The sequence below is a fragment of the Paenibacillus wulumuqiensis genome (assembly GCF_000971965.1).
In the GTDB taxonomy this organism is placed as follows: Bacteria; Bacillota; Bacilli; order Paenibacillales; family Paenibacillaceae; genus Saccharibacillus; species Saccharibacillus wulumuqiensis.
This window is the reverse complement of record NZ_KQ040794.1, coordinates 69,150-184,492: the sequence shown is the minus strand read 5'-3', so window position 1 is coordinate 184,492 and position 115,343 is coordinate 69,150. Positions and strand designations below refer to the sequence as shown.

The 115,343-nt window shown below is 51.2% G+C and carries 75 protein-coding genes, 8 tRNA genes and 1 riboswitch (1 of these 84 only partly in view); of the genes, 11 read left to right on the top strand and 72 right to left on the bottom strand.

All coding sequences use genetic code 11. The features are described from left to right. The 7 genes from ptsP to WH45_RS05725 form a co-directional block, all read right to left on the bottom strand. A protein-coding gene (ptsP, locus tag WH45_RS05755) for a phosphoenolpyruvate--protein phosphotransferase (protein ID WP_046213439.1) crosses the window boundary here: on the bottom strand, positions 1 to 506 show its 5' end (the start). It extends 1,207 nt beyond the left edge of the window; only the first 506 of its 1,713 coding nucleotides appear in the window; the start codon lies at positions 504 to 506; its stop codon lies beyond the left edge, outside the window. Continuing rightward, on the bottom strand, positions 499 to 774 hold the full coding sequence (locus WH45_RS05750; RefSeq protein ID WP_017813500.1) for an HPr family phosphocarrier protein: 276 nt from the start codon (positions 772 to 774) through the stop codon (positions 499 to 501). Before WH45_RS05750 ends, ptsP begins: the two co-directional genes overlap by 8 nt. 507 nt (positions 775 to 1,281) lie before the next feature. Continuing rightward, positions 1,282 to 3,336 carry a glucose-specific PTS transporter subunit IIBC gene (gene ptsG / locus WH45_RS05745; RefSeq protein ID WP_046213438.1) on the bottom strand — a complete coding sequence of 685 codons (2,055 nt, stop codon included), beginning with the start codon at positions 3,334 to 3,336 and terminating at the stop codon, positions 1,282 to 1,284. Positions 3,337 to 3,776: 440 nt separating this feature from the next. Next, complete coding sequence (gene glcT, locus WH45_RS05740; protein WP_046213437.1) at positions 3,777 to 4,634, bottom strand: glucose PTS transporter transcription antiterminator GlcT; 858 nt, start codon at positions 4,632 to 4,634, stop codon at positions 3,777 to 3,779. A 302-nt stretch (positions 4,635 to 4,936) separates the two neighbouring features. Then, complete coding sequence (locus tag WH45_RS05735; RefSeq protein WP_052723632.1) at positions 4,937 to 6,556, bottom strand: flotillin family protein; 1,620 nt, start codon at positions 6,554 to 6,556, stop codon at positions 4,937 to 4,939. Positions 6,557 to 6,713: 157 nt separating this feature from the next. Next, on the bottom strand, positions 6,714 to 7,271 hold the full coding sequence (locus WH45_RS05730; protein ID WP_046213436.1) for an NfeD family membrane protein: 558 nt from the start codon (positions 7,269 to 7,271) through the stop codon (positions 6,714 to 6,716). 456 nt (positions 7,272 to 7,727) lie between these two features. Next, entirely contained in the window at positions 7,728 to 8,894 is a 1,167-nt protein-coding gene (locus tag WH45_RS05725) for an iron-containing alcohol dehydrogenase (RefSeq protein ID WP_046213435.1), read from the bottom strand. 492 nt (positions 8,895 to 9,386) lie between these two features. On the opposite strand from WH45_RS05725, the gene WH45_RS05720 reads away from it, so the two are divergent. After that, positions 9,387 to 10,475 (top strand): alpha/beta fold hydrolase, encoded by a 1,089-nt coding sequence (locus tag WH45_RS05720; protein ID WP_046213434.1) that lies wholly within the window; start codon positions 9,387 to 9,389, stop codon positions 10,473 to 10,475. Positions 10,476 to 10,705: 230 nt separating this feature from the next. Here WH45_RS05720 and WH45_RS05715 read toward each other — a convergent pair whose 3' ends face one another. The 10 genes from WH45_RS05715 to WH45_RS05670 all read right to left on the bottom strand — a co-directional run bounded on the left by WH45_RS05715 (position 10,706) and on the right by WH45_RS05670 (position 45,219). After that, the gene (locus WH45_RS05715) at positions 10,706 to 33,259 is read right to left on the bottom strand and encodes a non-ribosomal peptide synthase/polyketide synthase (RefSeq protein WP_046213433.1); all 22,554 of its coding nucleotides are present in this window, start codon (positions 33,257 to 33,259) and stop codon (positions 10,706 to 10,708) included. 29 nt (positions 33,260 to 33,288) lie between these two features. Beyond that, positions 33,289 to 33,723 carry a 3-hydroxyacyl-ACP dehydratase FabZ family protein gene (locus WH45_RS05710; RefSeq protein WP_052723631.1) on the bottom strand — a complete coding sequence of 145 codons (435 nt, stop codon included), beginning with the start codon at positions 33,721 to 33,723 and terminating at the stop codon, positions 33,289 to 33,291. Next, complete coding sequence (gene fabF, locus WH45_RS05705; protein ID WP_082096569.1) at positions 33,708 to 34,952, bottom strand: beta-ketoacyl-ACP synthase II; 1,245 nt, start codon at positions 34,950 to 34,952, stop codon at positions 33,708 to 33,710. Before fabF ends, WH45_RS05710 begins: the two co-directional genes overlap by 16 nt. 29 nt (positions 34,953 to 34,981) lie before the next feature. Beyond that, the gene (locus WH45_RS05700; RefSeq protein WP_046213431.1) at positions 34,982 to 36,685 is read right to left on the bottom strand and encodes a thiamine pyrophosphate-binding protein; all 1,704 of its coding nucleotides are present in this window, start codon (positions 36,683 to 36,685) and stop codon (positions 34,982 to 34,984) included. Further along, positions 36,682 to 37,905 (bottom strand): aldehyde dehydrogenase family protein, encoded by a 1,224-nt coding sequence (locus WH45_RS05695; protein ID WP_046213430.1) that lies wholly within the window; start codon positions 37,903 to 37,905, stop codon positions 36,682 to 36,684. The genes WH45_RS05700 and WH45_RS05695 overlap by 4 nt, the downstream gene beginning before the upstream one ends. Before the next feature lie 119 nt (positions 37,906 to 38,024). Further along, positions 38,025 to 39,509 carry a class I adenylate-forming enzyme family protein gene (locus tag WH45_RS05690; RefSeq protein ID WP_407668015.1) on the bottom strand — a complete coding sequence of 495 codons (1,485 nt, stop codon included), beginning with the start codon at positions 39,507 to 39,509 and terminating at the stop codon, positions 38,025 to 38,027. 12 nt (positions 39,510 to 39,521) lie between these two features. Beyond that, a complete protein-coding gene (fabI, locus tag WH45_RS05685) occupies positions 39,522 to 40,295 on the bottom strand; it encodes an enoyl-ACP reductase FabI (protein WP_046213429.1) in 774 nt (257 codons plus the stop codon). 940 nt (positions 40,296 to 41,235) lie between these two features. After that, positions 41,236 to 42,846 (bottom strand): UDP-glucose--hexose-1-phosphate uridylyltransferase, encoded by a 1,611-nt coding sequence (locus tag WH45_RS05680; protein WP_082096557.1) that lies wholly within the window; start codon positions 42,844 to 42,846, stop codon positions 41,236 to 41,238. Next, a complete protein-coding gene (gene galE / locus WH45_RS05675; protein ID WP_046213427.1) occupies positions 42,839 to 43,831 on the bottom strand; it encodes a UDP-glucose 4-epimerase GalE in 993 nt (330 codons plus the stop codon). The genes WH45_RS05680 and galE overlap by 8 nt, the downstream gene beginning before the upstream one ends. A 206-nt stretch (positions 43,832 to 44,037) precedes the next feature. Beyond that, complete coding sequence (locus tag WH45_RS05670) at positions 44,038 to 45,219, bottom strand: galactokinase (protein ID WP_046213426.1); 1,182 nt, start codon at positions 45,217 to 45,219, stop codon at positions 44,038 to 44,040. 252 nt (positions 45,220 to 45,471) lie between these two features. Here WH45_RS05670 and WH45_RS05665 point away from each other — a divergent pair, with 252 nt between their 5' ends. Next, positions 45,472 to 46,353, top strand: coding sequence for an AraC family transcriptional regulator (locus tag WH45_RS05665; RefSeq protein WP_046213425.1), 882 nt, complete (start codon positions 45,472 to 45,474; stop codon positions 46,351 to 46,353). Between the two features lie 377 nt (positions 46,354 to 46,730). Here WH45_RS05665 and mgrA read toward each other — a convergent pair whose 3' ends face one another. From mgrA to WH45_RS05635, 6 genes are all read right to left on the bottom strand, one after another. Next, positions 46,731 to 47,741 (bottom strand): L-glyceraldehyde 3-phosphate reductase, encoded by a 1,011-nt coding sequence (gene mgrA, locus WH45_RS05660; protein ID WP_046213424.1) that lies wholly within the window; start codon positions 47,739 to 47,741, stop codon positions 46,731 to 46,733. 78 nt (positions 47,742 to 47,819) lie between these two features. Beyond that, complete coding sequence (locus tag WH45_RS05655; RefSeq protein ID WP_046213423.1) at positions 47,820 to 48,563, bottom strand: NAD-dependent protein deacylase; 744 nt, start codon at positions 48,561 to 48,563, stop codon at positions 47,820 to 47,822. 56 nt (positions 48,564 to 48,619) lie between these two features. Then, positions 48,620 to 49,420 carry an HAD family hydrolase gene (locus WH45_RS05650; RefSeq protein WP_046213422.1) on the bottom strand — a complete coding sequence of 267 codons (801 nt, stop codon included), beginning with the start codon at positions 49,418 to 49,420 and terminating at the stop codon, positions 48,620 to 48,622. A gap of 220 nt (positions 49,421 to 49,640) precedes the next feature. After that, complete coding sequence (locus tag WH45_RS05645; RefSeq protein WP_046213421.1) at positions 49,641 to 50,453, bottom strand: alpha/beta fold hydrolase; 813 nt, start codon at positions 50,451 to 50,453, stop codon at positions 49,641 to 49,643. A gap of 478 nt (positions 50,454 to 50,931) precedes the next feature. Further along, positions 50,932 to 51,594 carry a bifunctional 2-keto-4-hydroxyglutarate aldolase/2-keto-3-deoxy-6-phosphogluconate aldolase gene (locus WH45_RS05640; RefSeq protein WP_046213420.1) on the bottom strand — a complete coding sequence of 221 codons (663 nt, stop codon included), beginning with the start codon at positions 51,592 to 51,594 and terminating at the stop codon, positions 50,932 to 50,934. A gap of 96 nt (positions 51,595 to 51,690) precedes the next feature. Further along, positions 51,691 to 52,653 carry a sugar kinase gene (locus WH45_RS05635; RefSeq protein WP_046213419.1) on the bottom strand — a complete coding sequence of 321 codons (963 nt, stop codon included), beginning with the start codon at positions 52,651 to 52,653 and terminating at the stop codon, positions 51,691 to 51,693. 212 nt (positions 52,654 to 52,865) lie between these two features. On the opposite strand from WH45_RS05635, the gene WH45_RS05630 reads away from it, so the two are divergent. From WH45_RS05630 to WH45_RS05615, 4 genes are all read left to right on the top strand, one after another. Beyond that, positions 52,866 to 53,954 carry an acyltransferase family protein gene (locus WH45_RS05630; protein ID WP_235338298.1) on the top strand — a complete coding sequence of 363 codons (1,089 nt, stop codon included), beginning with the start codon at positions 52,866 to 52,868 and terminating at the stop codon, positions 53,952 to 53,954. A 121-nt stretch (positions 53,955 to 54,075) separates the two neighbouring features. Then, a complete protein-coding gene (locus WH45_RS05625) occupies positions 54,076 to 54,324 on the top strand; it encodes a KGG domain-containing protein (protein ID WP_046213418.1) in 249 nt (82 codons plus the stop codon). 310 nt (positions 54,325 to 54,634) lie between these two features. Further along, positions 54,635 to 56,308 (top strand): dihydroxy-acid dehydratase, encoded by a 1,674-nt coding sequence (gene ilvD / locus WH45_RS05620; RefSeq protein WP_046213637.1) that lies wholly within the window; start codon positions 54,635 to 54,637, stop codon positions 56,306 to 56,308. A 291-nt stretch (positions 56,309 to 56,599) separates the two neighbouring features. Then, positions 56,600 to 57,715: an AI-2E family transporter gene (locus WH45_RS05615; protein WP_046213417.1), complete on the top strand. Its 1,116-nt coding sequence runs from the start codon at positions 56,600 to 56,602 to the stop codon at positions 57,713 to 57,715. A 128-nt stretch (positions 57,716 to 57,843) separates the two neighbouring features. Here the strand turns inward: WH45_RS05615 and WH45_RS05610 are convergent, their stop codons facing one another. The 13 genes from WH45_RS05610 to cymR all read right to left on the bottom strand — a co-directional run bounded on the left by WH45_RS05610 (position 57,844) and on the right by cymR (position 72,180). Continuing rightward, positions 57,844 to 60,552 carry a methyl-accepting chemotaxis protein gene (locus WH45_RS05610; RefSeq protein ID WP_235338296.1) on the bottom strand — a complete coding sequence of 903 codons (2,709 nt, stop codon included), beginning with the start codon at positions 60,550 to 60,552 and terminating at the stop codon, positions 57,844 to 57,846. Positions 60,553 to 60,805: 253 nt separating this feature from the next. Beyond that, the gene (locus tag WH45_RS05605) at positions 60,806 to 62,164 is read right to left on the bottom strand and encodes a peptidase U32 family protein (RefSeq protein WP_046213416.1); all 1,359 of its coding nucleotides are present in this window, start codon (positions 62,162 to 62,164) and stop codon (positions 60,806 to 60,808) included. 29 nt (positions 62,165 to 62,193) lie between these two features. After that, entirely contained in the window at positions 62,194 to 63,123 is a 930-nt protein-coding gene (locus WH45_RS05600) for a peptidase U32 family protein (protein WP_046213415.1), read from the bottom strand. A gap of 217 nt (positions 63,124 to 63,340) precedes the next feature. Next, complete coding sequence (gene mltG / locus WH45_RS05595) at positions 63,341 to 64,414, bottom strand: endolytic transglycosylase MltG (RefSeq protein ID WP_046213414.1); 1,074 nt, start codon at positions 64,412 to 64,414, stop codon at positions 63,341 to 63,343. A 98-nt stretch (positions 64,415 to 64,512) separates the two neighbouring features. Continuing rightward, the gene (locus WH45_RS05590; RefSeq protein WP_046213413.1) at positions 64,513 to 64,821 is read right to left on the bottom strand and encodes a DUF1292 domain-containing protein; all 309 of its coding nucleotides are present in this window, start codon (positions 64,819 to 64,821) and stop codon (positions 64,513 to 64,515) included. A gap of 4 nt (positions 64,822 to 64,825) precedes the next feature. Further along, positions 64,826 to 65,122: a DUF1292 domain-containing protein gene (locus WH45_RS05585; protein ID WP_017813467.1), complete on the bottom strand. Its 297-nt coding sequence runs from the start codon at positions 65,120 to 65,122 to the stop codon at positions 64,826 to 64,828. An 11-nt stretch (positions 65,123 to 65,133) separates the two neighbouring features. Beyond that, the gene (ruvX, locus tag WH45_RS05580; RefSeq protein ID WP_046213412.1) at positions 65,134 to 65,550 is read right to left on the bottom strand and encodes a Holliday junction resolvase RuvX; all 417 of its coding nucleotides are present in this window, start codon (positions 65,548 to 65,550) and stop codon (positions 65,134 to 65,136) included. A gap of 16 nt (positions 65,551 to 65,566) precedes the next feature. After that, entirely contained in the window at positions 65,567 to 65,827 is a 261-nt protein-coding gene (locus WH45_RS05575) for an IreB family regulatory phosphoprotein (RefSeq protein WP_046213411.1), read from the bottom strand. A gap of 432 nt (positions 65,828 to 66,259) precedes the next feature. Next, positions 66,260 to 68,887, bottom strand: coding sequence for an alanine--tRNA ligase (alaS, locus tag WH45_RS05570; RefSeq protein ID WP_046213410.1), 2,628 nt, complete (start codon positions 68,885 to 68,887; stop codon positions 66,260 to 66,262). A gap of 494 nt (positions 68,888 to 69,381) precedes the next feature. Then, complete coding sequence (locus tag WH45_RS05565) at positions 69,382 to 69,588, bottom strand: hypothetical protein (protein WP_046213409.1); 207 nt, start codon at positions 69,586 to 69,588, stop codon at positions 69,382 to 69,384. A gap of 148 nt (positions 69,589 to 69,736) precedes the next feature. Then, complete coding sequence (locus WH45_RS05560) at positions 69,737 to 70,243, bottom strand: PRC-barrel domain-containing protein (protein ID WP_046213635.1); 507 nt, start codon at positions 70,241 to 70,243, stop codon at positions 69,737 to 69,739. A gap of 123 nt (positions 70,244 to 70,366) precedes the next feature. Next, the gene (locus WH45_RS05555; RefSeq protein WP_046213408.1) at positions 70,367 to 71,512 is read right to left on the bottom strand and encodes a cysteine desulfurase family protein; all 1,146 of its coding nucleotides are present in this window, start codon (positions 71,510 to 71,512) and stop codon (positions 70,367 to 70,369) included. A 248-nt stretch (positions 71,513 to 71,760) separates the two neighbouring features. Then, complete coding sequence (gene cymR / locus WH45_RS05550; RefSeq protein ID WP_046213407.1) at positions 71,761 to 72,180, bottom strand: cysteine metabolism transcriptional regulator CymR; 420 nt, start codon at positions 72,178 to 72,180, stop codon at positions 71,761 to 71,763. A 247-nt stretch (positions 72,181 to 72,427) separates the two neighbouring features. Between cymR and mnmA the strand changes: the two genes are divergently transcribed. Both mnmA and eno read left to right on the top strand, forming a co-directional pair. Next, on the top strand, positions 72,428 to 73,552 hold the full coding sequence (gene mnmA / locus WH45_RS05545) for a tRNA 2-thiouridine(34) synthase MnmA (RefSeq protein WP_046213406.1): 1,125 nt from the start codon (positions 72,428 to 72,430) through the stop codon (positions 73,550 to 73,552). A 463-nt stretch (positions 73,553 to 74,015) separates the two neighbouring features. Beyond that, on the top strand, positions 74,016 to 75,287 hold the full coding sequence (gene eno / locus WH45_RS05540; protein ID WP_046213405.1) for a phosphopyruvate hydratase: 1,272 nt from the start codon (positions 74,016 to 74,018) through the stop codon (positions 75,285 to 75,287). Positions 75,288 to 75,432: 145 nt separating this feature from the next. On the opposite strand, the gene crcB (WH45_RS05535) is transcribed toward eno, so the two are convergent. The 10 genes from crcB (WH45_RS05535) to WH45_RS05490 form a co-directional block, all read right to left on the bottom strand. Continuing rightward, positions 75,433 to 75,798, bottom strand: a complete 366-nt coding sequence (gene crcB / locus WH45_RS05535; protein ID WP_046213404.1) for a fluoride efflux transporter CrcB — start codon at positions 75,796 to 75,798, stop codon at positions 75,433 to 75,435. Further along, positions 75,788 to 76,180 carry a fluoride efflux transporter CrcB gene (gene crcB / locus WH45_RS05530; RefSeq protein WP_046213403.1) on the bottom strand — a complete coding sequence of 131 codons (393 nt, stop codon included), beginning with the start codon at positions 76,178 to 76,180 and terminating at the stop codon, positions 75,788 to 75,790. The genes crcB (WH45_RS05535) and crcB (WH45_RS05530) overlap by 11 nt, the downstream gene beginning before the upstream one ends. A 64-nt stretch (positions 76,181 to 76,244) precedes the next feature. Continuing rightward, a riboswitch (Fluoride riboswitch) is annotated at positions 76,245 to 76,313 on the bottom strand. 269 nt (positions 76,314 to 76,582) lie between these two features. Further along, positions 76,583 to 77,902 carry a replication-associated recombination protein A gene (locus tag WH45_RS05525; protein WP_046213402.1) on the bottom strand — a complete coding sequence of 440 codons (1,320 nt, stop codon included), beginning with the start codon at positions 77,900 to 77,902 and terminating at the stop codon, positions 76,583 to 76,585. A gap of 419 nt (positions 77,903 to 78,321) precedes the next feature. Then, positions 78,322 to 80,478: a HelD family protein gene (locus WH45_RS05520; protein WP_046213401.1), complete on the bottom strand. Its 2,157-nt coding sequence runs from the start codon at positions 80,476 to 80,478 to the stop codon at positions 78,322 to 78,324. Between the two features lie 255 nt (positions 80,479 to 80,733). Next, positions 80,734 to 82,029, bottom strand: a complete 1,296-nt coding sequence (locus tag WH45_RS05515; RefSeq protein ID WP_046213400.1) for an NCS2 family permease — start codon at positions 82,027 to 82,029, stop codon at positions 80,734 to 80,736. Positions 82,030 to 82,158: 129 nt separating this feature from the next. Beyond that, positions 82,159 to 82,914 (bottom strand): tRNA threonylcarbamoyladenosine dehydratase, encoded by a 756-nt coding sequence (locus WH45_RS05510; RefSeq protein ID WP_046213399.1) that lies wholly within the window; start codon positions 82,912 to 82,914, stop codon positions 82,159 to 82,161. 130 nt (positions 82,915 to 83,044) lie between these two features. Beyond that, positions 83,045 to 84,826, bottom strand: coding sequence for an aspartate--tRNA ligase (gene aspS / locus WH45_RS05505; protein ID WP_046213398.1), 1,782 nt, complete (start codon positions 84,824 to 84,826; stop codon positions 83,045 to 83,047). Positions 84,827 to 84,882: 56 nt separating this feature from the next. After that, entirely contained in the window at positions 84,883 to 86,127 is a 1,245-nt protein-coding gene (hisS, locus tag WH45_RS05500) for a histidine--tRNA ligase (protein WP_046213397.1), read from the bottom strand. An 892-nt stretch (positions 86,128 to 87,019) separates the two neighbouring features. Next, positions 87,020 to 87,478 (bottom strand): hypothetical protein, encoded by a 459-nt coding sequence (locus tag WH45_RS05495; RefSeq protein WP_046213396.1) that lies wholly within the window; start codon positions 87,476 to 87,478, stop codon positions 87,020 to 87,022. Between the two features lie 125 nt (positions 87,479 to 87,603). Next, positions 87,604 to 88,110, bottom strand: a complete 507-nt coding sequence (locus tag WH45_RS05490) for a type 1 glutamine amidotransferase domain-containing protein (protein WP_046213395.1) — start codon at positions 88,108 to 88,110, stop codon at positions 87,604 to 87,606. Positions 88,111 to 88,310: 200 nt separating this feature from the next. On the opposite strand from WH45_RS05490, the gene WH45_RS05485 reads away from it, so the two are divergent. Continuing rightward, complete coding sequence (locus WH45_RS05485; RefSeq protein WP_046213394.1) at positions 88,311 to 88,535, top strand: DUF378 domain-containing protein; 225 nt, start codon at positions 88,311 to 88,313, stop codon at positions 88,533 to 88,535. 267 nt (positions 88,536 to 88,802) lie between these two features. Here the strand turns inward: WH45_RS05485 and dtd are convergent, their stop codons facing one another. Both dtd and WH45_RS05475 read right to left on the bottom strand, forming a co-directional pair. Further along, complete coding sequence (dtd, locus tag WH45_RS05480; RefSeq protein ID WP_046213393.1) at positions 88,803 to 89,261, bottom strand: D-aminoacyl-tRNA deacylase; 459 nt, start codon at positions 89,259 to 89,261, stop codon at positions 88,803 to 88,805. Between the two features lie 110 nt (positions 89,262 to 89,371). Next, positions 89,372 to 91,552 carry a RelA/SpoT family protein gene (locus WH45_RS05475; RefSeq protein WP_046213392.1) on the bottom strand — a complete coding sequence of 727 codons (2,181 nt, stop codon included), beginning with the start codon at positions 91,550 to 91,552 and terminating at the stop codon, positions 89,372 to 89,374. A 436-nt stretch (positions 91,553 to 91,988) separates the two neighbouring features. Between WH45_RS05475 and uraA the strand changes: the two genes are divergently transcribed. Then, positions 91,989 to 93,308 (top strand): uracil permease, encoded by a 1,320-nt coding sequence (uraA, locus tag WH45_RS05470; protein ID WP_046213391.1) that lies wholly within the window; start codon positions 91,989 to 91,991, stop codon positions 93,306 to 93,308. A gap of 256 nt (positions 93,309 to 93,564) precedes the next feature. Next, the gene (locus WH45_RS05465) at positions 93,565 to 94,617 is read left to right on the top strand and encodes a bifunctional transcriptional activator/DNA repair enzyme AdaA (RefSeq protein WP_046213390.1); all 1,053 of its coding nucleotides are present in this window, start codon (positions 93,565 to 93,567) and stop codon (positions 94,615 to 94,617) included. A gap of 410 nt (positions 94,618 to 95,027) precedes the next feature. Here WH45_RS05465 and WH45_RS05460 read toward each other — a convergent pair whose 3' ends face one another. From WH45_RS05460 to WH45_RS05350, 24 genes are all read right to left on the bottom strand, one after another. Then, positions 95,028 to 96,221: a cation:proton antiporter gene (locus tag WH45_RS05460; protein WP_046213389.1), complete on the bottom strand. Its 1,194-nt coding sequence runs from the start codon at positions 96,219 to 96,221 to the stop codon at positions 95,028 to 95,030. Positions 96,222 to 96,223: 2 nt separating this feature from the next. Next, the gene (locus tag WH45_RS05455; RefSeq protein WP_046213388.1) at positions 96,224 to 96,718 is read right to left on the bottom strand and encodes a cation:proton antiporter regulatory subunit; all 495 of its coding nucleotides are present in this window, start codon (positions 96,716 to 96,718) and stop codon (positions 96,224 to 96,226) included. 512 nt (positions 96,719 to 97,230) lie between these two features. Beyond that, a complete protein-coding gene (locus WH45_RS05450) occupies positions 97,231 to 97,749 on the bottom strand; it encodes an adenine phosphoribosyltransferase (RefSeq protein ID WP_046213387.1) in 519 nt (172 codons plus the stop codon). 27 nt (positions 97,750 to 97,776) lie between these two features. Next, positions 97,777 to 100,191, bottom strand: coding sequence for a single-stranded-DNA-specific exonuclease RecJ (recJ, locus tag WH45_RS05445; protein WP_046213386.1), 2,415 nt, complete (start codon positions 100,189 to 100,191; stop codon positions 97,777 to 97,779). Positions 100,192 to 100,202: 11 nt separating this feature from the next. Then, a complete protein-coding gene (locus WH45_RS05440; protein ID WP_046213385.1) occupies positions 100,203 to 101,189 on the bottom strand; it encodes a cation diffusion facilitator family transporter in 987 nt (328 codons plus the stop codon). A gap of 76 nt (positions 101,190 to 101,265) precedes the next feature. Then, complete coding sequence (gene secF / locus WH45_RS22760) at positions 101,266 to 102,177, bottom strand: protein translocase subunit SecF (protein WP_052723629.1); 912 nt, start codon at positions 102,175 to 102,177, stop codon at positions 101,266 to 101,268. Then, positions 102,167 to 103,651, bottom strand: a complete 1,485-nt coding sequence (secD, locus tag WH45_RS22755; RefSeq protein WP_052723628.1) for a protein translocase subunit SecD — start codon at positions 103,649 to 103,651, stop codon at positions 102,167 to 102,169. Before secD ends, secF begins: the two co-directional genes overlap by 11 nt. A gap of 215 nt (positions 103,652 to 103,866) precedes the next feature. After that, complete coding sequence (locus WH45_RS05430) at positions 103,867 to 104,151, bottom strand: post-transcriptional regulator (protein ID WP_324292918.1); 285 nt, start codon at positions 104,149 to 104,151, stop codon at positions 103,867 to 103,869. A gap of 153 nt (positions 104,152 to 104,304) precedes the next feature. Further along, positions 104,305 to 105,624 carry an ArsB/NhaD family transporter gene (locus tag WH45_RS05425; RefSeq protein ID WP_162198437.1) on the bottom strand — a complete coding sequence of 440 codons (1,320 nt, stop codon included), beginning with the start codon at positions 105,622 to 105,624 and terminating at the stop codon, positions 104,305 to 104,307. A gap of 215 nt (positions 105,625 to 105,839) precedes the next feature. Continuing rightward, entirely contained in the window at positions 105,840 to 106,157 is a 318-nt protein-coding gene (yajC, locus tag WH45_RS05420; RefSeq protein WP_046213382.1) for a preprotein translocase subunit YajC, read from the bottom strand. Positions 106,158 to 106,290: 133 nt separating this feature from the next. Then, positions 106,291 to 107,430, bottom strand: coding sequence for a tRNA guanosine(34) transglycosylase Tgt (gene tgt, locus WH45_RS05415; RefSeq protein ID WP_046213381.1), 1,140 nt, complete (start codon positions 107,428 to 107,430; stop codon positions 106,291 to 106,293). Between the two features lie 159 nt (positions 107,431 to 107,589). Beyond that, complete coding sequence (gene queA / locus WH45_RS05410) at positions 107,590 to 108,618, bottom strand: tRNA preQ1(34) S-adenosylmethionine ribosyltransferase-isomerase QueA (RefSeq protein ID WP_046213380.1); 1,029 nt, start codon at positions 108,616 to 108,618, stop codon at positions 107,590 to 107,592. A 6-nt stretch (positions 108,619 to 108,624) separates the two neighbouring features. Then, on the bottom strand, positions 108,625 to 110,745 hold the full coding sequence (locus tag WH45_RS05405) for a SpoIID/LytB domain-containing protein (protein WP_235338295.1): 2,121 nt from the start codon (positions 110,743 to 110,745) through the stop codon (positions 108,625 to 108,627). Positions 110,746 to 111,705: 960 nt separating this feature from the next. Beyond that, positions 111,706 to 112,722, bottom strand: a complete 1,017-nt coding sequence (gene ruvB / locus WH45_RS05400) for a Holliday junction branch migration DNA helicase RuvB (protein ID WP_046213379.1) — start codon at positions 112,720 to 112,722, stop codon at positions 111,706 to 111,708. A gap of 89 nt (positions 112,723 to 112,811) precedes the next feature. After that, entirely contained in the window at positions 112,812 to 113,429 is a 618-nt protein-coding gene (gene ruvA, locus WH45_RS05395) for a Holliday junction branch migration protein RuvA (RefSeq protein ID WP_046213378.1), read from the bottom strand. Next, positions 113,426 to 113,929: a crossover junction endodeoxyribonuclease RuvC gene (gene ruvC / locus WH45_RS05390; RefSeq protein WP_046213377.1), complete on the bottom strand. Its 504-nt coding sequence runs from the start codon at positions 113,927 to 113,929 to the stop codon at positions 113,426 to 113,428. The genes ruvA and ruvC overlap by 4 nt, the downstream gene beginning before the upstream one ends. 491 nt (positions 113,930 to 114,420) lie before the next feature. Further along, a tRNA-Pro gene (locus WH45_RS05385) sits at positions 114,421 to 114,494 on the bottom strand. A 6-nt stretch (positions 114,495 to 114,500) separates the two neighbouring features. Beyond that, positions 114,501 to 114,580: transfer RNA gene (locus WH45_RS05380), tRNA-Leu, on the bottom strand. Positions 114,581 to 114,607: 27 nt separating this feature from the next. Then, a tRNA-Arg gene (locus WH45_RS05375) sits at positions 114,608 to 114,684 on the bottom strand. 5 nt (positions 114,685 to 114,689) lie between these two features. After that, positions 114,690 to 114,764 (bottom strand) — tRNA-Gly (locus WH45_RS05370). A 101-nt stretch (positions 114,765 to 114,865) separates the two neighbouring features. Continuing rightward, positions 114,866 to 114,941 (bottom strand) — tRNA-Asp (locus WH45_RS05365). Between the two features lie 7 nt (positions 114,942 to 114,948). Then, positions 114,949 to 115,022, bottom strand: a tRNA-Met gene (locus tag WH45_RS05360). 21 nt (positions 115,023 to 115,043) lie between these two features. Next, positions 115,044 to 115,119: transfer RNA gene (locus WH45_RS05355), tRNA-Val, on the bottom strand. An 8-nt stretch (positions 115,120 to 115,127) separates the two neighbouring features. Then, positions 115,128 to 115,199: transfer RNA gene (locus tag WH45_RS05350), tRNA-Glu, on the bottom strand. Positions 115,200 to 115,343: the final 144 nt, after the last annotated feature.

The following is a 115,343-nucleotide window of genomic DNA, read 5'->3' as shown; positions in this document are numbered from 1 at the left end:
GCTGTATCGGAAGGCGTCAGGTCTTCGGCAATGATGACCACTTCTTCACGGATTTCAGCAGGGCTCTGGAAATTCACGCCCATCAGATGGTTGATCACGCGCTTCGTTACGTCGCGCATATCCGCAGCACGTTCTTGCAGGTACGCGCTTTTCATGTTTTCAAACATGGTTACGAACTGGGAAGCCACTTCGTTCAGTGCATATTCAGCATTGATCATATCGGAAGAAATTTTGTCTTTTACCGGATCGATCAATTCAGGGTCATTCAGAATGAGCAGGTGAGATTCGAAAATCTCTGCCTTTTTTGCTCCCATTTCTTGCAGCGTGCGCTCTTTGATCGCCTCAAGTTCCACTTTGGATTGCTCCAGAGCAGACGTGAGTTTAGCCAGTTCCGCATCGGCATCACTTACTGAGCGTTTGGTGATTTCATACTCAGGATGTTCCAGACGGAATGCTTTGGCAATGGCGATGCCCGAAGACGCCGCAATTCCCAAAATATTAGCCATTGATTTCGCCTAGCCCTTCATTAACCATTACATCAGTCAGAGCTTGCAGAGCCGCTTCTTCTTCTGCACCAGTAGTGGACAGAACGATAGTGTCACCTTGCTCCAGACCCAGGGACAGAACGCCCAGGATAGATTTCAGGGTTACTTTTTTACCTTTAGCTTCAGCGAAAGATTCAGTAGAAGCAAATTTGTTAGCAGCTGTTACCAGTGCAGTTGCCGGGCGTGCGTGGATACCATCTTCATCAACGATTTTGAATGTTTTTTCCATTATAAAGTCACTCGCTTTCTGTTAGTAGTAATAGAGATGTAACTATTAAGCCATCCACTCTATTGTACAGCATAATAAACCTTGATGCACGTTCTGTAAGAAAAATTTTCGACTTTTTTCAGCAATACGCAGCAATTTGCGGCAAAATTTAGGCAAATTCATTTCTTTACCATACAATTGCTCTTTCTTGCCAAAACATGCTTTCATTTTATAATGATAGCAAACTATAGGCGAAGTTCCAGGGAACCGCCTATAGTTTGCTGTGAAACACATCCTGTATACATACACTTAATACTTAGACATAAATCCTGAGGATTAAGCAGCTTACCGAGCTGATTCGTCGAAATGAGTTGTGTTTTTCTGGATGCCGGACTATTCAGTTGGATGCTGATCGATCTGCCTGTTAAGCAGCTGATTGTAATACAGAGAATGTATTCCGGCAAGAACCCCTTTTACGGACGGCTCTTACCGGACCTTGCGGATACGTCATTCACAGTGAAACTGCGATTATTTGATGGAGATAATGTCGCCTTCTCCAGATTTGACTGTTCCGGATTTCTTCAGCGTTACCGCTGCACCTTCCGGCAGGTTGGAGAAGATTACAGGTGTAATGATCGATGGAGCATTAGCTTTTACATATTCCAGATCCACTTCGAGGATCGGTTGGCCTGCCATTACGTCGTCACCTTCAGCAACCAGTACAGTGAAGCCCTGGCCTTTCAGTTTAACGGTGTTCACGCCAACGTGTACCAGGATCTCTTTGCCGGTCTCGGACATGATGCCGATCGCATGCTTGCTTGGGAATACGTTAAATACTTTACCGTTTACCGGAGAAGCGATTGTTCCATTCGAAGGCAGGATCGCAAAACCGTCACCGGTCATTTTTTGCGAGAATACCGGATCCGGTACTTCGCTGATATTCAGCAGTTCACCGCTTGCCGGAGCTACGATAACTTCTTCAGTCATCACATCTACCTGGTTTTCGGCAGTGCCTTTGGCCGGTTCATTATCTACACTTGGAGGTGTAGGACGCGGTGTACGGCCAGCGATAATGTCCTGCATTTGCGATTTGATCGTATCGGAACGTGTACCGAAGATCGCTTGAATGTTGTTACCCACTTCCAGTACGCCAGAAGCGCCCAGCGATTTTAGACGGTCTTTGTTAACGTTTTTCGGTTCTTTAACCTGGATACGCAGACGAGTAATACAAGCATCCAGACTGGAAATGTTTTCCTGTCCGCCAAATGCGTCCAGAATCTTGCCAGGCAGTTCGTCCTGTGTTGTGCTGCCGCCAGTGTTGTCTTCATCCGAAGCAACCGTATCTTCACGACCCGGTGTTTTCAGGTTGAATTTGCGGATAGCGAAACGGAAACCAAAGTAGTACACAACTGCCAGGATCAGACCGACGATGATAACATCCCACCATGCGGTACGGTTCGGAATAACCCCGAACAGGATAAAGTCAATCAGACCACCAGAGAAAGTCATACCGATCTTAACGCCGAGAATCTGCATAGTCATGAAAGACAGACCTGCGAAGATGGCATGGATACCGAACAGGACTGGAGCTACGAACAGGAATGAGAATTCCAGCGGCTCTGTAATACCTGTCAGGAAGGAAGTCAGTGCTGCAGAAGCCATGATACCTGCAACATATTTTTTGTGCTGTGGCTTGGATTCATGATAGATTGCCAGTGCTGCCGCAGGCAGACCGAACATCATGAACGGGAACTTACCAACCATGAATGTACCCGCTGTGAACGGCACGCCGTCACGCAGCTGAGCCATAAAGATCTTCTGGTCACCACGTACCAGTTGACCTGCTTTATTGACATATTCACCAAATTCAAACCAGAACGGTGAGTAGAAGATATGATGCAATCCGAAAGGAATCAGTGAACGTTCGATAACCCCGAAGATAAATGCGGACAGTGTAGGGTTCGCATCGACCATGTTGTGGGAAACGTTGTTCAGCAGAGACTGAATCGGAGGCCATACCACGATCATAACCAGACCAAGGAGCAGGGATGTAACAGCCGTCATAATTGGAACGAAACGTTTACCTGCAAAGAAACCCAGGTAAGATGGCAGTTCGATTTTGAAGAACCGCTTGTACATCGCTGCTGCCAGAATACCGACGATGATACCGCCGAATACACCGGTTTGCAGAGTAGGAATACCAAGTACGGAAGCCAGTGCAAAGTTACCTTTACCCACATCTTCAGCTTTAATACCCATAGCTGTACCCATCGTTACGTTCATAATCAGATAACCGATAATTGCTGCCAGACCGGCAACGCCTTCTCCTCCTGCAAGACCGACGGCAACCCCGACGGCAAATAGCAAGGACAGGTTATCAAATACGATTTGCCCGGAGTTCATCATTACTTCAGCAGTAATTTGAACCCACTGGGCGTTCAATGCCGGAATATACTTTAAAAAGTCCGGATTGATCAGCAGGTTACCGATACCCAGCAGCAGACCTGCAGCTGGCAGGATCGCAACCGGAAGCATCAGTGCTCTACCAACTTTTTGCAAAACGCCAAACAGACGTCTAAACAATACAGCCACTTCCCCTCTTGAATATAATGGATGATTTTGAGTTGCAGTGCAGGCAGGATTCACTTCTTCAATGTGTATGACCCAAACCGATAATATATTAAACCAATTCAGCTAATATATTACAAAAATGGAACTTTCTTGATTCCTCAACCTCACTGCATTCAACAACCGACTAGTGTATAGCATGCAAAAAAGGCATGAGCAAACAACGTATCTGTACACAGAAGCTATGCCTGCAGATAAGGATATAATGATCCCTCTGCTATGCAGCTTCGCTACAAATACTTTGTTAACTCATGCCTGATCGAATCAGTAACACGTTATAAACGCTATTCGTTTGTTGATTACGTTCTGAATTATAGCACTCTCATTTTGAACATGCAAGCCTTTTCATTAAAAAAGTATTCAGCATACTTTTTTACACTGACCCGGATACCATTTCATGATCCATTCTCGGTTTCATTTTTCTCGACGAACCGCTGCAGATGCATGGTCAGATAGCTGACTTCGGCTCCATATACCGGCCGGCGCAGGCGTCTTTCCATCATTTTGGTCAGCTTCCAGGCCAGTGAATACACTTCCGGATATTCGACTTTGAGCATCTCTTCCAGCCGATGGGTCGCCGCTACTTTCTCGCCGCGCCGGATGCGCTCGATCGCAAACCGCAGATGGGTCAGCAGCCGGGAGTAATCCAGACTATCGCCGGTAATGGTAATATGCAGACTATCCTCCACCACTTTGACCATATCGGCGATCAGACGGGAATGCGCCTTGATCTGGGTAATATGCTGGTCGGTCAGCGCACTGTAAATATGCAGCGCGACAAAACCGATCTCGTCTTCTTCCAGGCTGACGCCCAGTTTATTTTTGATCATCTCCAGCGCGTGCTCGGCCAGCCGGTACTCGGTCGGATACATCTCCCGGGTCTCATACAGAAAAGGATTTTGCACGGTCATGCCCTGTTCGGCACGCTTGATCGCAAATGCGATATGATCGGTCAATGCAATATGAATATGCTCGTTGAGCGGGGTTTTGCTTTCTTTATTAATAAAGTGAATAATCTCGTTAATCACTTCAATGATACGTTCGTCAATCTGTGTGGCCAGCTGCTTGTACTGCTCCTGCTCCTGCTGATTGGTTAGAATGAACATTTTCTCGACGACATTGAGCGGAATCTGATCGCGCGTCTTGCGGTTGAATCCGATCCCCTTGCCGATCACGACTACCTCTTCATACTGAGGATGATCTGCAATAATTACGTTATTATTCAGTACTTTAGCCACCTGTAGGCTGCTCACAGTTGCACCCCTTTTACTATCGCCTTATCCCGAATAAGTTATCAAAAAATAACAGGCTAGTCAACATAATCTGCACATTGCTCCGTCACAGCGAAAAAGACGATAAAGCCTTGATTTATCCGGCTTCATCGTCTTTTTGCCTATTCCATGGATATCCTGATCCGGAATCCAGAGTTGTTATACACAGATACATCTATTATACACTTGCCGCGGGCAGGTTACAAATGATAAGCAGGTATGGGCATAGGCACTGATGGCAGCATACATTGATTTCATCGGTGGCCTTGCAAAATGGATCGGCTTTACTCTTTATCCATTGTGGCATCGGGGATGCGGTTGGTGGATTTGATTTCAAGAGTCGGTGTTGTCAGTTCCACTGGCCGGATACCGTCTGCTTCGCCATGTGCCGGGTACGAACGGTTAGTATCGGAAAGTACGGGCTGGCGTTCGGCAGAAGTATTGTTTTTGCCGGCGAATCCCTGAATCAGCTGTTCCAAATCGAGACCCGATACACTTTTGAGCATCTCGGGAGCGGTTGCCATCAGCTCGGTGACATAGCTGCTCACCCGTGCTGCTCCGCCGCCTTCCCCTTTGCCGGTATCGACGACGGTCAGCTTGTCGATATTGCTGAGCGGCTGGGCGATTTTGCCTGCCAGTTCCGGCAGCATTTTGGCGACGATATCGAGAATGGCCGCCTGACCGTAGTTTTCGAAAGCTTCCGCCAATTTTTGCTTGGCTTCCGCTTCGGCCAGGCCGCGCAGACGAATAACTTCGGCTTCGGCGGTACCTTTGGCACGTTCAGCATCGGCTGTCGCCAGACCAGCGAGCCGCTGCTGCTCGGCAGATGCTTTGGCTTCCGTTTCAATGGAGTACTGTTTGGCTTCGGCTTCACGCATTTTACGTGCTTTGTCCGCCTGGGCAGCCTGCTCGACCGCAAAGCGATCGGCTTCGGCCTTTTTCTTCACTTCGGCGTCATACTGTTTCTCGCGTACGGTAATTTCTTTTTCTTTCAGATCGATCTCGCGTTCTTTGCGGACGAGTTCGATTTTCATTTGTTCTTCGATCATGATCTGTTTGGCTTTGGCTTCCTGAATCTGATACGCCTGATCGGCTTCCGCACGTGCGGTATCCTGATCTTTTTTGAAGGCGGCGATTTTCAGTTCTTTTTCCTTTTCCGCTTCGGCGATATGGGTATCCCGCAGCAGTTCGGCTTTTTGTCCTTCTTCTTCGGCACGGGCTTTCTGAATGCGGGAGTCACGCAGTGCTTCGGCCTCGGCGATATCCGCATCACGCTTCACAGCGGCAATGCGCGGTTTACCAAGAGATTCCAGATAGCCATGCTTGTCACGAATATCCTTGATGGTAAAGGAAACGATCTGCAGACCCATCTTCTTGAGATCACGCGCTGCCACGCTCTGTACTTCCTGAGCGAAGCGGTCACGGTTGCGGTACACTTCCTCGACGGTCATGGAGCCCATAATTGAACGCAGATGTCCTTCCAGCACTTCCTGGGCTTCGCCCTGCAGCGCTTGAATCGGCTTGCCCATGAACTGCTCGGCGGCTGTAGCCACATCTTCAACAGAGCTGCCGATCTTGATAATGGCTACGCCATCTGCCAGTACCGGTACACCCTGCTCTGTATACACTTCCGGTGTCGTTACATCCAGCTTGTGGGACAGCAGGGACAGAAATTCGGATTTCTGAAAAATCGGCCAGATAAATGCACCGCCGCCGCGGACGATCTTGATCTTGCGGCCGGCGCCATCATCCGAGATGTTTTTGCTGCCGAGAAAGGAACCGGTCACAACCATCGCTTCATCGGTGCTTACCGTTTTGTAACGGGCCCAGAAGGTAATACCCAGTACGACGAGTACGATTACGACAACGGCAGGAATCAGAATCATTTCATTCATTATGGTCATTGTAGTCTCTCCTTTGAATCGGTGATAAGTGTTGTAACACGGTTGCTATAGATGATAAATGTTGCAACACGATTGCTATAATTGATCGCTGTAACTTCTACTTCTATTTTTACTTCTAACGGCACTGCACAAGCAGTCATACATTATTCTTGCAGCACTATAATGATTTTATTGGTTGTTCCAGCGGGTCCGCTGCCTGATTCTGCTCAAATTCCGCTACTGCCAGTACACCTGCCGACTCCTCTATGATGACGACACGGACACCTGCCGCGATAGGACAGTGCTCAAAACTGGACGCGATATGTACCGTATTGCCACCTGCGACTTTGATCATGACTTCGCCATATCCCTGACCGGGAACCGGTATGGTCACTTCCCCGATCCGCCCGATCATCTCCCGGATCGAATAGGACGTGGATACTTCGCTGTTCTCCATCGGTTTGACATAGGCAAAAAATACAAACAACGCGCCTGCAACCGCCGCCAGAATGGATAGTAACAGCTCTACGCCAAGCGACAGCTCCGTATACCTGGCCAGCAAAATACCTGCTCCACCAAATACGGTGACCATGCCTGCCAGTACGATCGGCTTGAACACGTCCGGTCCGGGCAGCTCCAATCCGCCAAGTACATCACCCAGCAGGTCACCGAAAAGCAGACTGAACAGCGCATATACCGCTCCGATAATCAGACAGGTCCAATATAGCGTTTCCATAAATGCTCGCTCCTTTCCCTTCTCTGACATGACCGCCGCAGCCTGTAAGAATGGTATACGATAACAGGCGAATAAGGCTGATAATTGGCGATATACCGATATTTACGTATTATCTGGCGTGAAGTTGCATTTTTTTACCTTTAAAGGAATAGTTATGTCAAAATAACCACTTCATTCGCTTCTTATCTCTTCACGTTATAGGTACAGTTACAACCAATAGGTGCAGTTACAAAAACAACAAATACCCCTCTTACTGACTGAACACAAAAAAGCACTGTTTCCAAACGATCCTGAGGATCGAGGAAACAGTGCTTTTGGCTATATATGTGCTGAATTGATATTAACAATCATCCTTTATTCCGATCCAGCCTTATACAGGCAGCAGGTTCGTATTATTGATCTGCTCCTGCATAAGGCTGTGATAAAGGTACGGATAGATCTCGAAATGTCTGCTGCTTACAGGGACATACGATAGATTTCGCGTACATCGTCTGCCTGCAGTTTGGCAAAGTTACCGAAGGAAGGACCGAATTTCAGTGTTTTCTCGACCATCAGGTCAATCTGGCTGTCATCGATATCGTAATCGGCCAGACGGCTAGGTGCACCGATGGATGTCCAGAAGTCACGTAGTGCCTGGATGCCTTCTGCGCCCACTTCTTCGTCGCTCTTGCCTGCAGGGTCAACGTGGAATACGTTAACAGCCAGCTTGGCAAAACGGGAAGGGTCCACTTTGAGGTTATACTGCATCCAGTTCGGGAACAGGATCGCCAGACCGCCGCCATGAGGGATATCGTACACTGCGGATACCGCATGCTCGATATTGTGGGTTGCCCAGTCACCGGTTACGCCCATGCTCAGCACACCATTCAACGCCATTGTACCGGAGTACATGATAGTGGAACGCAGCTCGTAGTTCTCCAGATCATTGATCAGGTGAGGAGCGGCATCGATCACAGCACGCAGTACGGATTCACAGGAGCCGTCCTGTACCGGTGTATTTTGCTCAGGATGGAAATATGTCTCCAGTACGTGGGACATCATATCCACCACACCGTATACTGTCTGATCCTTCGGCAGGGAATACGTGAATTCCGGATCGAGGATCGAGAATGCCGGGAAGGAATACTGGGAACCCCAGCCAAGCTTCTCCTGAGTCTCGCTGTTGGTAATGACGGAACCGGAATTCATTTCCGAACCGGTCGCTGCCATGGTCAGCACTACGCCAAGTGGCAGTGCGCCCTGTGGAGCGGCTTTGCGTTCGATAATATCCCACATGTCACCATCGTATTTGGCACCTACGACGATCGCTTTGGCACAGTCGATAACACTGCCTCCGCCGACAGCCAGTACCAGATCGATCTGGTTGGCTTTGCACAGCTCTACACCTTTATGAACAGTGGACAGACGCGGGTTTGGTTCTACGCCTGCCAGCTCGGTTACGTTGGCATCAATCTCTTTTAAGTATTGAACAACCTGGTCGTACAGTCCGGCACGCTTGATGCTGCCGCCGCCGTATACCAGCAGTATGTTTTTACCGTATTTCGGTACTTCACGCTTCAATGTCTCCAGCTGGCCTTTACCAAAGATAAGGCGGGTTGGATTATAAAATTCAAATGATTTCATCTGAGAATAGCCTCCCTTACAGGATATAAGATTTGGGGAACTCCGTGAGAAACACACTCATTCAGGTTTGGAGATCAGAATATTGATAGTAACTAATAAGTAAGTTACGGTTTCTCACTACTTTACAAGTATACACCTTTGCGCCGCAAAAACAAAATCCAGCTTGTTCCCTTTGCTGATTTAACCACAAAATTCTCACACCAAACGAAAAGAACTCCTCCTTTACGCTTCCTATTCCTTTTGTGACTCCACCCAGAGATTGATATTGGGCGATTATGCTGAATAAGTAGTTAAAAATTCCTCTTCCTGTCCAATATACGAGTAGAGGTTGTGGACATTTTAAAAAAGCACAAAGGTTGTATCCATGGAACCTCTACGGATCTGTAAGGCTTTTGTCGATATTCAAAGTTCACTATCGATCTGTAACGTCTTCGTGCTTTCTGCAACGCCTGTTTGCAATGCCTATTATTGAAGGAAAGGATTACCCTACTCATGAAAACATCCAACTCTGCAGAACCCCGCAAAAGCGGACGCTCCTGGAAAAAGATCCTCCTCCGCACTTTTATTTCGCTGGTTGGAGTGATCATTCTGCTGCTGGCAGCAGGATTCATTTATGAACATATCGCTTCCAGGCAATCCCAGGCGAGCTATCCGCCGCCCGGCAAAATGATCGACATTAACGGTTACCGGCTGCATGTGCACACTTATGGTAGCGGATCACCGACCATCCTGCTGGAAGCTGGCAGCGGAGAGTCCAGTCTGTCCTGGAGGCAGATTCCCGAGCAGCTGGCAGCCTCTACAGGCGCTACCGTCGTCACCTATGACCGTGCAGGCTATGCCTGGAGTGACAGCAGCCCGCTGCCGCGTACCGGACAGAATATCGTCAAGGAGCTGCACACCGCCCTGCAAAAAGCCGATATTCGCGGTCCCTATCTGCTCGCCGGTCACTCACTCGGCGGCATGTATACCCGGCTGTTCGCCCAGACGTATCCGGATGAAATAGCAGGCATGGTATTGATCGATGCCCGGCCGGAGAATGATGCAGAGCGTACAGAGCCGATCTATAAAGAGGAACATGCCGGCAGTTCCACACCGTCTCCGTATATTTCCATTTTCCTGACGGAGGTAGGGGCTTTCCGCCTGTTCCCCAACTTCATGCTGACCGGAAGGGTCGAGCCGGAAGACCGTAAGGATTTCGTCAATGTGGTGGCGTCGCCGAAATACTTTAAAGCCGTCTCCGAAGAAGGAAAGCTTGCCAGTACAACCGAAGATGCCATCCGCAATCAAAATCTTGGTGATCTGCCGGTCCGGGTGATTGCCCGTGGCCAGGAACAGGATTTGACTCGCTTTGGGATCAGCGAAGAAGCGAACGACAAGATTGAGAGGAGCTGGCAGATTGGGCAGCGCGAGATGCTTTCCATTTCTCATAACAGCAAACTGATTATAGCCAAGAAAAGTGAGCACATGATTATTCATGATCAGCCTAAGCTGGTTATCCGGGTGATTGAAGAGCTGCTGGCAGAGATCCGGGAGAAATCCCCTGCTGGCGGCAGCAAAGGAGCGGCTGCCGCCTCTTCCTGATCAGACAGCTGAATATCACCGAATTCCAAATTGGAAAATCTTTTGGAAGCGAACGTAAAAAAGGAATACGCTGGGTTTGACTGAAGCCCAGCGTGTTCCTTTTTGTGTTCACATACGGTCCTGTGATAATGTCAGCTTCACTGCATGGGATCGCTATACAGTCCCATACGGTTCGGCGCCGAAATACCTGTTCAAACATCGGTATCCATGAATTGGTTTACTATCAACGGTCAGGACAGGATTGGCTTCTCCTGCTCAGCCTGTACAGCCGTCTGCGCCAGAATTTGGCGGATAACGGATGTATTCACTCCCACATGTTCCGAATCCAGCAGTACATCATGGGTACCCTCTACCGGATATTCGACGTACTGACCGGAAGTGGACTGCTGCCACTTCAGATGATCTGTAGGCTGTGAACCGCTGCAATCCACTTCGGCGATCAGTGCATGGATATTGGCACGGATCTCACCGGCATTGATCAGTTCGTTACGGTAAGCGGAATAGACCAGCATCTTGCTTCGTACCCCCGCGCGATCATCCGGGTTCGCCAGGAATTCGCGGTATTGATCGGCTACGCTGTTCAGTACGGTATCGACGATATGCTCCATTTCTGCCGGAGTCATCTCATCCGGAGCTGTCTTGCGCATGGAATCGACCATGATGACATCGCTCACGGTGTATCCGCGTGCTTCCATCGCCCGGGCAACTTCAAAGGCCAGGTTGCCGCCAAGGGAATATCCCAGGAATACATACGGACCTTGCTGCTGAATATTGGTAATGGTATCCACATACTGCTCCAGCATCTCTTCACCTTGCAGACGGTCACCGATAAACTCCAGACCGATCACTTCCGCATCCTGCTGCAGCTCACGGGCCATCTCGTAATAACCGAGCGAGTAACCGACCCGAGGCGGAAAGCAGAATACTTTGCGATCACTGCGGCTGTGGAAGCGGATGATCTCCATCTCTTCTCCAGCATTGCTGTCACCGGATGCGCTCTGATCGAGCTGCAGCAGCAGGTCTTTCAGTACCGGATGAGCAAATACGGTCTGCAGACCGATCTCCATATTCAGTTCCTGCTGAATCCGCTGAATCAGCGTCAGTACTTTGAGTGAATGTCCTCCCCGTTCGAAGAAGTTATCGTTCATGCCGACATGTTCCACGCCGAGCACATCACTCCAGATATCAGCCAGCTGCTGTTCCAGCGCAGTGACCGGTGCGACGTAATCTGCCGACGATTGCAGCAGCTGCTCCGGTGCAGGCAGTGCTTTGCGATCCAGCTTGCCGTTCACATTCAGCGGCATCTGTTCCAGCTGGATAAAGGCACTTGGAATCATGTAGGCAGGCAGTTCCTCGGCCAGTGCCTTGCGCAATTCTCCCGCGCTCAGCGGCTGACTGGCGACAAAGTAGGCGCACAGTTGAGCGCTTCCGCCTGCATCCTGGAGTGCCAGTACGACGGTCTCCTGTACTGCCGGAATGCGCAGCAGCTGCGATTCCACTTCACCCAGTTCAATCCGGTAACCACGGATTTTGACCTGATGATCCATCCGTCCCAGGTATTCGATATTGCCGTCCGGCAGCCATCTGGCCATATCACCAGTCCGGTAAATGCGCTCGCCCGGCTTGTACGGATGGGCGGCAAACTGTACAGCGGTCAGCTCCGGCTTGTTGAGATAGCCTCTCGCCAGACCTTTACCGGCAATCACGAGTTCCCCTGGTACGCCGACCGGTACGAGCCTTGCATGTTCGTCCACGACCAGCACTTCCATATTGCCATACGGCTTGCCGACCGGTACGAGCGGCAGTGCCGCTGTGGTCGGTGTTGTTGTATAGCGCGTTGCATATACGGTCGCTTCGGTCGGGCCATAGATATTTTCCAGTCGTCCATGCGGAGAAACTTTGTAATATTCGCCGACCAGACGCGCCGGCAGAATCTCACCGCAGGCAAACAGGTATTTCAGGCTGCGCATACTGTCACGTCCGCTGACCTTGAGCTGCTGCACGAGAATCTGCAGCATCGACGGCACCAGATTGAGATGCGTAATCCGCTGCTTCTCGATCGCTTCCAGCAGAGCAGCCGGATTCTTGTCATCGCCTGGCGGCAGGATAACGAGTGTGCCCGGGCCGAAGAACCAGCTGAACAGCTCCGGAATGGAGAAGTCAAACGTGATCGTCGTTTTCTGCAGGAAACGGTCGCCCGGCTGCATCGGATAATCGGCCTGCAGCTGATCCAGCAGATTGACTGCGGAGCGGTGTTCAATCATGACCCCTTTGGGCTGGCCGGTGGAACCGGAAGTATAGATGATATAGGCAAGATGTTCCGGTCTCGACAGCGGCTCCAGATTGGACTCGTCTGCAGCATAGCTGGCAGCGTCATCGATATCGACCAATTGAATATGGGCCAGCGGAATCAGATTCTGCCATGCGGCACGAGTCAGCATCAGCTGGGCTCCCGAATCTTCCAGCATGTAGCGAATCCGCTCTTCCGGGAATTCCGGATCAACCGGTACATAGGCACCGCCGGCTTTGAGAATCGCCAGAATACCGACCATCATATCCAGAGAACGTTCCAGCATGATCGCCACCGGCTGATCCGGTGTGACTCCGCTTGCCCGCAGGGTACGTGCCAGTGCATTGGCTCTGCGGTTCAGCTCGTCATAGGTAAGCTCCTGACTGCCGCTGATCAGTGCCGGATGATCCGGCATACGTGCAGCCTGCTCTTCCAGTACGCTGTACAGCGTGCTGTCGGTGCGGATTGGCGCTGCCGTGTCGTTCCACTGATCCAGAATCATCGATTGTTCGGCAGTGGTCATCATATCCAGCCGGTTCACCGGCATGGCAGGATCGGCAGCCACTTCCTCGAGGATCTGTACCAGATGGGCCTGAATCTGTTCAATGCTTTCCTGCTCGTACACGATACCGTTGTAGCGGTACAATACCTGCAGATTCGATCCCGGCATGACGATCAGGTTAAAGTCATAGTTCGTCTGTTCAAACATCTGCACATCGGTAATCTCAAAGCCGGACTTGCCGCCGACCTGGCGCTCATCCAGTTCTTCCTGAACCGGATAATTCTCAAATACCATAATATGCGAGATAAGTTCCTGCTTCTGATCGCTCCGTGCCTGTACTTCATATAATGGATAGAAGTCATAATCATGACCCTGTACGTACAGCTGCTGCTGGCGTACCAGCATATCGGCAAAGCTGTCTTCCTCCAGCGCCTGCACACGAACCGGCACAGTATTAATAAACAGGCCAATCATGCTCTCAATGCCCTGAATCTCGGCTGGACGCCCGGAGACGACGCTGCCAAAGACCACATCACGGCTGGCATTATACCGCTGCAGCACCAGACCCCAGGCGGATTGCATCAGAATGTTCATCGTTACCCGGTGGCGCTTGGCCAGCTGCTCCAGACGTTCGGTCAGCGCTGTACCGAGGGCGAATTCCATTTTCTCGGACTGGTACTGCTTGGACTGACCCTGCAGGCGTGCCTGTGGAATCAGCGTCTGACGATCATAACCGGACAGGTATTCTTTCCAGTAGGCGGACGCTTCTGCTTCTCCGCGCTCATCCAGCCACTGGATATAACGGCTGTATGGTACGGTATCCGGCAGCTCCGGTTCGCGGCCTTCATGCAGTGCGGCATACGTATCGAATACTTCCTGGATCACGAGCGGCATGCACCATCCATCCATAATAATATGATGGAAACTCCACAGCAGCAGATGACAATCGTCTGCGGTCTGCATCACCGTTACACGCAGCAGCGGATCACGGGCCAAATCGAATCCTTTTTGCTTGTCCTTGGTCATCAGTGCGTCGATCTGCAGCTGCTGTTCATGTCCGCTCCAGCTGCGCAGGTCTTCATAGGCAATCCGGACAGGACGATCCCTGAACACCACCTGCACCGGCAGATCATGATAGCCGCTGTAGAAGTTGGTGCGCAGAATGGCATGACGCTGAATCATATGGTTGAAGCTGCGTTCAAAGTCGGCGATATCAAAGCTGCCCTGCAGTTCAAACCGTCCCTGCTCAAAATACACTTCCGAACGGGAATCCAGCAGATTGTGGAACAGCATCCCTTTTTGCATTGGTGTCAGGGAGTACATATTCTCCATCTCACCAATGGAAGCAGTCTGCACTTCCAGCGCCTCGATCAGCTCGAGGGTCGCTTCCTTGAGCAGTACGTCATGCGGTGTAAGTGATGTACGCTGTCTGGATACGCAGTGTTCGATAACCTGGCTGAAGCACTGCTGCAGCAGGCTGGCGAGACGATCTATCGTCTCTTTGCGATATTGACGGTTGTTGTAGCTGATTGTCAGTTTCAGTACATCATCTGCGATCAGGCCGTTCATATTGAGTGCCTGATGCTGGATCATCTGTCCGCTGACTTCGCGTCCGGTCGGATAGGTGGACATTTGCAGCAGTCCATCGGTCTGTCCGTCATCGAATTGACCCAGATAGTTAAAGGCAATCTCCGGTTCGCGGCGGTTCGTCCATTGGCTTTCATTGACAGACATGTATTTCAGAATGCCATAGCCTGCCCCTTTGTTCGGAATGCGGCGCAGTCCTTCCTTGATCGTCTTGATCGCTGCACCCGGCTCCAGTTCGGACATATCCAGCACAACCGGATACTGACTGGTAAACCAGCCCACGGTGCGGCTGATATCCAGATCCGGTACCAGTTCTTCCCGTCCGTGACCTTCCAGGATAATCGCTACCTGTTCGATTCCGCTCCACTGTCGAACCGCCATGCCAAGCGCGGTCAGCAGCAGATCATTGGCTTCGGTATTGTAGGCACGATAAGCCTTTTTGAGGAACTGGGCAGTGACTTCCCTGCTCCACTCGACCGTAACCGATTCGCTGTCCTGTACATGCAGTACCGGATGATCTTCATCCTTGGGCAGCTCGGCAAATTGATCCGGCAGCTGTGACCAGTACCGGCGATCAACTTCTGCCTGCTCACTATCCGCATAAAGGGCAATTCCGTCCGCCCAGGCGCGATAGGAGTCGGTCTTCTGCGGCAGCTTGATACTTTCGCCGCGGCAGGCCTGTTCATAGCCATTTTCCAGATCTTCCAGCAAGATGCGCCAGGAGATGCCATCGACGACCAGATGATGAATTACGATCAGCAGATGATCTCCGTCTGTATCCTGGAATAGTGCCAGCTTCATCAGCGGTCCTTCGGTAATCGACAGACTTTCCTGAATCCGCTGGGCATGTGCTGCCGCCGCGGACTCCGGATCGGAAGCGGACGCGATGTCCACGATTTCCAGTGTATGGAAAGGACCTTCCTGTATACTGCGGTTCCATGAGGTTCGCTGACCATCCTGCATGCGGATAACGGTACGCAGGGCATCATGATGATGGGTCATCTTCACGATGGCTTTTTCCAGAGCGGCCGTATTCATGTGACCCGGATAATACAGCATGACCGATTGGTTGAAATGATGCAGATCCTGCTGCTGATGCTCGAATAGCCACTGCTGTGCAGGGGTCAGTCTCACTTCACCGGTCACTTCCGACTGATCGGCGGTATGACGAACCTGGCTCAGCTGAGGAGCCAGCTCGGCAATCGTCGGGAATGTAAACAGGTTCTTGATCTCCAGCTTGTAGCCCAGATTGAGCAGGCGGGAAGAGACCTGAATCGCCTTGATCGAGTCGCCACCCAGTTCGAAGAAATGATCATGGATGCCGACAGCGGCTGTACCCAGTGTGCTCTGCCATACTTCGGCCAGGGCCTGCTCCGCTTCATTACGCGGTGCCACATAGGCGGTACTGCTGGACAGTGTGCTCAGATCCGGGTCCGGCAGCGCTTTGCGATCCAGCTTGCCGTTTGGTGTCAGCGGCATCCGATCCAGCTGTACAAAGTACGACGGAATCATATAGGATGGCAGCTCACGGGCCAGCTGTTCGCGCAGTTCGCTGATCGTCCATTCACGGTCTGCGACAAAGTACGCACACAGGGATGTCTGACCGGCAGGGTCTTTCCAGGCGACTACAATCGTTTCTTCGACGGTCGGCAGATCCAGCAGGCGGGCTTCCACCTCGCCCAGCTCAATGCGATAACCGCGGATTTTGACCTGATGATCCATCCGGCCGAGGTACTCGATCGCTCCGGACGGCAATCGTCTCGCCAGATCACCGGCACGGTACATGCGTCTGCCCGGCACGAACGGATCGTCCATAAACCGCTCTGCTGTCAGCTCCGGACGGTTGAGATAACCCGGTGCCACACCGTCGCCGCTGATGTACATTTCTCCGCCCACACCTACCGGCACGAGCTGCATCTGTTCATTCAGCAGGTAAATGTTAAAGTTGTCCGCCGGCAGACCGATCGGTACGGACTCGCCCTGATCGGTAGCCGGATCATAGCGATAAATCATACAGCCAACGACCGTCTCGGTCGGACCGTATTCGTTATAAATGTCCACGTCTCCGTTATACATTTCATAGATTGCATGCGCCAGCTGGGTGTTCAGATTCTCCCCGCCGACGATAAACTTGCGGATACGGCACTGCTCCGGCAGCTGAATGTCTTTGAAAAAGCTCAGATGCGTCGGTGTCAGTTTGAGAATATCCACTGCATTTTCACGTACGATCTGCTGAATCACACCAATTTTGTCTGCCGCATCGTAGATAACGATCTGGCCGCCGGTAATGAGCGGTGTGAAGATCGACGTATACGTCAGGTCAAAGGAAATGGAGGAGTACAGCGGGAAGCTCATGGCTGTACCGTCGGTATACATCTTCTCGGCCCACCAGATATAGTTGAGCAGCCCCCGATGCGTAATCATCGTTCCTTTTGGCTTGCCGGTTGTACCGGAAGTATAGATCATGTAGATCAGATCTTCATGCACGACCTGTACATCCGGACGCTCTGCATTATCGCTGTAGCTTGCCGGCTGATCCACTTCCAGGGTCAGTCCGTCAAAGGCTACCGTTCCATTTAGATGACGCTGTGTCAGCAAAATCTGTACACCGGAATCCTGCAAAATGTATTCCGTACGATCCTGCGGATACTCCGGATCAATCGGGATGAACACGGCGCCCTGCTTGAGTACCGCCAGGATCGAGACGATCAGTTCCGGCGAACGGTCCAGCAGCAGGCCGACCGTATTTCCTTTGCCCAGTCCGCGAGCTGCCAGGTAATTGGCCAAGCGATTCGACTGCTCATCCAGCTCTCGGAAAGTCATACAGCGCTCTCCGCAGACAGCGGCGATAGCGTCCGGTGTCCGACGTACCTGTTCTTCGAACAGATGATGGATGCAGTGATCCGCCGGGTAATCCGCGTCCATGCCGCGCCATGTCTCCAGCAGCATCTGCTGTTCGGCAGGCGTGATCAATGCCAGCTGATCGACCGGTATTTCCGGCTGTGCAGCTACCTGTTCCAGCAGCTGCAGCAGATGTCCGCGGGTGCGGGCAATCGTATCCTGCTGGTACACCGAAGCATTATAGCGCAGACAGATACGGATATCCTGTCCCGGAATAACGATCAGGTTGAAATCATAGTTGGTCTGCTCGAACATTTGGAAATCAGCCACTTCAAGTGCATCTGCATCTTCATTACCGGACTGTTCCACCTGCTCATCGAGCGGATAATTCTCAAAGATCATAATGTGCGAGATCAGATCCTGCTTTTGCTCGGTATAATTCTGGATCTCGTACAGCGGATACGTATCATAGCTTCCGCCAGCCAGCGACTGTTCCTGCACACGGCGCATTATGCCGGTGAAGGTATCGTCTGCCAGTGACTGCACGCGGACCGGTACGGTGTTGATAAACAGTCCGACCATGTCCTCGATGCCCGGAATCGCTGCCGGACGACCGGAGACGACGCCGCCAAATACCGCATCCCTGCTTCTATTGTACTGCTGCAGGATAATGCCCCACGCCGATTGCAGCAGGGTATTGACCGTTACCTGGTGCTGCCTTGCAATCTGATCAAGGCGGGCAGTCAGTTCACTTCCCAGCTGCAGAATCTGTTCTTCCAGCACATAGGCGCCACCGGATGTTTTGGCTGTCTCCGGTAGTAGAGTATGCCCTTCATAGTCGGCAAGATAATGCTGCCAGTAAGACGAAGCGGCATCCTGATCCATCCGGTTCAGCCATTCGATATACGTACTGTACTGCGGTGCAGGCGGCAGTTCAGCCTGCTGATGCTGACACAGCGCCGTATAATGAGTGAAAATCTCACCGGTGACGATCGGGATACACCAGCCGTCCATAATAATATGATGGAAGCTCCACAATACCCGGCAGCCATGGTCCAGATGGAAGATCGTCGCTCTCATCAGCGGATCGGTATCCAGACGGAATCCACGCTGCATATCCTGCGCTTCATACTGCTGCATCCGCTGCTGCTGTTCTTCCCTGGAAAGGGAACGCAGATCCATATAATCAACCGGCATCTCTCTCGTGCGGAATACGACCTGCAGCGGCTCATCATGAATATTGCTGTAGAAGCTGGTGCGCAGGATAGCATGTCTGCTCATCAGTGCCTGCAGACTTCCCCGGAACGCTTCGACATTGACCTGACCGCGCAGTTCAAAGCTGGCCTGTTCAAAATAAGTCACACTGTCCGGCTCCATCAGGCTGTGGAACAGCATTCCCTTTTGCATCGGAGTAAGCTGGTACACATCTTCCAGTTCCCCGGCTGATGACGTACGCTCCAGCAGACGATCCAGCTGGGTAATCGTCAATCCTTTGAACAGCAGATCACTTGGAGTCAGCTGCGGCTGCTCCTGAACTGCACAATGACGGATGACCATGGTCAGACGGGATTTCAGCATATCCGCCAGCTGACGAATGCGCTCCGGCTGATACTGGTTGCGGCTGTACATAATGGAGATCGACAGCTGTCCTTCCGCGATCATACCGTTCAGATCAAGTGCATAGTGCAGCGGTGTCTGGCTGCCCAGCGACTCGCCCACACTGTAACGTGACATGCTCAGTGCGTTGTTGTCCAGATCCTGGTCAAACTGTCCCAGATAGTTAAAGGAAACTTCCGGCTCGGCAGCATCTGCAGCAAGGCCCTGATCGTTCATATACTTCAGCAGTCCGTAGCCGATGCCTTTCTCCGGAACGGCACGCAGGGTTTCCTTGACCTGACGGATCAGTGGAGAGATATCCACATGCTCCGGTACGTGCAGGGCAACCGGATACTGGGTCGTAAACCAGCCGACCGTACGGGTAATATCCATATCCGGCAGAATCATCTCACGCCCGTGACCTTCCAGGTTAATCAGTACCTGCTCCGTGCCTGCCCAGTCGCGCAGCGCCATGCCCAGTGCGGTCAGCAGCAGATCATTGGTCTCGGTATAGTACGCACGGTTCGCCTGACGCAGCAGCAGCTCCGTATCTTCGGCGGACCAGGATACCTGTACCGATTCGCTGTCAGCGACTGTACCCGGTGAAGCATCGTAATCTTTTGGCAGCGGTGCGATATAGCCTCCGCTAACCGCATTCCAGTAACTGCGTTCCTGTTCCAGCGCGGAACCGGCAGCATATTCAGCCAGCTCGTTCGCCCACAGACGATAGGAATCGGTCTTCTGCGGCAGTGCCACAGTCTGTCCATTTAATGCCTGTTCATACCCTGTCGCAATATCTTCGAACAGAATCCGCCAGGAGACGCCATCGACGACCAGATGATGAATAACGATCAGCAGATGATCTCCATCCATCGCCTGGAACAATGTCATTTGCACAAGCGGCCCGTGTGTCAGATCAAAGCTGGATTGTACGCGGTTCGCTTCGCTGCGAATCATTTCTTCCGGATCTGCGGCGGAACGGATATCCAATGTGTTCAGTGTATACAGTGCACCTTCGCCCGCACTCCGGTTCCAGGCGGTATACCCGTGTTCTCCCTTGCGGAAAATCATGCGAAGTGCATCATGATGCTTCACTACCGCATCCATCGTCATTCGCAGCGGCTGCTCTTCGAACCGGTCTGCACGATGCAGCATAATGGCATGATTGTAATGATGCGGCTCAGCCAGATGACGCTCGAAGAACCAGTGCTGGATCGGCAGCAGTTCGGCTGCTCCGGTAATCTCGCCCTGCTCGGCCATTCGTCCGGCCGCCTGCAGATGTGGACTCAGTTCGGCAATCGTCGGATATTTGAACAGGTCCTTGATCTCCAGCTTGTAGCCGACCTGGAACAGTCTGGACGAAATCTGGATGGCCTTGATCGAATCGCCACCCAGATCGAAGAAATGATCATGAATCCCGATCTGCTGTGTTCTGAGAATGCCCTGCCATACCTGAGCCAGCGCTTCCTCGGCCGGTGTACGCGGCGCTTCATAAGCAGCACCGGTCCATACGCCTGCTTCCGGCTGCGGCAGTGCGCGGCGATCCAGCTTGCCGTTTGGCGTCAGCGGCATTTGTTCCATTTGTACAAAATAGGACGGGATCATATAACCCGGCAGTTCATTCGCCATTTCACTGCGCAGCGTGCTGGCAGTAAGCGGAATATCCGCTGTAAAGTAGGCGGCCAGTGACTTTTGCCCGGATGCTTCGGTATGAGCGATAACGACCGCTTCCCGGACAGCATCCACCTGCAGCAGTCTGGATTCCACTTCACCCAGCTCAATCCGGTAACCGCGAATTTTGACCTGATGGTCGATCCGGCCCAGATATTCGATACTGCCATCCGGCAGCCAGCGTGCCAGGTCACCGGAGCGGTACATACGCTCACCCGGTACAAAGGCATGCTCGATAAATTTCTCGGCCGTTGTCTCCGGACGGTTCAGGTAACCGCGTGCCAGTCCGTCACCGGTAATGTACATTTCCCCGGCGATACCGATTGGCTGCAGATGACGCTGTTCGTTCAGGATATAAGCGCCCAGTGTCGGAATAGTCGTACCGATATTGCTGCGGCCGAGTGCGATCTCGGTCTCGGTAATTTCCTTGTATGTGACATGGACGGTCGTCTCGGTAATACCGTACATATTGATCAGCTGTACATGCGGGTAGCGGCTTCTCCATTCCCCGAGCAGTGCCGGGCTGAGTGCTTCCCCGCCAAAGATAATCATGCGCAGTCCCAGATCGCTGCCGGTATGACCCAGCTCTTCCTGCATCAGCTGGTAGAAGTAGGTCGGTGTCTGATTCAGCACGGTGACCTGACGATCCTTGAGCAATTGCAGGAACTGCTCCGGACTCTTCGCGGTCATGGCCGGTACGATCACCAGACATCCTCCGTACAGCAGAGCTCCATACATCTCCCAGACAGAGAAGTCGAAGCAGCAGGAATGGAACAATGTCCATGTATCACCCGGACCAAAGTCGAACAGATTGCGGTCATTGAACAGCAGCCGTACTACGTTGCGATGTTCGATCAATGTGCCTTTTGGCTTGCCGGTTGTACCGGAAGTGTAGATAACATACGCCAGATCTTCCGGACGGCTGATCGATTGAAGCGGTGCCGCCGACTCGCTGTAGGATGCAGCATCGTCCAGCTCAATCATCGTTCCTGTGAAATGAGCAAACTGATGGCGCAGCTCCCCGCGCAGCAGCAGCAGCTGACTGCCGGAGTCTTCCAGCATGAACCGGATACGCTCCTCCGGATAATCGGCATCTACCGGTACATACGCGCCGCCAGCCTTGAGAATGGCGATCATGCCGACGATCATTTCCAGTGAACGGTCTGCCACGACAGCGACCAGATGATCACGCTCTACACCCAGCTGACGCAATCTGCGTGCCAGTGCATTGGTACGTTCATCCAGTTCACCGTAAGTGAGCAGCTGATCATTCAATCGAACCGCTACCGCTTCCGGTGTACGTGACGCCTGTACGGTGAACAGGCTGTGAATGCTCTCTTCCCGCGGATAGTCTGCAGGCAGACCGGCCGATTGCAGCATCAGCAGTGCTTTCTCCGCCGGTGTCACCATATCCAGCTCGGCCAGTGGTGCATCCGGCTGCCGAATAGCGAATTGGATCAGCTGTACGAAATGACCGGCCATACGCTCGATTGTCTCCTGTTTGTACAGGGAAGTGGCGTATTCAAGTGTGCACTCCAGCGCATCGTCCGATTCCGTAACCGTCAGGGTGAGATCGAACTTGGCTGCCGGATGGGACAGCTCGTACGGGGTAAACTGCAGTCCCTGGATCGTACGCTCGGTCTGCTCCATATTTTGCAGAACAAACATCGTATCAAACAGCGCATTGCGGCTCAGATCACGCGGAATGTTCAGTTTCTCCACCAGTTCTTCAAACGGATACTCCTGATGATCAAATGCCTGCAGTGCGATATCCTTCACTTCCTGCACATAATCGGCAAAGCTCTTCTTGCCTTCCGGATACGTGCGCAGCGGCAGCGTACCGACGAACATGCCAATCATTTCCTGCAGATTGTCGTACGGTCTGCCCGCTACCGGGGAACCGACGACGATATCTTCCTGACCGGTGTATTTGTGCAGCATGGTCTTGTACGCGGCCAGCATAACCATGAACAGCGTCGAGCCTGTCTGTGCGGCCAGTTCATGCAGCGAACGGCTCATTTCTGAATCAATACGGAACGAGATCGTATGACCGGCAAAATCACGTACCGCCGGACGTACTTCATCGGTCGGCAGATCCAGCACCGGCAGACTGCCGCGGAATGTCTCCAGCCAGTAGGCTTCCTGCTGACGCATCGCCTCACTGTGGATACGCTCCTGCTGCCAGACGGCATAGTCCACATACTGAATGGACAATGGCGCCGGCTGCTCGCCATGATAATAACGAACGACTTCTTCAATCAGAATATTCATCGAGACACCATCGGAAATGATATGGTGCATATCGAACAGCAGCAGATGACGCTCCTCCGCCAGCTGGATCAGACCTACACGCAGCAGCGGAGCCTGGGCCAGATCGAATGGACGTACAAACTGGCTGATAAACTGCTCTGCCTGTTCCTCGCTCGCCGTCTCACAATTGATGGCAAAAGGAACCTGCTCCAGAATCTGCTGTACCGGTTCACCCTCTACCGTAATGAAACGGGTGCGCAGTGATGTATGGCGCCGGATCAGATCGCGGAATGCTTCTTCCAGACGGGTACGATCCAGCGGCCCGTCGACCTGCATAACACCGGGCATATTGTAGCTGACTTTGCCATTTTCCATTTGTCCAAGAATGAACAGCCGCTTCTGTGCCGAAGATAACGGATAGTATTCCCGCGCTGTCGCTGCCGGAATATCCGCTGTGCTCTGTTGTTCCTGACCATCCAACACGAGAGCCAGTTCGGCAATCGTCGGTGCTTCGAAGACCTCGCGCAGCTTGATCTCGCGATGCAGCTCTTTGCGAATGCGTGAAGCCATCAGGGCTACTCGCAGGGAATGACCACCAAGGTCAAAGAAGTTATCGGTCGCACCGATCTTATCGACACCGAGAATATCCTGCCAGATCGCGGCCAGTGCGATCTCGGTCTCTGTACGCGGTGCCTGGAATGCTGCCGCTTCCGGTACTGCTGAACCAGCCAGCTCCAGATCGGCCAGCAGGCCCATGTATTCAATCGTTCCATCCGGCAGCAAGCGGGCCAGTTCACCGGTATGATATACCTGCTCGCCATCATGCAGCGGATGATTGGACTGTTCCAGCGTACGGATATGCTGTCCGACAGCATCATCACTCAGCGCTTCGACAGCAATGCACAGTTCGCCCATTACGCCTACCGGCTGATGGCGCTGCTGGCGATCGACGATGACCAGCTCATACGCCTGTTCCTGCTCTGCATTATGTTCCAGAGCGGACAGACGGGACAGCAGCGATGACTGCGGATATTCCGCCGCCAGTTTCCATGCAGGCAGCTGGTATTGTTCGCCATCAATCAGGGACAGCTCATCCACCGCGATCTGCGGCCGGGCAGCTACCTGTTCCAGCAGGCAGACGACATGCTGCTGCATCCGCTCTATATCTTCGGAACTGTACACAGCGGCATTGTATTGGAACATCAGCTGCATATCACGTCCCGGCAGTACGATCAGGTTAAAGTCATAGCTGGTCTGCTCCTGCAGCTCGGCATCCTGAATCTCAAATGTCGATTTCTCACCGCCAGCCTGTTCCATTTCCTGCTCGACCGGATAATTCTCGAATACGAGAATATGGGAGACCAGTTCCTGCTTCTGTCCGGTATTCGCCTGAATCTCGAACAACGGATGTGTGCTGTACGGCTGGGCATCAACGTACTGCTCCTGCTGCTGCTTCATCAGCTGCGGGAATGTCATGCCCGGTACCGTCTGTACGCGGACAGGAATCGTATTAATGAACAATCCAATCATCTGCTCCACACCGTGAATCTCGGCAGGACGGCCGGATACGACCGTACCGTACACCACATCACGGGTATGATTGTACCGCTGCAATGCCACACCCCATACGGATTGCATCAGGATGTTCAGCGTGACACCATGTTCGCGGGCAGCCTGCTCCAGCTGGGCGGTCAACGACTCACCGGCACTGTATTTCAGCTGCTCGGCGATATAACCACTTTCCGTAGAAGCCGCTCGTGCGGACGGAGCCGCGATGGTCGGCAGCAGTGTGCGGGAACGATAACCTTCCAGATAACGGCTCCAGTAGCCTGCCGCCGCCTGGTGATCCTGCTGTTCCAGCCACTGGATATACTCGCTGTATGGCGGCACATCGCTCAGTTCCGGTTCTTTTCCTTCTATATAAGCAAAGTAATAATCAAACACTTCGCGGGTGATCAGCGGGATGCACCAGCCATCCATAATAATATGGTGGAAGCTCCAGATGAGGCGGAAGCTCTCTTCGCCTGTACGCAGGATGGAGATTCGCAGCAGACTGCCTGCGGCCAGATCGAACCCACGCGCCTTGTCTCTCGCGGCAAAGGTCTGCATATACTCCGCCTGTGCATTCTCATCCATTCCCCGGATATCCTCATACACCTGCTCGGCCGGACGGTCACGGAATACGATCTGCAGCGGCTCAGTGCCCCAGTCGGTATGGAAATTGGTCCGTAAAATGTCATGACGGCTGACCAGCAGATCCATACTGCGACCGAATGCTTCCGGCTGGAAGCTGCCTTTCACATCAAAGGCGGCCTGTTCAAAGTACGCTCCATCCTGCGGCTCCAGCAGATGATGGAACAGCATGCCTTTTTGCATAGGTGTCAGGTTGTAGATGTTCTGGATCTCGCCAATACTGCGTGTATGCTGTACCAGTTCTTCCAGTTCATTATTGGAAATGCCTTTTGCCATAATATCGCTCAGCGTCAGCTCACGGTACTCCTGGGCGAGACAGTGCTGCAGTACTTCACGCAGGCTGTGCTCCAGCTGTCCGGCGAGCTGTTGGATCGTGGAGGACTCATATTGTCCGCCATGGTACGTAATGGTGAGTTCCAGCTGTCCATCCACTACGGCACCGTTCAGATCAAGCTTGTATTCCAGCGAATCGCGCAGACTCTGCGCTTCACCAGTGGAATAAGGCGACAGCTCCAAACCGTTATTGCTCAGATCCTGGTCGAACTGACCGAGATAGTTAAAGGAAATCTCCGGCGCAAGCGCGCGGTAATCTGCCGGCAGCTGATCATCCATCCGGGTCAGCAGACCATAACCGATGCCTTTGCCCGGAATACGGCGCAGTTCTTCCTTGATGCCTTTGATCCAGTCGGCAGTGCTTCCTTCGCCATTAGCGTGCAGTAGGAATGGATACTGGGTCGTAAACCAGCCGACCGTGCGCGTAATATCGATATCCGGGATAATCTGCTCGCGTCCGTGTCCTTCCAGATTGACGAGGAAACGGTCCTGTCCAGACCAGCTGTTCAGCGCGATCCCCAGTGCGGCGAGCAGCAGATCATTCGTCTCGGTCTGGTACGCATAATGCGCTTTGCGGAGCAGCTGATCGGTCTCTTCCGCGGTCCAGCGGATCGTCTCGGACCGGCTGCCGCTGCGTTCCAGCGACTCCGGCTGATGATCGGCAGGCAGAGCGGCCATCGGCTCCTCCTGCAGAGACAGCCAGTAGCTGCGGTGCATGTCCATCTGCGGACTGTTCACATAACTTGCCAGTGCCTGACCCCATTCGCGGAACGAATGTGTCTTCAGCGGCAGCTGTACATTCTGCCCCTGAGCCGCCTGTTCATAAGCAGCAGCCAGATCTTCAAGCAGAATCCGCCAGGAGACGCCGTCTACCACCAGATGGTGAATCGCTACCAGCAGATGATCACCGTCATCGCAGCGCATGATTCCCAGCTGCATCAGCGGTCCCTCGGACAGATTCATTCGGGACTGGATATCTGTTGCCAACTGCTCCACTTGACCGGCTGGATCTTCCTGTCCGCGCAGATCATGTACACTCAGGCTGAACAGGGAACTTGCGTCTGCGGTGCGGTTCCATGCCTGATATCCTTGCTCGGTTAGAGTAAATACCGAACGCAGTACATCATGATGAGCTGCCAGTGCGCCTGCAGCCTGTTCCAGTACAGATTCATCGAATCTTTCGGCACGGTACAGCATTACCGCCTGGTTAAAATGATGCGGTTCTTGCAGATTACGTTCAAAGAACCAGCGCTGTACCGGTGTGAGCACCATCTCGCCTTCTACCGCGCTCTGGTCGATCTGTTGTACAGCCGACTGCAGCAGTGGAGCGAGCTGAGCAATGGTTGAATATTTGAACAGCTGCTTCATTTCCATCCGGTATCCCGCCTGGAGCAGGCGTGAAGATACCTGGATCGCCTTGATCGAATCGCCGCCCAGTTCGAAGAAATGATCATGTACCCCTACCGGACCTGTACCGAGCACTTCCTGCCATACACGGGCCAGCGCCTGTTCGGCCGGCGTCTGTGGTGCGGTGTAGGTGCGTCCCGACTGCTGTACACCCGTCTGCGGTACAGGCAGTGCGCGGCGATCGACTTTACCATTGACCGTCAATGGAATCCGGTCCACCTGAACAAAGTAAGATGGAATCAGATAACCCGGCAGCTGCTGGCTGAGCTGCTGCCTTACATCCGCCGGTGAACATTCCGTCTCGGCAGCGTAATACGCACAGAGCTGCTTTTGCCCGGTTTCGTCCAGATGAACGACCACTGCGGCTTCACGGATAGCATCCAGCTTGAGAATCTGCGCCTCGATTTCCGGCAGTTCGATCCGGTAGCCGCGGATTTTGACCTGTTCATCGATCCGGCCTTTGTATTCGATCGTGCCGTCCGGCAGCCAGCGAGCCATATCCCCGGTACGGTAGCAGATCTCACCCGGACGAATGATGTCCTTGAGGAATTTGTCCGCTGTCATCTCCGGCTGGTTCAGATAGCCGCGGCCGACACCATCGCCGCCGACCAGCAGTTCACCCCATGTACCTACCGGCTGCAGATGGAATCCTTTGTCCACCACATAGGCGGTCGAGTTGTGAATCGGGCGTCCGATCGGCACGCTGCCATTGATCGGTCCGCTGATGCGATGTGTCGTCGAGAAGGTTGTATTTTCGGTTGGACCATAGCCGTTAATAATAGTCAATTCCGGATGATTTGCCAGTGTACGGTTCACATGCGATACAGACAGTACATCACCGCCGACGATCAGCGTATGTACGCCGGTGAACAGATGATCATCCTGCTGGGTCAGCTGATTGAACAGCGGTGACGTCAGCCACATTGTGTTGATTTCCCATGTGCGAATCGCTTCCTTGAGCTGATCGGCCACGAGAATGACATCGTTATCGGCCAGATAGAGTTGTCCGCCATTCAGCAGTGCTCCCCATATCTCGAATGTCGATGCGTCAAAGGAAACCGAACCGGTCTGCAGGATGCGTGTCGATGCATCCAGCTGCACATAATCCGTATTTCTCACCAGACGGACAACGTTCCGGTGCTCGATCATAACGCCTTTGGGACGACCGGTTGTACCGGAAGTGTACATTAGGTAGGCGAGTGCTCCGGCATGTCCGACAGGATGCGGCAGAGTATGTCCATCCGTATAGGCATGTTTATCATGCAGATTCAGTATGGTGACGCCAAAGTCTCCCTGGGCCATCTCCCAATCCTGAACGAGCATCAGCTTCACGCCGCCATCACTGAGCATATACTGTACGCGATCTTCCGGATATTCCGGATCGACCGGCACATAGGCACCGCCTGCACGCAGAATACCGAGCAGAGCCACGACCATCTCAATGCTTCGCGTACTCATGACCGCTACCGGTTCTTCCGGCTGCAGCCCCTGAGCCAGCAGTGTGCGGGCCAGTGCAGCAGAACGCTGTTCCAATTCGTAATAGGTCATTTTGCGATCCATGGTAACGAGCGCAATCTGATCCGGTGTCCGCTTGGCCTGCTCCTCGAACAGCTCATGGATCGTACTGTTATGCGGATAGGAGACGGTCGTGTTATTGAACTGCTCCACAATCTGCTGCTTCTCCGCCAGCGTAATAATTTCGATCTCATTCAGCGTAATCGATGCATTCTGGCTGACCGACTGAATGACTTTCAGGAAATGAGCAGCCAGCCGCTCGATACTTTCCCGGCGATACAGCGAAGTCGCATATTCCAGGCTAAAGGCCAGCCCGTCCGCTTCCTCGGATGCATTGAGGGACAGATCGAACTTGGCGACATTAACTTCCTGCGGATATGGAGTAAAGCGCAGATCGCCCATGCCCCGCTCGCTGCGATCCATATTTTGCAGTACAAACAAGGTATCAAATACCGGGTTGCGGCTGGAATCACGATCCAGCTGCAGCCGATCCACCAGCAGATCAAACGGATATTCCTGGTGGTCAAAGGCATGCAGCACTGTCTCGCGCACTTCAGCGAGATAATCGCGGAATGTACGTGTACCTTCCGGACGCACACGCATAGCCAGCGTATTGACGAACATGCCGATCGTGCCTTCCAGCTCTGCCTGCGGCCGTCCGGCTACAGGGGAACCAATGACCAGATCATTCTGACCGGTGTACTTGTGCAGCAGTACCGAATAGGCTGCCAGCAGCACCATATACAGCGTTGTGCCCGTCTCGCGGGTCAGCTGCTGAATCGCTTCACTTTCTGCCAATCCGGCTGCAAAATCAATCCGGTTCCCGGCAAAATGACGTACCGCCGGACGCACATAATCGGTCGGCAGATCCAGTGCCGGGATCTCTTCTTCGAAAATGCGAAGCCACGCGGCTTCCATTTCTTTCATCCGCTCCTGCTCCAGCTGCTCATGCTGCCATACCGCGTAATCCTTATACTGAATGCGCAGTTCCGGCAGGGTCTCTCCTTCATAGAGAGCGGACAGCTCTTCGGTGAGGATCGCAATCGAGATACCGTCGGACACAATATGATGCATGTCGAACAGCAGCAGATGACGCTCCCGGCCAAGGGATACGAGTCCTACCCGCAGCAGCGGTGCCTTACTTAGATCAAATGCCCGTACATATTGCTCAATGACCTGCTCCAGCTGCGCTTCGCCGGCTTCAATAGGTTCAATGGCGAATTCCACCTGTTCATGAACATGCTGCACCGGCTCCCCATTTTGTAAATGGAAAGTCGTGCGCAGCGATTCATGACGATGGATCAATGCGCGGAAAGCCGCTTCCAGCTGCTCCGTATCCAGCGGACCTTCCATCATAAAGGCACCCGGCATATTGTAGCTGGTCTCGCCGCCTTCCAGCTGGCTCAGTACATACAGTCGCTTCTGCGCCGAAGATACCGGATAATAATCCATCTTTGCTGCCGGAGCAATGGACTCATATACTGCCGGAATCTGACCATGCAGCAGCAGGGACATACTTTCAAGCGTGGGTGCCTGGAAAATATCCCGCAGGGAAATCACACAGCCAAACTGCTGCTGAATCCGTGAAGACAGCTGGGCAGCGCGCAGGGAATGACCTCCTGCCTCAAAGAAATTGTCGAGCATGCCGACGCGTTCCACGCCGAGTATGTCCTGCCAGAGCGCGGCCAACTGCACCGCTTCCGGTGTGGTGGGAGCCACATATTCGACAGCGGACTGCACACCGGTCACCGGTTCAGGCAGTGCGCGGCGATCCAGCTTGCCATTCGAAGTGAGCGGCATACGATCCAGCTGGATAAAGTAGGACGGTACCATATACGCAGGCATTGCCGCCGTCAGCTGTTGACGAAGCTCTGCCGCAGGCAGTTCCTCCGATGCGGTGTAATAGGCGCACAGCAGATGCTGTCCCTGTTCATCCGGGCGTGCCAGTACAATCGTCTCCAGCACCGACGGAATGCGCAGAATCTGTGCTTCCACTTCACCCAGTTCGATCCGGTAACCGCGGATTTTGACCTGATGGTCGATCCGGCCCAGATATTCCAGATTGCCATCCGGCAGCCAGCGTGCCAGGTCACCGGTACGGTACATGCGCTCGCCCGGCTGGAACGGATGCTCGATAAACTTCTCGGCCGTCGTCTCCGGACGGTTCAGATACCCTCGGGCCAGACCGTCTCCGGCAATATGCAGTTCGCCTGGGATGCCTACCGGCTGCAGGCGGCGCTGCTCATCCAGAATATAGGCACTGAGCGTCGGAATCGTCACCCCGATATTACTCTTGCCCGCCGCGATCTCGGCAGCACCGATCTCTTTGTACGTAACATGGACCGTCGTCTCAGTAATGCCGTACATATTGATCAGCTGGGTATTCGGGTAGCGGTCATGCCAGTCCTTGAGCAAATAAGGACTGAGCGCTTCACCGCCAAAAATAATTTGGCGCAGACCCAGTTCGCTGCCGGTATGAGCCAGTTCTGCCTGCATCAGCTGGTAAAAGTAGGTCGGCGTCTGGTTGAGAATGGTCACTTGTTCCTGCTTGAGCAGCTGCAGGAACGATTCCGGACTTTTGGCGACCATGGAAGGAACGATGATCAGCTTGCCGCCGTACAGCAGCGCACCATACATTTCCCATACCGAGAAGTCAAAGCAGAACGAGTGGAACATCGTCCATACATCACGATCATCAAAGTCAAAGCGGTTCTGATCGTTGAACAGCAAGCGAACGACGTTTTTATGTTCGATCAGCGTGCCTTTCGGCTTGCCGGTCGTACCGGATGTATAAATGACATAGGCCAGATTCCGCGGTCCCGATACATGCGGCAGATTGGAACTGTCTCCTTCTGCGGCCGCTTCACGAATATTGATCCATGTGCCGTCAAATGGAATCTGCGCCTGCAGATGAGCCTGACTGAGCACGACCTGCACACCGGAATCTTCCAGGATATAGCGGATACGCTCTTCCGGGTACTCCGGATCGACCGGTACATAGGCACCGCCGGCTTTGAGTACAGCCAGCATGCCCACGACCATTTCCAGCGAGCGTTCTGCGATGACACCGACCAGGGAATCTGCACCGATGCCCCGGTCGCGCAGCTGATGGGCAACACGGTTGGCCTGCTCATTCAGCTGATGATATGTAAGACGCTGTTCATCGATTTGCACAGCGATATGCTGCGGCGTGCGCTGCACCTGCTGTTCGAACAGACCGTGAATATTCTGCTCACGCGGATAATCCGCTTCAGCCATTTTGGAAAAGGACAGCACCTGCTGCTGTTCCGCTTCACTCAGCAGCGATACATCGCCAATCGTCATCTCCGGATAACGTACGATCTGTGCCGTAATCATACCGAGATGATCGACCATATTGGCAATTTCTACATGGTCAAACAGTTCCTTGCGGTAATCGACATGCAGTATCATCTGATCCTCATCCAGCATCTCCGTAATATGCAGCACCAGATCATTGATTTCATCTCCGCAGAAGTCATAATCCGTCAAAATCCGGATTCCTTCCAGGTCGACCCAGCTGATCGGACGGTATTCCATCGAGACACCGAATAACCGCTGCAGATCCTTGTGGTGATGCGCATCCCGCAAATCCTGAATGAGCTGATTGTATGGATACTGCTGATGACGGAGTACCGACATTTGTCCACGGGCGACCCCTTTGACAAAATCAAACACTGTCATCTCTTTGTCTACCAGCGCCCGCTCGGCAATGGTACTGACAAACATGCCCATCGTCTGCTTTTCCTTTTTGGTACGGCGGTTGGCGAGAGAAGTACCGATGACGATATCCTGTTGATTGGTCATTTTGTGCATGTACACATACATGGAGCTCATGAACAGTTGGAACAAGGAAATCCGGTTTTCTCGGCAAAAGGCATGAATCTCGTCCTTGAGATAACCTGGCACTTCAAAATGTTCCCGTACTGCAGCCGTGCTGACTGTCATCGGGTTGTACGATTTCCAGCCGGTGACCTCGGGGATATCGGCGAATTTGTCCATCCAGTAAGCGCGATCCTTGGCATACTTCTCGGACTGCACATATTCCTCTTCTGCGGTCAGATAATCGATATAGGAGCAGTCTTCCGGGATCACCGGCTCTTTGCCCTGCATCATTTCGATATAGTAGTCGGTAAACTGGTTGCCGAACAGTACCATCGAGATGCCGTCGGAGATAATATGATGCACCTTAATATTGAGCCAGTATTCCTCGTCACTGATTCGCACGAACAGGAAGCGGTACATGCAAGCATCCAGCACCGGCAATGCCTGACGCTTTTGCTCGTCTAGCCATGCTTCCATATGCTCCATGCTGTCAAAGTCCTCAAGGTTTACACATTCAAACTGCTGTTCTTCGTAAGGAACCACGTACTGACGCGGTTCCCCTTCTACAGTCGTAATACGCAGACGGAAAGCGTCATACTGGCGAATAACCAGATTGATCGCCTTCATAAAAGTGGGCAGGTCCAGTTTCCCTGTCATTCGAATAGTGGCAGAGAGCTGGGATGCGGAAGTGCCTGGATACAGCAGCTCTGTGTACCATATCCGTTGTTGGGCATTCGTTAAGGAATATAGCTGCATTTTCTGTTAACTCCCTTTCCATGATGGTCTTAACGCTTCAGATCGTAGGAGACGATCTCATCCGCTTCGAGGACGATTCGTTCCCCTACGGAAGCTATTCCTTTACCAAGCACATAACCTTTGCGGCGGCGAAGCACCTCTACATACAGATCAATTCGTTCCCCGGCAGCAGCCTGACTCAGCACACGCACCCCTTTTAATGTGGTCAAAAAGGAAATGCCCGCTTCGTCGATAGTGGCAAATGCCAGCAGCTGTGCCAGCGATTCCACGACCAGCGTGGAAGGCATATAGGGCTGTGCTTCGCTGATATACCACTCGTTCCAGCTGACCAGCTTGTATCCCCTGGCCCAGCCGGAAGTCTCGTAACCGGATACCTCATCGATCATCAGAAACGGATAACGATGAGGCAGTACGTCAGGAATATGAATCTTGGTCAAATCCAAAGGAGTTACTCTCCCTTCCATTTGCGTACAGCAATGCATACATTATGTCCACCAAAACCGAAGGAATTGCTGATGGCTGCATTGACTTCCCTTTCCTGGCTTGTATTCGGTACAAAGTTCAGTTCCGCATCTTCCGGATCATCACAGTTGAGTGTAGGCGGGACGGTGCTGTGCAGCATGCTTTGCACGGTTGCAATCAATTCCACCGCACCTGCTCCGCCCATCAGATGGCCGGTCATCGACTTGATCGACGAGATGGCGAGCTTGGGCGCATGTTCCCCAAACACTTTGCGCAAGGCATTCACTTCCATCTGATCGTTAAAAGGAGTACTCGTACCGTGTGCATTCACATAATCCACATCTTCCGGCTGAAGACCGCCGTCTTCCAGCGCAAGTCTTATCGCATCGGCCGCACCCGATCCGCTCAGATCCGGAGCCGTAATATGATAGGCATCCGTCGTACAGCCGTAGCCGACCACTTCAGCCAGAATAGTCGCATTTCGCTTGAGCGCGTGTTCCAGTTCTTCCAGAATGACGACCCCGGCTCCCCCGCCGATCACAAAGCCGTCACGTGCCGAGTCAAACGGTCGACTCGCCTTCTGCGGCTCTTCATTGCGTCTTGATAATGCATGGATATTGGCGAATCCCGCCAGATCGAGCTGGCTGAAGTTCGCTTCCGCTCCGCCGGCAATTACCGCGTCGGCTGTGCCGTACTGGATCGTACGCAGCGCTTCTCCGATCGCATTGCTGCCAGTTGCGCAGGCGGTAACTACACCGAACGAAGGACCTTTGGCACCAAAGGCAATAGAGACTTCACCGGGCGCCGAATTGATCATCATCGCCGTTACAAAATGCGGGGATACCCGCTTCGGACCGATTTCCGTCAGCTTGCGGTAATTCTCTTCCACCACGTCCAGCCCGCCGGCTCCCGAGCCGATCACGACACCAACACGGGAAGCATTCTGTTCATTGATGACCAGTCCGGACTGCTGCATCGCCTGATGGGCGGCAGCCAGTGCAAACTGGGTGAACTGCGCTATTTTATTGGCTTCTTTTTTGCTCATGTACTGCAGTGGATCAAAGCCTTTGACCTGGGCTCCAATCTTGGTTGGAATCTCGGATACGTCAAAGTGATCCACCAATTCCACACCGCTGCGGCCCTCGACCAGCGAGTTCCAGAAATCTTCTGTATTCAGCCCGACCGGTGTGATTACACCCTGCCCGGTCACCACTACACGCCTTTTCAATATGCCCACGTCCCCTTTTATCGTTGTTGAGATTATTTCGTAACTGCCGACAGTTCCGGCAATGGGAAGTCGCCGTATACATGGCGGATTTTCTCATGAATATCCGTCAGTGTGACATGTACATCCACAATGACCAGTCTGCCGGCACGATAGGAGTTCCAGGCTGCGGACAGCTGCTCTGCCGCTTCTTCCCGGCTGCGGATAACTCTATTGTCCACAAATTCATGACGAATGCTGCTCACATCCAGCTGCTCCTGGGCAGACACGAATGGATAGGAACCGTTCAGCTCGGAAGACTGGTAGCCCAGCTGGTTCTGCAGCCAGCCGTAACCGCCGTTGTTCAGCACCAGATACAGTGCCGGAATCCGGTATTCCGCTGCCGTAATCAGATCGGAACGGAACAGGTTAAATGCGCCGTCCCCCACCAGTGCCACGACCGGACGCTCACCGGACGCTGCCGCTCCAAGCGCAGCAGCTGCTCCGAATCCGAGGCTGGTCTGGTCACTCGGCACGATCGACCAGGCCTGCTTGCCAAAAGCAAAATACGGATAAAAGTACGACCACATATCCTGCAGCCCATTTTCCTGCACGAGTACCAGATCCTCGGCACACTGACTGCGAATCAGTTCGAGCAGCTCGGGTACATGCAGTCCCGGTTCACTGGCAATCTCCGTCATCGAAGCATTGCGGCGCTGCACGGCAGCTGCTTTGCAATCGGCAATCCGCTCTACCCAGCCCGAGTCGGCCGGACGAAGCGTCTGCTCCAGCCAGTGGTCCAGTACGGCATATCCGTCACCGAGCAGCCGGAGTCCTTCATACTGATGAGCCAGATCGTTCAGCTCCATATTGACCTGGATGAGCGGCTTGTGCTCCAGCCAGGATTCCCATTCGAATGTGGCGGTCTCCTCCAGGCGGCTGCCCAGCGCGATGACCAGATCCGCTTCTTCCCACAGTACCCGGCAGCTCACATCCGTATACAGTCCGGCGACTCCGCCGAACAGCGGATGATGCTCATCCATCGTGCCGCGTCCGGATGCCGTAGCGAATACCGCTGCTCCATAGGTCGCAGCAAATTGTTCCAGCTTCTCGCCGTCTCCATTTTTCATACCGCCACCGGTCAGAATGAGCGGACGACGGGACTGGCGCAGCAGCTCGTCCGCCGCCTGCAGTTGATGCCTACCCGGCAGTACACTGAGTCTTTCCAGCGGAGCAAAGCTGTCCCGTACCGGAGACAGTTCATCCACCAGCTGTTCCGGCAGTTCGATATAGACCGGACCCGGCGCACCATTGACGGCCAGAAAGGCCGCTCTTTCGAGCGCCCATTGCAGCCTTTCCCCATGCTCTACCCGGTACGCCCATTTGACGAACGGCTTGACCATCGACATCTGATCCGCTTCCTGAAAAGAACGGGTACCGAGCTTGTCCCCGCCGGTACCGAGCGCCAGCAGCAGCAGCGGCACACTCAGGTTCTGTGCTTCCAGCAGGCCGGTCAGCGTATTGCTGAGTGCCGGCCCTTTCCCTACTACACAGACTGCGAGACGGCTGGTAGCCAATGAATACCCGGAAGCCATAAACACCGCATTGCGCTGATCTTTGCAAATAATAAATTCCATATCCGCTTTGGACAGCGGCTCCAGAATTTTCAGATCATCACTCGGCAGTCCGAACAGATGCTTGACGCCGACCGATTCCAGATAACGTACGACGATATCCCATGCGGGCAGTGAAGCGGTCATACCAGAGTCCTCTTGTCCTGCAGGTACTCCGCAACCACCGCCGAGATTAGGATTGGCTTGGATACGAGCGTATTGTTATGGAAAATATAGTTGGACATCGTGCCGTAGCCGCCAAACGCCTTGTTCCCCTGATCCACATCTTCCAGTGTCTCGTTGATGGTCAACGTATGCTTGCGGCGCAAAATATCGCTCAGATGCTCGGAACCGTACAGACTGCAGCCCATCGCCCGCTCGCTGAAATAACTGGAGGAAATGCGCTGGATCAGCTGCTGATCATCCCGGTAACTCACCACGTTGAACACCGGCGAGAAATACTCGATAATGTCGAGGTTTTCATCCAGCGTGCTGTACAGGATCGTCGGGTCCATCTTTTTGGTACGGAAATCAATTCCTCCGCCGTAGACGATAAACTGGTCATGCGTATTGAAGTACTCGGAGACGCTATACAGAGTATCTTTGTAGAAAATCGGCGTGTAATGTGCATCCGGGTCTTGATTGTGTCCATAGGTCAATCCCTGCACACGCTCGATCAGCAGATTTTTGAATGTATCGGCCACTTCCTGATGAACAAGGATGATGTCCGGACCGAGGCAATCCTGACCGGAGTTGAACAGACGCATACGAATGACATCCGTTACTGCCAGATCGAGGTCGGCATCGGGACCGATTACGAACGGGTTGATTCCCTGTCCGAAGAAAATGTACAACTGTTCTTTGCGCAGCTGCTTTTTGATCTGCTCGGCGTTGGAATAGCCGCCGGTGAAGACCACGATATCGGCCGGTTTGACATGCTCGTTGACAAATACTTTCTGGCTGACCTTCTGGTGATAGATCGGCAGACCGTGAACCGCCTGCAGCTTCTCATGCAGCAGACCCACATGTTCAGCCACATAGGATGCCGGACGGAAATCAATCTTATTGACATACAGCGAAGGAATCAGCAGGTACAGTGCATAGGAGTACAGGATCACGTTTGAAGGCATAAATACCGCCATCGACTGCTGCCAGCCGGGCTTATTGTTCCGTACTTCTTCCAGCGCCCCCTGCAGTGTCATAATGGTGGAATCGATTTCCGCATTGGCAGCCCGGTAGGACGAGATTTTTGACAAAATATCCAGCACTTCCTGACGCTGTGTCATCAGATAATTCAGGCACTTCAGTACCGCTCCGTGCCTTTCCAATAACATCAAATCCTCCGTCAGCTTTTGGTCCATACTCATTATTAATCATCCCTTCTCTCCTGAAATAGTTCTGATCATTCTCCTGCTCCGCGATGGCAGCGGAAGAAGTCAGTATAAAAAACTACAAATTGTAGTTTATTAAATCGTTGTTATTCGCTTTACACTAACGTTTCGGCGGATTTACGTACACTACGCTCTGTAGTTTTGGTTATGGCGAGTTTCTCCAATTCCAGCCGATCTACCTTACCGTTACGATTGAGCGGAAAACCGGGCAGCGGAATCAGCAGATCCGGGTACATATAGGTCGGCAGGATATGATTCATTTCCTTACGCAGTTCGGCCAGTGTGAGGGCGGCTTCTTCTTCGATAAAAGCAATCAGCAGACTGCCCTTGAGCTCATCATCCAGCGCAATCACGCAGGAACGACAGCCCAGCAGACTGATCCGGCTCTCGATATAGGCAGGAGATACAAGATAGCCCATCCGGTTTACCGTTTTGCCTGTTCGTCCAACGACGTACAGATTGCCATTATCGGTACAGCCCATATCGCCGGTGCGGAACCATCCATTATGAACAGCCGCTTCGGTCAGATCGGGACGGTGAAGATAACCTTCCATACAGCCGGGAGTCTGAACCCATACTTCGCCGATCTCCTGATCGGGCAGCGGATTGCCCAGGCTGTCCAGCACCTGAATCTGTATACCGGGCAGTGGTGCACCGCAGCCATGCGGGTTGCCCAGCGTTCCGAGTGTTACATTTCCCAGTTCGGACAATCCATAGCCATTGAGCAGCGGCTTGTGGAACAGGGCATCAAACTTTTCTTCAAGGTCTCTCGTCAGAGGAGATCCGCCCACGCACCACATCCGAACCGGAGCATTTTGCAGGGCTTCCAGCTGTCTGGGCTTACGGGCCAACATGCGTAACATGGTGTAAAAAGCAGAGGGATTGGCATCTACGATCGTAGCTCTTTCGCGAATAATGTTCGTAATGACGCTCCGTAGATTCTGTGGGTTGCATACGATGAGGGAGCAGGCGGTTAACCACCATGAGAAGATAAGTGAAATTCCGTAAAAGTGTGAATAAGGTACAACAGGCAGCATACAATCGGTGGACTGGTATCCCATGGCCCGGATCGAATGCACGATATTATCCATGAACAACTGGCCGGCTTTGACAATGCCTTTGGGCTTGCCGGTTGTACCCGAAGAATACAGGATCAATGCATCGCGTCGTGCACACCAGGCGTCCAGATTAAGTGACTCCTGTGGTGACTGAATTTCCATTCGGCGCTGCATCGCCAGGCTGTCCGCGAGTTCGGAGAGCAGGATCGTCTCCATTCCCGGCAGCATCGGATCGGTATCGGTCAGCAGCAGATTCGATTCGGTCTCGCCATGAATATGCAGCAGTTCATCCCGGCCGATCTGTGGATCTACCACAACGAGAGATACCGCTTTGTGACACAGGGCAAACAGTGCAGCGATAAACCAGTACGAGTTGGCGGATTTCAGGATGACCCTGCTATCCGAAGAAAATCCCCGGAGTGACAATAATCGGCTTAATCCGGTTGCATCCTGTTCGAGCTGTTCCCGGCTTGATCTGCCGTCCACTGAAATAATCTGACATTTCATCTGCGCAGTCAGCACAAGGGCGCCTCCTTACATTCCAGTAATATGATAACCGGCATCCACATGAATCACTTCACCGGTAATACCGCGAGACCAGTCCGACATCAGAAATGCCGCTGTATCTCCCACCTCGGCCGTATCGACGGTTTTGCGCAGCGGCGTGATTTCTTCGATTTTTTTGAGCATGCCGTTAAAATCCTTGATGCCATAAGCAGCCAGTGTACGGATCGGTCCCGCCGAGATGGCATTGACACGAATCCCGTGCATCCCCAGATCATTCGCCAGATAGCGCACCGAAGCTTCCAGTGTCGCTTTGGCCACACCCATCACGTTGTAATTGGGAATCGCACGCTCTGCACCGATATAAGTCATCGTCATGATGCTTCCGCCTTCGGTCATCAGCGGATGTACCCGGCGAGCCACAGCGACCAGTGAATAGGCGCTAATTTCCTGTGCCAGACCGAATCCTTCACGTGATGTATCGACATAATGACCATCCAGATCTTCCGGACGCGCATAGGCGATACTATGGACGTATCCATGCAGTACTCCGATATGTTCAGACAAGTAAGCAGCCAGCTGATCGATCTCGGATTCATTTTGCACATCACAAGGCAGCAAAACAGATCCGGGAATAGACTCTACCAGCTTCTCAACACGGCTCTTAACCCGCTCATTCTCGTATGTAAAAATGAGCCGTGCATCCTGTTCAGCGAGCGATTGGGCAATTCCCCAGGCGATACTGCGGTTATTGGCCACCCCCATAATCAAGATATTCTTATTTGCCAGCAATTTTAATCCCATACTCTCTCCTTTTTAAAATTTTGATAGTTAAAATAAAAAAAATAATAATGTGTATCGAACTTACAAGGCTACCTTAATACATCCAGCGTAACCTGTAAATACGTTTTTTGAAATTTAACAAAAAATAACTCAAACCTTACAATTATTGTATATATGTTAATTAATCCTATTTCAAAAGAGCATCACAAACAGCACCAAATCCGTCATTTTACAAAAGACGCTGGTGATACCTGAAAGGAGATGACAAACTCTCCGCAAGCATGACTGTTCCGATTCAATGAAGCGGATACGTTTTTAAGCTGCACCTATCCCGGACTGTACCATTCATGAATCAGCAGATGAAAATTTTTCAGCGATTCATCATTGTCCTGATCCGATTTTCCTTGTCGCACAATCTCATACCCTTTCCTGTTGACTCCCTATTTGGTCCAGAAGACGACTGACTATGTATAACCGATCCACTTGTTCGTGTTCGTTGTTTCGATGTGGGAAGATTTGGTACGTTTGCTTGTATTATAACCACCGTTTATTACCAGTTTCAACTTTACTTCCTTATTTCGCTACACTTCCTGATTCTTAACATTGAGCTTACACAGATTGTGTACTGGCAGCCGATATTCTTTACCTTTATCGTCCTTTTTGATTTTGTGACACACTACCATAATTTGATGCCCTAACGTATTTAAGTAAAGGACGGTATCAGGAATATGCCAAATACACCGGGCTGCTCAAACCCAGCTCCTCTGCCCGTAATCTATAAAAAGCAAAACGGCGGAATCTCTCTGTCATCCCCTCCTGCACGATTCACCATCTGCATCAAAAAAGACGACCCCTTTTAATCAAAAGGAGTCGTCTTCAGGCAGCGTATAATAAAACGGATGCTGTGTAAACGGAATGTACCTATCAGGTTAACAGCATTTAATATAAGCTTAATATAATGCTATTTTTGCCGATAACCGAGGTGCGTCATGAAGCGACCAAAAGCTTCGCGACCGGCGCTATCTTTCTTGTACACGCCGGCATGCTCCATAATCTCGGCAAACTTGCGGCCGACCTCATCCTGGACAGCCAGCATGGCCTGATCGTGATCCAGCTCGGTACCATACTGATCGACCATTTGCTGAATCCACGGACCGTGCAGGGCCAGCTGGTGCTCCGGCTGGGCACGCACTGCTTCCAGCAATGCCATGTCCCCGGTCAGAATGGAAGCGATCAGATCAAGTTCTTCCTTCAGACGACCCGGCAGAATCGCCAGTCCCATGACTTCGATCAGCCCGATATTTTCGCGCTTGATATGATGCATCTCCGGATGCGGATGGAAAATACCGTCCGGATACTGTTCGCTCGTCCGGTTGTTGCGCAGGACCAAATCCATCTCATACTGCTCGCCCCGGCGGCGGACAATCGGTGTTACCGTATTGTGGCGCACCGGCGTACCATCCGGTCCAGTGGAGGAAGCCATGATATCCACCTGCTCGTCGCTGTACACTTTCCACTGCTCATACATATCATTGGCCGCTTCCAGCAGCTGCGAGTCGTTATGGGAACGCAGACGTACCACACTCATCGGCCAGTTCACCAGCTCCAGTGTCAGCCCTTCACGGGAAGGATGCTGGTACACCTGCTCTACAGCAGCCTTTTCGATTGGGAATGTATGACGGCCGCCCTGGAAATGATCATGGGTCAGAATCGAGCCGCCTACGATCGGCAGATCCGCATTGGAGCCGAGGAAATAATGCGGGAATTCATCCACAAAATCAAGCAGACGGCGCAGCGTCTGCTTCGTCAGCTGCATCGGCACATGATCATGATGGAATACGATGCAGTGCTCATTGTAATATACATACGGTGAATATTGCAGGAACCAGGATTCGCCGTTCAGCTGCAGCGGGATCACACGCAGGTTCTGACGGGCCGGGTGGTTGATCCGACCGGCATAGCCTACATTCTCCCGGCACAGCAGGCATTTCGGATAGGACGGTGGCGGCATCAGCTTGGCCAGCGCAATCTCGGCCGAACTCTTCTCCGGCTTGGACAGATTGATCGTCATCTCCAGATCGCCGTATTCGGTCGGCTGCTTCCAGTATACATTTTTGGATATACGGTCCATGCGGATGTAGTTGGAATTGATCGACAGCTGGTAGAACTGGTCGGTCGCGGCTTCGATGCCTTCCCGGTCCAGTGTATCGTAAAAGTCTGCCGTCACTTCCGACGGGCGCGCCATCAGCAGGCCCATAATCTCGGCGTCCATCAGATCGCGGTACGTATCGGTATTTTCTTGCAGCTGGCCGATACTGTGGGCATAATCGATCAATGTGTCGATCATAATCTGAGGCTCGGCAGCCGCTTCTCCCTCACGGACCATGCTCAGAATGGAGACGTCCGGATTGTAAGGTTCGTCAAACCGGAACTTGCTCAGCAGCAGATTACGGCTGTAGTCCAGATCGGCTATTTTGATCATCTGTTTGGCAAAAGCGAACTTGACCAGCTCATCGATCGCCAGCAGTGCGCTGTTCTGTTCTACGGTACGTTCGGCTTTGTTATTATTCATGGTCGCCATATCCCTGTGGATGAGATTCATGCCACTGCCATGCGCTGGCAATGATGTCTTCCAGTTTGTCACGTGAAGGTTGCCAGCCGAGTACGCTGCGCGCTTTGTCCGAAGAAGCGACCAGTGTGGCAGGATCGCCGCTGCGGCGCGGTTCGTAGTTCGTAGGAATCTCGCGGCCGGTTACTTTTTTGGCTGTTTCGATAACCTGCTTAACCGAGAAGCCGAGTCCGTTACCCAGGTTGAATACGTTACTGGAACCGCCTCCTGCGAGGTATTCCACTGCTTTGACGTGGGCGTCTGCCAGATCGCTGACATGGATGTAGTCGCGGATACAGGTGCCATCCTCTGTCGGATAGTCATCACCGAATACGGAGATATGCGGCCGCTGACCGAGTGCCGTCTGCAGAACCAGCGGTACCAGATGGGATTCCGGGCGGTGGTCTTCACCGATTTTGCCGCTGGCATGTGCGCCTGCCGCATTAAAGTAGCGCAGGGCCACATAGCGGATATCATGGACTTTATCAAACCAGGACATCATCCGTTCCATCACCAGCTTGGTCTCGCCGTACACATTGGCAGGTTCGGTGCGATCACTTTCTTCGATCGGTACCTTTTCCGGTTCGCCATAGGTCGCTGCCGTGGAAGAGAAGACGATATTTTTGACGCCGGCTTTTTGCATTTCTTCCAGCAGGCACATGGCGCCGTATACGTTGTTATCATAATATTTGGACGGATTCTGCATACTCTCGCCAACGAGGGAGCTGGCGGCAAAGTGAATCACTGCCGTAATGCTGTTTTCGCTGAAAATCCGTGCCAGCAGTTCCTTGTCACGCAGGTCACCTTCGTACAGTTTGCCGCCCAGCAGCGCTTCACGATGTCCGGTCATCAGATTGTCGATCACGACAACCTCTTCGCCGCGTTCCAGCAGATCTGCCACCGTATGTGATCCGATATATCCTGCTCCACCTGTTACCAAAATAGCCATGTTGTTGTCCTCCTGTCAGTCCTTCCACTCGCAAGCTTGCCGCTTTGCAGATGCGGACGAAGCCTGTCTATGGATGGCTGTGTGTAATTGAACTGCTCCATAACCTTTTACCGCTCTATTATACAGCCTTAGCTTTAACTTTCGATGAACTGCACATTTCAATGAACTGAACAATCGTACCTTCACAATCAGTGGTTCCTGAACGATTAGTTCTGCGATCCGTCCCACTCTTCTACGCCGTTGCCCACACCGCAGATATAAAAGTCCGCTTCCAGCCCAGTGCGCTCACGATAAGCCTGTCCTGCCTGCTGGACGAATGCATCGGTATCATCCTCATGCACCAGCGATACGGTGCATCCACCAAAGCCTGCGCCGGTCATGCGGGCACCGAGCGTTCCCTTAATCCGGCGTGCTTCCTCTACCATCACATCCAGTTCCTCGCAGCTCACTTCATACAGATTGCGCAGCGATTCGTGCGACTCGTTCATCAGCTGGCCGAAGCGCTGCAAATCATCCCGCTTGAGCGCTTCGACAGAAGCCAGTACACGTGCATTTTCTTCCACCACATGTCTTGCACGGTTGCGAACGATAGCATCCTGAATCTGCTCTTCCAGCAGACCGAACTGCTCCGGAGTCAGCTGGGCGAGATAATTCAGGTTATCCACATGCGGCTGCAGTGCTGCCAGTGCAGCTTCACACTGGGAACGACGCTCATTATACTTGGAATCGACCAGTCCGCGGCGCTTATTGGTATTGCCGATGACCAGCTTGTACTGTCCTGTACGGAACGGTACACGGTCATACTCCAGCGTATCGCACATGAGCAGGATCGCATGATCCTTGATTCCGTTGGCGACAGCGAACTGGTCCATAATGCCGCAGTTCACACCGACAAATTCATTTTCCGCCTTTTGTGACATCACTGCAATTTCGACAGTGTCAATGTGACCTTGTTCCATGCTGATCAGCGCATAGGCAGTTACCACTTCGATCGATGCCGAGGAGGACAGGCCCGATCCGTTCGGAATATTGCCGAAGAACAGCATATCGTATCCGGATGTGAGCGTGGTTCCCTTTCCTTTGAGCACGGTCATGATGCCCAGGGGATAATCCATCCATTCCTTTGTCGTTTTCAGTCCGATCTCCTGCAGGGCAAATGTCCCTTCCAGCTCCGGGAAATTGACCGAGGCCAGCCTGACCATACCGTCGTTATTGGCCCGGATTGCCAGCAGTGTACCGAATTCCAGAGCTGCCGGCAGTACATAGCCGCCGTTGTAATCAATATGTTCACCAATCAGATTCACACGTCCCGGAGCATGGAAAATGCGAATCTCTCCGCCGGTTCCGTACTTCTCCGTAAATGCCTGTTTCATCTGCTCTTGATTCATGGGTTAATTCCACCTTATCTGTAAAGTCCGCTTGCTGTGCTGAAGCGTTGTTGCTGATCCCAGTATACCTTGAAAGCGCTATGATATGTAATGAACAGATGTGCCGTGTATATGGATAAATGTGACCTCACTGCGTTATAATCCTACTATAAAACAACGAGATGCAGCCGACCCGCTCCAAATCCATTATCAATCCCAACGTATTCCCGAAATTTTATATCGGCAATCATGCTCAAGGAGGCACTGTCCATTATGCCCGACAAAACCTATCAGGTCGCTCCCAACCCGATCTTTCACGATGAAGGTACACTGTATGTCCTGTTCACCGGAGAGAGCCAGACTCCGCCTTCCCATAGGCTGGGTCCCAAAATCTATGATTATTATCTGTATCACTATATTGCCAGCGGACAGGGACAGTTTATTACCGAGGATCGCACGTATAAGCTAAGCGCAGGGGATTCTTTTCTGATCCATCCCGGCCAGCTGGTCAGCTATGTATCCGACCGTCAGCAGCCCTGGCGTTATCACTGGTTTGCCTTTGCCGGTGATCAGGCTGATGCCCTGGCAGAGCAGGCCGGATTTCATGCCGGTTCACCGGTTGCCCGTTCGGAGCAGCAAGAAGACCCGGGCCGGATCGGAGCGTATTTGCAGGCTATGCTGCAGGCTTTTTACACGCAAAAAGAAAGCTCTGATCTGGCCGCTATCGGTTATCTGCATCTGATTATGGCCGAAGCCAGCGAGCTGCTGACCCGCCAGGCGGCCCTGCCGGGAGCCGAATCGATCACCCGCCGTACGGTCAAGCAGATGATCCACTACATGTCCAGTCAGTATGCGCACCCGGTATCCATTGAGGATATGTGCAGCAGCATTGGCTACAACCGTGCTTACATGTCCCGCATTTTCAAAAAGGAGACAGGTATGACCCCTGTCACCTATCTGCTCAAACTGCGCATCGACAAAGCGCGTCAGCTGCTGCGCGAGCGGCCGGAGCTGTCGACCCAGCAGATCGCCGCTTCGGTGGGACTGACGGATGCTTTGTATTTCTCCAAGCAGTTCCGGCGCTTCTACGGCGTCTCTCCGAGCCAGTATCGCACTTCCATCCAGCCGCCGACGTCGCTTGGTTCACAGCAGTAGACATAAGAATAGGATGCTGTCAGAGCACAACAGTCAGCATCTCATATGCAGCAGTTCATCATAACCAGGACATCTTGCAGACGCGAGGCGAGCATACGGGATTATAAAATATAAACGGACACACCATTGAAATACAGAGTACGGATTACAAAATACAATCATTAATAGCAGCACAGAAGATAGAGTGCATTCTGATGAAAAGAGACATTCCGCCTTTCTCTTCCCCTGCCAGCAAAAAAAGGCTCCCTGCTAACAGGAGCCTTTTTGGACATTGTGGTCTATGCAGTTACTCTCGTACAGAGCGAAGCGCGCATACTTGACTGAACAAGTTTATTGACCCCGCTCTGCATGAGTGGCCTTCTTGCGAGCAGCAGCTTCTACTCGCTGTGCTCGGCAGAAGATTTCAGAATCGTATCGATCCGCTGCAGTTCCTCGGCAGAGAATTCCAGATTGTTGAGCGCTACGATATTTTCCTCGATCTGGGATACACGGCTGGCCCCGATCAATGCAGACGTCAATCGGCCATGACGCAGTACCCATGCCAGTGACATCTGTGCCAGACTCTGCCCCCGCGCTGCGGCAAGCTGGTTCAGGGCACGTACTTTGCGGATTGTCTCCGGCTTGATCTGATCCTGCTTGAGGAAGACTGAAGAACCGGCTGCACGGGAATCTTCCGGCACACCATTCAGATATTTGCTGGTCAGTACACCCTGCTCCAGCGGACAGAAAGCAATGCTGCCTGCACCTATATCATCAAGCGTATCCTGCAGACCATTTTCGATCCAGCGGTCCAACATGGAATAGCGGGGCTGATGAATCGCCAGCGGCGTTCCGAGCTCCTTGAGGATTTGGGCAGCTTCACGGGTCTGCTCCGCACTATAGCTGGAGATGCCGACATATAGTGCTTTACCGGAACGTACAATATGATCCAGTGCCATCATCGTCTCTTCCAGCGGTGTCTCCGGATCAAAGCGGTGCGAGTAGAAAATATCCACATAATCCAGTCCCATCCGCTTAAGACTCTGATCCAGACTGGCAACCAGATTTTTGCGGGAACCCCATTCGCCATAAGGGCCGGGCCACATATAATAACCCGCTTTGGTCGAGATGATCAGTTCATCCCGGTAAGGTGCCAGATCATGCTTGAGCACCTTACCAAAAGTTTCTTCTGCCGAGCCTGCCGGCGGTCCATAGTTATTGGCCAGATCAAAGTGCGTAATTCCCAGATCAAAGGAACGCGTCAGCATCTCTCTGGAATTCTCATACGAGTTGATTCCTCCAAAATTATGCCATAACCCCAGCGAGATGGCCGGCAATTTCAGACCGGTCCGACCGGTACGGTTATACTTCATATTCTCATAACGATTTTCCGCAGCTACATATACCAAAGCAATCCCCACCCTTCAGCTGAATAAAATCCATATTTCCTCACAAATCATACCGGAAGCGTTATCATTATGCAATCATCATCCCTTGTGCAGCTGCTGTTGTACCTGCCGCATCACTGATCCCATTGGCTCGGTGATAATGAGATCAGCATGACGGTCATGCGCGGTTGCCGACGCATTCATCAGTACGGTATGTCTGCCCCGGAAGTACGTAATAAAGCTGGCCGCCGGATACACCGTCAGGGAAGTCCCGCCGATAATGAGCAGATCGGCTGCCGACAGCGCTTCTACCGCTGCAGTGATCACATCTGCATTCAGCGATTCTCCGTACAGCACCACATCGGGGCGGATAATTCCTCCGTCCACCGAACAGCGCGGTACACCGGATTGGGCCAGCACCTCGGCCAGCGTGTATTGCCGGCCGCAGCTCATGCAGTAATTGCGATGCACCGAACCGTGCAGCTCCAGTACATTTTGGCTGCCTGCCTTCTGGTGCAGTCCGTCGATATTTTGCGTAATAACCGCCAGCAGTTTGCCCTGCTGCTCCAGTTCGGCCAGAATCTCATGCACCGGATTGGGCTGCACATCCGGGTAAAGCATTTTAGAACGGTAAAATGCATAGAACAGTTCCGGCTCCCGGTCAAAAAACGGTCGGCTCAACATTTCCTCGGGCGAATATCCCTGCTGTCCGCTTTCCTGATACAATCCAGTCGCCGAACGAAAATCGGGGATGCCGCTCTCGGTGGATGTACCTGCTCCGCCGAAAAACACAATCCGGTCTGATTCTCTAATCCATTCAGTGAGTTGGTTTACTTTATCCATAGGGATCACTCCTTGTATTATAAATATTGTATTGGGGGCTACATGGACAGCCGTAATTATTCCTGCACGGATTGTGAGCCATCTGCTGTGATGATCTGCAGTTCCCGGTAGTCGTGAATGATGATATCAGCATCCGGCAGATGGGTAGGGGCTTCGGCAGTTGGAGCGATGCCGATGCAGCAGGCGAGTTCGGCCTGGCGGCCCATTTGCATATCGGCGTTGCTGTCTCCGATCAGTATCGTATGGCCCGGTTGGACGGACAGGCGTTGGCAGGCCAGCAGGGCCATATCCGGTGCTGGCTTGCCTGACGTTACGAGGTCGCTGCCGATGATCTCGGTAAAGTACGTCTCCAGCCCGCTCCAGCGCAGATGTTTGAGAGCTTCGGAGGTCCAGTCCGAGGTTACGACGGCCAAGGGCAGCCCAGCCTCGCGGCAGCTGTTCAGCAGTGGAATCAGGTTCGGCAGCGGCTGTACCGGACGGGTCTGTTCCATCTGCTCCATGGCCTGGCGGCTAAAGTCAGTGATCTGCAAAATGGCTTCATCCCATGGAACGCCTGCGCTGTACAGCTGCCAGGCCAGTACGGCTGTCGTCTCCTGAACAGAGGCCATCGCCATCGGTCCGCGCGGGTCGTAGCCGGTCAGCTTGCCGGATGCATCATAGATCGTGCCCATCACCTTTTCCCGGCTGCCTGTAAAGGAATGACCGCGATCCTGCAAATAACCTTCCATATGACCCAGCAGCAGCTCGGCCCAACTGCCCCACAGCTGCATAAAATCAAGCAATGTGCCGTCTTTGTCCCATAGTATGGCATCGCACTGAATGTTCTGCGACTGGTATGTGATTAACGCCAACATCATCTTCCTTCCTGTCTGTACTTGTCTCCCTTATTAGTTTACCCCCAAAACCACCTATACAAAAAGCAGTGTATTCTCCCGAATGCTGCACGGGGAGAATACACTGCTTTTATACTTCATCATTTGGTGTTCATACCTTCGGTTGATGTCCGGCTGTTGCCATTGACTGCAAGATAGATACTCCACTTCCTACAGCGAAGATTTTCGCTCCTTGCAGCGAAGATTATTTTTCGCCGGCTGCCGGTATTTCCTTCATCCAGCTGAGCAGTGCATTCACAGTCTGAGCACGCTGCTCCTCTGCACTGACCTTGGCAGGCTGATCACCCTTCTGCTCGCCATAGCTGCCAAACTGACCGTGGTTGCCGCCCTGCACGCTGTAATAGGCCGTATCGGCCGGCAGCAGGGAACGGGAAGCTTCATACTTGTCCTTTTGCAGGACGCCATCCTCGGAGCCGGTAATCGACATCACCGGCAACCCCAGTTCTGCCAGGTTACCGTTTTGATCCGGATAGGAAGCGAGGAAAAATACCCCCGCAATCCGGTCGGTATGGGCTACCGCATACCGTGAAGCAAATACGCCGCCAAGTGAATGTCCGCCGATAATAAATTTCTCATCAGGATGGCTGCTAATGACCGCATCGGCGGCATTGGCTTTGGTAAAGGCAAAATTGAACGGAAATTTCATAATATATACGGAGTGTCCTGCAGCTGCCAGATCTCTGGCAAACAAACTGTAGGATTCCGGTTTCACCCGTGCGCCGGGATAGAAGATCAGACTGTTACCGGTCGATTTGGCAGCATCGAATTCGATCCAGTTCTCTGTCGTATGTACAGTTACCCCTTGCTGCTGTGCGGTCAATGCCTGCTCCGCTTCTCCTGTCGGCCCATAAGGCGTCAGCAGGTACCAGGCAGCCAGTCCGCCCAGAATGAGCAGCACAATCAGAATACCCAGTAGAATTTTACCGATTTTACCGGCACGTCCGCCGCGGCGGCTGCCTCCATAACTTCCTGCATATTTACGTTTCTGTCTAAACATAAGTTCTCCTTCCACTTCAAGCCCGTTTTACCTGGATTACTCGGAGTACCGCATACCGGTTATGAACGGCTGTCTCATTATCCACGCCTGTTCAGCCGGCACTGCAGCATACACCTGCCAGTTTTGCCGAAGCCTTCTTGATATACAAGAGCAGCCTGTCTCCCTGGCAGGACAACAGGCTGCTCTATGTGTAGTATACCACTTTCCATGGAACGGAATATACTTTCGCACCTATCCCGGACCAAAATAGTTATTTTGGAGTAATCATTGGGACTGTTTGACTGCAGAATAAACACAGACCATTTTTACAGAAACATTTCGAAAAATAAATCTAAAATACCTTCCGCAAGCTGGACAGGCTCTGCTAATAAAAAGCCCCGTCAAAAAGTATTAATTCTCTATAGTTCTCTATAAATCTTGACACGATCCCTGTAATTTTATGCACACGTCTGCAAAAATGTATGGAAAGCAGCCTCAATCAGCCCTGCTTGGCCTCACGGTAAGCCTGCATATACTGCTCGGCTCTTTGGCGTACCAGACTAAGATTGCCTGTTTTCAAAGCTTCTGTCGTCAGATCGGAACCGATGCCTACTGCCACTGCACCGCCCTTGATCCATTCACCCAGATTATCCAGCGATACACCGCCTGTTGGCATGAAATTGGCCTGCGGCATTGGACCTTTGAGCGTCTTGATAATGGATGGTTGATACAGATTGCCCGGGAACAGCTTCACGATATCCACGCCCAGCTCCAGCGCCTGCTGTACACCTTCCAGTGTAGTCACACCCGGCAGTACAGGCACACGGTACAGATTGCAGATTTTCACCGTTTCCGGATTCAGCGATGGACCGACGACGAATTCGGCACCTGCCATAATCGCTGCCCGTGCGGTTTGCGGTTCCAGTACGGTACCGGCTCCGATAATCGCAAAATTGTCGCCTTCCGACTTCCAGCTGTACATCCGGCTCAGCTTCTCAATCGCATTCAATGCTCCCGGTACAGTCAGCGTAACTTCAATCACTTTGATCCCGCCGGCGATGGCCTGCTCGGCCATGGCGAATACCTGCTCTGCGGAATCTCCGCGCAATACGGCTACGACACCGTTATCCATCATCTTTTGCAGCAGTTGTAACTTTTTCATGTTGTCTCTCCTCATATGGAAATGAATTTGGAAAATGCATTTGACCTGTCTGTATGGCAATGAGTGAATCCTAACCTTACAAAGATTAACGGCTGATCAGCGCTCTACATGTGCCTTGTTGCTCAGCTTTGCCTGGACCTGGGCATCGGTCGGCAGCGCCTCCCAGTCCCCTACCGCCTGGATGACCATCGAACCATTCAGATTGCCCAGACGTACAGCCTCTTCAATGGTATACCCGCGCAGCAGACCGGTAATAAAGCCTGCACAGAATCCATCCCCTGCACCCACCGTATCCAGCACGCGTTCCGCTTTGAAATAAGGCACTTCCAGCGTGGAATCCTTCTCTACCACATAAGTAAGATCCGGACCGCCCTTCACAATGCTGACCGCCTGCAGCTGACGCAAACGCCGGAAAATCTCTTCCTGATCGTCCGTCTCGTACAGCAGCGCCAGTTCATCCAGCCCGGGCAGGAAATAATCGCATTTCTCTGCCAGCGCCAGCAGTACCGGACGGGCCTGCTCCAGCGTCCACAGCTTCAGCCGCAGATTCGGATCAAAGCACACGGTGACTCCGGCTTCCCTGGCAATATCCATCGCCCGGTTCACAGTCGCCAGACCGGATTCGCTGATTGCCGCCGTAATGCCGGTGACATGCAGCACACGGGTATTGCGGATATACTCTTCATCCAGATCGTCAGGTGTCATATGACTGGCTGCAGAGAGCTTGCGGTAATAGTACACCGATGCATGACCGGAAGCATTCTCACGCAGCATCAGCCCGGTCGGTTCTCCTTCCGCTAAAATGGAACGGGATACATCAACGCCTTCTCCCCGGATCGACTTCTGGATCATCTGTCCAAGCGGATCATTACCGAGTCGGCCGCACCAGCCGGCCGAATGACCAAGCCGTGCAATACCGATCGCCAGATTGCTCTCCGCGCCGCCAAATGATTTGCGCAGCTGGGCCGCATATTCGAGTCCGCGGGAATCTTCCGCAGTCAGCAAACCCATGGATTCCCCGAAAGTGACCACTTCCGGATAACCATTCTGATTATTCATTATCCATCCTCCTGATTCGGCACCAAGATCATGCCGTGGTATGTAGCTGGTCATATTATCCATTTTCGCAACCGCTTTCTTTGTTGTCAATGATGCAGCTTCATCATATATACACAATTTTAATTATGGAGAGCGCTTTCTATTGTGAATTTAATCACAATATTCAATTCTTTTTTGTCTTATTTTTAAATCATTAGAATTGTGGAGGGAAAATGATGAATATCAGCCATCTCTATCAACCGGTTCGTACATCCGTCCGTGCCCGCTGCTCCGCGGCCGGTGAGACTTACTTTATAAATTTGCGCTTTCTGCTAATCGTATGTGTGGTGATCGGCAATATGCTGGAGCCGCTGATCCGTCATTCCGATGTCGCACATGGTATTTTCCTGTGGATCTTCTCGTTTCATATGCCGCTGTTCGTACTGGTCACCGGATACTTTGCCCGCTCCAATCTGCATGGACGCACAGGACTGAAAATCCTGCGCACGATCGGGATGCAGTACATCGTGTTCCAGAGCATTTATTCGCTGCTCGATTTTACCGTTTTCCGGGTGCATGGCATCACGCATTCCTTTTTCGCCCCTTATCTGCTGCTCTGGTTCCTCGCCGGACATATCCTGTGGCGGCTGATGCTGATCGGGATGCGCCAGCTCACCTTTGCCCAGCAGCTGACCCTCTCGGTAGTGCTTGGGTTGGTGGTAGGTTCACTGCCTATGGACGGCGTGTGGCTGGCATTATCACGGACATTGATTTATTTTCCATTTTTTGTGATCGGCTATCATTTCCGATTTGAACGTTTTGCTGCATGGTTCCGCAGCTATCGGCAGGCGCTGGCAGGCGGTCTGTCGATTGCACTGCTGGCCGTATTCATCATGATGGACTGGTCGCTGAATAACGGCTGGTTTTACGGCAACCAGACCTTTATGCAGCTCGGTGTGGATACTTGGCATGGTATGGCTATACGACTGGGCATGTATATACTGCAGTTGATTGCTTCACTGGCCTTCCTTGCTTTTGTTCCGTGGAAGTCCCAGCAGATTACCGACCTGGGACGGCGTACGCTGTATGTGTTTCTGCTGCATGGTCTGCTGGTACGCACGCTGGAAATTTCCGGTCTGTTCACCCATATCAGCAGCATAGCCGGTGTACTGATGGTGATCGCGCTAGCGGTTATATTGACATTGCTGCTTTCCCAGCCTGCTGTCCGCCGCTGGACACACCGGTGGGTCGAGCCGGAGCTGCCCCGTTATGTGCGTCTCAAATTCCGCCATGCCCAGCGCCGATATTCCTTTTTGCGCTGAACAATCTGCAGCCGATATCTAAATAAATGGCTAAATATCGTTTCACTCCATAGAGACCGGGTAATTAAAGAGCAACTACATGTAGCCTTACCCAATCTATTGTGACAGGAGTGATATTGTTATGGCACGCAGCAAGAGCAGCGGGAAAATGAGCCGCGAAGAAGCCGGACGTATGGGCGGACAGGCGACTTCCAAAAACCACAGCAAAGAGTTTTATCAGCAAATTGGTAAAAAAGGCGGTCAGGCCACTTCCCAATCCCATGACAAGGAATTCTACCAGGAAATCGGGCGCAAAGGCGGAGAAGCTACCTCCGAGTCCCATGACAAAGATTTCTACAAGGAAATTGGACGCAAGGGCGGCAGCCGTTAATTCTCCCTATAGATGCAATATGCCTGTGCATATTGCAAGATTAAGCAGACTTCTCTGATCCGTTTCTGGCAGAGACGTCTGCTTTTTGTGTTGTCCTCCGGATAATTAGCGTAATATACGCTAGCAAAAAGAGAATACATATGATAGACTCTATTAAAAACTTTTGTGTAATTCGTGTAGTTTCATGTCGCATTATGCAATTTCTTTTCAGCTTCTGTCTTTGGCCTTACAACGCGCTAAAGTAAAAAAGCTACTATTACTATATATTTGGGGGGAAACCGACACCATGGCAGTTAACACAAACAAGAAGATGCGTTCCGATATGATCAAAAAAGGCTTTGATCGGGCGCCACATCGCAGTTTGCTGCGTGCAGCAGGGGTAAAAGAGGAAGATTTTGATAAACCGTTTATCGCGGTATGTAACTCTTACATCGATATCGTACCGGGACATGTGCATCTGCAGGAGTTTGGTAAAATCGTCAAGGAAGCGATCCGCGAAGCCGGCGGCGTTCCATTCGAATTCAATACCATCGGTGTTGACGACGGTATTGCTATGGGACATATCGGTATGCGTTATTCCCTGCCAAGCCGCGAGATTATTGCGGATTCCCTGGAGACAGTCGTCTCCGCTCACTGGTTCGACGGCATGGTCTGTATCCCGAACTGTGACAAAATTACACCGGGCATGATGATGGGCGCACTGCGTGTGAACATTCCGACGATGTTTGTCAGCGGCGGACCGATGAAAGCCGGTAAAGACAGCACTGGCCGCTCCATCTCTCTGACGTCCGTATTTGAAGGCGTAGGTGCCTATCAGGCAGGTAAAATCGATGACAAGAGTCTGCTGGAACTGGAACAGTTCGGCTGTCCGACCTGCGGCTCCTGCTCCGGTATGTTTACCGCCAATTCGATGAACTGTCTGGCAGAAGCACTCGGTATTGCGCTGCCGGGTAACGGCACCATCCTCGCCGTTTCCGAAGATCGCAAGGAATTCGTCAAGAAATCAGCCAAACAGCTGATGGAACTGATCAAGCTGGATCTCAAACCGCGTGATATCGTTACGCTGGAAGCAATCGATAATGCTTTTGCACTGGATATGGCAATGGGTGGCTCCACCAATACGGTACTGCATACACTGGCACTGGCACATGAAGCCGAGATCGACTATCCAATCGAACGCATCAACGAAGTTGCCAACCGTGTACCGCATCTGGCGAAGCTTGCTCCGGCATCCGACTGGCATATTGAGGACGTGCATCTGGCAGGTGGCGTAAGCGCAGTACTGAATGAACTGCTCAAAAAACCGGGCGCCCTGCACGAGAACTGCATCACCGTTACCGGCAAGACGCTTCGTGAAAATGTCGAAGGCCAGGAAATCCAGGATCATGAAGTTATTCATGCGATCGATAACCCGCATTCCGAACGCGGCGGTCTGGCTGTATTGTTCGGCAACCTTGCTCCCGAAGGCGCGATTATCAAAGTCGGTGCTGTCGATGCATCGGTTGGTGGTTATCACAAAGGCCCTGCCATCTGCTTTGACTCCCAGGATGATGCGCTGTACGGTATCGCCAATGGTCATGTCAAAGAAGGACATGTGGTCGTTATCCGTTATGAAGGTCCAAAAGGCGGACCGGGTATGCCAGAGATGCTGGCGCCTACTTCCCAGATCGTCGGCATGGGCCTCGGTGCCAAAGTCGGCCTGATCACGGACGGACGCTTCTCCGGCGCTTCACGCGGTATCAGTATCGGTCATATCTCACCGGAAGCAGCCGAAGGCGGTCCAATCGCTTTCGTACACGATGGCGATATCATCGAGCTGGATCTGAACGAGCGCAAAATCGAACTGCATATCAGCGAAGAAGAAATGGCTGAACGCCGCCGTACCGAATGGAAAGAATTCGAGCCAAAAGTCAAAACCGGCTACCTGGCCCGTTATTCCAAGCTTGTTACCAATGCGAGCATGGGCGGTATCATGAAAATCTGATCCAGACTTGTCTTCCGGCAGAAATACACTCTGTTTCACGCCGGATCATCCGAGGCTTTCTCCCTGATCACGATCAGGCGGGAAAGCCTTTTGTGTATGAACAGGCATGTTATCTTTTATACTGAAAGCTGCACTTTTATCTTTTTGTAACAAATTAGGCATACATGCCGTATATGTAAAGTCGGACTTGCTGCTTGATTACCTTACTGTCCCAATCAACCCGGGCAGTACAAGAATGCAAGACGGATGCATGTCCACCCATTTTACCAAGCAAAGGAGATTTGGCATCACATGTTACCCATTTATAAAAAATACTGGCGCACCGCATTTGATATCGGAGTCGTCGTACTGACGGTCTATCTGATTCTGCTGATTTCCAGCCAGCTCTACCGGATTGCCGCTCCGGTGTTTCTGTCTGTGCTGATTTTTGCCATGATTGAGCCGTTTGCAATGTTCCTGAACCGCAGAGGACTGCCCAAAATGGTTTGCTCCGCGATTGCGGTACTTACGTTTGTGCTCGTTATTCTCGGTGCACTGTTTGGAGCCGGATTGATTTTTATATCCCAGATCAGTCAGGTTGCCGATTCACTGCCCCGGTATGCGGTCATTGTACAGCAGCATTTTGCCAGCTTCACAACGATTCTGCAGCGGGAAATGAATGCATTGCCTGCAGATCTAACCGAACGCATCAATGAATATTTTGCTACTTTTACCGCCGGACTCGCTGTCTGGGTCAAAGCTACGTTTAATTACGCTATCGGCTGGCTGGGTACTTTTTCTTCCTTTATCGGAAATTTTGCGGTAGGTATTATTCTTGCCTTTTTCCTGAGTGCAGAGATCAATCTGTGGCGGCGGATTGCCGGCGAGAAAACGCCCAACACGCTCAAAAAGGCATATTTTTTCCTCAAACAGTATGTATTCCGTGCAATCGGCGGCTATATCAAAGCCCAGCTGATCATGGTCATGATTACATTCGTGCTTGTATACATAGGATTGCTGATTCTGCGTGTCGATCATTCTTTTGCACTGGCGCTGCTTAGTGCGGCATTCGATATTTTGCCGCTATTGGGTATTCCGGTGGTATTTATTCCATGGATCATTTACCTGTTTATCGTAGGACAGACAGGGCTGGCTATCGGATTGACCGTGCTGCTCGTCGTCGTGATGCTGACCCGTCAACTACTGGAGCCCAAAATCACCGGCAACTCGATCGGCATCTCCTCCGCCTATCTGATGCTGTCCGCGATGATTATCTCTCTCTCCATCTTCGGCGTCGCCGGTCTCGTGCTGTCGCCGGTACTGATCATTCTGCTCAAAGAGCTATTCCAGCAGGGCTATCTCAAACGCTGGATTCGCCTGCCCAAGGAAGAGTTCGAGCCTATTCGTGACGATATCCCCAGAACATAACCAAAACCATCCGTATCTGACTGCTGCAATAGTCAGGTGCGGATGGTTTTTTATTAGTCTTTATTGGTTTCTTATTCGATTAAAATGGATATAACTGCATACCCAGCTGGAAATTCAGCCAATTAGCTTCACGCTTCCTTTTCCAGGATCGGTGGTTCTGCTGTTTCTTTTTTAGCAGAACTTGCATTTGCCAAAGTATTCGGTTCAGAAATAGAGGCTGTATCCGATTTCACCAATGATATCGTCTCTAGCTCAGCATGGTCCAATTTCACTGGCTTTGCAGATTCGACGTTGAATTCGGTATCATCATCTTCTTCAACAGGTTCCACGCTCTCAGCACCCACACCAGCACCAGCACCAGCACCAGCACCAGCACCAGCACCAGCACCAGCACCAGCACCAGCACCAGCACCAGCACCAGCCGTATTATCCGACTCATCTTTATCCTGTTCAATGGTAAAACGTGAAATCGTTTCTTTCAGCTCGACCGATACATTTTCCAGCTGTCCGGATAATGCTACCAGTTGACCGCTGACATTTTGCTGTTCATTACTGAGGGAAGCGACTTCTTCCGACGTAGCCGAGGACTGTTCTGCCACTGCGCTGACATTGCTCATCGCTTCATTGATCACCTGCTGCACCTGATTCAGCTCACTGATCGAGGAGGTCGCCGAATTCAGCTTCTGGACAAATTCCTGCATCTGGCTCTGTACGGTCTCAAAGATCGAGGTAGTATCCTTGACTGATTCGGTCTGCTGCTGGAAGAGCGGATAAGCCTGATTCAGCACACTGACCGTTTCTTCCATTTCACTCTGGATATTGGCAGTGATCTCTCCTACCATCAGGATGGACTGACGGGATTGTTCGGCCAGATTACGCACTTCACCCGCTACAACCATAAATCCTTTGCCTGCCGCACCTGCCCGCGCCGCTTCGATCGTCGCATTCAGGGAGAGGATATTGGTCTGTTTGGTAATGTTCTGCATGGCATCCAGCACCTGCTGCACCGAGGAGGTACTCTGCTTGAGCGAATCAATGCGCGCGCCCAGGGAACGGATCATTTCCTCGGTGACGGTCGTCCGATTCAACAGCTGCTCCATATGCTGTACACCGGTCTCACTCGCTTTCTCCACCTGCTGCGCAGAGGTGCCCATCTGTTCATTGGCTGCTACGACTCTGCTCATCTGCTGGTTCATCGTATCCGCCAGTTCGGTCCCCCGCTCCGCTTCACGTGCCAGACTGCCTGCTCCGTTAGCAATCTCCTCGGTAGCTGTCGCAATCTCGCTGGCTGATGCAGCAGTCTGTCTGGATGCCTGGCTGAGCGATGAGGCGGTATCCAGCACCTGCTGGGCGGACTGGCTGGTCTGCTGGACCAGCGCTGTAATATTGCTCATCATATCGTTAAAGGCAAGTGACAGCTGGCCGATCTCATCCGAAGACCGATGATCCGTGCGCACATGCAGCATCCCCTGAGCTCCCTGATTCATCAGCTGCTGCAGCTTGCGCAGCGGTCTGCCGATCATGCGTATGATCAGTATACCGATCACAATAGCGACCACCCCGTCGATCACCGCCATAATCCAGGTCATCGTCAGAATTCCGCTGGCACTGGCTACGAGTGAGTCTACAGGTACTGTGCCTACCAGTTTCCAGTCCACGGTATCCAGCACACTGTAAGCTATTAGCGTCGGCTCCCGGCCTTGATCATTCTCGAAACGTCCGCTACCATTTTGAATCTGATTCAAAAATCCGTGTACCGAAGGCTGGGCGACCGTATCCGGTTCCGTAGAAGCGATCACAGTATGCTCCGGCCCGCCGATCAGATCGACATGGCTTCCGTCTCCCAGCTTGAGGCTGCTGATCTGATCATTGATCCACTTGCTGTTAATGCTCATGACGAATACGAACGAACTGGCACTGCTGGATGTACGCATCGCTCGCGCATACGTAAAGTTCTTGTTGGAACCATCCATCTGGGCCGTTGGAATCCAGGTCATGACACTGTCACCTTTGGCGAGTGATTGGTACCATTCCTTGCTTCGGATCTCACTGGCTTCCGGTATGCCTACGCCTGCGCCGATAATATCCATCGATTCATCCAGGGGCACCATATAGATTGCCTCAATAGAGTCCATCGAGTTCATCTGATTCTGCAGATTGTCACTCACCGAGTTGATCGTCTGATACTTTTCATATTCACCGAGATCACTTCGGCCCAATGCCGACAGATCTTTTTGCATTGTAGGATTAAAAAACACCTGAATCGACGAATTTACCAGCTGGTTCAGCATAACATCCAGTTTCTCGCCGGTCTGGATAATCGTCTGCTCATTGCTGATCGCCGCATTTTCCTTGATGACACTTTTGGCCTGAAAATAAGAAAAACTGCCGAGCGAGATCACAAATACCATAATCGCGACAAAGAAAATCAAAAACAGCTTCATTCCCACCGATTTGGCCGGATGAAGTTCACGCCAGCTGCGGGCTGTTTGCCCCAGCGATGCAGTACCTTTTTTCCAGCGGCGGCGTCCTTTGGAGGAAATAACTGCCGGTTTATTGTTTGAAGGCGCTTCCGATTCCTGTTGCACAGGCTGCTGGATACTTGGCTGCGCGGAACGGCCATTTTTACCGAAAAGCCGGCGTTTGCCTGTTGAAGCGGCGGCGCCTCGTTTTCTTTCAAACCATTTATGTACTGCGCTTGAAGAAGATGAATCTGTTGTACCCGTTATGTTTGTCTGCTGTGCCTTACCCTTGCTTTCCCTGCTTTTTTTCAACAATTTTTTATCCAGTCTAACCGGCTGCTGTCCTGACTTGCTCCGTTTCCGTCCCAATCCCATAACCCTTCACCTACCACTTTAGAATTCATTTTAAAAGGATGTCATTCTAAGTTAGTTATACAGTTAAAATGTACTATCACAAATTGCCAAACAGGTACGATGGATATACGTATGCATTCATTATCGGTGCATATCAGGGATAAATTAACCTTTTTAGCGCAAATAAATAAGGCCTTTTATACTATTACGTATAAAAAGCCTTATTTATTTAGTTAAAGCTATCGGTTATGAGAATGGTCCATCGATCGCTGAATTACACAGCAGCCGACATTTTGACCTTTTTGACATTTTTCTTGCGCATCATATCAAAGTAGCGAACCGGCTGATCCACTTTCATTTTGATTTTTTGCAGTGGATGACGGGCTGCATCCAGTTCATTGCCTTCTTCATCCCAGATCTGACCTACGGTCTGCTTGAAGAATGTATTGCCCGGACCGAAAAATTCAATTTCCTGTCCCGGTTTGAAGTTGTTACGCTGCTGGATGGTAGCCATTCCTGTCGCCGCATCATAATCCAGTACCAACCCGGCAAAGTCGTAAGGTACGGCTTTGTCTTCCGGCTCGTAGATATGATCTTCATTATCCGGCGTATCATAGAAAAATCCGGTGTTCAGCGGACGGTTGGCTGCCTTGTTGATATCCTCCAGCCATTCCGGCTTGAGTACATAATTTTCCGGATCAGCCATGTAGGAGTCAATCGCCTGACGATACGCATTAACCACCGTAGCGACATAGTGGATCGATTTCATCCGGCCTTCAATTTTGAAGCTGTCGATACCGACTTCGATCAGATCCGGAATGGATTCCAGCATGCACAGATCCTTGGAACCCATGGAGAACGGATTATCGTTCTCTTCATACAGCGGCTTCTGATTGACACCAAGACGGAATTGCTCCAGTACACGGTTGTCTGCCGCTTCCTCTTCGGATATCCATTCTTCCTGCGAACGGGCATCCTCGAACAGGTCATACTTCCAGCGGCAGGACTGACAGCAGCCGCCACGGTTGGAGTCACGATCGGTAAAGTGGTTGGACAGTACGCAGCGTCCAGAGAAGGAAGAACACATCGCTCCGTGAATAAAGGCTTCGATCTCCACATCGACATGCTTTTTGATCTCGGCAATCTCTTCCAGGCTGGTCTCGCGGCCCAGCACGACACGCGGCAATCCTTCTTCTTTCCAGAACTTTACGGCCTGCCAGTTGATCGTCGACTGCTGGGTGCTCAGATGAACTTCCAGCTTTGGCGCGCAGCGCAGGGCAATCTCGATAATGGTCGGATCGGCGACGATAATGGCCGAGATTCCGGCATTCTCCAGATTGCGCAGGTATTCTTCAATACCATCAATATCTTCATCATGGGCATAAATATTCGTAGCCACGAATACTTTGGCACCATATTTATTGGCAAATTCAACGCCTTCCCGCATCTCTTCAAAGCTGAAGTTATCCGCGTTGGACCGAAGGCCGTATTTTTGTCCGCCGATGTACACAGCGTCTGCGCCATAGTGGATCGCAAACTTGAGCTTTTCCAGATTGCCTGCAGGTGCAAGCAGTTCCGGCTTGGCGAGACGATGACGTTTTCCGAAATATTTTGGTTTATCCATGGTACTCATGAAGATCTCCCCCTTGATCTTGTTGCTTATCAATACACCTGTTCCTTGTAAAAGAATCCAAAACCGAGCTCACGTTCCGGATCTTGCAGACGACGCACTTCATCCAGCCATTCTTCCTTGAATTCATAACTGTCCGGATCGGCTGCGTAGGCATCAATCGCCTGACGATAGGCACGCACGACAGCTTCATTGTATGCGATCGGCTTCAATATTCCTTCGACCTTGAAGCTCTGCACACCCGCTTCCATTAGCAGATGCAGATCTTCGAGAATGCAAATATCTTCCGAACTCATAATATGGGTACCATTGCTGTCCTCATAGATCGGGAACTTCTCATCCCGGCGCTCTGCTTCGATCAGGAACAATCCGCGCTGCAATCCCAGATCACCGCTCACTTCTCTGCCCTGATGTTCCATATAGCTCTGCACAAGCCGGCGTTTGGAATGATAAATATTGGTCATCCCATGTACCTGGACCTGGGCTTCCACTTCCATTTTATCCATCATGCCGGTAATCTCATCCATATTCAGCTCACGTGCCAGCACAGCCCGTGTCGCGCCTTTGCGGCCCCAGTAGTTGGCTGTGGATGAATTGGTCGAAGTCATCTCGGCATTCCAGTGCAGCGCCATCTCCGGTGCAATCTCACGTACTGCCGCCAGTACCGACGGATCGCCAAACTCGATTCCGTCTACACCGGCATCACGCAGAGCAGCGATATAGGCTGGCAGCTCGTCCAGCACATCATTGGTCATCAGATTATTAACAGCTGCATAAATGCGTTTGCCCCCAGCATGCACATACGCTGCCGCTTCGGCAATCTCTTCTCTTGTAAATTCGCCTGGCATACGCATGCCATACCGTTCCTCACCAACCAGAAAGGCATCGGCCCCTGCTTCTGCCAGACGGCGCAGCTCCTCCATCGAGGATACGGTCACCAACAGCTCGGGTTTGTTACTCATGTAAAGCCACCTCCCAGCCTGTACGGCTGTATATTCATCCTATTTCTGCAGGATTCCCTGTCTTGCTACATTGTTCATTGTACCAGTAATTCTATCGTTCTGACCGCCCTGGAGTGAATATATATTGTCTATTCCTCTCGTTCACGGACAGACAGGGATATACCCCGGACCTGCCGGACTATATCCCTGTGTATGTGTATGTTCTCACTGTGCTGTCTTAGCCGCCGCTGTCGGCGCTGGTTGCTTTGCTGGTCTCAATATTTTTCAGATGTTCCTTGTACGTCTTGGCAAACAGATGACTGCCGGAACCATCTTTTTTGGTCACATAATACAGATATTCCGACGTCTTGGGTTCCAGCGCCGCCCGGATCGCATCAATCCCCGGATTGGCAATTGGTCCTGGCGGAAGTCCTTCCTTTCGGTACGTATTGTACGGGCTGTCAATCTCCAGATCGGAGTACAGCAGACGTGATTTTTGCTTGCCCAGTGCGTACTGGACGGTAGCATCAATCTGGAGTCTCATATTCTGTTTCAGACGGTTATCGATTACACCGGCTACTTCGGCACGTTCTTCCGGTACAACGACCTCACGCTCTACCAGAGAAGCTTCGGTCAGCAGCTCATGCAACGACATTTTGCGTGTTTGGAGCTTGGCATCGAGATCGTCGATACTGTTCAGGTTAGTACGTGTACCCGCCAGCATATTGGCAATTACATCTTCTTCGGTACTCTCAATCGGAAGATTATAAGTGGCCGGAAACAGATAGCCTTCCAGCGGATGAAGAATGCCTTTGCCGGTAGGCACATTCCATTCACGTGCCTGCTTGAACCGGGACGGATCATCGACCAGTGCCATGAACTTGGCACGATCTACGAATCCTTCACCACTCAGCTTGTCGGCAATCTGGGTTACCGTATATCCTTCCGGGATGGTAAACTTCATCGTCTTCGGAACGACCACTTCTGCGTTGTTCAGCTTGGTAATGATCTGTTCGTATGTCATTCCTGGTGTGAATTCATAATCGCCTGCCTTGAACTGACTGCCCTGGCTGTTCATTTTCAGATACAGCCTGAATGCAGTCGCATTCCGGATCAATCCTTTCTCTTCCAGCTGATCGGCCAGCACCTCGCTGGACGTCCCCTGTTCAAGTGTATAAGCAACCGGCTGCTCTGACGCATCCGTTGGCTGCATCGCACGCCAGCCGTATACTGCTATTCCCACAACAATAATGATAACGATCAAAAACAGACAACCTAATCTTCCAGCCCGCCTACGCAATGGATATAACATCTCCTTTTACAGCCAAAAAGAGCGGAAAGATTCCGCTCTTTTCAGGTAAGTACATGAGTTGAGCACTTGTCAGGACTACGTGCTGTAACCAGCCGTGATTAATCTTCAAACGGTAATGTCAGTTCGTCATACAGCTCGGCTACATCTTCCCATTCATCGTCGTCATCGATCGTTACCAGCTCCGGACGTCCTTCAGTGGAGTCGATAATTTTGAGAATCTCAACTTCATCCTCCGGCAGACCTGTATCTTTTTGCAGTACAGCATAAGCACCGGTCTCCGTCTCAAACTCGCTGATCAGACGATAAACTGTTGTCTGGCCCTGATCATCGGTCAATTCGATCAGCACACCATAGGCTTCCAGCAGTCTTGTTGTTAACTTGACGCTACTCGCAGAAAGATCGCTCATCGGTTTATTCACCATCCAATTCAGCAACTAATGTATTAAACGTTTCTTCAACAATCTGCCATTCCGCTTCATCTTCGATGATGTAGAGTTTCAGATCGTCTTCTTCTTCTTCATAACGGAACGCATATACTTCATCGGTATCGTCCTCTGTGGCTTCCATAGGCACGACCATCATATATTTGGCGTCCGAACCGTCGACTTCGAATTTCATGATGACTTCAAATTCCTCTTCATTACCCTCATCATCAGGAATGTAAATAATTTCTGGTTCGTCCTCAAGCAAATTTTGATCCTTCGCCATATTAACCACCCTCACCTTTTACTTTTAGAATCCAAGTAATTTTGTAGTATCAAGCTTGCGGCCATCTTGTCGACGACCTGCTTGCGTTTCTTGCGACTTACATCAGCCTCAATCAATGTGCGCTCGGCTGACATTGTTGTAAGCCTCTCATCCCATAGGTGAACAGGCAGCTGCACAGATTCCCGAAGATGTTCTGCAAAATCGACACATAATTGACCACGTGGACCAATGGAGCCGTTCATATTTTTGGGAAGTCCGACGACGATCTCCCCGATCTCGTATTCACGGATCAGTTCGGCGATTCGTTCGTCCACGTCAGGATTGCGCTGACGGTCGATAACTTCGACTCCTTGAGCGGTCCAGCCGAATGCGTCACTGACAGCGACACCGATCCGGCGGTCTCCGTAATCCAGTCCTAATATTTTCATTGCTTACGCTCCGCTTCTACCGATGACTGGCCAGGTAGGAACGGACCAGTTCTTCTATTAATTCATCCCGCTCTTTTTTTCCGATCAGGCTGCGCGCATTGTTATGACGGGGAATATAGGCGGGGTCCCCCGAAATGAGATAGCCAACAATCTGATTGATCGGATTGTATTCCTTCTCGACCAGTGCATCGTACACGGTGAGTAGTATTTCCTGTGAGGAGGTCTCCTGCTCATCACCCTTCACACTAAACTTGACCGTTTTGTCCATGGAGTCCACTCGCTGACACCTCGCTTTTCGGAAAAAGTGTTTGCTCACACGCTTCCTCAAAATGGAATCCCCTGATGTTCATGTTGATTCTTTCTCATCATAACACATCAAGGGATATACAAGAAATATTTACGCTAAAACAAATCAAAAAGTTACAATTTTTTAAAAAGTCTGGGTGGGGAATTCCAGGCGTTATGTGCAGCAAGCGCTGCGGAAAGGGATAGGGCACGTCCTCAGGTGGAGCACAGGAATCTTTGGAGTAGGTGGAAATGAAGATTCCTGTGCTCCAATGTCGTCCTTTGCCCTATTCCCTTGCCTCCGCTCTGTGCTTGTTTCATACATCCCACGTCTGATCTCCAAACCGATTTTTAAATTGAATTGTGGGTGGAGTACGCAAAATGAGCAAAAGTAATAGTTAGTTTTGATCCTGAAGCTTACAAATTATACCGATGCAACGTGTTTCTTGGCTGCTTCGATAGCTTCGTTTAGCTTGGATGCGTCTTTACCGCCGGCTTGGGCCATATCCGGACGTCCGCCGCCACCGCCGCCGCAGATGGCTGCGACTTCTTTGACGAGTTTGCCGGCATGCAATCCGCGGTCGATACCGGATTTTGGTACGACGACGACAAAGTTTACTTTATCATCGATCGCTGCACCCAGTACGAGTACGGCTTCCGGCAGTTTGCCTTTGAGTTCATCGGCCAGACCGCGCAGAGCGTCCATACTGGATACGTGTACTTCGGTCGCCAGCAGCTGGGTATCACCGATCATTTCGGCTTTATCTGTCAATTGTCCCGCTTCGATCAGGCTCAGCTTGCTTTGCAGGGATTCGTTCTCACGGCTCAGCTCGCGCAGCTGCTGATTCAGCGCTTCTACACGTTTTGGTACGTCATGTACATTGGATTTCAGCTGCACAGCGGCCTGCTTGAGCAGATCCAGCTGGCTGTCCAGGAACATGTAAGCCAGACGTCCGGTTACCGCTTCGATCCGGCGTACGCCTGAACCGATACCGCTCTCGGATACGATTTTGAACAGACCGATCTGGGACGTATTCAGCACGTGGCAGCCGCCGCACAGCTCGATGCTGTAATCGCCGATTTTGACCACGCGTACGATATCGCCGTATTTCTCGCCGAACAGTGCCATTGCGCCCAGTTCTTTGGCTTCGTCAATACCCATGTAGTTGATTTCCACATCGAGTGCTTTCCAGATTTCCTGGTTGACACGGCGTTCCACATCTGCCAGTTCTTCCGGTGTGATGCTGCTGAAGTGGGAGAAGTCAAAGCGCAGACGTTCTGCTTCGACCAGGGAACCTGCCTGGTTCGCATGGTTGCCAAGCACTTCCTTGAGCGCTTTGTGCATCAGGTGAGTCGCGGTATGGTTTTTGATAATGTCATTACGGTTCGGTGCATCGACCTGGGCGGTAACGACATCACCGACAGCCAGTTCGCCGGAGCTTACGGTTACAATATGAACCGACTGTCCGCGTGGTGCCTTGAACAGTGTTTCAACCGAAGCCTCCACCTTGTCGCTGATCAGCAGACCCAGATCGCTCACCTGGCCGCCGCTCTCTGCGTAGAAAGGTGTCACATCCAGAACGACTTGTACCGATTCGCCTGCGCCTGCATTTTCCACAAAAGCATCGTCCTTGATAATCGCTGCCACTGTGGATTGTACAGTCAGCTGCTCGTAGCCGATAAATTCGCTCTTGCCTTCAAAGTCGGACAGTACGCCGCCCTGTACTTTCATGCTGCCGCTGTCCTGACGGGCTGCACGTGCACGGGTACGCTGCTCTTGCATCGATGCATCGAATCCTTCACGGTCAACGGTCAATCCGTTCTCCAGTGCATAGTCTTCGGTCAGATCGAACGGGAAACCATACGTATCGTACAGTTTGAATGCATCGGCACCGCTGATCACGTTCTGTCCCTGCTGCTTGGCCTGCTCAGCCAGTTCAGCCAGAATATTCAGACCGTCAGACAGCGTCTCGTGGAAGCGCTCTTCCTCGGTACGGATGATTTTCTCGATATATTCACGCTGCTCAACAACGGTTGGATAGTACATACCCATCACATCGCCAACCGTTTTTACGAGGCTGAACAGGAATGGCTTGTCCAGACCGATTACTTTTCCGTAACGAACCGCACGGCGCAGCAGACGGCGGATGACATAACCGCGTCCTTCATTGGAAGGCAGTACGCCATCACCAACAGCGAAAGTTACCGTACGCATATGGTCCGCAATGACTTTGAGTGCGACATCGGTCTCTTCATTTTGCTTGTAGGTTACGCCTGCGATTTGAGCCGTTTCCTGGATCATCGGCTGGAACAGGTCGGTGTCGAAGTTGGAATCCACGTTCTGGATAATGGATGCAAAACGCTCCAGACCTGCACCTGTATCGATATTTTTGTTAGGCAGCGGAGTGTAGCTGCCGTCTTTGTTATGGTTAAACTGGGAGAATACGAGGTTCCATACTTCCAGGAAACGCTCATTCTCGCCGCCCGGGTACATTTCCGGATCATTCGGGTCCAGCTTGCCGTAGGCATCGCCACGATCGTAGAAAATCTCGGTACACGGTCCGCAAGGGCCTTCACCAATATCCCAGAAGTTGTCTTCCAGCTTGATGATGCGCTCTGCAGGCAGACCGATCTTCTCGTTCCACAGTTTGAATGCTTCTTCGTCTTCCGGGTATACGGTTACGGACAGGCGTTCCGGATCAAAGCCGATCCATTCTTTGCCTGTCAGGAACTCCCATGCCCAGGTAATGGCTTCTTCCTTGAAATAATCGCCAATGGAGAAGTTACCCAGCATTTCGAAAAACGTATGGTGACGGCGAGTTTTGCCGACGTTTTCAATATCATTGGTACGAATACATTTCTGCGAGTTGGTAATACGCGGATTTTCCGGTTTGACACGACCGTCAAAATACGCTTTCAGCGGAGCCATACCTGCATTGATCCACAGCAGGGACGGGTCATTATTGGGCACGAGCGGTGCGCTGGGCTCGACGTTATGTCCTTTGCTTTCAAAAAAAGCGAGCCATTTGGAACGAATTTCACTTGCTTTCATAAGTAATGAGCCTCCTTGGGGTATGGACAGCATTTCGCAAAATGCTATGTAACAGCCTTAAAATCTAAAAAACGCCCCTGTCAAAGATCAGGGACGGTATTCTTGTATTCCGTACAGCGGTTTATCCCTGCAACCCTTTTTTATTATGCAAAGGCTGGTGAACAACAGGCATTAACCCACTGTATATCCAAATCACACAAATTACTGGCATTATCCGGGATTTCACGGCTTTTCAACAACCTATATCAGTATATCCAGCGTGCGAAAGTCTGTCAATCGTACAGCGCACAGCTGCTCCTCTGGTGATGGTGATTCGTGTCTGTCCGCCATCCATGCTGCAAAAAGGCCTCCGGCCGATCCACTGTACATCATTATTGAGGTACGCGATCTGCCGGGGCCTCTGTCATCAGCCTGCTGCTATATAAAGGGTATGTATTCTGCTAAGACTGTATGGTTACCGACCAACACCTGTACATACCATCATGTGTAAATGTTCACGAGGACATCTGCACATGGGCAGATGCAGCCACCGGCTTCTCGATGAACAAATCGTCCAGCGAACTGAGCGTGCCATCCTCTTCCACCTGATACACTGACATTTTACCGCCATTAACGGTCAGTTCAATGAAGCAGCCCCAGCAATAAAACTGATGGGAGCCGATCTTGCCGATATCTTTGGAACTGCAGTTTGGACATTTCACTCCGCGCTCACCCTATCCGTCTAAAAGTTTGGGCAGTTGACCCATCCTTTGACGCTTGTCCTGATCTTCTCACACCGCAAAATACAAAGGTATCCTGTGTCTGCTTTAATTAATCAGAATTAACCGTCGATACAGCATCAACTGCAAATCAAAGGCATTCCTCCAGCCGCTGATCACTGGCCATCGGCGCCATTATGGCGCTTTCACCAAAAGTGATCTGACTGCTGACAGGGAGCCATTTTCTGCCGCCAATTAAATCCGAGATAAAACCGTCACTGATTTCGATCCCGGTAATGCTTTTACCCAGTTCCGGATTAAAGTAAACATCCGAGACATACCCCAGTCTGGCACCATCGCTGGTCAGAACGGGCATATCCTTGATTTTGTTGTCTCCAAGAAGAAATGTATGCTTAATATCGTCAGCCGCCACCTGGCGCACTGCCTGTTGATTACGAATCATAATAGCGTCCTCGCCATAGGAGACAATATCTTCCCATATGACCGTACGGACCTGCAGTGAAAATAAACCCTTGCCTTCCAGTTCAAATCCCTGGACAGACCAGTCTTCCCCTAAGATGAAATCATGAATTTTGCCAAGCTGTTTGCCATCCTCAATATCAAATACGGCAAGCCCGATCATTCCTTGCATCTTCAACACTGGCAGGACCTCCTTATCGCACAAATTGCGCAGGTACGGAAATGCATTCCTTCCTGCCCGGCTGTTGGCGTCGTCTGACCTCTTCCCTCCCTTAGTCACCATACAGGGGAGCCCTGATCATCATCTACGTACGCGTTTCAAAATGGTTGCAATTTTATGAGCGGTGCGCTCTATTTCTTCCCTAGTATTACCCAATCCAAAGCTGAAGCGAATCGCCGAATGCAGTACATTTTCAGGAAGCTGCATTGCCTGGAGCACATGGGAGATTTCCAGTGAGCCGGAAGTGCAGGCCGATCCGCTCGCTGCGGCAATATGCTCCATATCCAGGTTCATCAGCATTGTCTCGCTGGTCACGCCGGGGAAGCTGATATTTAGAATGTGCGGCAGGGAACCTGATAGCGGTGTGTTGACCACAAATGCATCGGCGCCCGCTTCCTGCTTCAGGGTGTCGATCATAAGCTGACGCAGCCCGGTGAGCTGCTCCATGCGGCCTTCCAGCTGCTCTGTCGCCAGCTCCACCGCTTTGCCGAATCCGGCGATTCCGGCCAGATTCTCCGTACCGGCGCGGCGCTTGCGTTCCTGCAGTCCGCCATGCAGCAGCGGCTCCAGCTTGGTGCCCTGGCGTACATATAATGCGCCGATTCCCTGCGGACCATTGATTTTGTGGGAGGAGAAGCTGATCAGATCGACCGGCAGCTCGCTGCAGTGGATCGGTACAGCACCCAGTGCCTGAACCGCATCGGTGTGAAATACGACGCCGTGCTGCTGTGCGATCATGCCGATCTCGTGGATTGGCTGCAGAGTGCCGACTTCGTTATTGCCAAACATAATGCTGATCAGAATCGTATCCGGGCGAATAGCCGCCTGTACGTCTTCGGGATTCACGCGTCCTGTGGCATCCACCGGCAGATAGGTTACTTCATAACCGCGGCTCTCGAGCGCCTCGCAGGCGTGCAGCACGGCATGATGCTCGATCTGTGAAGTGATGATATGGCGGCCTTTTTCCTTGAGCGCTTCGGCGGTTCCGAACAGTGCCATATTGTCGCTCTCGGTGCCGCCAGCGGTGAAGACCAGTTCATTCGGATGACAGCCGAGAGAGGCAGCGATACTGTCACGCGCATTGCTCACGATCCGCTTGGCCGCACGTCCAAAGGAATGCACACTGGACGCATTGCCGTGAGTACCGGTCATTACCTGCATCATCGCCTCCGCTACCTGTGGATGAACCGGCGTGGATGCCGCATGGTCAAGATAAATGGATTTCATAATAGAGTCACCTGAACTTTCATGGGAATGGGAGATATGGACAGACATTTCAATATATATCAATTCAATAAATAGTCATCTGGATAGTTAGCAGCACAACGACAAAAAACGGAAGGGGCGGCTCTTCTGCCAATGTACCCTTCCGCGATCCGTTATGCTACTGCTGCCGGATGCACGAAAGCGGCTATGAATCAGCGCTCCGGTGCATCCGGCAGGGTATGTCGTTACCGGTCAGGATATGACTGGCTTTAGATGTAGAACATGTAGTTGTCTTCCTGTCCCTGCTCACGATAGCTGATCAGGTCCTGGAGGGTCGTGGAATCGATCACTCCCGCGATCGCATCCCGGATCTGCATCCACAGATGGCGCTTGGCCGCTACATCCTCATCGGTAAAGTCGACGACGGAGATGGGTCCTTCCAGTACGCGGATGACCTCGCCTGCCGTGATCTGTTCCGGTTCGCGGGACAGAATATAGCCGCCGTAGGCACCGCGGATACTTTTGACCAGACCGGCATTGCGCAGCGGTGCGATCAATTGCTCCAGATAGTGCTCGGACAGCTGGTTTTTCTCGGCGATGCTTTTGAGGGAAGTCGGTCCTTCGCCAAAGCGGCCGGCCAGCTCCATCATAATTGTCAGACCATAACGTCCTTTGGTTGAAATTTTCATAAAAACACCTCATCTTTGATTTGACCAAAATCACGAAAGATTATTGCTTTATTTAGTAATAGGAATTATAATTAGCAGTTGCATATCCGTTACGCACTTTCAATAATTCAGTGTATTCCGATCTTTATTCTTAACCATCGTAACATAGATATGCAGGGTATGGGAAATAATTCATTATTCGAGGTTTAACGACATATAGAGCTGTCCGGGAGACAGCCGAATTCTTTTATCAGGGAAGTGATCAGCCATGACCAAAGCAATATCAGACACACGTGTTGTCGTCGGCATGTCCGGCGGTGTGGATTCTTCCGTCACCGCGCTGCTGCTCAAGGAGCAGGGTTACGACGTAATCGGCATTTTTATGAAAAACTGGGATGACACCGACGAGTTCGGCAATTGTACCGCCGAGGATGATGCGGAAGACGTACGCCGCGTATGCGAGCAGATCGGCATTCCCTATTATACGGTGAATTTTGAAAAAGAATACTTTGATAAAGTATTCTCCTACTTCCTCGATGAGTACAAGCGCGGACGGACGCCGAATCCGGACGTCATGTGCAACCGTGAAATCAAGTTCGGGGAATTCCTGAACAAGGCACTCGATTTGGGTGCGGATTATGTGGCCACAGGTCACTATGCGCGTGTCATTGAAGAAGACGGACAGTACAAACTGCTCCGCGGCGTAGACAACAACAAGGATCAAACGTACTTCCTCAATGCACTCAGCCAGCAGCAGCTGTCCAAAGCGATGTTCCCGATCGGCCATCTGCCGAAGCCGGAAGTACGCCGGATCGCTGCCGAAGCCAATCTGTACACAGCCAAGAAAAAAGACAGCACCGGTGTCTGCTTTATCGGTGAACGCAATTTCCGTGAATTCCTGAGCAACTATCTGCCAGCCAAATCCGGCGAGATGGTCGATATCGCTACCGGCGAAGTCAAAGGCAGACATGACGGCCTGATGTACTATACGCTCGGACAGCGCCAGGGACTCGGTATCGGCGGTTCCGGCAACGGTAACCCATGGTTCGTCGCCGATAAGGATCTGGAGAAAAATATCCTTTACGTCGTACAGGGCGATGCTCATCCAAGTCTCTACTCGACCGGCCTGATCGCTTCCGGTGTCAACTGGATCGACGGAACGGTTCCGGCAGCAGGCACAACCGTAAAATGCACCGCCAAGTTCCGCTATCGTCAGCCGGACCAGGGTGTAACACTGACCTGGCAGGAAGACGGTAATGTGCATGTACAATTCGATGTACAGCAAAAAGCCATTACACCGGGACAGGCTGTTGTTTTTTATGACAGTGAGACCTGCCTTGGCGGCGGTACGATTGATGTCGTTGAGAAAGTGCCTTATGAGGCATTGGTATAATTTTTCTATATATCGCTGTTCATCCACTCGAATAGGGCTTGTCAGCGTATAAGTTTATAACCTCATCCATTTTCTTCCTATTTTATCGTTTGGCATGGTAACAGACCGTGTAAAAACACAATAGGGAGAATGATGGTTGATGGTTGACGGTTGATCAGAATGAGCTTTATGCATATGCTTTGAATATACAGCGCTCCCTGCTGATAAGGTCTCTGGCTTTAGAGACCTGCACAGGGGCGCTTTTTTTATTCTCCGCTTCTCTTATTTAGAGGCAACTTTTAGTTCCAGCCTGTTAAAGGCTGTTTTTAAGAGACCGCTTCATAATCTCGTCTTTGCGCATATTTCCATCTTTTTTTGTAAAAGTATGCCAGACATCGCTTGTTCTGCTGCCATGTCCTCTCCCTTCCGGTTCACCCGCATTTGTTCTCATCTTCAGTATTTTATCTACAGGAGGAGTCCTACTATGCCCAGTGCTACGATTTGTGCGATGCAAGGAAGAGAAATATTCGATTCACGCGGTAATCCTACACTTGAGGTTGACGTGCTGCTTGGTGATGGCACTTGGGGCAGAGCGGCTGTGCCGTCCGGTGCGTCCACCGGTGAACATGAAGCGGTCGAGCTGCGCGACGGAGGCAAACGGCTGGGCGGCAAAGGGGTACGCCAGGCGGTTCAGCATGTCAATGAGACTCTGTCCGAAGCGCTCAAAGGACACTCACCATTCGATCAGGCTGCCGTTGATCAGGTGATGATTGAGCTGGATGGCACACCGAACAAATCCAGACTCGGCGCCAATACGATTCTGGGCGTATCGATGGCGGTATGCCGTGCGGCGGCGCAATCGCAGCGAATGCCTCTTTACCGGTATCTGGGCGGCGTAGACAGTGAGCTGCCGCTGCCTTTTTTCAATATTATTAATGGCGGCAAGCACGCAGAGACAGGCATTGCGATGCAGGAATTTATGATTACACCGGTAGGTTCCACGCATTTCCGGGAAGGGATGGAACGGGTGGTGGAGACGTATCATATGCTCGGTTCGCTGCTGTCTGCCCGCGGCTTGGCTACTTCTGTCGGCGACGAAGGCGGATTCGCGCCACAGCTCGGCTCCAGCGAAGAAGCGATCAAGCTGATGGTCGAAGCGATTGAACAGGCCGGTTATGAGCCCGGCAAGGAGATCGCGATTGCGCTGGACCCGGCAGCCAGTGAATTTTACCGGGATGGAGTCTATCATTTTGAAGGGAATCAATGGGACAGCGGCCAGATGAGCGATTATTATGAGCAGCTGATTGGCAGCTATCCGATTATCTCTATCGAAGACGGCATGTCGGAAAAAGATGAGACCGGATGGCAGAACATGACCCAGCGGCTCGGACAAAGGGTTCAGCTGGTGGGAGATGATATTTTCGTGACCAATCCGGCGATTTTCCGTGAAGGTATCCGCAAGCATATTGGCAACTGCATTCTCATCAAGCCCAATCAGATCGGCACCGTATCCCAGTCCATGGAAGCGATCAAAATGGCCCGGATGGCCGGTTACACGACAATGATCTCCCACCGCTCCGGCGAGACGGAAGATACATTTATCGCCGACTTTGCGACCGGCATGAGTGCAGGCCAGGTTAAGACCGGCGCGGTTGCCCGTACCGAGGGAGTAGCCAAGTATAACCAGTTTCTGCGGATTGAAGAAGAGCTGAGCAAGTATGCTCGGATGGCTCCTTTTGTCTATCCGGGGCAGTAAGCGGCAAGGATACAGGTGAGATGATCCGACCAGATCGTCTTGCTGCAATCCTATTCCCTTTAATACGAACAACAGCTTCCTCTCCCGGCAGGAATGAGGAAGCTGTTTTGTGATGTGTGCTGTGATGCCTGAACGACTCCACCTTTTATAAATATAGATGACCAAGCATAAGCCCCAGACCCGCCAGCACAATGCCGCATACATAGGACAGGCTCAGATAGCTGAACAGGGTCGCATGTTTCTGCTGTAAATGCAGTTCAATATTTTCCAGCTTGAACGTGGAAAAGGTGGTAAAGCTGCCCATGAATCCGGTACCGATCAGCAGCTGGATATGCTGCTCTGCTCCCGAACCGACCAGCAGCCCGAGCAGAAACGAACCTGTACTGTTAATCAGAAATGTCGCCAGCGGGAAATCCATCGGCCATCTGCGCTTCATCCAGTTGGACAAAAGCAGCCGCGCCAGCACACCCAATACCGCTCCACCCGCAACCAGTAAAATGTTAATGAACATGCGGCGCCTCCCTGCGGGACAGCCATCGTTCGCTCAGGTAAAACCCAAGCCGTGAAGCCAAGAGTCCGCCCAGCAGACTGGCGATCATATACAGCGCGGCCAGTCCATACCACTGCTTCTCGATCATCTGGATACTCTCCACACTGAACGTCGAAAATGTGGTAAATGAACCGACAAATCCGGTGCCCATCGCAGTAATCAACATCGGTGAAAACTGCGGCAGCCGGGACAGATACTTCATAATCACTGCCAGCAAAAAGCATCCTGCCAGATTGATCACCAGCGTCGCCACCGGAAAGCCATGATTCGGGATCAGCACACTAACCAGATAGCGACATACCGCTCCGAGTACGCCAAATACAGCTACAAGTACATACAGCATCATCCATTCCCCTTTTCCATAAAAAATGACTCCTACCTGAACAGAACCGGCTCACATCGCGGCTCAACAGGTAGGAGTCATCAGCTGATTGAAATTACAGCGGTTAACGGTGAACTCCATCACCGATTCAGTTATTTACAATATAGCTCATTCCATGATGAGTGTAAACGCCAATGTGGTCTCCCCATCATCGGTGAGCTCTGCTGCTGTATGCCTGTATGCCTGTATGCCTGTATGCCTGTATGCCTGTATGCCTGTATGCCTGTATGCCTGTATGCCTGTATGCCTGTATGCCTGTATAAAATGGTCCCATCGGATTCGGGGGCAATCCTATTAACAGGTATCCGAGACGAATACCGGCAATACAGCAGATAGCGCAATCATACAGCCAGACAGTCAGACCTATGTGGTTCCCCGTCGCCGTTCCTGATTGATCCGGATTTTGGATTCATTGCCCTGATCGGTGGCTTTGTAGAATACACGGCGGGCCAGATTTTTGGGCAGATACTCCTGATCCACATAGTGATTGGGGAAGTTATGCGGATATTTATAACCTTCATGGCCGAGCTGGGCGGAGCCTTTGTAATGGGTATCGCGCAGATGCAGCGGCACCTCGGCAGACTTGATCTCGTCCATCGCGGACATGGCCCGGGAGATGGCGGTATAGACGGCATTGGACTTGGGACTCTCGACCGCAAACAGAATCGCCTGCGCAATATTCAGTTTGGCTTCCGGCCAGCCGTTCGTCCGGTACGCATCCAGTGCGCCGAGTGCCTGTACCATCGCCTGCGGGTTGGCAAGACCGATATCCTCGCTGCTGGCCGCGATCAGGCGGCGGATAAAGGTCATCGGGTCCATGCCCAGCTTCTCGACCGCATACAGGAACCAGAACAGCGCTGCATCACTGGACCCGCGGATACTTTTATGAAAAGCGGACAATACGTCATACTGGGTCGATTCATCCGCTCGCACGGTAGGACGACGGATCGACTCCTCCGCCACCTCCAGCGTGAGATGAATGGTACCGTCTGCTTCGGGCGGCGTAGTCAATGCGGCCAGCTCCAGTGCATTCAGGGCGCGGCGGATATCACCGTTGGCCATTGAAGCGATGTGCTCCAGCGCCGCATCATCCACCTGCAGCTTCATAAAGCCCAGACCTTTCTGCTCGTCTGCCAGTGCACGACGCATGGCAATCAGCGAGTGTTCCTTGGTCAGCGGCTGCAGCTGGAACAGTGTTGAGCGGCTCATAAGGGCGCCATTGACATAATGAAACGGATTCTCGGTCGTCGCCCCGATAAAAATAATTGTGCCTTTCTCGACCGCCGGCAGCAGCGCGTCCTGACGGGAGCTGTTGAACCGGTGTACCTCATCCAGAAACAGAATCGTCTTGGTGCCATACAGCGACTTGTTCGTCTGGGCACGTTCGATCACTTCACGGACTTCCTTGACGGTGGCATCCACGGCGTTGAGACGGACAAATTCCCCCTGGGTATGCTTGGAAATGATATGCGCCAGCGTCGTTTTACCGCATCCGGGCGGGCCATACAGGATAATCGAGGTGACCTGATCTGCCTGAATCGCCCGGCGCAGCAGCTTGCCTGGTCCGACAATCTCTTCCTGGCCGATATATTCATCGAGCGACTGCGGACGCATCCGGTCTGCGAGCACGCCCATACCGTCTGCGCCGGCATTGGTATTCTCGTTAAAGGAGAACAAATCCATAAAGGGGTCACATCCTGTCTTTGATTTAGTGGTGTATATAATTCAATCGCTCCAGGAAGAGGTTCCATCACGACCTCCGGTTAAGAATGGGAATCCTGAACAACCGCTCGCAGCGGTCAATCTCCCTTCTTAAAGGTCGGTCTAAGATGAAATTCTTTTCCCTGCGCTATGTGCTTGGATATACGTTGTGGGTAGGAATGTAGTGAAATCACTCTCAAAGCTACTTTCAGAATGACTTTCTTTCAGTTAAATTCTGCATCGTTGACATTCACATCGCAGCTATACGGATTAGCCTTCAACCTATATATTTTACCACTGAAGCGCATAAATGAAAAAGAAGAGGCTCCAGTGGGAACTGGAACCTCTTGACCGACAAGCCCGGGTAGAGAAATAGTGTAAAGACTGATCTGTATTGCAGATTATTCTGTTGCTGCGTCGTCAGCTTCGGCAGTGACATAATCCGGCAGCTCTTCTCCGTGCAGCAGCCACAGTTCGTGCAGGGCACGTGTGCAACCGACGTAGAGCAGCTTGGCATCCCAGGAGTCGCTTCGGTAATGGTCAGTGTCCACATCGGTGACGATGACAGCGTCGAACTCCAGTCCTTTGGACAGGTAGACCGGCAGGATGGAATGGCCGCCCTGGTACGTCGCTTTGCCTCCGTCGATCAGGTGGATGTCCAGACCGGCGGCGGTCAGCTGTTCATGCAGCTCCCGTGCTTCGCGTAATGTGCGCGTCAGGATCGCTGTAGTGCGATATTCCTTGGCCTGCAGCTGCTGCCAGTGCTCGATCACGACATCGGTTCGGTTATCAACCGGGCAAGGCAGAAGACGGACCGGATCACCGCTGCGGAAGACTGGTACAGCCGTAATGCCGTTGCGTACCCCGCGCTCCAGAATAATATTGGCAAATTCGATAATCTCCATCGTCGACCGGTAGCTTCGGGTTAACGGGAAATAATCGGTATTTTCCGCCGGGAACAGACTGCTCATTTCTTCCCAGGCATGAACGCCACGGTAGGCATGAATGCCCTGGGACAGGTCGCCCAGAATGGTAAAGGAACTGCCGCGTACGTATTGATTGAGCAGTGCCACATGAAACGGCGAGAAGTCCTGCGCTTCATCGATGACCACATGGTCGAACCGGCGGCTGCCGTCCATTTCGTTCAGCAGGGTATGAATATAGACGAGCGCCGGCAGATCCTCATCGGTAATCCGGTCTTTTTTGAGCTCGGCCGATACGCTTTTGAGGATAGGCGCCGGAATCTGCTCCCACACTACAGCGAGGCTGTCTGCATTGCCGGTGATTTTGCCGGTTTTGAACAGCTGCTTGTAGAGAGCCAGCGGTTCATATTTCGGCCATTTGTTGGCATAGGATTTCTCGCGCTGTCCCGCTTTTTTCTTGCGCTCCTTGCGGATCGCTTCCGAGGGAGCTTTTTTGAGCTTCATTTCGACCCAGCGATGAATACGGGCGATGACCCGTTCCTTGCGCTTGGCGAGCGGATAGTGACGGTATTCATTGCTGAACCAGTCCATAATCTCGGCCCGGGTCAGTACGGCGCCATCCCATGGGCTGAAGTCCATATCCGGTACAGCGGTATTTTCCAGCAGCTCGACAAACTGCCGCACCAGCTGCATAAAGGCAATCGATCCCTTCAACCGGGAAGGCGTCTCTTCGCTGACTTCTGGCCGATCCGGTGATTCGAACCAGTATTCATACGTCTCCGAGGCAGGCACGAGCCGGATATCGCTCTCCAGAATGCTCTGTGCCCAGTCGGCAAATGTACTCTGTTGGATATCGCCGACACCCAGCTCCGGCAGCACTTCCGAGATATAATCGAGGAACATATTATTCGGTGCAAAAATAATCATTTTCTCTGCGGATACCTGCTCCTGATACTGATACAGCAGGAAGGCGAGCCGGTGCAGGGCAACCGTCGTCTTGCCGCTGCCGGCAACGCCCTGGATGACCAGTGCGGTATTTTTGACCGCCCGGATGATCCGGTCCTGCTCTGCCTGAATCGTGGAGACGATATCCCGCAGTTTGTTGTCTTTATTTTCTCCCAGTCGGTAGACGAGGAATTCATCGGTAACGACAGGCTCGGTGCTCTCCCGGTCGTATGTATCCGCGAGCCGCTCCAGCAGCCGCTGACGGATCACAATATTGCGCTTCAGATAGACAAGGCCCTGAATCAGCCCTTCCGGAGATTCATACTCCGCCATCTCTTCCCCGCCGGTAAAGGAATAAAACAGGCTGGCAATCGGTGCGCGCCAGTCCACGACGAGCGGCTGGTCATCAATCTCCGATTTGCCGACGCCTACTTTGCCGATATAGAGCGGCTGACGTGCACCGCTGCCATTTTCCGCAAAATCAAGCCGTCCAAAATAAGGTTCACGTGCGCTTTTTGCCAGAGTCTGACGCTGCTGTTCACGACCGGCTTCCAGTACCTGTTCGGTAAAGTCGTGTCCGGTATAGACGGGAAATTGCCGCAGCCTGTTCAGCTGTGCATCGACCTCATCCAGTGTGTGCTGCAGCTTGTCCTTCTCTTCTTGATAGGCACTTTGAAAATCCTTTTCCAATTTCAGTTACCTCCTAAGAATTGCTTTAGTCTCTTTGTCCGGCAATAACAAGCAAAGAGCACACCAGGCATCCCCACAGCCGATATGGCGAGGTTCTGCCTGATGTACTCTTGTATGTTAGCGCTTCTGTTTATAGTTTTTACCATGAACAAAGGAATTTTAATATATCACAGCAAGAATGGAAATGCCAGCAGAAATACGCATCAACCGGCGTTTCCTGGGCATTCCCTCATTCGGTACACTGCCTGTTTATCCCTACAGCAGTGCATTCACGACAAAGTTGGCCAGGAACAGCACAGCAATTCCATACAGAATCTTCGGCACTTCCCTGCCTTTGCCCTGTGCCAGCTTGACGATCGGATAGGCGATAAACCCAAACGCCATGCCATCCACAATGCTGTACGTGAACGGAATCATGACGATGATCAGAAACGCAGGGAACGATTCGGCAAAATTGCTGAACTTGATCTCCTGAATCGCCTGGGTCATCATCGCCCCGATCACGATCAGCACCGGTGCCAGCGCACTGTCGGGAATATAGCCAAGCCATGGGATAAAGAAAAATGTCGCTCCGAACAGTACCGCCGTAATCAGCGGCGTGATGCCTGTGCGTCCACCGGCTGCGATACCGGCAGTCGATTCGGCAGCCGCCACCGTCGGACTGGAGCCGATCACACCGGCCAGAATGTTGGAGATGGACAGTGCCCGCAGGCTGCCCTTGAACGTCTCCGGACGCTTGGCCATATCGGTCTGCGCACCGATCAGGCCGATATTTTCAAATACAAGAATCAGCAGCAGCAGGAACACCGCGATCCAGAACGGCAGACGTACCAATCCCTCCAGCGTAAAGGCGCCAAATACCGATGAATACGCCGACAGTACACTGCCTTCACCAATATCGGCAGCACTGCCGACACCGAGCAGATGCGCCATAATCGTTCCGAACAGAATACTGATCAGCAGCCCGCCCGGCACATTGCGGATCACGAGCACTACAGCGACCACCAGTGTAAGACAGGAGACGATGACCGGCGGGTCATTAAAATGACCGATGGCGACAAATGTCGTCTGGTGAGCAATCACAATCCCACTTTTTTGCAGACCGACAAAGGTCAGGAACAGCCCGATCCCAACCGTGATGCCCAGCTGCAGAATCGCCGGTATCGCCTGGCTGATAATCCGGTGCAGCGAAGTAAACGCAACCACCGCAAACAGCAGGCCAGATACCGTAACGACCATCAGTGCTTCCTGCCAGCTGAGTCCCATCGACCTTACAAGCGTATAGGTGAAAAAGGCATTGACCCCCATGCCCGGCACGACGATAATCGGCGACTTGCCGAGAAAGGCAATCACCAGACAGCTGACGATGGAAATGAGCAGCGTCGCCGCCATTCCCGCCTTGAGCGGTATACCCGCGTCAGACAGAATCGTGGCATTGACTAGCACGATATAGACGACGGCAAAATAAGCTACCACACCGGCCAGTATTTCTTTACGCAGCACATCACGATCCGGCATAAAGCCCAGCATCCGCTGTAACTTCTCACGCATCATATAACTCCCTCTCTCTTATGATTAGCTTCGAATCATTTCCAATCAAAAAGCGTGCCTTCCGCGAATGGACAGGCACGCTTCAATAACCTGGGGCAGCGGACCAATCCGACTACCGGAAAATTAAAATTAAATTTCAATTCCGTGCTTGGCAAGCATCTCTTTGACAACCACACTTACCATAATCAAGCCGGCCACTGGCGGCACAAAAGCATTACTTGCCGGCGGCTGCTGGGCTTTGCGAATTTCCGGTGCATTGTCGGGAACGATCTTCTCGGTCACATCCTGACGCGGCTTTTTCGGCTGCTCGGTGGAGAAAACGACTTTGACCCCTTTATGGATACCATCTTTGCGCAGCTTGGTACGCACGACACGGGCAATCGGGTCCATATGCGTTTTGGAAATGTCGGCAACCTGGAACAGTGTCGGATCCACTTTGTTGGCAGCACCCATGCTGGAGATGATCGGAATTTTGCGTCTCAGGCATTCCTTGATCAGATGCACCTTGTAGATAATCGTATCCGAAGCATCCACCACATAATCCAGATCGTATTTGAACAGCTCCTCATACGTCTCTTCGGTATAAAACATATTGAGCGCGATCGCTTCACATTCCGGATTAATCAGCTTGACCCGATCGACCATCAGATCCGCTTTCTTCTGTCCCACTGTTGTCGTCAGGGCATGAATCTGGCGGTTGATATTGGTAATATCAACGACATCCTTGTCGATCAGAATGATTTTGCCGACACCGGTACGGGCCAGTGCTTCGACGGCGATCGAACCGACGCCGCCGATGCCGAGCACAGCGACGGTGCTATTTTTCATCACTTCAATACCTTCCGGTCCAAAAGCCAGCTCGGTACGTGAAAATTGGTTCAACATCCTTATTCGCTCCTTTCATTTTCTGTACTGTGTTTCGTGCTCTACACAAAACAACTGCTGCAAATGGTGCATCACACCTTTGCAGCAGAAGATGATTCTGGTGATCGTGCTTAATGGGTATTTACCCGCCTCAGTTTTTATCTACCACTGGCTTTGGCGGTGCCAGACGGATATGCAGCTGGTCGAGCTGTGCTCCATCTACCGGTGCCGGAGCGTTCATCAGCAGATCGGTAGCGCTCGCCGTTTTCGGGAAAGCGATCGTCTCACGCAGGTTCGTGCGTCCTGCCAGCAGCATGATCAGACGGTCCAGACCGAAGGCGATACCGCCGTGTGGAGGTGTACCGTATTCGAATGCATCCATCAGATAACCAAACTGTTCGCGTGCCAGTTCCGGTGTGAATCCAAGCATTTCGAACATTTTCTCCTGCAGTTCGCGCTTGTAGATACGCTGGGAACCGCCGCCCACTTCGTAGCCATTCAGAACGATATCGTATGCTTGAGCACGGATTTTGCCTGGATCAGTGTTGAACAGTTCCAGATCTTCTTCGTAAGGACGTGTGAACGGATGGTGTTCAGCCACATAACGTTTGGCGTCTTCGTCGTAACCGAACAGCGGGAAGTCTACGACCCATGCAAATTTGTATACATTGTCATCGATCAGACCCAGATCGCGGCCGATTTTCACACGCATTGCGCCGAGTACATCCGCAACCACCTGTTTGGTATCTGCGGAGAACAGCAGCAGATCGCCTTCTTCGGCATTGGTCGTTTCACGGATTTGCTGGATTTCGCCTTCGCTCAGGAATTTGACGATAGGACCTTTGAATTCGCCATCCTTGATCTGGATCCATGCCAGACCTTTGGCGCCATAACGCTTCGCATACGGCTCCAGGCTGTCGATTTCCTTGCGTGTCCATGTACCGCAGCCTTTGGCGTTCAGTACTTTGACTTCGCCGCCTTTTTCGATTACGGATGCGAATACTTTGGCACCGCTGCCTGCCACGATATGGCTGACATTTACCAGTTCCAGCCCGAAGCGCAGATCGGGTTTGTCCGAACCGTATTTGTCCATCGCTTCCGCATGGGTAATGCGCTGGAACGGTACAGGGATATCCACATTGATCGTTTCCTTGAACAGCTTCACCATCAGCTGCTCCATCATGCCCAGCAGCTCGTCACGATCCATAAAGGCAGTCTCGATATCGACCTGGGTGAATTCCGGCTGACGGTCGGAACGAAGATCCTCATCACGGAAACAACGGGCGATCTGGTAGTAACGCTCCAGTCCGCTCACCATCAGCAGCTGCTTGTAGATCTGCGGAGATTGCGGCAGCGCGTAGAACTCACCTTCATGCACACGGCTTGGTACGAGATAGTCACGGGCACCTTCCGGCGTACTCTTGGTCAGAATCGGTGTCTCCACATCGATAAAGCCGTTCTCGTCCAGGAAGTCGCGGAAAATTTTGGTTGCTTTGGAGCGCAGCATCAGTGTTTTTTGCATTTCTGGACGACGCAGATCCAGATAACGATATTTCAGACGCAGGGATTCGTCCACTTCCACACCATCTTCAATAAAGAATGGAGGTGTCTTCGCTGCGTTCATCACTTCGATTTCGGTAATGCGTACTTCAATATCACCATTTTCCATATTCGGGTTGATCGTCTCTTCTTCGCGGCGTACTACTTCACCTTTGACAGCCAGTACGTATTCACTACGTACACGGTCTGCTACCTGAAGTGCGTCCCCGGAGAATGATGGGTTAAATACGATCTGTACCAATCCGCTGCGGTCGCGCAGATCAATAAACAGTACGCCCCCCAGGTCACGGCGGGTCTGTACCCATCCGTTCAGTGTTACTGTCTCGCCGATGTTCGCAGCGGTCAATTGGCCGCATTTGTGAGTCCTTAACATATTATAGTCTCCTTTAATTATCGATAATGAAGTATATGGATCTATCCTGTACTTTTTTATTTCAGATGGTCAGCAAGCTCATCCAGCTTCACGGTCTGCTGCTCGCCGGTATCCATGCATTTCAGCGCAATCTCGCCCTTGGACAATTCATCGTCACCGAGAATGGCGGTATAACGGGCATGGAAGCGATCAGCCGATTTCATCTGTGCTTTCATTTTGCGTCCGAGGTAATCCCGTTCTGCCGAGAAGCCCAGTGTACGCAGCTTGAACAGCTGGCGAACCGTCTCCTGTTCTGCCGCTTCCCCGAGTCCTACCAGATAGACATCCAGCGGCTTGATCGCCGGGATATCCACACCCTGACTTTCCAGAATCAGCTGCAGACGCTCCAGACCGATACCGAAGCCGATACCCGGCTGTTCCGGGCCGCCCACTTCGGAGACCAGTTTGTTATAACGCCCGCCGCCACCGATCGTATCGATCGCACCGATGCCTTCGGCTTTATACTCAAAGGCGGTGTGTGTGTAATAATCCAGACCACGCACAAGACGTTCATTGACTGTAAATTCCACATCCATCGCTGTCAGATAATCCTGTACCCGCTGGAAGTATGCACGGCTCTCTTCATCCAGGCTGTCCAGAATAGACGGAGCACCGACAAATTTATCCTGATCCACTTTGCAATCGAGCACACGCATCGGGTTGCGTTCCATCCGCTGCTGACAGTCTCTGCACAGCGTATCCTTCATCGGACGCAGGAAGCCAAGCAGCGCTTCGTTGTAGGCCGCACGCGTCTCCGAAGTACCTACCGAGTTGATCTCGACTGTCACGCCCTGCAGCCCCAGTTCCTTGAAAAACTGCAGGCCAAGCGCGATAATCTCCACATCAATCGCTGGATCTACCGAACCGAATGCCTCTACGCCGAACTGGTGGAACTGGCGATAACGTCCTGCCTGCGGACGCTCATAACGGAACATCGGGCCCATATAATACAGCTTGGTCACATCCGGCTCGCCATACAGCTTGTTCTCTGCATAGGCACGTACCACACCGGCTGTTCCTTCCGGACGCAGCGTCATACTGCGGCCGCCTTTATCTTCAAAGGTGTACATTTCCTTTTGTACCACATCCGTTGTCTCGCCTACACCGCGCTGGAACAGCTCGGTTTGTTCAAATAACGGTGTGCGGATCTCCCGGTAATTGAACCGTCTGCACAAATCTCTTGCTTTCTCTTCGACATACTGCCACTTCTCTACCTTGCCCGGCAAGAAGTCCTGTGTGCCTGTCGGTTTTTGAAATGCCATAATCCATCCTCCTTTATTCAACTGATCCAGTGATCTCTCTATGGGAACACAAAAAAGCCCCACGTCACTGTTCATTACAAACAGGGACGAGGGACTGGTTATCTACCATTCACCCGTGGTGCCACCCACATTTCGAATGCAACCGTACTGACGGCACCGCATACTCTGTATCTATCGAATCCTGTGATCATCCGATAGCAAATACAGCGGCAATACGGCATTCCAGGCCATTCCACCAGTATACATTCGCTTCATTAAGCGGTTAACGCCCGCTGACTACGCATGAGGTTACTTGGATTCCAAAAGCGAATTTACCTGATCCATCAGGTAACCGGATACCGACACAACAGCGAGCAGTGTCTGCTCTCCTCGTGCACGCTTTTCCATCTTTCACATCATGTTCTCGGGGAGGTCTTTTCGCACCGTCGTTCAGGGATTCCTTGCAGCCCAGGGGAATGCCTCTCTTTTCCAAAAAGGAACTGTCCGTTATCGGTGGTACTTTTCCCGTCCATGAATCATTCATTTAAACACACAATCATCGACATCTGCTTTGCCAGCAGCAAAGTCAGAACGATGTTATATTTAACGATTTTAATGAACCGCTGTGCTAAAGTCAACACTTTTCATACAAGTTGGCAAATCCTGCTGGCTTCCAAACCATAAAAAAGCAAAGAAAAAACCTGCAGCAACGGGCTGCAGGCCAACATAGTATGTTAAAAGGGGGTCATGGGTTCATTATAGGATATCATTGTTAAAATAAGATGTTTCCTATATTACAGTTCCATTACAATAGGTAAAACCTGTGTAAAGACCTTAGTACAGGAACATCTTCAACAGCAGATGACCATGAACCCATTTCCCTTTTGGGATCATCTATTCAAGCGGCTGTCGACTACTCAAGGATTTCCACGAATGCATTGTTCGTACGCAGCTTTTGCACGACATTTTCTACATCCGATTCCATCACTGTGGCAGACAGTACATATTTCAGATCATCATAGTCCTTGTCTGTTGCGTTGATGGCACTCCATGCATCGGTATCGTCATTATCATGGCTGGCTGCCGAGTCATCGTCAGTCACTTCATTGCGTTTGCCGTCATTGTCGATAATCGCAGTCGGCGGGATAATCGTTCCCGGCCCTGCTCCGCCGGATACACCTGCGGAATTACCTGTAACTCCACCTGCACCTGCATTTAACGGCAGCAGTGGAACCATGACGCGGCTGCCCTGACTGATCTGCTTGTCCAGACGACCGACTTCCAGATTTTTCACATCATAGGTACTGACGGACGTTCTGGCACTTTCTGCCTGATCTTCGGTACGGAAATAAGCCTGAATATGCTTGGTCATAATAATGGCCTCCTTACTGTACGCAGAATTCTCTTCTGCCCAGTATTTATTTGATAGGCTTACGAAAATAAAAGTACATTCTTCTCAGAGACGATCAAAACAATACCTTTTACCACACTTTTAAATTACAGAACTTTCAACAGTTCGCGTACAAATGCAGGCTCGTCATCCGGTGTACGAGACGTGATAAAGTTGCCATCAACGATAGCTTCCCCATCCTTGAATGTTGCTCCCGCATTGATCATATCCACTTTCAGCGGTGGATAAGCAGTGATCGTACGACCTTCCAGCAGGTTGGCACTTGCCAGAATCTGTGGACCGTGGCAGATCGCACCGATGGTTTTCTTGGCATTGTTGATTTCGGTAACAAAGTTCAGTACATTCGGGTCCAGACGCAGCGCTTCCGGTGAAGAACCGCCCGGAATTACCAAAGCATCATAATCGGATGCATTTACTTCGGTGATTGCTTTTTCAATTGTATATTCGGCTTTACCATTTTTACCGGTTACCTTCTGGCCTTTTTCAAGACCGATGATATCCGCTTCATGGCCTGCTTTTTTCAGTTCATCATAAGGCACCTGCATTTCGGAGTCTTCGAATTCATTTGCTAATAAAAAGGCGATTTTGCTCATTGGAATAGTTCTCCTTTCAAGGCTTATGGTTAGTGTGATCCTGTTCCTCTACTTGCATACTATAGAGGTTTCCGCTCTGTTATTACCCGATTCCGTGGCAAATCTAAACAGTTATACAGAAATGATTCGCAGCTCCACAATCGGGTATATTAACATTGTCAACGACTGCTAACATCTAACATAACAGGAGGTGAATTCTAATGAGAACTCTGGACATGATTGCGCTGATCCTGCTGATCGTCGGTGGTATCAACTGGTTGCTGGTAGGTCTTTTCCAATTCGACCTCGTTGCTTCCATTTTCGGTGGACAAGAATCTATTTTGTCCCGAATCATCTATGTTGTTGTAGGTCTGTGTGCACTGTATTGCCTTAAATTTCTGTCGTCTTCAAGAAATACAAGAACCGACACTACTACAAGAGCGTAAACGTAAGCATAAGCGTAAAGGAATGAGCTGTTTGGCAAAACCACAACTTACTTACATGGAGCAATCCAGACAAAAAAGGTCTCCGCTGAATGTATAAAATTCAGAGAGACCTTTTTTGCTGTGTTTTAATCAAATTATAGCTGCTTGGCGCATTGATGGGATATCGTACATAAGCTTAAACCATGATCACAAGGTGGATATATGCAGAATCATTATTGTCTACAAACATCCAGCAGCTTTCACTGAACAGACCTGTACAGATCCGGTTTATTGCCCGTCTGCTCTGACAGGACTGTCGATAATCAGGGTCACGGGTCCCCAGTTGGTTAGTGACACATCCATATCTGCGCCAAATATGCCTTGTTCCACAACCAGTCCCTGTTCCTTCAGTGCCTGGTTGAATGCTTCATACACCGGAATTGCCTGCTCCGGACGGGCGGCTTCAATAAAGCTCGGCCGTTTGCCTTTACGGCAGTCTCCATACAGAGTGAACTGGGATACCGACAGCACCTGTCCACCAATATCGGATAATCCCAGATTCATTTTTCCCTGCTCATCTTCGAAAATGCGTATTCCCGCGACCTTGCCTGCCAGATAGCGAGCATCCTCGATTGTATCTCCATGTGTTACACCGACCAGTACCATCAATCCTATGCCAATCTGGCCGACTATTTCTTCGTTTACCGTAACGGACGCCTGCTTGCAGCGCTGAATAACCACTCTCATTTTCCCATTCTCCTCTGCTGTGTATATGGATATGTAGCAAAGGAGCCAATCACCGCTATGCTGCCGGGATTGGCTCCTCTGTTCAAACTGTCATTCACTGAAAAAGCGGTTTATTGCATAATACGGTGCACGGTGTAGACATCCTGCACACGCTTGATTTTATCCACGACCGACTGCAGATGATCGGTATTGCGAATCATGATGGTCATATGGATCATGGCCATTTTGTTTTTATCGGAGCGTCCGGAGACGGCAGAGATATTGGTCTTGCTCTCTGCAACGGTCTGCAGTACTTCATTGAGCAGTCCACGGCGATCATGACCGGTAATCTCGATATCCACATTGTAATTTGCTTCCACTGCAGATTCCCATTCCACTTCGATGATGCGTGCCGCTTCGCTGTTGTCGCTCACATCCGGTACATTGGTACAGTCGCTCCGGTGAATGGAGACGCCGCGACCGCGGGTAACATAGCCGACAATATCGTCGCCCGGTACCGGATTACAGCATCGTGCAAACCGAACGAGCAGATTGTCCACACCCTTGATGCTGACACCATGGGTCGGACGGCTGCGCTTCTGCTGTTCCGGCGCACTTTTCACTTCCTTGATCTGGGAAGTCAGCTCGATAATGCTCGCTTCTTCCTGCTCTCGGCGCATCTTTTCGGTCAGACGCGTACAGATCTGGGCAGCGGTGATACCGCCAAATCCGATGGCGGACAGCATATCCTCGATATCATGGAAAGCAAATTTCTTGCCGACTTCGGACAATTTGTCATCGGTCAGCCAGACGGAAGCTTCGAGGTTGAGACGCTTCATCTCGCGTTCGAGCGCATCCCGGCCTTTTTGTACGTTTTCTTCACGTTTTTCCTTTTTGAACCACTGCTTGATTTTGCTGCGTGCATGGGAAGACTGCGCGATTTTCAGCCAATCCTGGCTGGGTCCATAGGAATGCTTGGAAGTCAGAATCTCAATAATATCACCGGTCTTGAGACGGTGATCGAGCGGTACGATCCGGCCGTTGACCTTGGCACCGATCGTCCGGTTACCGACTTCGGTATGAATCCGGTAGGCAAAATCGAGCGGAACCGAGCCATTGGGCAGCTCGATCACTTCGCCTTTTGGTGTAAATACAAACACGAGATCAGAGAAAAAGTCCATTTTGAGGGATTCCACGAACTCCGAAGCGTCCTGTGCTTCATGCTGCAGCTCCAGAATCTCCTTGAAAAAAGGAACCTTATTCTCGATATTGCCGCCAGTGGAGCCTTCCTTGTATGCCCAGTGGGCCGCGATACCGAACTCGGCGGTGCGGTGCATATCCCATGTACGAATCTGCACTTCGGTTGGCTCTCCCGTAGGGCCGACCACCGTCGTGTGCAGAGACTGATACATATTCGTTTTGGGCATGGCGATATAATCTTTGAATCGGCCGGGCATCGGCTTCCACAAGGTATGGATAATACCGAGTGTTGCATAACAATCTTTGATATTATCGACGATAATCCGGATCGCCAGCAGATCATAGATTTCATTGAACTGCTTGTTTTTGGTTGTCATTTTCTGATAGACGCTGTAAATATGCTTCGGACGTCCGGACAGATCCGCTTCAATGCCCATTTCCTTGAGTTTCTCGCGAATACGGTCAATGACGTTCTCGATGTACTGCTCCCGTTCTGCACGTTTTTTGTGCATCAGGTTGGCAATACGGTAGTACTGCTGGGGGTTCAGATAACGAAGTGCGATATCCTCCATCTCCCATTTGATCGCGGAAATACCGAGACGGTGAGCGACCGGACAGAAAATCTCCAGCGTCTCATACGCAATACGGCGCTGGCTCTCTTCGGACTGGAACTTGAGCGTACGCATATTGTGCAGACGATCCGCCAGCTTGATCACGATGACGCGGATATCCTGCGCCATCGCGATAAACATTTTGCGGTAGTTCTCGTTCTGCTGTTCTTCCTTGGAACGGAACTTGATCCGCTCCAGCTTGGTCAGACCGTCGACCAGCATCGCACAATTATCGCCGAACCGGCTGCGGATTTCCTCCAGGGATACGGTGGTATCTTCAACAACATCATGCAGAAGCGCCGCAATGATGGAGATGGTGTCCATCTCCATGCCGACGACAATATCTGCAACTGCCAATGGATGCAAAATATAAGGTTCTCCAGATTTACGCACCTGTCCATGATGGGCCTGATCGGCGAACTCATAGGCTTCTTTGATGCGTTCAAGATCCTTCTCTTTAATGTAGGCGGACGCCTTTTCAAGTAATCGCTCTATGCCCATGGAATCGTTGTCGTATCCTTTCTATTCATGAATAACATTCAAGGCTCTCTTGCCTTAAATGTAATGAAAATGGTCTGTATCTATAAGGTAACATGTAGAATTACTATACTCTCTACAGGGTAAAAGCCGAATATTTAGCGAAATGGTTGTCCTTTATTACAAGCATGTTCAGAAGCTGCTGCTGTATACATCAGGCTTCGGCCGCATGAAAATTCAAAATGGAACCTGTTCATGCTTGCTGCGGCAACAGGTCCCGGAAAGGGGTTTCCTATAATTATGCCTCTTGCGCATAGCCGCGTCAACCGTATTAAATGAAGGGTTCATAAAGAATTGACCCCCTTTTGAAAATCGTTATTGAAAAAACCATGCAAACTCTTTAAGCTATTAAGGATGCAACGAAGAGAAGAGGAAATATAGATATGAAGGAGTGGATACATTGCAGCGTGAAATTCAGGTAAATGAGAAATTGCCGCTCGGGCCCGGGTTGCTGTTAAGCTTGCAGCATCTTTTTGCCATGTTCGGAAGTACGGTACTGGTGCCCAATCTGTTCAAGGTCGATCCGGGGATGATTCTGCTCATGAACGGCATCGGGACACTGCTGTATATCTGGATCTGTCGGGGGAGAATTCCTGCCTATCTCGGTTCCAGCTTTGCGTATATTGCACCGGTCTCACTCGTACTGACACAGCACGGGTATAATGACGCCGGTTATTCGCTTGCACTGGGTGCTTTTATCGTCACAGGCATTATTTTTATCATCGTGGCCCTGATTGTAAAATTTGCCGGGACACGCTGGATTGATATCGTGTTTCCACCGGCAGCGATGGGAGCAATCGTCGCACTGATCGGTCTGGAGCTGATTCCGGTAGCGGCGCAGATGGCCGGCTTTATCGCACCGGCAGGTGCCGATGCAGCGACATGGACGCCGGATATGAAAGTGATTACGCTGTCCCTGGTTACGCTCGGAGTGACGCTGATCGGTGCGGTTACTTTCCGCGGCTTCCCCAAAATTATACATATTCTGATCGGTATTGTAGTGGGTTATGCCCTCTCCTTCCCACTGGGGCTGATCGATACGACAGCGATTCGCAGCGCCAGTCTGCTGCAGGTACCGCATGTGGTGACGCCTTCGTTTAACTGGTCGGTTATTCTGACGATCATTCCGGTCGCACTAGTCGTTATTGTCGAACATATCGGTCATCTGCTCGTTACCGGCAATATCGTCGGCAAAAATCTGTCCAAAGACCCCGGACTGCACCGCTCCCTGATGGGGAACGGGATATCGACCATCCTGTCCGGATTTGTCGGTTCTACACCGAATACCACTTACGGTGAGAATATCGGTGTAATGGCTCTGACACGTGTCTATTCGGTCTATGTAATTGGCGGCGCAGCTGTCATCGCGATTCTGCTTTCCTTTTCCGGTACGTTCACCGGTACGGTAGCAGCGATCCCGGCTCCGGTCATGGGCGGCGTGTCACTGCTGCTGTTCGGCGTTATCGCCGCTTCCGGTCTGCGCATTCTGGTGGAGCAGAAGGTCGATTACTCCAAAGCGCAAAATATGCTGCTGACCACAGTCGTACTGATTACCGGCCTGAGCGGCGCAACGATTACGCTTGGTTCTGTACAGCTCAAAGGAATGGCACTGGCGACTATCGTCGGTATCCTGCTCAGTCTGTTCTTCCGCATTTTGCAAGTGACAGGCTTGTCCAATGACAAAAATGAAGAGTCCCCTCCGGCAAAAATTCCGGATTGATTCGTCCGGTTATCGGCAATCGGGTATTCGGGTATTCAGGTATTCAGCAGTGTAAGCAAATGGAATACCTGGGCTGAATGAATCGGCAAGCCAAAAAAAGACTGTCCTTTTAGAGGGCAGTCTTTTTGTTGTAAGCTTTCCAGAATAATCTTCTATCTATAACCATATCAATATCAATGCCTGAATTTCGGCGATGGATCGCAGCAGCACAGGTTATAATAGAGCCATCCCACATTGATAAGAAGAAGGTGTATTGATGAATCCCATTACACGCGACGATGAATATTACCAAGCTTTATTGGAGAAAAATTCGAAGTATGAAGGATTGTTCTATGTCGGCGTCCGAACAACCGGTGTATTCTGCCGACCTACCTGCCCAGCGAGAAAGCCCAAATTCGAGAACTGCGAGTTTTTTGGAAATGCGCAGCAGGCACTGCTCGCCTCCTACCGTCCCTGCCAGCGCTGCCGTCCGCTTTCGCACCCGAATCAGGTATCCGATATCGTGCGACTGCTGGTCGAAGCGGTCGAGCAGCAGCCGGACAAGCGTTGGAGAATGGCTGACTTCCAGGCCTTATCAGTAGATGAGTCTACGGCACGCCGTCAATTCAAAAAGCGGTTCGGCATGACTTTTGTGGAATATGCCCGTGCCCGCCGTATGGGACTGGCACTCAAAAGTATTCGCTCCGGGCAAACCGTGATCGACAGCCAGCTGTCCAGCGGGTACGAATCAAGCAGCGGCTTCCGCGATGCCTTTTCCCGTATTATGGGCGCTGCACCTACGCAGATCACCGAAGGTGCTATACTGCGGGCAGCATGGATTGATACGCCGCTCGGACCGATGATGGCGATCGCTGACGAACATCGACTGTATCTGCTGGAATTTATTGACCGGCGCGGACTGGAACGTGAAGTCGAGCGGCTGCGCCAGCGTACACGTATGGCGATCATCCCCGGTATGACAGAACCGATACAATCGATCGAGCAGGAAATACAGGCTTATTTTGCCGGGGATCTGAAGAGGTTCCAGACCCCACTGGCCCTGATGGGATCGCCTTTTCAGCAAAGTGTATGGCAGCTGCTGATGAACATTCCGCCGGGCGAGACACGTTCTTATCTCGATCTGGCGCGTGCATTGAACCGCCCTACTGCCTTTCGCGCGGTAGCACAGGCCAACGGGGCCAATCAGCTCGCGATCATCATCCCCTGCCATCGTGTAATTAATACAAGCGGTGAACTTGGCGGCTACGGCGGCGGACTGACGCGCAAGAGCTGGCTGCTGGAGCATGAACGGGCGGGACAGAGCGGATGATCTGGTTGGTATATGTTGCTTTTTAAATAACTGTTTTATGGATGGTTTTTATGGAGTGTTATGGTCTGGGCAGAGCAGAACATTTTCTTTCATTCACTCGCAGTATATATTTCTCACCATAAACCAGACCAAAAGCGCTCAGCGGTAATTACCGTCAGCGCCTTTGGTCTGATTTTATTTGGTATGATTCACTTTTCATTATATTGCTCACTTTTTCAGGATCGGTTCAATCATTCGTTGTATCTGTATTGCATTTCCCCCTGGGATATCCTGGTTCAGCGAACCATCCCAAGCAAGTGATTTTCTTATAATACGATCATTTCAGAATCACTTCTGCGCCGAATTCATGAAGTCACCTCGGCTTACGCATTATAGGAAAATAATTTGCTTCTGTCTCTGGTGATGGAAATTTACTTGTGAAGCCGGAATACTTTGGCTATTCCTTTATAAATGAATTTGGACTCCTTGGTCAGCAGCGGACCGAGAATTGCCAGTATCAATACATAGATCGCGGCAAAAGGCTGCAATATACCGGATAGTGCGCCTGCTGCACCCAGATTGGCGACGATGATGGAGAATTCTCCACGTGACATAATGGTCAGCCCGACATTCGCTGAAGCCTGCGGGGAAAGGTTGGCTGTCTTGCCGGCCAGCATCCCGGCCGTATAGTTGCCGATCATGGTCACGATGACTGCTCCAATGGCAAGCCATATCGCACTGCCTCCCAGCGACAGCGGATCAATCGTTAATCCAAAGCTGAAAAAGAACAGAGCACCAAAGAAATCACGGAACGGTAAAATAATCTTCTCGATCCGGTGCATATGCGAAGTCTCGGCGAGTACCAGCCCGACCAGCAGCGCGCCAATCGCTTCAGCGACGTGGATCGTTTCGGAGAACCCGGCAATCAGGAACAGTGCCGCAAAAATAACACACATGAATATTTCATTGGACGGAATATTTAGCAGCCTATTCAGCAGCGGCACGGCCTTGCGTCCGACGATAAGAATAAGCAGCATATACCCGAGTGCTATTCCGGCAGACAGCAGAATGCCACCAATCGAAGTCGCTCCACTGAGCAGCAGTCCGGACAGAACCGACAGATAGACGGCGAGGAATACATCTTCGAACATAATGATGCCGAGAATCATTTCCGTCTCCGCGTTGACGGTACGCTTCAGATCCACCAGCACCTTGGCAACGATCGCACTGGATGAGATGGTCGTAATACCGGCGATCACCAGAATTTCCTTGAGCTCGAATCCGGTGAGCCAGCCAAACAGCAGACCCAGCGTAAAGTTAATGCCGATATAAATGGTTCCGCCTATGGCAATCGAGCGTCCTGCCTTGACCAGCCGACCTACCGAGAATTCGAGTCCCAGATAGAACAGCAGGAAAATGACACCGATTTTGCCCATAAATTCGATCAGTTCCGCACTCTGGATAAACCGGAAGTCCACAATCCCGAATACCGGAGCATGCGGACCGACGGCCATCCCTGCAAGAATGTAGAAAGGGACGACCGAGAAGCGCAGCTTGGAAGCGAGCAGCCCTGACAGTGCAACGAGCAGTACAGCGATTCCGATTTCAAATACGATGTAGTCCATACTCAGCCGCCCCCTCTCTCAAGCAGCTGTTTCAGCGACTGAATATCATTGCGCTCACCGGCAATGACCAGTGTGTATCCATCCTGCAGTACGTACTCCGGCCCGGGACTGATTTTCTGCTGTACCGATTCCAGGCTGGCGATAATCACAGTTCCTGTATTCTCACGAATAGCGAGCTCACCAATACTTTTACCGATACAGTTCATACCTTTCCGGAGCTTGTACCATTCGATGCTCAATTTGGAAATCGATAATTCCACCTGCTCCAGCGCAGTCGGCTGGTAACTCATGCCACCGATAATGCTGGCCACCTGACGGGCCTCCCGATCATTGAGCGTCATCACCAGCTCATGATCGTCCGGGCTTGTCGGAGAGCTATGGTAGACCTCCCGTTTGCCATCTTCATGTACAACGATCGCCACCTTCTCGCGATCATCGGTCTCCACCATAAATTTCCTTCCAATACCGGGCAAGTCCGTCTCACGAATAATAGCCATACTTTCCCCTCCTTTTTCTCTAAGTTAACATTGTCATAGGATATGCATTCATACTGTCACACCCATGCCATGCCTCTCTACACTATACGTACCGGATGCAGGACAGTTTCAGGAAAAAGGCGATTTTCGGTCATTTTTGTTCAAAAAACGCCAAAAAAGGTGATTTTCGAAAAATGGAATTTGAGATCAGGATAGCTTCTTGCATACCTGCTTCAACATAATGCATTACTTTTACGTCTCATAAACGTACCGATTTCTACCTTTACCTATTATTCATTCCAGTGCTAGGACGCAGCTGCACAAGACCTTTCCGGATACGAACCTGCGAGAAATATAGTGAGGAAGCAAAAAAGAGCATAAAGCAGAGGACACCTCCAGCTTTATGCTCTTTCCAAATTATTCGTGTATACATTTCCGCTTCTGCTGTTTACCAGCTGGTCGACAATCTATGCTCTGTTGTACGTCAAGCCGTACGGATCAGAGACAGCTGTCATTCCCCGGGAAATTCCCGATCAGAACGGATATTGTGTCAGTGTGAATACTTCCACATCCGGCAGTTTCTCACGGCCATTCAGATCCTGCAGCTCGATCATGAAAGCTGCGCCAACCACATTACCGCCGACTTGACGGATCAGGTCAACACAGGTTGCGATCGTGCCGCCTGTTGCGAGCAGATCATCCGCGATCAGTACGTTCTGGCCTTCCTGAATTGCGTCCACATGCATAGCCAGCACATCTTTGCCGTATTCCAGTGCATACTCGGCCTGGATGGTTTTGTAAGGCAGCTTGCCTGTTTTACGAATAGGAATAAAACCTACGCCCAACGCGTAAGCCAGCGGCGCTCCAACGACAAAACCGCGTGCTTCCGGTCCGGCAATCACATCGATTTTCAGTTCTTTGACCAGCTTTTTCAGCTCTTCGATCGATTGCTTGTAGGCTTCACCATTTTGCAGCAGGGTTGTAATATCTTTAAAACTGATTCCTTCCTGCGGAAAATCCGGAATCACACGAATATGCTCTTTAAAATCCAAAAAAATCTCCTCCTAAAAAAATATCAGTTATGATGCGCCTTGCATGCGGGAAATCATCCATGAAGTTAATTGCGGCAGATCACTTTCACATAACATATATTCCATTTCAGCCAGTTCGCCAAGTTCCCGGTACAGCTGTGAGCTGTCGAGCGGACGTCTTACCGGAGCATTATTCAGCATCACCCGTCCATCCTGACGGATAATAAACTCCAGTTCCTCGAACACTTCCAGCATCATCTGTACCATTCTCACCGAGCTGGAGGTTTTTTGACTCAGATAGGGAATCAGCTTCGCTTCCTCCGCGATTGTCTCGCTGGATTTGACAAGCCACCCGTATATCAGTTTAAAACGGTCCCGGTCGGGTATTTGCAGACGTTCCTGCTGTTGCGGCCGATCATGAAGCAGGACGATATTTTCAAGAGAAGTAAACCGTTCGAAAATAGAATCCAGCTGCTCGATATGCGCCGGTAATGATAACAGACATAATGTGCGTATAGCTTCTGCCCCATACTGTGTGGAGACATGATTGCAAGCTGCGATATCAACTTTTCTATCATAACCCCAAAGGGATACATCCGACAATTGGGTTTTTAAAGTTTCCACCCGATCTGCGCTGCACAGTACACCCAGCTGACCGGTATCTACGCCCATATAGCGGGACCATTTTTGCCGCAGTGCCTTCAGATTCTGTTCCCATTGGCCGGAGCCGCGGCGGTCCCAGACCTGCAGACCGGGTACAGCCAGATCCTGCACCATCAGCTGCGGCTTGCGGTTGCCGCGCCATTCATTGATGCTTGTCTCTGCCAGCAGATCGATCCGATCGCCCTCGGTCAGCAGTTCGGCCAGCTCTCCTTTGCCAAAAGCGACGCCTTCCATCATCGTACCATCCTGCTCCACAACCAGCCGCAGATGATCCTGCGTCTTGCCGATCGCTTTGGCCTGGGTCACCGTTACTCCGCGCAGCACAATGCGCGGCAGCGGATTGGACATGCCAAATGGTGCCAGCTGATCCAGCTCCTCAATCGCGTTCAGAGTCAGCTGATTCAGCGTACACTCATTATCTGCCTCTGTCTGGGGAGTCAGGTCTTCCTCGGTAAGCATCCCGGCTGCCCGTTCATTCAGACGCTGGCGGAAAGCTTCCAGCTGATCCCGGTGCAGGCTCATCCCTGCTGCCGACGGATGACCGCCAAAATGATCCATGACATCCGCACAATCCAGCAGCGCCTGATAAATGTCGTAAGCCGGAATCGAACGTGCAGACCCTTTGCTCATGCCAGTCTCCGGGTCGGTTCCCAGTACAATTGTCGGCCGGTAATAACGATCCAGCAGCTTGGACGCCACAATTCCAACGACGCCGGGATTCCAGCCTTCACCCGCTACAACGATAACATGAGGTATCTGCCCATTATTACGGGCTTTCTCAGCTTCCAGCGTGGCGACCGCTTCCTGCACCATCCGGTTCACCAGATCCTGACGCTCTTTGTTCAACTGATCCAGCTCAAAGGATATCTGATCCGCCTCTGCCTGATTCGTTGTAGTCAGCAGCTCTACCGCTCGCTTGGCATGTTCCATCCGTCCACTGGCATTGATGCGTGGTGCCATGGCAAAGGCGATATGGGTAGCCGACATTTGCGCCGGATCGATGGCTGCAATATTCATCAGTGCCCGCACACCGGCAAAAGCACTGTTTTTCATTCGCTCTACACCGGTACGGACCATCATCCGGTTCTCGTCTTCCAGGGGCATCAAGTCGGCTACCGTGCCGATCGAGACAATCTCCAGCCATTCTTCCGGGACATGGTCCTTGCCCAGCAGCGCTTGTGCCAGCTTGTAGGCTACGCCTACGCCCGCCAGTCCCTTGAATGGGTAAGGACAGTACGGAAGCTTCGGATTCACCAGTGCGCAGGCTGCAGGCAGCTCTGCCGGCGGCTCATGGTGGTCCGTTACGACCACATCGATCCCCAGCTCTGCCGCATAGGCGATCTGGGATACCGCACTGATGCCTGTATCCACCGTTACGATCAAAGTAACGCCTTGCTGATGCGCCTGATCGATCGCATGATTATGCAGTCCGTATCCTTCCTTGGAACGATGTGGAATATAAATATCGTAATCGGCCTGCATATGGCGCATCAGCTGAATCATTAGCGATGTACTGGATACACCGTCCGCATCATAATCGCCATAGATCCATATTTTCTCGTTCGCCGATAATGCCTGGCGTATCCGCTGGGCCGCTTCTTTCATACCGGCCAGCAAATAGGGATCGTGGGATAGACTGCGGCTGCCGGACAGGAATTCTGCCGCCTCTGCCTCTCCCGTATAACCCCGGCCTGCCAGCAGCGATGCTGTCAGCTGCGAGATGCCCAGCTTTGCACTGAGTTCCCGGGCAGCTGCCGGATCGGGATGATGTATATTCCAGTGATATTGTGAATGAATCATGATGTGCCTCCTTAATGAATCATGCCGTCGCCGGACCGGTCCCGGCTCTGTGTCCATTCGTAATTGGACTTGTACGGGTAACCGCCGGTATATGGCAGCACCTGCACCTCCACACTGCTCACATGAGCAAACCGGGTTAGCAGCAGGTTTTTGGCATAGTCTGCAATTTCAGCTGCAGCCTGTACACTGATCTGGGGATTAACCCCTATTTTCAAATGAATACGAACCCCGTCTCCGTACTCCTGGGCTTTTAGATCTTCAATCGTAATCACGCCCTGCACACGCTGTACCGTCTCCATAAAATCAGCCGCATCCTCGCGCTCCCTTTCCTGGACGAGCGATCCATAGACCGTCTGCCGGGCCATTCGATACCCTTGACGCCAGAGAATGATCGAGACCAGAATGGCAGACACCGGCTCTACATAATACAGCTTATCGATCTGCAATTCCAGTGCGGCAATCGTACCGAGCATACCTGCCAGTACGAGAATGGAGGAATACAGCGAGTAACGGTGCATATCGATCTCTTCGACGAGTCTGGATGTTCTCTGCTTTTTGGCATATCGGTACCGATAGCGAAACAGCGCTTCATTCACCGCCATCGCGAGAAAGACAATCACAATTGCGTACGGCTTGGGATCAGGCATCGTCTCCGACATCAGATCACGGACTGCCGAAATGGCAATCTCCAGACCGCCGAGCAGCAGCAAAACGGTTAGCAGCAGGCTGGTAAACGGAAATGCCGCTTTGTTACGACGTTCCTTAACCGCCGTCTGATCTCCTTGTTCCCTGCGCCGCTTTGCACGCTGGTGGTTTTTGGACAGACGTTCGGCCAGACTGCTGACCGCACTGGAGGCGGTATAGAGCGCATCTCCCATCAGTGCCTTGTTGCTGGCCGCATAAGCGGTGACTGCTTTGACGACAGCCAGTATCAACCCGGCCAGTATGGAGGTCCAGAATACCTTTTCCTGCTGACGGATATCGTTATTTCTCACCATACTTCCTCCTAAGACAAGATGAAGCCGCGTCGGTATGAGGACCAGGACGCGGCTTCAGGCAGGCTAGCTTGCGATGTTAGGCCGTCGTCTTTGACGGTGCTTTCGCTTTTGGTTTCTGTCTGTTTTTGAGTACCAACCACAGCGGGCTTGCGATAAAGATCGAAGAATACGCTCCGAAAGCAAGACCGATCATCATAGCCAGCGAGAACATGCGGATGGACTCACTACCCAGGATGAACAACAGCAGACAGGCAATGAATACAGTCAGTACCGTATTCAGGGAGCGTGTCATCGTCTGAGAGATACTCTTGTTTACGAGATCGGCAATATCTCCACGTTTCTTTTGTTTGGAGAAACGCAGGTTTTCCCGGATACGGTCAAAGATAACGATCGTATCATTCAGGGAATAACCGATAATCGTCAGTACAGCAGTGATAAAGGTCAGATCCACTTCCAGACGGAAAATGGAGAAGATCGAGATAACCAGGAATGCATCATGCAGCAGGGCTACAACCGCCGCTACCGCAAAACGCCACTCAAACCGGATCGTTACATAGATAATGATTCCAAGGCTGGCAAGCAGGACTGCCCACAGCGCGTTACGCTCCAGCTCTTTGGCAATCGTTGGGTCAACGGTATTGACTTCAAAGGAAGCACCGCTGTCCAGCTGCTTGTTGAATGCCTGTTTCAGTTGATTTTCCTGTGTATCGGTCAGTACGGTCTCAAAACGAATGGACATCCGTCCGTCTCCACCGATATTGATACTTGGATCCTTGCCGAGATTCAGGCTGTCTACTACAGGCTTTACCTGCTCTTCCGTCAATGTCTTGGTCAATGTCACATCGACATTGGAACCGGAACGGAAGTCAACGCCATAATTTAATCCCGCGACTGCCAGAGAGATAATACCGGCAATCGTTAGGATAATAGAGAATGTATAAAAATACCGGCTCAACTTAACAAAGTTATAATTCCACTTAAAGCGCATTGCGTTCACTCTCCTTTACGCCAAAATACTCCGGTTTGTTAACCAGTTTCCCTTTAACGAGCAGGGACAGCAAAAAGCGGGAGAAGAACACGTTCGTGATTATACTTACCAGAATGTTGAAAATCAGTACCAGTGCAAAACCTCTTACAGCACCCGTACCCAGTGCAAACATTACTGCAGCTGCAATAATCGTTGTTACGTTCGCATCCATAATCGTGCTGAGTGAGCTTCTGCTACCTGCTTTGAATGCGGATGGAATGCTCTTGCCGTTACGAATCTCATCCTTGATTCGCTCATAGGTAATGATATTTGCATCGACTGCCATACCCACCCCGAGAATAAAGGCTGCGATACCCGGAAGGGTCAGGGTGAAGTCGCCAGCGATAAAGATCATAAGAGTCAGCCATACATAAGTAAGGATACTGAATCCGGCGATCAGACCGGGAATACGATATACCAGAATCATAAATATCAGAATGATGATGGAAGCTACTACTCCGGCTTTTACTGTCTCGTTAAGCGACTGTTGACCGAGCGAAGCTCCTACACTCTGTGAATAGATTTCGGTCAGTTTTAGCGGCAGTGCGCCCAGATTGATCTGGTCTTTAAGCTGCTGTGCTTCCTCCACCGTATAGCTGCCGGAAATGCTGGCTTTACCATCTGTAAGTTCAGCTCTTACTGTTGGTGCGGACAGCAGTTGACCATTCAGGAAAATGCCCAGCGGCTGATTGATCAGACGTTTGGTAATTTCGCCGAATTTCTTGGCATCTTTCACTTCAATGGTGATTTCAGGCTGCTGCAGTGAGTTATACACCACAGATGCGCCGTTTTCCTTGAAGTCATCACCCGTCAATTCCACTTTACAGTAGATTTTGGTCGGGTCTTCATTGGCATAAGTATTTTCTGTAGCCGTCGTACCGGCTCCAGTGTCAGGAGTGACCGTCACTCCCTGCGGCAATCCTTCGGTTTGTGCGGATACTGCATTGGCATCCGAGGATTTGCTATCGGTACTACTCGTTTTGTCTGCAGCTTTGGTATCCTCTGCAGCTTTGGATTTGCTAGCGTCCTGGCCTTGTTTTTGCGCAGGCGCACTTCCGGCATTCTGCGAAGCGTCCGTTGAACATCCATCCATACTGCGGAATGTCAGTTCAGCCGGTTCTTTCATGGTCTGACGGACAGTAGCTTCATCCGTAACACCGGCGATTCTCAGACGAATACGATCCGTACCCTCTGTTGTGATTTCCGGCTCACTTGTACCAAGGGCATTGGCACGCTGTTCCAAACTTCTTGCAGTCTGTGTCAGAGATTCTCTGGTGACTGCTTCCCCCTGCGTGGTTGGCGTAGCCTGATACAAGATTTCGAAACCGCCTTTAAGATCCAATCCCAGACGGATGTCTTTAAATAGCGGGGTCGTGGCGCCGATAATACCGGTCACGACAAGTATGACGACTACGAAGCTGATGATTCTTTTCATCCCGTATGTGGTTCCCCTTTCATTCTCAATATTCCTATTATAGCGATGCGGCAAATGACAGTCAATTTACCAGTGGTCGGCAAAACAAACAAGCTGATGCCCGTCAAACACCGGCCCAGCTTATCCTTGGTCCAATGGGTTCATACAATCTGCCTGCGAACAAACCTTACCATCTGTCAGGCAATATGCGCAATACCATATTTCCTGACACAGCATTATCCGAGAAATGGAGGCTTGAATTCTTGGGTATCCGCACTCTCCATTTTCTTATAGGAAGACATCGTCAAATAATGCATCAGCTGATTCGGTTTCATCGACAAAATGTCATTGACCAGCTCATGCAGACGGGGCATGCCCTGCTTTTCATACTTGTTGTTCAGGCAGTCCCAGAGTTCATCCGAGGTCAGCTGCTCATACCCCAGCATCGCGAATTCTTCTATTTTGCTCTGGCAGAGCGAGTCAATCAGTTCCGTCAATTCCGCATTGCTTAATTCTTCCATGTCCACCAGCTACCTTCCCGTTGCTTATCGCTTATTCATATTGGACTGCTGTCATTCAGTCTTATGAACTGTACAGGTTACACATTCTTCAACTGTACCCTAATTCCTGCCAGCCGCCTAGTATAATACACATAATAATGAGGAAATTTCTGGTTACAGCAAAATGGCATACAGATACCATGACGCAATCCCTAACGAAATCAGTGTCAGCGGCAGACCCACTCGCAGAAATTCCAGATAGCCCAGGCGCTGCTGACGACGATCTGCCATTGAGGCAGCGATCAAGCCTGCAGCAGAGCCCAGCAGTGTACCACTGCCTCCCACGCCTGCACCGATCGATAGTGCCCACCATAGTGGGTTAATGACTGCCGGTGTAGAAGCATCCATTTGCATAGCCGTCTCCTGAACCATTGGAATCATGACTGCAATCCATGGCATATGATCCATCACTGCAGACAGCAGACCAGTTATCCATAGCAGAATCAGTGCAATCCAGGACATACTGCCGTTCGTCAGCTCGATCAGATAACGTGCCCCGACCTGAATCCAGCCAGTCTCCACCAATCCGCCCGCCAGAACAAACAAGCCTGCAAAAAACAACAGTGTATCCCATTCCAGATGACGTAGCACCGACAATGGCTTTGCCCCAAGCGAGATGGCAGCCAGCAGCATAAGAACCGCTCCGGCGGCTGCAACCAGGGATAACCGCATATCCAGCCATGATCCGATAATCAAGCCTGCAATCACGAGTACAAAGACCATCAAGACGACAAAAGCGAGTTTGCGATTCTCAATGGAACTCTTCATTTTCTGTTCCAGTTTTATTGTGCTTCCCGTATGCCAGGCAGTTCGAAAGCTTTTCCAGTACAACAGCACGATCAGCAGCAGATTTACTGCCAGCAAAAGCAGCATGAGAGGTCCCAGCACAGTCACAAAGGACACGAATGTCAGCTGTGGATTGGCCGTACCGATCCAGATATTGGCCGGATTGCCGATCAGAGTTGCCGTGCCGCCAATATTGCTTGTAATTACTGCTGCAATCAGAAAAGAAGCCGGATGCATCTTCAAAAGATTGGTTATCGTCAAGATCAGCGGTACCATCAGGATAATGATGGTGATATGATCCAACAGCGCCGCTCCCAGAGCCGTCCACAGCATCAGAACAATAAAAATCGCCAGTGGATTGCTGCGTGTCCACTTCAGACTGTGGACGGCGGCATAATGAACAAGACCGCTGCGGCTGATCACACCTGCAATCACCAGCATACTCATCCAGAGCAGGAGTGTATCCCAGTTGATGTGCATTGTATAGGCATTTTTCCATTGAACCAGACCGAGCAGCAGGAACAGCACCGCTCCAATCACCGCAATCATCGCCCGATTCAGCTGATCCGTCATCCATATCGCATATATGATTAGAAAAATGACAATAGCCGCCGTTGGCTGCCATGTCAGCATTTCTGGTATTTGCACAAGACACATCCTTTCTTCGTTCCTTTATCCAGTCCAAGCTCTTATATAAAAAGATTTCTGTACAGGCTCAGTTCAATTCCCTATGATAATGAATTTTATTCGGGATAGCAAAGCCTAATTGACAGCAGCAGCCATAAAAAAAGCAGACCTGCAGGCAGGTCCGCTTCTTATGACTACACTATAGATGAATCGGTTCCGAAATCAACCGGATATCCTTAGACTTTGGCAGCTGGAGCTGTGTCTTTGGCTGTCGCATGGCTGATTGCCGAACGATCAAATGTCAGCTTGGTGACATCGTTTACACGAAGTACAACAATATCGTCTGTGATTTCAGTGATCGTACCGTGCAGACCACCGATAGTTACCACTTTGTCGCCTTTGCCGAGTGTGTTCAGCATCAGGTTGCGCTGCTTTTGTTTCTTTTGCTGAGGACGAATCAGCAGGAAATAGAATACAACAAACATCAATACAAATGGAACGATAGCTCCCAAAATTCCGGTACCGCCACCAGCGGCTGCTGCTACATTAAACATGGTATTGCCCCCTTTTTGATATAAACCGGGGACCGGAATTCCGGTTCCCGAAGTGTTTCCGTTTGTTGATCGGCCAAATATACAGCGATTATCCGGTGCATCATCCGATGTTCTTTATGATGTAAAGATCGGCTTAGAAGCCTTTATCATTATCATGCAGTCCATATTGCGTGAAGAATTCATCACGGAAATCAAGCAGACGGTCATCCATGATCGCCTGGCGTACATTTTTCATCAGGTTAAGCAGGAAGTGCAGATTGTGATACGTAGTCAGTCGCAGACCAAAAGTCTCGTCCGCTTTGATCAGATGACGCAAATACGCGCGTGAATAATTACGGCAGGTGTAGCAGTCGCAATTGGGATCAAGCGGTCCAAAGTCTCTGGCATACTTGGCATTACGTACAACAACACGGCCTTCACTGGTCATTGTGGTACCATTACGCGCAATTCGTGTAGGAAGTACACAGTCGAACATATCCACACCACGAATAGAGCCCTCGATCAGTGCATCGGGTGAACCGACGCCCATCAGATAACGAGGCTTGTTACCCGGCAAAAATGGCATTGTGTATTCCAGAGCTTCATACATTAAATGCTTGGGCTCCCCAACACTCAGTCCACCAATAGCATACCCCGGGAAATCCATCGAAGTCAAATCAAGTGCGCTCTGACGGCGCAGGTCTTCATGCATACCGCCCTGCACAATCGCGAACAGTCCCTGATCCTGTGGACGGGCATGACTATTCAGGCAGCGCTCGGCCCAGCGGGTCGTGCGTTCAAGCGACTTCTTCACATAGTCATACTCTGCCGGATAGGGCGGACATTCATCAAATGCCATCATAATATCGGAACCGAGTGCATTTTGAATCTCCATAGCCACTTCAGGTGACAGGAACAGCTTATCCCCGTTCAGATGCGAGCGGAAATGAACGCCCTCCTCAGTAATTTTGCGCATTTCACTAAGACTGAATACCTGAAAGCCGCCGCTGTCTGTCAGAATCGGACGATCCCAGTTCATGAACTTGTGCAGTCCGCCTGCTTCCTTGATCAGATCATGGCCGGGACGCAGAAACAGATGGTACGTGTTGCTGAGAATGATATGCGCATCCATTTCCTTGAGCTCTTCCGGGCTCATCGTTTTTACGGTCGCCTGGGTGCCTACAGGCATAAAAGCAGGTGTCTCAATCACACCATGCGGAGTATGAACCCGTCCAAGCCGGGCTCCTGACTGTTTACAGGTTTTGATATGTTCGTACGTTATAGGTCCAGACATAATATTTATTCTCATCCTTCTGGTGATTTAATAGGCAAAGCAGATAGGACCGGCAGTACCGGTCCTGCGATCAACCGACATTTAATTATAACGGAGCAACCCTATTAAGCACAATATATGTTCGTACTGATATATTTATTATTTACAATCGTTCATTCATTAATAAATGAACATTGCATCCCCAAAGCTGAAGAATCGGTATTCCTGTTCAATCGCCGCCTGGTAGGCAGCCATAATATGCTCTCGTCCGGCAAGCGCACTTACGAGCATGACCAGCGTGGATTTCGGCAAATGGAAATTGGTAATCATCGCATCCACCAGACCAAAAGTATGCCCCGGATAAATAAAGATCTGTGTCCATCCGCTTGCAGCTTCCAGCGGACGATCCTGAAAATCACGTGCCACCGTCTCCAGCGTACGCGCTGAAGTGGTACCTACCGCAATCACCCGGCCGCCGCGAGCTTTGGTCTCGTTCAGCAGCTTCGCCGTCTCGGCAGGCAGAGAGTAATACTCTTCATGCATCACATGCTCTTCGACTGTCTCTGCACTCATCGGACGGAATGTTCCGAGACCGACATGCAGCGTCACAAAGCCGATCTGTACCCCTTTTGCCCGGATCTGATCCAGCAGTTCTGTCGTGAAATGAAGACCGGCTGTAGGTGCAGCTGCAGAACCTTCATTTTTGGCATATACCGTCTGATAACGTTCACGATCGTCCAGCGTTTCCTTGATATAAGGAGGCAGCGGCATTTCTCCCAGACGGTCCAGAATCTCCTGGAAAATTCCTTCATACCGGAAGGATAACACGCGCATCCCCATATCGCCTTCTTCTTCAATCACCGCTTCCAGTTCATCACTGAAATGAATGACCGCGCCGGTTTTGATCTTTTTGCCCGGCTTGACGAGCGCTTCCCAGCGGTCACCTTCCAGCTGGGTCAGCAGCAAAACCTCTGCTTTGGCTCCGGTATCCTTTTTGGTTCCGAACAGACGCGCCGGGATTACCCGTGTATCGTTCAGAATCAATGTATCTCCCTCATTGAAATAGTTAATAATATCAGCAAAATGCTCATGCTGCACTTCACCGGTTACTTTATTCAGCGTCAACAGACGGGAAGCTGTCCGCTCTTTGAGAGGTACCTGCGCAATCAAATGCTCCGGCAGGTCAAAATCATACATATCCACTTTCATCTTCATTTATCCTTTCGTAATTACTGCACCTTTATAATAATGCTGTAAAATTTCTTTATAACCAAAACCCTTGTCAGCCATGCCTTTGGCACCCCATTGCGACAGCCCCAGTCCATGGCCATTACCGCGTCCGGTGAACAGAAAGCCTCCCGGCTCGGTGACACGAGCGTTTCCGTCACCGTTCATAATGACGGTGGATGAAGTGCCTTTACCCTGTCCCGAGGCTCCCAGAATGACTACTCCTGCTGCAGGCAATTCATTCTGACTGCTGCCGGCGCCGATTACCGTATATTTCTCGGTATGCACCACATCGAATAATGTACTTGGCAGACCATTCAGTGCCGAGCGGAACATATCCGGATACTTCACATTCACGACGCTTCCATTGACCTTAATCTCCGTCACACGCCCGGATGGGCCGCGTTCGCTGACCTGAATGGAAGTAATCGTAGATGGCAGACTGGATGCTGTTTTACCTTTCAGGGCAGACAACAGCTGGGCAGATGTATACGGACCACGAATCCATTCATAGCTGTTGGATTCCGGTACGATTTCCAGCACAACCGCCTGATCTCCCGGATTCAGCTGGGCGACCGCTTTGACGCTGTTTTGTACGACCGGCAGTTCGCGTACATTGGTGTTTTTGGCAGTCACCGTCATGTAATCCAATCCAGCCTCGGTCTGCTTGCCTGCAAGCTTGGCGTTATCTTCCCGGATATAACCGGAATCACCGTTATTCAGCAGTACATGATACCATTTTTTGAGATTGGCCTGTGCGGCTGCATCCCCATCAGATATGACGCTGACATAGGCATCTCCGCTGCCTTTCCATACTTCCGAATTATCGGCGCTCATCCCGCCGGCATTGGCGGAGAAAATGGTCTCCAGCACCTTATTATTTTTCATGACCAGTTCGCCGGCCGTATCATCCACCGCTTTGATAATACGCTTGTCCTCTGCACTGACTCCATTATATGCCTGGCTGAGCGTGCCATCGACCACATCCGCTATTTTAAACCGTGATGTGCCTTCCTGGGAGCGAGCATAACTGCGTGCTGCCACAGCCTGTGCTTTGAGCGCTTCTGCAGGCCAGGAAGCAGATACCTCGCCCCCTACGACAGAATAGAGATAATCTTCCATCGGCAGTACATTGATCCAGGCGAGCTGTCCGTTATAATTACTAATTTCAAAGTCGCCGCGGTAAGAACGGGCAGAACGTTCGGTGACCTGGGTGCCGGCATCGCTTCCTTTGAGTCGTATCACCGCTTTACTGCCGCTTACGATATAATGATCGACCGGGGAAGGACTCGTAATGCTTGAAGTTACATTTTGCCGGATGATCAGAGCCGACTCGGTGCTGCTTACGGTTGTCAAAGACACATCAGGCAGTACTGCCGCCGCAGCAGCCTTTACAGCGCCAAGACCGGCACTGTTCGCCTCCTCGCCTACCCATACATTATAAGTAAGCTGTCCACTGCTGTGCGTGAGGGCGATAAACGCATCCAGCCCGGCATTTTGTGCAGCAGCCAATGCCGATTGTGCCTGAGCTTCACTCCCATAACTGCCAGCAGACAGATGCATACTGCCTTTGACAGAGGGCGTCTGACCGCTCAGCAGGGAACGTACCGTTGAACTTACACGGGAAGCTGCCGTGGCAGCATTCGCTTCGGTAGCATACATGCCGGTGTACAGCTGATAGACCGTACTGCCGTTTTTGGAAGAAGTAAATACGATCGGTTTGTCGCTTGTAGGCTGCAGCAGTTTGATCCCTGCTGCTGCAGTGGAGAAATCGGAAGTCTCCAGTACTTTGACCCGATACCCATCAATGCCAAAGCTTGCCTGCTTCCCGATCGTCAGCCAGGAATCAAACGTCTTGCCGTTCATCTCCCCCAGTTCCAGATCGCTTGCAGATTTCACATTCACGACGGGCACGATGGAGGTATACGTACTGCCACCATTAAAAAATATCCCGACCCGTATCTCATCATCTGCTGCTCCTGCTGCATAAGAAGGTGCCGCATAGCCGATTATAAGCACTGCTGCGAGCGCAAGTACGCCTGCTGTACGTACAGCCATTTTGCGCAGCGCCGAACCGTAACTGCGGCTGTACTTGTGCTGGTTTGCCATTTTGGCATGCCGTCTACAGGGTTCTGAGGCGGCACAAGACTGTACTTCTAATCGTTCCTGTGTACAATCAGAATCATGATCAACCTGTACCGGATAGTGACCTTGCGCCAAGCTATGCATATCCAGTTGACCATCTGGATGACTGTGATTACTCCTGATCGGCTCCTCCTGAGATCGTCTCTGCAATATTGCAAATTTTGCCATCGTCATCTTCCTTTCCCTGTGCTCCAAAAAGATCCTCATGGATCATTCAGCAGACTCTTCATACACCATTCACATTTCATCGTGCATTGACTAACTTTTATGAGATATCGACTGCACCCTATAACACGTCAATTGAAATTCATAACATATTGAGTATCTTGGCTGATCCATCAATTGACTTTATAGATACCAAGCTGGTCAGCAAATAATCCAATATATATTAGCGCACAACGATCTCAAGGTCCATTACCGACTACTCACTACTCACTACTCACTACTCACTACTCACTACTCACTACTCACTACTCACTACTCACTACTCACTACTCACTACTCACTACTCACTACTCACTACTCACTACTCACTACTCACTACTCACTACTCATTATACGCAGGAACAGCATAAATGACTTGCTGCCCGGTCCAAACGATTAAATAACTATTTTCAAATCCTTATACAAGTCTATTCCAAAAGTACAGACTCCTACAGAACATAGATATCCAACACTATAAAATCACTCCATTGACTACCGGAACGACCACACACATATTAACGATACCATATACATGGATGATACAAATTTATACCTGCAGCACAACTATCCACTACTTACACAAATACGAATATAAATACAAATACAAACAAAATAAAAAACCTGTCATTTATAGAAGATAACACTCTATAAATAACAGGCTTGGCGCTATTCAGAGATTCTATCTACATATCAGAGCCTCTATTATAACATGACTTTTGTTTATTTACCCTTCAAGTCTTCCGGCATGGGTATACCCAGATGACTGTAAGCTTTTGGTGTAACGACACGACCACGCGGAGTACGCTGCAAAAATCCGAGCTGCAGCAGATACGGCTCGTACACATCTTCAATCGTCTGGCCTTCTTCTCCGATCGTGGCTGCAATCGTATCAAGTCCCACCGGTCCACCGCGGAAGCTGTGAATCATCGCTTCCAGCATTTTGTGGTCAATTTGATCCAGTCCGCATGGATCCACCTGCAACATATCGAGCGATTCCGCAGCAATCTCCGGCGTAATGATCCCATCGCCACGTACCTGTGCATAATCCCTTACCCGTTTGAGCAGCCGGTTCGCAATCCGCGGTGTTCCTCTTCCCCGCAGAGCAATCTCTTCGGCAGCATCTCCCAGAATTTCTATTCCCAAAATATCCGCCCCACGGCTAACGATAAAGGTCAGCTCATCGACCGTGTAGAACTCCAAGCGGCTGACTACACCAAATCGGTCACGCAGCGGCGCAGACAGCAAGCCTGCTCTGGTCGTTGCCCCGATCAGTGTAAATGGCGGAAGATCCAGCCGTACCGAACGCGCACTGGGTCCTTTTCCGATCATAATATCCAGTGCAGAATCTTCCATCGCCGGATACAATACTTCTTCCACCGATCGGTTTAATCGATGAATCTCATCAATAAACAGAACATCTCCATCCTGCAGATTGGTCAGCAGTGCTGCCAGATCGCCCGGACGCTCGATTGCCGGTCCGGAGGTCGTACGCAGGTTAACACCCAGTTCATTAGCAATAATGTTGGCAAGTGTCGTTTTACCGAGTCCTGGCGGACCATAGAGCAGCACATGATCCAGTGCTTCACCCCGCATCTTTGCCGCTTCAATATAAATTTTCAGGTTTTCCTTTACCCGGCTCTGACCAATGTACTCTGCCAGGTAACGGGGACGCAGACTGAGTTCCACCGCTTGGTCTTCCATCATCAAGTTAGCCGATATAATGCGGTCATCCGTCATCTTTATCGCTCCCCTCTCATTACATTTCGTATCTCAATCTCTAAAGCGTATATTTATCCCAATTATTATATCCAGTCCAATTCGCTATGTTATCCAGTATACAGCATTTTCAGTGCACGTTTCATTACGGAATCGGCTGTATCTTCCGGGAATACTTCATGCTTCAGTGTTTGCCATATACGATCCAGCTCGGTCTCTGTGTAGCCGAGTGCTTTGAGTCCTTCACGAACTTCCGGCCATACATCTCCTGAAGCAGCCAATGGAGATTCTGCCTGTGCAAATAAACCTGTAGCGATAAGTCCGTCGCCAATACCATCCAGCTTGTCCTTAAGGTCCAGAATCATACGTTGAGCCGTTTTCTTGCCAATGCCGGGCAGCTTGGTCAGGAAAGTAATATTCTCCTGGTAAATGGCTGTAATGACACCTTCCGGAGTGCCACCGCTCAGAATCCCAAGAGCTACCCGTGGACCGATACCCGAGACTTCAATCAATTTACGAAACAGCTTCTGTTCGTCCCGACTTGGAAAACCAAACAACTGTATAGCATCTTCGCGCACATGATGATGAGTGTAGACCGTAATCTCTCCCGTATGCTTGGCCCAGGCAAATGGATTCGGACAAAATACCCGATACCCGATACCATTAATATCCATTACAATATATTCATTCTCGAGATGGACCAGAGGCCCGCGCAAATAATCAATCATTTTTTGAGTACCTCATTTAATTTAGAATTCAATACATAGGAATGGGCATGACACACGGCAACAGCCAGTGCATCCGCAACATCATCCGGCTTTGGAACTTTTTGCAGGTTCAAAAACATTCGTACCATCTCCTGCACTTGTCTTTTTTCTGCTTTACCGTAGCCAACAATAGCCTGTTTGACCTGCATCGGTGTATATTCTCCGATAGGCAGTCCACGCTGTGCAGCCGCCAATATGGAGACGCCCCGTGCTTGACTGACAGACATTGCTGTAGTCACATTCCGACTAAAAAACAGCTTTTCAAAAGCAACAGCGTCCGGCTCATACTTGTCGATCAACTGTATCATAGCTTCATATACATGCACTAGCCGTTCTTCATCCGGTGTATGAGCCTCAGTCTGAATACACCCATATTGAACCGGTGTCAGTTTGCTCCCGTTTTTATCAATAAACCCAAACCCGACAATCGCGATCCCCGGGTCAATCCCCAAAATACGCAAACTTATCTCTCCCTTATTCTGCATTCTAACGATCTATAATTTGCAAATCTTTATTCGTAACAAACTCTCTGAGTGCATATCCGAATCATCTGATAGGCTACACTTCAGCGGCATAGTAATCAGCGATTCACTATGTCTTCATTTCCATGGGGACTGTGCCCTTGTTTACTATGCCTTCATTTACTTTCCAGCAAAATGTCCATGAAAATATCCAATCAATACATGCTAATTAAATCGTTCTCTTCCGTCCATCATACTATATGATAAGCCAAATAGGCGAACATATGTATCATTTTTTTATTATAGCAAAAACAAGTTTACTCAGGCTACGGAACTTTTAAATAAATTCGGTAATAAAATCAGCTTAACAAACTAATAAAAATCAATACCAGTAAATCACCAAATTAATAAAGGAGAAATTTCCGTAAACCTTAGTAAATACTACGATAAAATAAAAAAGCACCACTCTATAAGAGTGATGCTTTTGCATATCGGGATGACACGATTTGAACATGCGACCCCCTGGTCCCAAACCAGGTGCTCTACCAAGCTGAGCTACATCCCGATGATATGCCGGTGAAGGGACTCGAACCCCCACGGTTTCCCTCACGATTTTGAGTCGCGCGCGTCTGCCAATTCCGCCACACCGGCAAATATGTGGTCTTTCAAAATGATAAATGGCGCGCCCTAAGAGATTCGAACTCCTGACCTTTTGATTCGTAGTCAAACGCTCTATCCAGCTGAGCTAAGGGCGCATAAATGGAGCGGACGACGGGAATCGAACCCGCGACCCTCGCCTTGGCAAGGCGATGCTCTACCGCTGAGCCACGTCCGCAAAAAATCTTGTACATCTACATACTGCATTAACTTGATAATCCAATTGATTATCAGCTTTATTTCTCTGGTTAATTCACTGATGAATACCCAAGAAAAAAATGGCGGAACCGACGGGATTTGAACCCGCGATCTCCTGCGTGACAGGCAGGCATGTTAACCCCTACACCACGGTTCCAAAACTATTGCGGGGACAGGATTTGAACCTGTGACCTTCGGGTTATGAGCCCGACGAGCTACCGGACTGCTCCACCCCGCGTCATCATGCAAAAAGTATCTATGGTGGAGACTGAGGGGATCGAACCCCCGACCCTCTGCTTGTAAGGCAGATGCTCTCCCAGCTGAGCTAAGTCTCCATAAATAATGACCCGTAGGGGATTCGAACCCCTGTTACCTCCGTGAAAGGGAGGTGTCTTAACCCCTTGACCAACGGGCCATGGTAATATGCATTATATGCTATACTAACATGTATTTGATGATTCAACAATGATTTTATTGGATACAGAGAGAAAATAATCATTCTGGCGGAGAGAGAGGGATTCGAACCCTCGAGACGCTTGTGACGCCTACTTCCAATCGT

Bases quoted from the DNA above. Each gene is read 5' to 3' on its own strand.
- WH45_RS05750 (WP_017813500.1), bottom strand. From the start codon at position 774: ATGGAAAAAACATTCAAAATCGTTGATGAAGATGGTATCCACGCACGC.
- WH45_RS05735 (WP_052723632.1), bottom strand. From the start codon at position 6,556: ATGACCATAATGAATGAAATGATTCTGATTCCTGCCGTTGTCGTAATC.
- WH45_RS05730 (WP_046213436.1), bottom strand. From the start codon at position 7,271: ATGGAAACGCTATATTGGACCTGTCTGATTATCGGAGCGGTATATGCG.
- WH45_RS05725 (WP_046213435.1), bottom strand. From the start codon at position 8,894: ATGAAATCATTTGAATTTTATAATCCAACCCGCCTTATCTTTGGTAAA.
- WH45_RS05720 (WP_046213434.1), top strand. From the start codon at position 9,387: ATGAAAACATCCAACTCTGCAGAACCCCGCAAAAGCGGACGCTCCTGG.
- WH45_RS05715 (WP_046213433.1), bottom strand. From the start codon at position 33,259: ATGCAGCTATATTCCTTAACGAATGCCCAACAACGGATATGGTACACA.
- WH45_RS05710 (WP_052723631.1), bottom strand. From the start codon at position 33,723: ATGGAAGGGAGAGTAACTCCTTTGGATTTGACCAAGATTCATATTCCT.
- WH45_RS05700 (WP_046213431.1), bottom strand. From the start codon at position 36,685: ATGACCGCTTCACTGCCCGCATGGGATATCGTCGTACGTTATCTGGAA.
- WH45_RS05695 (WP_046213430.1), bottom strand. From the start codon at position 37,905: ATGAGTATGGACCAAAAGCTGACGGAGGATTTGATGTTATTGGAAAGG.
- fabI (WP_046213429.1), bottom strand. From the start codon at position 40,295: ATGGGATTAAAATTGCTGGCAAATAAGAATATCTTGATTATGGGGGTG.
- WH45_RS05680 (WP_082096557.1), bottom strand. From the start codon at position 42,846: ATGAATAATAACAAAGCCGAACGTACCGTAGAACAGAACAGCGCACTG.
- galE (WP_046213427.1), bottom strand. From the start codon at position 43,831: ATGGCTATTTTGGTAACAGGTGGAGCAGGATATATCGGATCACATACG.
- WH45_RS05670 (WP_046213426.1), bottom strand. From the start codon at position 45,219: ATGAATCAAGAGCAGATGAAACAGGCATTTACGGAGAAGTACGGAACC.
- WH45_RS05665 (WP_046213425.1), top strand. From the start codon at position 45,472: ATGCCCGACAAAACCTATCAGGTCGCTCCCAACCCGATCTTTCACGAT.
- WH45_RS05655 (WP_046213423.1), bottom strand. From the start codon at position 48,563: ATGGATAAAGTAAACCAACTCACTGAATGGATTAGAGAATCAGACCGG.
- WH45_RS05650 (WP_046213422.1), bottom strand. From the start codon at position 49,420: ATGATGTTGGCGTTAATCACATACCAGTCGCAGAACATTCAGTGCGAT.
- WH45_RS05645 (WP_046213421.1), bottom strand. From the start codon at position 50,453: ATGTTTAGACAGAAACGTAAATATGCAGGAAGTTATGGAGGCAGCCGC.
- WH45_RS05640 (WP_046213420.1), bottom strand. From the start codon at position 51,594: ATGAAAAAGTTACAACTGCTGCAAAAGATGATGGATAACGGTGTCGTA.
- WH45_RS05635 (WP_046213419.1), bottom strand. From the start codon at position 52,653: ATGAATAATCAGAATGGTTATCCGGAAGTGGTCACTTTCGGGGAATCC.
- WH45_RS05630 (WP_235338298.1), top strand. From the start codon at position 52,866: ATGATGAATATCAGCCATCTCTATCAACCGGTTCGTACATCCGTCCGT.
- WH45_RS05625 (WP_046213418.1), top strand. From the start codon at position 54,076: ATGGCACGCAGCAAGAGCAGCGGGAAAATGAGCCGCGAAGAAGCCGGA.
- ilvD (WP_046213637.1), top strand. From the start codon at position 54,635: ATGCGTTCCGATATGATCAAAAAAGGCTTTGATCGGGCGCCACATCGC.
- WH45_RS05615 (WP_046213417.1), top strand. From the start codon at position 56,600: ATGTTACCCATTTATAAAAAATACTGGCGCACCGCATTTGATATCGGA.
- WH45_RS05610 (WP_235338296.1), bottom strand. From the start codon at position 60,552: ATGGGATTGGGACGGAAACGGAGCAAGTCAGGACAGCAGCCGGTTAGA.
- WH45_RS05605 (WP_046213416.1), bottom strand. From the start codon at position 62,164: ATGAGTACCATGGATAAACCAAAATATTTCGGAAAACGTCATCGTCTC.
- WH45_RS05600 (WP_046213415.1), bottom strand. From the start codon at position 63,123: ATGAGTAACAAACCCGAGCTGTTGGTGACCGTATCCTCGATGGAGGAG.
- mltG (WP_046213414.1), bottom strand. From the start codon at position 64,414: ATGTTATATCCATTGCGTAGGCGGGCTGGAAGATTAGGTTGTCTGTTT.
- WH45_RS05590 (WP_046213413.1), bottom strand. From the start codon at position 64,821: ATGAGCGATCTTTCTGCGAGTAGCGTCAAGTTAACAACAAGACTGCTG.
- WH45_RS05585 (WP_017813467.1), bottom strand. From the start codon at position 65,122: ATGGCGAAGGATCAAAATTTGCTTGAGGACGAACCAGAAATTATTTAC.
- ruvX (WP_046213412.1), bottom strand. From the start codon at position 65,550: ATGAAAATATTAGGACTGGATTACGGAGACCGCCGGATCGGTGTCGCT.
- alaS (WP_046213410.1), bottom strand. From the start codon at position 68,887: ATGAAAGCAAGTGAAATTCGTTCCAAATGGCTCGCTTTTTTTGAAAGC.
- WH45_RS05555 (WP_046213408.1), bottom strand. From the start codon at position 71,512: ATGAAATCCATTTATCTTGACCATGCGGCATCCACGCCGGTTCATCCA.
- cymR (WP_046213407.1), bottom strand. From the start codon at position 72,180: ATGAAAATTTCAACCAAAGGACGTTATGGTCTGACAATTATGATGGAG.
- mnmA (WP_046213406.1), top strand. From the start codon at position 72,428: ATGACCAAAGCAATATCAGACACACGTGTTGTCGTCGGCATGTCCGGC.
- eno (WP_046213405.1), top strand. From the start codon at position 74,016: ATGCCCAGTGCTACGATTTGTGCGATGCAAGGAAGAGAAATATTCGAT.
- crcB (WP_046213404.1), bottom strand. From the start codon at position 75,798: ATGTTCATTAACATTTTACTGGTTGCGGGTGGAGCGGTATTGGGTGTG.
- crcB (WP_046213403.1), bottom strand. From the start codon at position 76,180: ATGCTGTATGTACTTGTAGCTGTATTTGGCGTACTCGGAGCGGTATGT.
- WH45_RS05525 (WP_046213402.1), bottom strand. From the start codon at position 77,902: ATGGATTTGTTCTCCTTTAACGAGAATACCAATGCCGGCGCAGACGGT.
- WH45_RS05515 (WP_046213400.1), bottom strand. From the start codon at position 82,029: ATGCGTGAGAAGTTACAGCGGATGCTGGGCTTTATGCCGGATCGTGAT.
- WH45_RS05510 (WP_046213399.1), bottom strand. From the start codon at position 82,914: ATGTTGAACCAATTTTCACGTACCGAGCTGGCTTTTGGACCGGAAGGT.
- aspS (WP_046213398.1), bottom strand. From the start codon at position 84,826: ATGTTAAGGACTCACAAATGCGGCCAATTGACCGCTGCGAACATCGGC.
- hisS (WP_046213397.1), bottom strand. From the start codon at position 86,127: ATGGCATTTCAAAAACCGACAGGCACACAGGACTTCTTGCCGGGCAAG.
- WH45_RS05495 (WP_046213396.1), bottom strand. From the start codon at position 87,478: ATGACCAAGCATATTCAGGCTTATTTCCGTACCGAAGATCAGGCAGAA.
- WH45_RS05490 (WP_046213395.1), bottom strand. From the start codon at position 88,110: ATGAGCAAAATCGCCTTTTTATTAGCAAATGAATTCGAAGACTCCGAA.
- WH45_RS05485 (WP_046213394.1), top strand. From the start codon at position 88,311: ATGAGAACTCTGGACATGATTGCGCTGATCCTGCTGATCGTCGGTGGT.
- dtd (WP_046213393.1), bottom strand. From the start codon at position 89,261: ATGAGAGTGGTTATTCAGCGCTGCAAGCAGGCGTCCGTTACGGTAAAC.
- WH45_RS05475 (WP_046213392.1), bottom strand. From the start codon at position 91,552: ATGGGCATAGAGCGATTACTTGAAAAGGCGTCCGCCTACATTAAAGAG.
- WH45_RS05465 (WP_046213390.1), top strand. From the start codon at position 93,565: ATGAATCCCATTACACGCGACGATGAATATTACCAAGCTTTATTGGAG.
- WH45_RS05460 (WP_046213389.1), bottom strand. From the start codon at position 96,221: ATGGACTACATCGTATTTGAAATCGGAATCGCTGTACTGCTCGTTGCA.
- WH45_RS05455 (WP_046213388.1), bottom strand. From the start codon at position 96,718: ATGGCTATTATTCGTGAGACGGACTTGCCCGGTATTGGAAGGAAATTT.
- recJ (WP_046213386.1), bottom strand. From the start codon at position 100,191: ATGATTCATTCACAATATCACTGGAATATACATCATCCCGATCCGGCA.
- WH45_RS05440 (WP_046213385.1), bottom strand. From the start codon at position 101,189: ATGGTGAGAAATAACGATATCCGTCAGCAGGAAAAGGTATTCTGGACC.
- secF (WP_052723629.1), bottom strand. From the start codon at position 102,177: ATGCGCTTTAAGTGGAATTATAACTTTGTTAAGTTGAGCCGGTATTTT.
- secD (WP_052723628.1), bottom strand. From the start codon at position 103,651: ATGAAAAGAATCATCAGCTTCGTAGTCGTCATACTTGTCGTGACCGGT.
- WH45_RS05430 (WP_324292918.1), bottom strand. From the start codon at position 104,151: ATGGAAGAATTAAGCAATGCGGAATTGACGGAACTGATTGACTCGCTC.
- yajC (WP_046213382.1), bottom strand. From the start codon at position 106,157: ATGTTTAATGTAGCAGCAGCCGCTGGTGGCGGTACCGGAATTTTGGGA.
- tgt (WP_046213381.1), bottom strand. From the start codon at position 107,430: ATGTCTGGACCTATAACGTACGAACATATCAAAACCTGTAAACAGTCA.
- queA (WP_046213380.1), bottom strand. From the start codon at position 108,618: ATGAAAGTGGATATGTATGATTTTGACCTGCCGGAGCATTTGATTGCG.
- WH45_RS05405 (WP_235338295.1), bottom strand. From the start codon at position 110,745: ATGGCAAACCAGCACAAGTACAGCCGCAGTTACGGTTCGGCGCTGCGC.
- ruvB (WP_046213379.1), bottom strand. From the start codon at position 112,722: ATGACGGATGACCGCATTATATCGGCTAACTTGATGATGGAAGACCAA.
- ruvA (WP_046213378.1), bottom strand. From the start codon at position 113,429: ATGATTGATTATTTGCGCGGGCCTCTGGTCCATCTCGAGAATGAATAT.